Annotated in this window: 124 protein-coding genes and 1 other RNA gene (2 of these 125 cut by a window edge); 54 read left to right on the forward strand and 71 right to left on the reverse strand. The window is 42.4% G+C overall.

The window, feature by feature from the left end; translation table 11 throughout:
- From LKX84_RS01590 to LKX84_RS01605, 4 genes are all read right to left on the reverse strand, one after another.
- Positions 1-752, reverse strand: partial view of an ammonium transporter gene (locus LKX84_RS01590; RefSeq protein WP_228235350.1) — the 5' portion only. It extends 532 nt beyond the left edge of the window; 752 of the gene's 1284 nt are visible here — the first part of the coding sequence; its start codon is at positions 750-752; its stop codon lies beyond the left edge, outside the window.
- 34 nt (positions 753-786) lie between these two features.
- Positions 787-1125 (reverse strand): P-II family nitrogen regulator, encoded by a 339-nt coding sequence (locus LKX84_RS01595; protein WP_119640875.1) that lies wholly within the window; start codon positions 1123-1125, stop codon positions 787-789.
- A 269-nt stretch (positions 1126-1394) separates the two neighbouring features.
- A complete protein-coding gene (gene crcB / locus LKX84_RS01600; protein WP_228235352.1) occupies positions 1395-1769 on the reverse strand; it encodes a fluoride efflux transporter CrcB in 375 nt (124 codons plus the stop codon).
- A gap of 16 nt (positions 1770-1785) precedes the next feature.
- Entirely contained in the window at positions 1786-1965 is a 180-nt protein-coding gene (locus tag LKX84_RS01605) for a hypothetical protein (protein WP_228235354.1), read from the reverse strand.
- A gap of 342 nt (positions 1966-2307) precedes the next feature.
- Here LKX84_RS01605 and LKX84_RS01615 point away from each other — a divergent pair, with 342 nt between their 5' ends.
- The gene (locus tag LKX84_RS01615; protein ID WP_228235358.1) at positions 2308-2694 is read left to right on the forward strand and encodes a nucleoside triphosphate pyrophosphohydrolase family protein; all 387 of its coding nucleotides are present in this window, start codon (positions 2308-2310) and stop codon (positions 2692-2694) included.
- Positions 2695-2729: 35 nt separating this feature from the next.
- Here LKX84_RS01615 and LKX84_RS01620 read toward each other — a convergent pair whose 3' ends face one another.
- Positions 2730-3797, reverse strand: coding sequence for a branched-chain amino acid aminotransferase (locus LKX84_RS01620; protein WP_228235367.1), 1068 nt, complete (start codon positions 3795-3797; stop codon positions 2730-2732).
- A gap of 106 nt (positions 3798-3903) precedes the next feature.
- Between LKX84_RS01620 and LKX84_RS01625 the strand changes: the two genes are divergently transcribed.
- From LKX84_RS01625 to LKX84_RS01670, 10 genes are all read left to right on the forward strand, one after another.
- Positions 3904-4374, forward strand: a complete 471-nt coding sequence (locus LKX84_RS01625; protein ID WP_228235369.1) for a DUF4920 domain-containing protein — start codon at positions 3904-3906, stop codon at positions 4372-4374.
- A 3-nt stretch (positions 4375-4377) separates the two neighbouring features.
- Positions 4378-5040 carry a tRNA (5-methylaminomethyl-2-thiouridine)(34)-methyltransferase MnmD gene (gene mnmD, locus LKX84_RS01630; protein ID WP_228235371.1) on the forward strand — a complete coding sequence of 221 codons (663 nt, stop codon included), beginning with the start codon at positions 4378-4380 and terminating at the stop codon, positions 5038-5040.
- A 136-nt stretch (positions 5041-5176) separates the two neighbouring features.
- Positions 5177-6139 carry a TIGR01777 family oxidoreductase gene (locus LKX84_RS01635; RefSeq protein WP_228235373.1) on the forward strand — a complete coding sequence of 321 codons (963 nt, stop codon included), beginning with the start codon at positions 5177-5179 and terminating at the stop codon, positions 6137-6139.
- Positions 6140-6273: 134 nt separating this feature from the next.
- Complete coding sequence (locus LKX84_RS01640; RefSeq protein ID WP_228235375.1) at positions 6274-6849, forward strand: nucleotide exchange factor GrpE; 576 nt, start codon at positions 6274-6276, stop codon at positions 6847-6849.
- Positions 6850-6855: 6 nt separating this feature from the next.
- Complete coding sequence (gene dnaJ / locus LKX84_RS01645) at positions 6856-7971, forward strand: molecular chaperone DnaJ (protein ID WP_228235377.1); 1116 nt, start codon at positions 6856-6858, stop codon at positions 7969-7971.
- 182 nt (positions 7972-8153) lie between these two features.
- On the forward strand, positions 8154-9092 hold the full coding sequence (locus LKX84_RS01650) for an ABC transporter ATP-binding protein (protein ID WP_228235378.1): 939 nt from the start codon (positions 8154-8156) through the stop codon (positions 9090-9092).
- Positions 9082-10422: an ABC transporter permease gene (locus LKX84_RS01655; protein WP_228235379.1), complete on the forward strand. Its 1341-nt coding sequence runs from the start codon at positions 9082-9084 to the stop codon at positions 10420-10422. The genes LKX84_RS01650 and LKX84_RS01655 overlap by 11 nt, the downstream gene beginning before the upstream one ends.
- A gap of 6 nt (positions 10423-10428) precedes the next feature.
- Positions 10429-11316, forward strand: coding sequence for a mechanosensitive ion channel family protein (locus tag LKX84_RS01660; RefSeq protein ID WP_228235380.1), 888 nt, complete (start codon positions 10429-10431; stop codon positions 11314-11316).
- Between the two features lie 44 nt (positions 11317-11360).
- Entirely contained in the window at positions 11361-12218 is an 858-nt protein-coding gene (locus LKX84_RS01665) for a DUF6268 family outer membrane beta-barrel protein (protein WP_228235381.1), read from the forward strand.
- Positions 12219-12228: 10 nt separating this feature from the next.
- On the forward strand, positions 12229-13392 hold the full coding sequence (locus LKX84_RS01670; RefSeq protein WP_228235382.1) for a sigma-54-dependent transcriptional regulator: 1164 nt from the start codon (positions 12229-12231) through the stop codon (positions 13390-13392).
- Between the two features lie 4 nt (positions 13393-13396).
- Here the strand turns inward: LKX84_RS01670 and LKX84_RS01675 are convergent, their stop codons facing one another.
- Entirely contained in the window at positions 13397-14104 is a 708-nt protein-coding gene (locus tag LKX84_RS01675) for a hypothetical protein (protein WP_228235383.1), read from the reverse strand.
- 179 nt (positions 14105-14283) lie between these two features.
- On the opposite strand from LKX84_RS01675, the gene LKX84_RS01680 reads away from it, so the two are divergent.
- Both LKX84_RS01680 and LKX84_RS01685 read left to right on the forward strand, forming a co-directional pair.
- Positions 14284-15165 carry a PPK2 family polyphosphate kinase gene (locus LKX84_RS01680; protein ID WP_228235384.1) on the forward strand — a complete coding sequence of 294 codons (882 nt, stop codon included), beginning with the start codon at positions 14284-14286 and terminating at the stop codon, positions 15163-15165.
- Positions 15165-16547, forward strand: coding sequence for a M20/M25/M40 family metallo-hydrolase (locus LKX84_RS01685; RefSeq protein ID WP_228235385.1), 1383 nt, complete (start codon positions 15165-15167; stop codon positions 16545-16547). Before LKX84_RS01680 ends, LKX84_RS01685 begins: the two co-directional genes overlap by 1 nt.
- 21 nt (positions 16548-16568) lie before the next feature.
- Here the strand turns inward: LKX84_RS01685 and LKX84_RS01690 are convergent, their stop codons facing one another.
- The 8 genes from LKX84_RS01690 to LKX84_RS01725 form a co-directional block, all read right to left on the reverse strand.
- Positions 16569-17153, reverse strand: a complete 585-nt coding sequence (locus tag LKX84_RS01690) for a TMEM175 family protein (protein WP_228235386.1) — start codon at positions 17151-17153, stop codon at positions 16569-16571.
- 5 nt (positions 17154-17158) lie between these two features.
- Entirely contained in the window at positions 17159-17767 is a 609-nt protein-coding gene (locus tag LKX84_RS01695) for a PepSY domain-containing protein (RefSeq protein ID WP_228235387.1), read from the reverse strand.
- A gap of 119 nt (positions 17768-17886) precedes the next feature.
- Positions 17887-18174: a hypothetical protein gene (locus LKX84_RS01700; protein WP_228235388.1), complete on the reverse strand. Its 288-nt coding sequence runs from the start codon at positions 18172-18174 to the stop codon at positions 17887-17889.
- A 102-nt stretch (positions 18175-18276) separates the two neighbouring features.
- A complete protein-coding gene (locus LKX84_RS01705; RefSeq protein WP_228235389.1) occupies positions 18277-18705 on the reverse strand; it encodes a PH domain-containing protein in 429 nt (142 codons plus the stop codon).
- 3 nt (positions 18706-18708) lie between these two features.
- Entirely contained in the window at positions 18709-19068 is a 360-nt protein-coding gene (locus LKX84_RS01710; RefSeq protein WP_228235390.1) for a hypothetical protein, read from the reverse strand.
- 45 nt (positions 19069-19113) lie between these two features.
- A complete protein-coding gene (locus tag LKX84_RS01715) occupies positions 19114-19935 on the reverse strand; it encodes an alpha/beta hydrolase (RefSeq protein WP_228235391.1) in 822 nt (273 codons plus the stop codon).
- A 127-nt stretch (positions 19936-20062) separates the two neighbouring features.
- Positions 20063-20479, reverse strand: coding sequence for a DUF5946 family protein (locus tag LKX84_RS01720; RefSeq protein ID WP_228235392.1), 417 nt, complete (start codon positions 20477-20479; stop codon positions 20063-20065).
- A 36-nt stretch (positions 20480-20515) separates the two neighbouring features.
- Positions 20516-21073: a dihydrofolate reductase family protein gene (locus LKX84_RS01725; protein ID WP_228235393.1), complete on the reverse strand. Its 558-nt coding sequence runs from the start codon at positions 21071-21073 to the stop codon at positions 20516-20518.
- 272 nt (positions 21074-21345) lie between these two features.
- Between LKX84_RS01725 and LKX84_RS01730 the strand changes: the two genes are divergently transcribed.
- Positions 21346-22278, forward strand: coding sequence for a peptidylprolyl isomerase (locus LKX84_RS01730; RefSeq protein WP_228236070.1), 933 nt, complete (start codon positions 21346-21348; stop codon positions 22276-22278).
- 451 nt (positions 22279-22729) lie between these two features.
- Here LKX84_RS01730 and LKX84_RS01735 read toward each other — a convergent pair whose 3' ends face one another.
- On the reverse strand, positions 22730-22924 hold the full coding sequence (locus LKX84_RS01735) for a cold-shock protein (protein ID WP_228235394.1): 195 nt from the start codon (positions 22922-22924) through the stop codon (positions 22730-22732).
- Between the two features lie 83 nt (positions 22925-23007).
- Positions 23008-23646 carry a peroxiredoxin gene (locus tag LKX84_RS01740; RefSeq protein WP_228235395.1) on the reverse strand — a complete coding sequence of 213 codons (639 nt, stop codon included), beginning with the start codon at positions 23644-23646 and terminating at the stop codon, positions 23008-23010.
- A gap of 157 nt (positions 23647-23803) precedes the next feature.
- On the opposite strand from LKX84_RS01740, the gene LKX84_RS01745 reads away from it, so the two are divergent.
- Positions 23804-24346 carry a YfiT family bacillithiol transferase gene (locus LKX84_RS01745; RefSeq protein ID WP_228235396.1) on the forward strand — a complete coding sequence of 181 codons (543 nt, stop codon included), beginning with the start codon at positions 23804-23806 and terminating at the stop codon, positions 24344-24346.
- A gap of 1 nt (position 24347) precedes the next feature.
- On the opposite strand, the gene LKX84_RS01750 is transcribed toward LKX84_RS01745, so the two are convergent.
- The 4 genes from LKX84_RS01750 to LKX84_RS01765 form a co-directional block, all read right to left on the reverse strand.
- Positions 24348-24857: a GNAT family N-acetyltransferase gene (locus LKX84_RS01750; RefSeq protein WP_228235397.1), complete on the reverse strand. Its 510-nt coding sequence runs from the start codon at positions 24855-24857 to the stop codon at positions 24348-24350.
- A 34-nt stretch (positions 24858-24891) separates the two neighbouring features.
- The gene (locus LKX84_RS01755) at positions 24892-25452 is read right to left on the reverse strand and encodes a thioredoxin family protein (RefSeq protein WP_228235398.1); all 561 of its coding nucleotides are present in this window, start codon (positions 25450-25452) and stop codon (positions 24892-24894) included.
- 78 nt (positions 25453-25530) lie between these two features.
- The gene (locus LKX84_RS01760) at positions 25531-25914 is read right to left on the reverse strand and encodes a PUR family DNA/RNA-binding protein (protein WP_228235399.1); all 384 of its coding nucleotides are present in this window, start codon (positions 25912-25914) and stop codon (positions 25531-25533) included.
- A gap of 75 nt (positions 25915-25989) precedes the next feature.
- Positions 25990-27744 carry an ABC transporter ATP-binding protein gene (locus LKX84_RS01765; RefSeq protein WP_228235400.1) on the reverse strand — a complete coding sequence of 585 codons (1755 nt, stop codon included), beginning with the start codon at positions 27742-27744 and terminating at the stop codon, positions 25990-25992.
- Between the two features lie 179 nt (positions 27745-27923).
- Here LKX84_RS01765 and nusB point away from each other — a divergent pair, with 179 nt between their 5' ends.
- From nusB to LKX84_RS01785, 4 genes are all read left to right on the forward strand, one after another.
- On the forward strand, positions 27924-28871 hold the full coding sequence (nusB, locus tag LKX84_RS01770; protein WP_228235401.1) for a transcription antitermination factor NusB: 948 nt from the start codon (positions 27924-27926) through the stop codon (positions 28869-28871).
- A gap of 38 nt (positions 28872-28909) precedes the next feature.
- Positions 28910-29389, forward strand: a complete 480-nt coding sequence (locus LKX84_RS01775) for a DUF1573 domain-containing protein (RefSeq protein WP_228235402.1) — start codon at positions 28910-28912, stop codon at positions 29387-29389.
- Between the two features lie 13 nt (positions 29390-29402).
- Positions 29403-29693: a preprotein translocase subunit YajC gene (yajC, locus tag LKX84_RS01780; RefSeq protein ID WP_228235403.1), complete on the forward strand. Its 291-nt coding sequence runs from the start codon at positions 29403-29405 to the stop codon at positions 29691-29693.
- Positions 29694-29780: 87 nt separating this feature from the next.
- Positions 29781-31130, forward strand: coding sequence for a Gfo/Idh/MocA family protein (locus tag LKX84_RS01785; protein WP_228235404.1), 1350 nt, complete (start codon positions 29781-29783; stop codon positions 31128-31130).
- A gap of 155 nt (positions 31131-31285) precedes the next feature.
- On the opposite strand, the gene LKX84_RS01790 is transcribed toward LKX84_RS01785, so the two are convergent.
- The 3 genes from LKX84_RS01790 to pepT all read right to left on the reverse strand — a co-directional run bounded on the left by LKX84_RS01790 (position 31286) and on the right by pepT (position 34351).
- Positions 31286-32323, reverse strand: coding sequence for a serine hydrolase domain-containing protein (locus LKX84_RS01790; protein ID WP_228235405.1), 1038 nt, complete (start codon positions 32321-32323; stop codon positions 31286-31288).
- A gap of 206 nt (positions 32324-32529) precedes the next feature.
- Entirely contained in the window at positions 32530-33120 is a 591-nt protein-coding gene (locus tag LKX84_RS01795; protein WP_228235406.1) for a YdeI/OmpD-associated family protein, read from the reverse strand.
- 1 nt (position 33121) lies between these two features.
- A complete protein-coding gene (gene pepT, locus LKX84_RS01800; protein ID WP_228235407.1) occupies positions 33122-34351 on the reverse strand; it encodes a peptidase T in 1230 nt (409 codons plus the stop codon).
- Between the two features lie 97 nt (positions 34352-34448).
- On the opposite strand from pepT, the gene LKX84_RS01805 reads away from it, so the two are divergent.
- The 5 genes from LKX84_RS01805 to LKX84_RS01825 all read left to right on the forward strand — a co-directional run bounded on the left by LKX84_RS01805 (position 34449) and on the right by LKX84_RS01825 (position 38084).
- The gene (locus LKX84_RS01805; RefSeq protein WP_228235408.1) at positions 34449-34868 is read left to right on the forward strand and encodes a hypothetical protein; all 420 of its coding nucleotides are present in this window, start codon (positions 34449-34451) and stop codon (positions 34866-34868) included.
- Positions 34869-34922: 54 nt separating this feature from the next.
- Positions 34923-35963 carry a quinone-dependent dihydroorotate dehydrogenase gene (locus LKX84_RS01810; RefSeq protein WP_228235409.1) on the forward strand — a complete coding sequence of 347 codons (1041 nt, stop codon included), beginning with the start codon at positions 34923-34925 and terminating at the stop codon, positions 35961-35963.
- 3 nt (positions 35964-35966) lie between these two features.
- A complete protein-coding gene (locus LKX84_RS01815; protein ID WP_228235410.1) occupies positions 35967-36626 on the forward strand; it encodes a LysE family translocator in 660 nt (219 codons plus the stop codon).
- 20 nt (positions 36627-36646) lie between these two features.
- Positions 36647-37510, forward strand: a complete 864-nt coding sequence (locus tag LKX84_RS01820) for a hydroxymethylglutaryl-CoA lyase (RefSeq protein WP_228235411.1) — start codon at positions 36647-36649, stop codon at positions 37508-37510.
- Between the two features lie 73 nt (positions 37511-37583).
- A complete protein-coding gene (locus LKX84_RS01825; protein WP_228235412.1) occupies positions 37584-38084 on the forward strand; it encodes a hypothetical protein in 501 nt (166 codons plus the stop codon).
- A gap of 6 nt (positions 38085-38090) precedes the next feature.
- Here the strand turns inward: LKX84_RS01825 and LKX84_RS01830 are convergent, their stop codons facing one another.
- The gene (locus tag LKX84_RS01830; protein ID WP_228235413.1) at positions 38091-38441 is read right to left on the reverse strand and encodes a DUF6686 family protein; all 351 of its coding nucleotides are present in this window, start codon (positions 38439-38441) and stop codon (positions 38091-38093) included.
- 157 nt (positions 38442-38598) lie between these two features.
- On the opposite strand from LKX84_RS01830, the gene guaB reads away from it, so the two are divergent.
- Positions 38599-40071: an IMP dehydrogenase gene (gene guaB, locus LKX84_RS01835; RefSeq protein WP_228235414.1), complete on the forward strand. Its 1473-nt coding sequence runs from the start codon at positions 38599-38601 to the stop codon at positions 40069-40071.
- Between the two features lie 12 nt (positions 40072-40083).
- On the opposite strand, the gene LKX84_RS01840 is transcribed toward guaB, so the two are convergent.
- The 3 genes from LKX84_RS01840 to lysA form a co-directional block, all read right to left on the reverse strand.
- On the reverse strand, positions 40084-40599 hold the full coding sequence (locus LKX84_RS01840) for a thioredoxin family protein (protein ID WP_228235415.1): 516 nt from the start codon (positions 40597-40599) through the stop codon (positions 40084-40086).
- Positions 40600-40669: 70 nt separating this feature from the next.
- Positions 40670-41083: a DUF3995 domain-containing protein gene (locus LKX84_RS01845; protein ID WP_228235416.1), complete on the reverse strand. Its 414-nt coding sequence runs from the start codon at positions 41081-41083 to the stop codon at positions 40670-40672.
- A gap of 1 nt (position 41084) precedes the next feature.
- Positions 41085-42323 (reverse strand): diaminopimelate decarboxylase, encoded by a 1239-nt coding sequence (gene lysA / locus LKX84_RS01850; protein WP_228235417.1) that lies wholly within the window; start codon positions 42321-42323, stop codon positions 41085-41087.
- 170 nt (positions 42324-42493) lie between these two features.
- Here lysA and LKX84_RS01855 point away from each other — a divergent pair, with 170 nt between their 5' ends.
- The 5 genes from LKX84_RS01855 to LKX84_RS01875 all read left to right on the forward strand — a co-directional run bounded on the left by LKX84_RS01855 (position 42494) and on the right by LKX84_RS01875 (position 46189).
- Positions 42494-43132 carry an LON peptidase substrate-binding domain-containing protein gene (locus tag LKX84_RS01855; protein ID WP_228235418.1) on the forward strand — a complete coding sequence of 213 codons (639 nt, stop codon included), beginning with the start codon at positions 42494-42496 and terminating at the stop codon, positions 43130-43132.
- A 119-nt stretch (positions 43133-43251) separates the two neighbouring features.
- Positions 43252-44445 (forward strand): ADP-forming succinate--CoA ligase subunit beta, encoded by a 1194-nt coding sequence (gene sucC / locus LKX84_RS01860; protein WP_228235419.1) that lies wholly within the window; start codon positions 43252-43254, stop codon positions 44443-44445.
- A gap of 345 nt (positions 44446-44790) precedes the next feature.
- Positions 44791-45126: a hypothetical protein gene (locus LKX84_RS01865; RefSeq protein ID WP_228235420.1), complete on the forward strand. Its 336-nt coding sequence runs from the start codon at positions 44791-44793 to the stop codon at positions 45124-45126.
- Between the two features lie 117 nt (positions 45127-45243).
- Positions 45244-45645: a TerB family tellurite resistance protein gene (locus tag LKX84_RS01870; RefSeq protein WP_228235421.1), complete on the forward strand. Its 402-nt coding sequence runs from the start codon at positions 45244-45246 to the stop codon at positions 45643-45645.
- Positions 45646-45763: 118 nt separating this feature from the next.
- Positions 45764-46189, forward strand: coding sequence for an Hsp20/alpha crystallin family protein (locus LKX84_RS01875; protein ID WP_228235422.1), 426 nt, complete (start codon positions 45764-45766; stop codon positions 46187-46189).
- A gap of 98 nt (positions 46190-46287) precedes the next feature.
- Here the strand turns inward: LKX84_RS01875 and uvrB are convergent, their stop codons facing one another.
- The 4 genes from uvrB to LKX84_RS01895 are packed head-to-tail and all read right to left on the reverse strand — an operon-like array spanning position 46288 to position 51829.
- Entirely contained in the window at positions 46288-48276 is a 1989-nt protein-coding gene (gene uvrB, locus LKX84_RS01880; RefSeq protein WP_228235423.1) for an excinuclease ABC subunit UvrB, read from the reverse strand.
- Positions 48277-48325: 49 nt separating this feature from the next.
- Positions 48326-50059, reverse strand: a complete 1734-nt coding sequence (locus LKX84_RS01885) for a T9SS type B sorting domain-containing protein (protein ID WP_228235424.1) — start codon at positions 50057-50059, stop codon at positions 48326-48328.
- Positions 50060-50087: 28 nt separating this feature from the next.
- A complete protein-coding gene (locus tag LKX84_RS01890; RefSeq protein ID WP_228235425.1) occupies positions 50088-50921 on the reverse strand; it encodes an ABC transporter permease in 834 nt (277 codons plus the stop codon).
- An 11-nt stretch (positions 50922-50932) separates the two neighbouring features.
- Entirely contained in the window at positions 50933-51829 is an 897-nt protein-coding gene (locus tag LKX84_RS01895) for an ABC transporter ATP-binding protein (protein ID WP_228235426.1), read from the reverse strand.
- Between the two features lie 78 nt (positions 51830-51907).
- On the opposite strand from LKX84_RS01895, the gene LKX84_RS01900 reads away from it, so the two are divergent.
- Positions 51908-52984, forward strand: a complete 1077-nt coding sequence (locus LKX84_RS01900) for a hypothetical protein (RefSeq protein WP_228235427.1) — start codon at positions 51908-51910, stop codon at positions 52982-52984.
- Here LKX84_RS01900 and LKX84_RS01905 read toward each other — a convergent pair.
- From LKX84_RS01905 to LKX84_RS01930, 6 genes are all read right to left on the reverse strand, one after another.
- On the reverse strand, positions 52981-54039 hold the full coding sequence (locus LKX84_RS01905) for a nucleoid-associated protein (protein WP_228235428.1): 1059 nt from the start codon (positions 54037-54039) through the stop codon (positions 52981-52983). The genes LKX84_RS01900 and LKX84_RS01905 overlap by 4 nt on opposite strands.
- Before the next feature lie 62 nt (positions 54040-54101).
- Positions 54102-54614, reverse strand: coding sequence for a plasmid pRiA4b ORF-3 family protein (locus LKX84_RS01910; protein WP_228235429.1), 513 nt, complete (start codon positions 54612-54614; stop codon positions 54102-54104).
- 43 nt (positions 54615-54657) lie between these two features.
- Entirely contained in the window at positions 54658-55671 is a 1014-nt protein-coding gene (locus tag LKX84_RS01915; RefSeq protein WP_228235430.1) for a COX15/CtaA family protein, read from the reverse strand.
- Positions 55668-57098, reverse strand: a complete 1431-nt coding sequence (locus LKX84_RS01920) for a CCA tRNA nucleotidyltransferase (RefSeq protein WP_228235431.1) — start codon at positions 57096-57098, stop codon at positions 55668-55670. The genes LKX84_RS01915 and LKX84_RS01920 overlap by 4 nt, the downstream gene beginning before the upstream one ends.
- Entirely contained in the window at positions 57099-57659 is a 561-nt protein-coding gene (locus tag LKX84_RS01925) for an L-threonylcarbamoyladenylate synthase (RefSeq protein ID WP_228235432.1), read from the reverse strand.
- A gap of 9 nt (positions 57660-57668) precedes the next feature.
- Positions 57669-58742, reverse strand: coding sequence for a hypothetical protein (locus LKX84_RS01930; RefSeq protein WP_228235433.1), 1074 nt, complete (start codon positions 58740-58742; stop codon positions 57669-57671).
- A gap of 74 nt (positions 58743-58816) precedes the next feature.
- On the opposite strand from LKX84_RS01930, the gene LKX84_RS01935 reads away from it, so the two are divergent.
- Positions 58817-59650, forward strand: a complete 834-nt coding sequence (locus LKX84_RS01935) for a glycosyltransferase family 2 protein (RefSeq protein ID WP_410548861.1) — start codon at positions 58817-58819, stop codon at positions 59648-59650.
- Here LKX84_RS01935 and LKX84_RS01940 read toward each other — a convergent pair.
- On the reverse strand, positions 59632-60435 hold the full coding sequence (locus LKX84_RS01940; RefSeq protein WP_410548862.1) for a glycosyltransferase family 2 protein: 804 nt from the start codon (positions 60433-60435) through the stop codon (positions 59632-59634). The two genes, LKX84_RS01935 and LKX84_RS01940, sit on opposite strands and share 19 nt — an antisense overlap.
- Positions 60436-60680: 245 nt before the next feature.
- A complete protein-coding gene (locus tag LKX84_RS01945; RefSeq protein ID WP_228235436.1) occupies positions 60681-61496 on the reverse strand; it encodes a 2,3,4,5-tetrahydropyridine-2,6-dicarboxylate N-succinyltransferase in 816 nt (271 codons plus the stop codon).
- Between the two features lie 100 nt (positions 61497-61596).
- Here LKX84_RS01945 and ruvX point away from each other — a divergent pair, with 100 nt between their 5' ends.
- From ruvX to LKX84_RS01960, 3 genes are read left to right on the forward strand one after another with little or no spacing between them, the layout of a single operon-like run.
- Entirely contained in the window at positions 61597-62007 is a 411-nt protein-coding gene (gene ruvX, locus LKX84_RS01950) for a Holliday junction resolvase RuvX (protein ID WP_228235437.1), read from the forward strand.
- 3 nt (positions 62008-62010) lie between these two features.
- Positions 62011-62601, forward strand: coding sequence for a peptide deformylase (gene def, locus LKX84_RS01955; RefSeq protein ID WP_228235438.1), 591 nt, complete (start codon positions 62011-62013; stop codon positions 62599-62601).
- A 54-nt stretch (positions 62602-62655) separates the two neighbouring features.
- Entirely contained in the window at positions 62656-63099 is a 444-nt protein-coding gene (locus LKX84_RS01960; protein WP_228235439.1) for a DUF5606 domain-containing protein, read from the forward strand.
- Here the strand turns inward: LKX84_RS01960 and LKX84_RS01965 are convergent, their stop codons facing one another.
- Positions 63100-64674 carry a family 20 glycosylhydrolase gene (locus LKX84_RS01965; protein ID WP_228235440.1) on the reverse strand — a complete coding sequence of 525 codons (1575 nt, stop codon included), beginning with the start codon at positions 64672-64674 and terminating at the stop codon, positions 63100-63102. It abuts the gene before it with no gap.
- Positions 64675-64686: 12 nt separating this feature from the next.
- Positions 64687-65328, reverse strand: coding sequence for a GDSL-type esterase/lipase family protein (locus LKX84_RS01970; protein WP_228235441.1), 642 nt, complete (start codon positions 65326-65328; stop codon positions 64687-64689).
- Between the two features lie 164 nt (positions 65329-65492).
- Here LKX84_RS01970 and mazG point away from each other — a divergent pair, with 164 nt between their 5' ends.
- From mazG to LKX84_RS01995, 5 genes are all read left to right on the forward strand, one after another.
- A complete protein-coding gene (gene mazG / locus LKX84_RS01975) occupies positions 65493-66266 on the forward strand; it encodes a nucleoside triphosphate pyrophosphohydrolase (RefSeq protein WP_228235442.1) in 774 nt (257 codons plus the stop codon).
- Positions 66267-66355: 89 nt separating this feature from the next.
- Positions 66356-67723 carry an MATE family efflux transporter gene (locus LKX84_RS01980; RefSeq protein ID WP_228235443.1) on the forward strand — a complete coding sequence of 456 codons (1368 nt, stop codon included), beginning with the start codon at positions 66356-66358 and terminating at the stop codon, positions 67721-67723.
- A gap of 167 nt (positions 67724-67890) precedes the next feature.
- Entirely contained in the window at positions 67891-68118 is a 228-nt protein-coding gene (locus LKX84_RS01985) for a hypothetical protein (RefSeq protein ID WP_228235444.1), read from the forward strand.
- Entirely contained in the window at positions 68118-68687 is a 570-nt protein-coding gene (locus LKX84_RS01990) for a phosphatase PAP2 family protein (RefSeq protein WP_228235445.1), read from the forward strand. The genes LKX84_RS01985 and LKX84_RS01990 overlap by 1 nt, the downstream gene beginning before the upstream one ends.
- Positions 68684-70342: an ArnT family glycosyltransferase gene (locus tag LKX84_RS01995; RefSeq protein ID WP_228235446.1), complete on the forward strand. Its 1659-nt coding sequence runs from the start codon at positions 68684-68686 to the stop codon at positions 70340-70342. Before LKX84_RS01990 ends, LKX84_RS01995 begins: the two co-directional genes overlap by 4 nt.
- Here LKX84_RS01995 and LKX84_RS02000 read toward each other — a convergent pair.
- Genes LKX84_RS02000 through meaB form a run of 3 tightly spaced genes read right to left on the reverse strand, consistent with a single transcriptional unit; the run spans position 70339 to position 73233 of the window.
- A complete protein-coding gene (locus LKX84_RS02000) occupies positions 70339-71211 on the reverse strand; it encodes a lysylphosphatidylglycerol synthase transmembrane domain-containing protein (RefSeq protein ID WP_228235447.1) in 873 nt (290 codons plus the stop codon). The genes LKX84_RS01995 and LKX84_RS02000 overlap by 4 nt on opposite strands.
- Positions 71192-72154, reverse strand: a complete 963-nt coding sequence (locus LKX84_RS02005) for a glycosyltransferase family 2 protein (protein WP_228235448.1) — start codon at positions 72152-72154, stop codon at positions 71192-71194. Before LKX84_RS02005 ends, LKX84_RS02000 begins: the two co-directional genes overlap by 20 nt.
- A gap of 35 nt (positions 72155-72189) precedes the next feature.
- Complete coding sequence (gene meaB / locus LKX84_RS02010; RefSeq protein WP_228235449.1) at positions 72190-73233, reverse strand: methylmalonyl Co-A mutase-associated GTPase MeaB; 1044 nt, start codon at positions 73231-73233, stop codon at positions 72190-72192.
- Positions 73234-73439: 206 nt separating this feature from the next.
- Here meaB and LKX84_RS02015 point away from each other — a divergent pair, with 206 nt between their 5' ends.
- From LKX84_RS02015 to LKX84_RS02030, 4 genes are all read left to right on the forward strand, one after another.
- Positions 73440-73865 carry an organic hydroperoxide resistance protein gene (locus tag LKX84_RS02015; RefSeq protein WP_228235450.1) on the forward strand — a complete coding sequence of 142 codons (426 nt, stop codon included), beginning with the start codon at positions 73440-73442 and terminating at the stop codon, positions 73863-73865.
- A gap of 150 nt (positions 73866-74015) precedes the next feature.
- Complete coding sequence (locus LKX84_RS02020; protein ID WP_228235451.1) at positions 74016-74552, forward strand: RNA polymerase sigma factor; 537 nt, start codon at positions 74016-74018, stop codon at positions 74550-74552.
- Complete coding sequence (locus LKX84_RS02025) at positions 74542-75144, forward strand: hypothetical protein (protein WP_228235452.1); 603 nt, start codon at positions 74542-74544, stop codon at positions 75142-75144. Before LKX84_RS02020 ends, LKX84_RS02025 begins: the two co-directional genes overlap by 11 nt.
- On the forward strand, positions 75116-76549 hold the full coding sequence (locus LKX84_RS02030) for a hypothetical protein (RefSeq protein WP_228235453.1): 1434 nt from the start codon (positions 75116-75118) through the stop codon (positions 76547-76549). Before LKX84_RS02025 ends, LKX84_RS02030 begins: the two co-directional genes overlap by 29 nt.
- 99 nt (positions 76550-76648) lie before the next feature.
- Here LKX84_RS02030 and msrA read toward each other — a convergent pair whose 3' ends face one another.
- Complete coding sequence (gene msrA / locus LKX84_RS02035; RefSeq protein WP_228235454.1) at positions 76649-77341, reverse strand: peptide-methionine (S)-S-oxide reductase MsrA; 693 nt, start codon at positions 77339-77341, stop codon at positions 76649-76651.
- Between the two features lie 389 nt (positions 77342-77730).
- On the opposite strand from msrA, the gene LKX84_RS02040 reads away from it, so the two are divergent.
- Positions 77731-77967: a hypothetical protein gene (locus tag LKX84_RS02040; protein WP_228235455.1), complete on the forward strand. Its 237-nt coding sequence runs from the start codon at positions 77731-77733 to the stop codon at positions 77965-77967.
- A 184-nt stretch (positions 77968-78151) separates the two neighbouring features.
- On the opposite strand, the gene LKX84_RS02045 is transcribed toward LKX84_RS02040, so the two are convergent.
- The 8 genes from LKX84_RS02045 to LKX84_RS02080 form a co-directional block, all read right to left on the reverse strand.
- On the reverse strand, positions 78152-79369 hold the full coding sequence (locus LKX84_RS02045; RefSeq protein WP_228235456.1) for a sensor histidine kinase: 1218 nt from the start codon (positions 79367-79369) through the stop codon (positions 78152-78154).
- A 163-nt stretch (positions 79370-79532) separates the two neighbouring features.
- A complete protein-coding gene (gene secA, locus LKX84_RS02050; RefSeq protein WP_228235457.1) occupies positions 79533-82895 on the reverse strand; it encodes a preprotein translocase subunit SecA in 3363 nt (1120 codons plus the stop codon).
- 135 nt (positions 82896-83030) lie between these two features.
- Complete coding sequence (locus LKX84_RS02055) at positions 83031-83255, reverse strand: DUF2795 domain-containing protein (RefSeq protein WP_013551418.1); 225 nt, start codon at positions 83253-83255, stop codon at positions 83031-83033.
- Between the two features lie 125 nt (positions 83256-83380).
- A complete protein-coding gene (locus LKX84_RS02060) occupies positions 83381-83938 on the reverse strand; it encodes a cob(I)yrinic acid a,c-diamide adenosyltransferase (RefSeq protein ID WP_228235458.1) in 558 nt (185 codons plus the stop codon).
- A 90-nt stretch (positions 83939-84028) separates the two neighbouring features.
- Positions 84029-84184, reverse strand: a complete 156-nt coding sequence (locus LKX84_RS02065) for a hypothetical protein (protein ID WP_228235459.1) — start codon at positions 84182-84184, stop codon at positions 84029-84031.
- A 16-nt stretch (positions 84185-84200) separates the two neighbouring features.
- On the reverse strand, positions 84201-84698 hold the full coding sequence (locus LKX84_RS02070; protein ID WP_228235460.1) for a hypothetical protein: 498 nt from the start codon (positions 84696-84698) through the stop codon (positions 84201-84203).
- A 2-nt stretch (positions 84699-84700) separates the two neighbouring features.
- The gene (locus tag LKX84_RS02075) at positions 84701-86572 is read right to left on the reverse strand and encodes an ABC-F family ATP-binding cassette domain-containing protein (protein WP_228235461.1); all 1872 of its coding nucleotides are present in this window, start codon (positions 86570-86572) and stop codon (positions 84701-84703) included.
- A 23-nt stretch (positions 86573-86595) separates the two neighbouring features.
- Positions 86596-87777, reverse strand: coding sequence for a DUF4105 domain-containing protein (locus tag LKX84_RS02080; RefSeq protein WP_228235462.1), 1182 nt, complete (start codon positions 87775-87777; stop codon positions 86596-86598).
- Between the two features lie 89 nt (positions 87778-87866).
- On the opposite strand from LKX84_RS02080, the gene LKX84_RS02085 reads away from it, so the two are divergent.
- A complete protein-coding gene (locus tag LKX84_RS02085) occupies positions 87867-88589 on the forward strand; it encodes a CDP-alcohol phosphatidyltransferase family protein (protein ID WP_228235463.1) in 723 nt (240 codons plus the stop codon).
- Between the two features lie 2 nt (positions 88590-88591).
- Here the strand turns inward: LKX84_RS02085 and lptB are convergent, their stop codons facing one another.
- From lptB to LKX84_RS02105, 4 genes are read right to left on the reverse strand one after another with little or no spacing between them, the layout of a single operon-like run.
- Complete coding sequence (gene lptB / locus LKX84_RS02090; protein WP_228235464.1) at positions 88592-89332, reverse strand: LPS export ABC transporter ATP-binding protein; 741 nt, start codon at positions 89330-89332, stop codon at positions 88592-88594.
- Positions 89333-89389: 57 nt separating this feature from the next.
- Positions 89390-89740 carry a carboxymuconolactone decarboxylase family protein gene (locus LKX84_RS02095; protein WP_163635871.1) on the reverse strand — a complete coding sequence of 117 codons (351 nt, stop codon included), beginning with the start codon at positions 89738-89740 and terminating at the stop codon, positions 89390-89392.
- The gene (tatC, locus tag LKX84_RS02100) at positions 89730-90572 is read right to left on the reverse strand and encodes a twin-arginine translocase subunit TatC (protein ID WP_228235465.1); all 843 of its coding nucleotides are present in this window, start codon (positions 90570-90572) and stop codon (positions 89730-89732) included. Before tatC ends, LKX84_RS02095 begins: the two co-directional genes overlap by 11 nt.
- On the reverse strand, positions 90572-91537 hold the full coding sequence (locus LKX84_RS02105) for an SIS domain-containing protein (protein ID WP_228235466.1): 966 nt from the start codon (positions 91535-91537) through the stop codon (positions 90572-90574). Before LKX84_RS02105 ends, tatC begins: the two co-directional genes overlap by 1 nt.
- A gap of 185 nt (positions 91538-91722) precedes the next feature.
- Between LKX84_RS02105 and recQ the strand changes: the two genes are divergently transcribed.
- Positions 91723-93924 (forward strand): DNA helicase RecQ, encoded by a 2202-nt coding sequence (recQ, locus tag LKX84_RS02110; protein ID WP_228235467.1) that lies wholly within the window; start codon positions 91723-91725, stop codon positions 93922-93924.
- Here recQ and LKX84_RS02115 read toward each other — a convergent pair.
- The 3 genes from LKX84_RS02115 to LKX84_RS02125 are packed head-to-tail and all read right to left on the reverse strand — an operon-like array spanning position 93921 to position 94897.
- Positions 93921-94232: a CCC motif membrane protein gene (locus LKX84_RS02115; RefSeq protein WP_228235468.1), complete on the reverse strand. Its 312-nt coding sequence runs from the start codon at positions 94230-94232 to the stop codon at positions 93921-93923. The genes recQ and LKX84_RS02115 overlap by 4 nt on opposite strands.
- Positions 94233-94238: 6 nt before the next feature.
- On the reverse strand, positions 94239-94568 hold the full coding sequence (locus LKX84_RS02120) for a CCC motif membrane protein (RefSeq protein WP_228235469.1): 330 nt from the start codon (positions 94566-94568) through the stop codon (positions 94239-94241).
- 11 nt (positions 94569-94579) lie between these two features.
- Entirely contained in the window at positions 94580-94897 is a 318-nt protein-coding gene (locus LKX84_RS02125; protein WP_228235470.1) for a DUF2752 domain-containing protein, read from the reverse strand.
- 83 nt (positions 94898-94980) lie between these two features.
- Here LKX84_RS02125 and LKX84_RS02130 point away from each other — a divergent pair, with 83 nt between their 5' ends.
- On the forward strand, positions 94981-95526 hold the full coding sequence (locus LKX84_RS02130; RefSeq protein WP_228235471.1) for a Smr/MutS family protein: 546 nt from the start codon (positions 94981-94983) through the stop codon (positions 95524-95526).
- Here the strand turns inward: LKX84_RS02130 and LKX84_RS02135 are convergent.
- Positions 95523-96038, reverse strand: coding sequence for a hypothetical protein (locus LKX84_RS02135; RefSeq protein ID WP_228235472.1), 516 nt, complete (start codon positions 96036-96038; stop codon positions 95523-95525). The genes LKX84_RS02130 and LKX84_RS02135 overlap by 4 nt on opposite strands.
- A gap of 110 nt (positions 96039-96148) precedes the next feature.
- Here LKX84_RS02135 and LKX84_RS02140 point away from each other — a divergent pair, with 110 nt between their 5' ends.
- On the forward strand, positions 96149-97297 hold the full coding sequence (locus LKX84_RS02140) for a cysteine desulfurase family protein (protein ID WP_228235473.1): 1149 nt from the start codon (positions 96149-96151) through the stop codon (positions 97295-97297).
- On the opposite strand, the gene LKX84_RS02145 is transcribed toward LKX84_RS02140, so the two are convergent.
- Entirely contained in the window at positions 97298-97948 is a 651-nt protein-coding gene (locus tag LKX84_RS02145) for a hypothetical protein (protein ID WP_228235474.1), read from the reverse strand. It lies immediately after the preceding gene.
- Between the two features lie 93 nt (positions 97949-98041).
- Entirely contained in the window at positions 98042-99733 is a 1692-nt protein-coding gene (locus LKX84_RS02150; protein ID WP_228235475.1) for a M23 family metallopeptidase, read from the reverse strand.
- Positions 99734-99898: 165 nt separating this feature from the next.
- On the opposite strand from LKX84_RS02150, the gene LKX84_RS02155 reads away from it, so the two are divergent.
- The 4 genes from LKX84_RS02155 (at position 99899) to rny (ending at position 102286) form a co-directional block, all read left to right on the forward strand.
- Positions 99899-100189, forward strand: a complete 291-nt coding sequence (locus LKX84_RS02155) for a hypothetical protein (protein WP_228235476.1) — start codon at positions 99899-99901, stop codon at positions 100187-100189.
- Positions 100190-100203: 14 nt separating this feature from the next.
- Positions 100204-100497, forward strand: coding sequence for a cell division protein ZapA (locus tag LKX84_RS02160; protein WP_163635884.1), 294 nt, complete (start codon positions 100204-100206; stop codon positions 100495-100497).
- A 54-nt stretch (positions 100498-100551) separates the two neighbouring features.
- A non-coding RNA gene (gene ssrS / locus LKX84_RS02165) (6S RNA) lies at positions 100552-100661 on the forward strand.
- Positions 100662-100714: 53 nt separating this feature from the next.
- Complete coding sequence (gene rny / locus LKX84_RS02170) at positions 100715-102286, forward strand: ribonuclease Y (RefSeq protein WP_228235477.1); 1572 nt, start codon at positions 100715-100717, stop codon at positions 102284-102286.
- Positions 102287-102294: 8 nt separating this feature from the next.
- On the opposite strand, the gene LKX84_RS02175 is transcribed toward rny, so the two are convergent.
- The gene (locus tag LKX84_RS02175; RefSeq protein ID WP_228235478.1) at positions 102295-103548 is read right to left on the reverse strand and encodes a hypothetical protein; all 1254 of its coding nucleotides are present in this window, start codon (positions 103546-103548) and stop codon (positions 102295-102297) included.
- A gap of 243 nt (positions 103549-103791) precedes the next feature.
- On the opposite strand from LKX84_RS02175, the gene LKX84_RS02180 reads away from it, so the two are divergent.
- Positions 103792-104214, forward strand: a complete 423-nt coding sequence (locus LKX84_RS02180) for a CBS domain-containing protein (protein ID WP_228235479.1) — start codon at positions 103792-103794, stop codon at positions 104212-104214.
- An 86-nt stretch (positions 104215-104300) separates the two neighbouring features.
- Here the strand turns inward: LKX84_RS02180 and LKX84_RS02185 are convergent, their stop codons facing one another.
- The 7 genes from LKX84_RS02185 to LKX84_RS02215 form a co-directional block, all read right to left on the reverse strand.
- Positions 104301-106367, reverse strand: a complete 2067-nt coding sequence (locus tag LKX84_RS02185; protein WP_228236071.1) for a DUF349 domain-containing protein — start codon at positions 106365-106367, stop codon at positions 104301-104303.
- A gap of 144 nt (positions 106368-106511) precedes the next feature.
- Positions 106512-107264, reverse strand: a complete 753-nt coding sequence (locus LKX84_RS02190; protein WP_228235480.1) for a shikimate dehydrogenase family protein — start codon at positions 107262-107264, stop codon at positions 106512-106514.
- Positions 107218-108255 (reverse strand): DUF368 domain-containing protein, encoded by a 1038-nt coding sequence (locus LKX84_RS02195; protein ID WP_228235481.1) that lies wholly within the window; start codon positions 108253-108255, stop codon positions 107218-107220. Before LKX84_RS02195 ends, LKX84_RS02190 begins: the two co-directional genes overlap by 47 nt.
- A gap of 19 nt (positions 108256-108274) precedes the next feature.
- Complete coding sequence (locus tag LKX84_RS02200; RefSeq protein ID WP_228235482.1) at positions 108275-109192, reverse strand: DUF368 domain-containing protein; 918 nt, start codon at positions 109190-109192, stop codon at positions 108275-108277.
- 27 nt (positions 109193-109219) lie between these two features.
- Entirely contained in the window at positions 109220-110620 is a 1401-nt protein-coding gene (locus LKX84_RS02205; RefSeq protein WP_228235483.1) for a tetratricopeptide repeat protein, read from the reverse strand.
- An 86-nt stretch (positions 110621-110706) separates the two neighbouring features.
- Positions 110707-111903, reverse strand: a complete 1197-nt coding sequence (locus LKX84_RS02210; protein ID WP_228235484.1) for an aspartate aminotransferase family protein — start codon at positions 111901-111903, stop codon at positions 110707-110709.
- Positions 111904-113352, reverse strand: the 3' portion of a protein-coding gene (locus LKX84_RS02215) for an OstA-like protein (RefSeq protein ID WP_228235485.1). It continues 261 nt past the right edge of the window; only the last 1449 of its 1710 coding nucleotides appear in the window; its start codon lies off the right edge, out of view; it ends in the stop codon at positions 111904-111906.

A 113352-nucleotide genomic window follows, 5' to 3' on the forward strand; every position in this document is an offset into this window, starting at 1 on the left:
ATGATCACGCTGGTAGCAGCAATGGTATCGTCACCACCCCAGGCCAACTGGGAACCTCCGTTAAATCCGAACCATCCCAACCAAAGGATCAATACCCCTAGGGCACCGTACATCATGTTGTGACCTGGAATGGCCTGCGCTTTTCCATCTACGTATTTTCCGATACGTGGACCAACCATGATTGCGGCTACCAAAGCGGCACCACCACCCACGGCGTGTACAACGGATGAACCGGCAAAATCAATGAATCCAGCTGTGTTCAACCAAGCATCATCATCAAATGGCCAGTACCAGCTACCGGAAATAGGGTAGATCAATGTGGTCATCACAGCAGAGAAAATAAGGTAGGTGGAAAACTTGGTCCTTCCAGCTATGGCACCTGATACAATCGTGGCAGCGGTTGCACAGAATACGGTTTGGAAGAATAAGTTATACCAATCCGTGGCACTGAACATGAAATATCCTTGATCAGATGGACTGGTCCTAAAAAATCCTCCTGCCACAAGATCACTACCATACATAAAGGCATAACCTACGGCCCAGAACATGACCGAGCCAATGGCAAGGTCCATAAAGTTCTTCATTATAATGTTACCTGAGTTCTTGCTGCGGGTAAAGCCTACCTCTACTAAGGTAAAACCTGCCTGCATAAAAAACACTAAAACAGCTGCAATGGTGATCCATAGGGCGCCCATGTCGCCGGTGATGGCTTCTACAGCTTTATCTATCGCTTCTTGTTCTTGTAGAATCATAATCTAATTTTTTGAGTTGTTTTTGGTTATACTTTTAATTGATTCCGGCGCTACCGCTTTCTTTGGTTCGGATCCTGTAGGCCTCGATCATGTCGGAAACGAAGATTTTTCCATCTCCCACGTTGCCGGTGCTTGCAGTGTCCAATAAAACGTTAACGGTTCTTTCCAGAAAGTCATCGGATACCACGATAACCAAATACCTCCTCTGTATATCGCTGGTGCTGTAAGAAATGCCACGATACACATGTCCTTGTTTTTCATTGCCAACTCCCGTTACATCCCAGTAACTAAAGAAATTGACCTCGATCTGATGCAGTGCTTTTTTCACTTCATCAAACTTCGATTTTCTAATAATTGCCTCGACTTTTTTCATAATTAAGTAGTTAATTGATGTCTCAAATATATAGTAATTCACATAAGACTATTAAAAAAGGGAGGGTTATCCGTTGATTTTTATGGGTATAAAAAAAATACCCCTAATATTTTAGGGGTATCTAATTTTAAATAAACTTTTGTTATTTATTTGTTGATTTTTTTTTAACATTCGCCCTTTGGAAATTAATTTTTGTCATTAAACACCAATAATAGGGGTATTAATGTTCAAGTTTTAACAAAAATTAACTATAAAAATGTAATTTGTAACTAGCCTAGTTGTTTGGCCAACCAAAGGCCCAACACTACGGCAAGAACACCAAAACAGATACTGGCGACCATATAAATGCCCAGATTGAGTAGGTCGCCGTTCCGTAATAGGGAGTGTTTTTCGAATGCGAAGGCGGAGAAAGTGGTGAATCCGCCACAAAAACCTGTGGCGAAGAACAGAGTACTATTATAGGTAAGAATATTTCCCCTTGCGGACAGTCCTAAAACAAGTCCAATGAGCAAACAGCCTAAAATATTGACAAGAAAGGTGCCCAGGAAAAAATTTTGGAGTAAAGGATTTAGGGGTTTGGAAATCAGGTAGCGCAATACGCTGCCAAATCCCCCACCCAAAAAAACAAGAAAGGCCTGTTTCATGCCCTAAAGGTACAAACTATACCGCTTCCTTGTATTCGGTTTCGGATGCCTCTCGGGGGAAGAGTCTTGGTAATGAGGTCTCCGAAATTCTTTGAATCGGTTTTCTTAATCTTTCGCCTGCCCCGTTGACACTAAAGATCAACAGTATTGCATTAATAGCGAGCAAAATGAAAAGGATGCTAAGGAATAACGTCATTTTTTCTGCCAAATTAATGTTAAACAAAAGTACGTCTTTTCCTATAGTATACGAATCAAACCCATTTTAATGTTGTGTAAATGAGCATTTTTGTGGTAAACTCAATACAGGTGTTAATTTTTAAGAAAGTATTTGATAAGGAATAGGATTATTATAAAAGTTATAAAGGAAACAAGGATCCAGATAACGCCTTTGTAATTTTTTCGATGAAGCTTTTTGTCCTTTTTATAGGATAGGGTGACGATTACTACAAATGCCACAAAAAAAAGAATGGCGAAAATTAGCTGTCCCGTGCTGAACATATTTTTTACTTTTATGCAAATCTAAATCAAATCGAGAGCAATGGAAAGTAAAATAAAGGCAGTGGAACTTTTTCACAATTCCTTCGGACTTGGGGTGTTGCATGAGCCGGTGGCAAATCTAGGAAGAGAGAAAAATATGTTGAGGTTCAATTTGATGGACGAGGAGAACAAAGAGTACCTGGAAGCTGCCAATAATGGGGATATGGCAGAAGTGGCCGATGCCTTGGGCGATATGTTATACATTCTTTGTGGAACCATTCTGGAACATGGAATGCAGTATAAAATTGAAGAAGTCTTTGAGGAAATCCAAAGAAGCAATATGAGCAAACTGGGTGCCGATGGTAAACCTATCTATCGGGAAGACGGCAAGGTGTTGAAAGGTCCCAACTATTTTAAACCGGACATTCAAGCCATTATGGACAAATAAAAAAAAGCACCTTTTAAAGGTGCTTTTTTATTTTATTATTGAACGGGATATCGCCATCCGAATTTGTCTTCGGCCCGGTTGTATTGTATATCGGTTATCCGTTTTTTCAACATGGATGCATAGCTGTTGGTCAGTTCCGGAAGGGTGTAATCTTCACCGTGATACCCAAAACCAGAGATGGGTGATACCACTGCTGCGGTACCGGCTCCGAACATCTCCTTTAGAGAGCCATTTTTGGCAGCTTCCACCAATTCATGAACGGAAATCTTTCTCACTTCAGTTTTAATGCCTTCATCCTTGGCAATGTCCAAAATGCTTTTTCGGGTAATACCGTCCAGGATGCGATCATTGGTCGGGGCGGTCATCAAGGTATCGTTAATACGCACAAAAACATTCATGGCGCCAGCCTCTTCAATGTATTCGTGTGCATTGTCGTCTGTCCAGATCACTTGCTGGTATCCTTTGTCCGCAGCCAATTTAGTAGGGTAGAACTGACCGGCATAGTTTCCACCTGCTTTGGCATATCCTACACCGCCATTGGCAGCACGGGAATAGGTTTCTTCTATCAACACTTTCACTTTTCCTGAAAAATAGGAACCAGAGGGCGCACAGGCGATGATAAATTTATATTCGTTGGCCGGGGAGGCATGGAAACCGTTCCCTGACGCAAAAATAAACGGCCTAATATATAAGGAACTGCCTGCATTGGTTGGGATCCAATCACTTTCCAATTGGATCAGTGCATGTAGGCCATCCATAAAAAAGGATTCTGGCAATTGTGGAATGGCCAACCGTTCCGCTGACTTGTTCAGACGCTTGAAATTTTCCAAAGGACGGAACAAAAATACCTTGCCATCCTCATCCTTGTAGGCTTTCATGCCTTCAAAAATGGATTGTCCGTAATGAAAGATCTTGGCCGAAGGATCCAGGGTAATGGGCTGATAGGGAACAATCTTTGGAGCTTCCCATTCACCATTTTTATAATCGCAGACCAGCATGTGGTCGGTATAAACGCTTCCAAAGGACAAATTATCAAAATCCACCTCGTGGATTTTGGAGGTCTTAGCTTTCTCTATAGCTATGTTGTTAACCATTGTTTCCATATCACTTACATTTGCAATGTTAAAATTAGCTATTTATTGTTAGTTTTGAACAGTATACAAATCTAAATGTCATACTTGATCTACAAACTTTTAAAACTTGTCAAAAATGAAGGTTTTTAACACTATCTCTATTGTATTATTACTGATTTTGGGAGTTTCCTCATGCAAGCAGAAGACCATTAAAGGTGATTATTTCGGTCAGGAATTCGAAGTTTCGGGCAAAGCCGTCAAAACTTCCGCTCCTTATGAGGGTATCGAGGCAAAGGATTCCCTTCAGACCCAGATGATTGGGGAAATCACCGAAGTGTGTCAGGCCAAAGGTTGTTGGATGAAGGTAAAGTTGGATTCCGACAATGAGGTTTTTGTTCGTTTTAAAGACTATGGATTCTTTGTTCCCAAGGATGCTGCAGGCAAAACTGTAGTGATGAACGGTGCCGCTTTTTTTGAGGAAATGTCCGTGGATGATCAAAAACATTTTGCCGAGGACGAAGGTGCGTCAGAAGATGAGATTGCTTTGATCGCCGCTCCCAAAAAGACACTTCGGTTTGAAGCTGATGGCGTATTGATTGCCAAATAAATCTTGAAAAGAAAGATCATTGTTACCGGGGATGGATCCAAAACCATCCAAATTGAAGACTGGGACGAACAGTATCATTCCAAGCACGGTGCCATTCAAGAAGCGTATCATGTTTTTATTGAACACGGCCTGCGACTGTTCCAAAATGATGAGATTCATATTCTGGAAATCGGATTAGGAACAGGTCTCAATGCCCTCATCACGTTATTGGAAGCTCCAAAGCAACATCTTAAAATCCGTTATGTTGGGGTGGAAGCCTATCCCGTTACCATGGAAGAAGTGGAACATTTGGATTATTGTCATCAATTAAATGCAACAAGTTCGGAAAAACTGTTCCAGTTGATGCATCAATCCAATTGGGAAGAAGTTGTTCCCGTAACCGATTCTTTCCATCTGCTCAAACAAAAGAAAGATTTTAGGGAAATAAAGGAACAGAATCTGTTCAACTTGATTTATTTTGATGCTTTTGGTGCAAGGGTACAACCCGACCTGTGGACGGAGGATATCTTCCAGATCATGCATGATGCTATGGCAAAGAGAGGAATTTTGGTTACTTACGCAGCCAAGGGCAGTGTACGCAGGGCCATGCAGGCAGTTGGGTTTACTGTTGAACGGTTGCCTGGCCCTCCAGGCAAAAGGGAGATGCTACGAGCCACCAAAAACTAAGGCTTGCTAACATACTGTTAAAGCTTGAGTCCAATATTCTCTTAAAAAGTTTTAAAGTTTGAACAATAGTGTTAAACCTAAATTAACGTCTCATAAACAGCCATTTAAACCATTAAATTTATCTCAAAATGATAGTATGAGGGTGTTGATAACAGGGGCAACGGGTCTGGTGGGCCAAGTAATCACCAATGTCTTACATTCCAAAGGCATTCCCGTGAACTATTTAACAACAAGCAAAGATAAAATCACCAAATCGGAAGATTTTCAAGGTTTTTATTGGAATCCATCCAAAGGTGAAATAGATGTGGACTGTTTTGAAAATGTACAGGCCATCATTAACTTGGCAGGTACCACTATTGCCAAAAGATGGACTCCTATCCACAAGAAAAAGGTAATCTCCAGTAGGGTAAAAAGTTTAAAGACCCTAAAAAAAGGATTGCAACAAGCAGTCGATAATGATGTGGAATGTTTGGTTTCCGCATCGGCCATTGGTGTTTACCCAGATTCCCTTTCCCATTATTATGAAGAGGATGAGCAAAACTTGGATAACGGATTTTTGGGAAAAGTGGTCAAAAAATGGGAAGCCGAGGCTGATACGTTCAAAGAGCTTGACATCAATGTGGCCAAAGTCCGTATTGGGGTCGTTTTATCCACGGAAGGTGGTGCATTGCCCAAGCTGTCCATGCCCATCAAAAATTTTATAGGTGCACCGCTAGGTAGTGGTGACCAATGGCAATCTTGGATCCACATTGAAGATTTAGCGCAACTTTTCGTCTTTATTGTAGAAAATAACCTGAAAGGAGTTTACAATGGGGTAGCGCCCAACCCAGTGACCAATACCAAAATGACCAAGGAAGTGGCTCGAATTTTGGAACGTCCTTTGTGGATGCCTCATGTGCCCAAATTTGCATTGAGAGCAGTATTGGGCAAAATGTCGACCTTGGTGTTGGCCAGTCAAAGGGTAAGCAGCAAAAAGATTGAAAAGAAGGGATTTACCTTTCAGTATACCAATATTTGTACAGCTCTGACGGATTTGTTCTCTGGTGAAAGGAAGGAGGAGACCTCCCCATTGGAGGCCGCTAAAAATGAGCTCGTCTGATTTAAAAGGTTCAATACGATACGATTAACAATCCGCCTAGGCGGATTTTTTTGTGATTTGTGGTGACATTTTGACATTTTTGGACAATTGGCAGTACTTTTGCCATTTCAAATCGGAAACAAAACAATCATAAAATGAGCAATAACAGTAAGGTTGAGGAAATGGAAGACGAGCTAAACAATGGCCAAACGACCGATAGTACTGAGCTGAACGAAGAAAATAGGGGTATGGACCAAAATGATGGACAGGAAGAAACCGTTTCTGTAGAGGATCAATTGCGGAAAGATTTGGCCCAGGAAAAGGATAAATTCCTAAGACTTTTTGCCGAATTTGAGAATTTCAAGAAAAGAACCTCAAAGGAACGTATGGACCTGTTCAAAACGGCAGGACAAGAAGTCATGGTGGCCCTATTGCCGGTTATGGACGATTTTGACCGTGCCCTGAAAGAACTTGCCAAATCCGAGGATAAGGAAATGTTCACAGGGGTAGAGCTCATCAGCAATAAATTCAAGGAGACCCTAAAAAATAAAGGTCTGGAAGAAGTTGAGGCAAAACCAGGTGATGCCTTTGATGCCGATGTGCACGATGCCATCACCCAAATTCCGGCCCCCGATAAAAAGCTAAAAGGCAAGATCATCGATGTGGTGGAAAAGGGCTTCAAGCTTGGAGATAGAATCATTAGACACCCAAAAGTTGTGGTAGGTAACTAGTACTATATGAAGGAGGATTTTTACGAAATATTGGGAGTCTCCAAAGGAGCATCCGCAGCGGAGATAAAAAAAGCCTATCGAAAGAAGGCCATTGAGTACCATCCTGACAAAAATCCAGGAGATGCCAAAGCCGAGGACATGTTCAAAAAGGCTGCAGAAGCATACGAAGTACTTGGTGATCCGGACAAACGGGCCAAATATGACCAGTTTGGTCATGCCGCTTTCGATGGAAGTGGTGGCTTTGGCGGTGGAGGTATGAACATGGATGATATCTTCAGCCAGTTTGGGGATATTTTCGGTGGTGCCTTTGGCGGCGGATTTAGTGGATTCGGTGGCTTTGGAGGTGGACAACGCAGAGTGAAGGGGAGCAACCTTCGCATCCGTGTAAAACTGAATCTGGAGGAAGTGGCCCACGGGGTCGAAAAGAAAGTAAAGGTCCGTAGAAAGGTACAGGCAAATGGGGTCACCTATAAAACCTGCCCCACCTGTAACGGAACCGGACAGATTACCAAGATCACCAATACCATTTTAGGGCGAATGCAGACCGCTACCGCCTGCAGTACCTGTGGCGGTTCTGGGCAGACCATTGATAAAAGACCTGCTGGTGCCGATGCGCAAGGACTTATTATGGAAGAGGAGACGGTTTCCATCAAAATTCCGCCAGGGGTGGAGGATGGAATGCAACTAAAAGTGGCCGGAAAAGGAAATTCCGCTCCTGGAAATGGGGTTCCTGGAGATTTATTGGTGGCCATTGAGACCGTAGAGCACGAAACCTTGAAAAGGGAAGGGGACAACCTGCATTATGATCTTTACATTAGCTTTTCAGAGGCTGTGTTAGGCAGTTCCAAAGAAATTGATGCCATTGGAGGAAAAGTGCGCATTAAACTCGAGGCTGGAATCCAATCCGGTAAAATATTGAGATTGAGGGGTAAGGGTATAACGAGCTTGAACGGATACGGTAGCGGGGACCTTTTGGTTCATGTGAACGTATGGACACCAAAAGAAGTGAACAAAGAGCAGAAAGAGTTTTTTGAACGCATGCAAAATGATGAGAATTTTACACCAAAACCGGAAAAATCCGATAAATCTTTCTTTGAAAAAGTGAAAGATATGTTCTCTTAGGCATAAAAAAACGTTCTGTTTAAATAAAAAACGTATATTTGAAACTGATGTTGGGTGACCGATATCTAATTTTCTTTTTCATAGCAATTTTTTTCCCATCCTTGAATTTTTTAAGGGTGGGTTTTTGTTTTTAAGGGATATCAGGTATTGGGCAATTACATATCTTTGAAAAAATTGTTTGCATGGATCATATCCTTGTTGCCAAAAATGTTTCCAAAACCTATGGAAACTATACAGCGTTGAGCAACATATCTCTTGAGATTCCTAAAAATTGTATTTATGGACTTTTAGGCCCTAATGGGGCGGGGAAGACCTCTTTTATACGCATCATCAACCAGATCACACACCAAGATACTGGGGAGATTTTTTTCAATGGGGAACATTTGTCTCCAAAGCACATTGCCCTAATCGGTTATTTGCCCGAGGAAAGGGGATTGTACAAAAGTATGAAGGTAGGGGAACAAGCCCTTTATCTTGCCCAGCTTAAAGGATTGTCCAAACACGATGCCAAGGAACGACTTAAGTTTTGGTTTGAACGATTGAATATTGGCGATTGGTGGAACAAGAAGATACAAGAGCTTTCCAAAGGAATGGCGCAAAAGATTCAGTTCATTGTTACGGTACTCCATGAACCCAAACTGTTGATCTTTGATGAACCTTTCAGTGGTTTTGATCCCATCAATGCCAATATCATAAAAGATGAGATCCTTAAATTGAAGGAACAGGGAACTTCCATTATTTTTTCCACGCACCGCATGGAATCCGTGGAAGAATTGTGTGAATACATCGCCTTGATCCATAAATCAGAAAAGATTTTGGACGGGAAATTGGCGGATATTAAAAACGCCTACAAGAACAACATTTTTGATGTTGGCCTTCAAGTGGAAGCAAATGGCGAGGCCCTGATGCATTCCTTGGCAGAAAAATTCAATATCCTTTCATCCAACCTGCAAAAGCAAGAAGGTCATTTGGACTTTAAAGTTCAGTTGCCTTCATCCCATACGGGTGAAATTTTAAGGGAATTGTCCACGATTGGTAACCTCTACCGTTTTGATGAAACCATTCCTTCGGCCAACGACATTTTTATTCAAACTGTAAACAATAAGGAAAATGGCAAGTAAGCTCGGATTGATTATAAAACGGGAGTATTTGGCCAAGGTCAGGAACCGTTCTTTTATTGTAATGACCATATTGAGCCCGCTGTTGATCGTGGGTATGATCGTGTTGATCGCCTATTTGGCAAAGATCAATGACAACGAGACCCGGGTCATCTCTGTTTTGAACGAGAGTTCCTTTTTTCAAGAGGAATTTAAACCGACCAAGAGTTTGTCCTTTGTGCAATTGGACAACCTTACCCTTGAGCAGGCCAAGGATTCCACCAATGCATTGGAATATTATGGGTTGTTGCATATTCCTGAAGGCGATACTGTGGAAGAAGTGGCCCGCGCTACATATTTGTTCACCAAGGACAATCCTAATTCTGGGGTTACCCAAAAGTTGGAATCCATTTTCCAGAGACAATTGCGCCAAGACCGGCTAAAAAAACTTGGGGTGTCTTCCGATCAGTTTTCCAATGTGGAAGCCCCATTCGAAATCAATCTGGCCACTTTTGATGGAGAACGAAGTATCAAGGGAATCAATGAGATCAAGGCTTTTATTGGTGGTGGATTCGGATATGCCATTATGATGTTTATCATCATTTATGGTGGGTTTGTAATGCGTAGTGTTATAGAGGAAAAAACCAGCAGGATTATTGAAGTCATCATCTCCTCAGTAAAGCCCTTCCAGTTGATGTTGGGTAAGATTGTGGGTAATTCCCTTGCAGGGTTGACCCAATTCACCATTTGGATCATTTCCGCGTCGGTACTACTGTCACTGGTGGTGATGGTATTGGGGATTGATCTCAGTGCCTTGTCCGGAGATTCCAATATACCTGCCGGCCCAATGGGAGGCATGTCGCAATTAGCTCCAATGGATAGTGAAATGATGATGTACACCAAGGAGATTTTTGATATTCCATGGGGAATATTGATCATCTCGTTCTTTATCTATTTTGTATTGGGCTATCTGATTTACAGCTCCATTTATGCGGCCATAGGTGCGGCAGTGGACAATGAAACGGACACACAACAATTTATTTTCCCTATCATTTTGCCCTTGATGTTGGCCATTTATGTAGGATTCTTTTCTGTGTTCAGTAACCCGCATGGACCCATTGCCGTTGGTTTTTCACTTTTTCCACTTACATCGCCTATTGTTATGTTAATGCGATTACCGGGAGGAATAGGCGAAGGAGGAGTGCCTTTGTGGCAATTTTTGTTGTCCATTTTCCTTTTGATCATTACCTTTTTAGGGATTGTTTCGTTGGCTGCCAAAATCTATAGGGTCGGTATTTTAATGTATGGTAAAAAACCTACTTACAAGGAATTGGTGAAATGGTTGAGATATTAGCGCACTATGCAAGAAGGTAAGGAGGAAATAAAGGAAATTATAAAGGAAGATATCTGGGGGACCATTAAGGAGTTTCTGGATATGGGTATTCATCTTGGTCAAGGTGAAAAATCCATCAATTTGACCATTGGACTTCTTTTACTACTTACGCTTGCCTTGGTGGCCACCAAGTTTCTTTTAAAATGGCTTCGGTATCTCCTTACCCGAAAAATGGAAGTGGAGGACCAGCAAAAATTCACCAGTGTTTTTAAGTTCACCAACTATGTCATATATATCGTGGCCGTTCTGGTTACCCTCAGCGCCGCCGGGATCGATATTACCTTGGTGATCACCGCATCAGCGGCCTTGTTTGTTGGTTTGGGTCTGGCCCTTCAGGAATTGTTCAAGGATGTGTTGGGAGGAATTTTCATCATTATTGATAAATCCCTGCAAGTGGGTGATGTTGTGGAAGTGGATGGTAAGGTTGGAAAAGTTTTTGAAATAAAGCTACGCACCACACGTGCCATTACCCGGGATGATAAGGTGTTGATCTTGCCCAACCACAAGTTCATCAGTGATATTGTTTACAACTATACCCAAAACCATAAAACAACACGGGAAAAGGTCACTATTGGTGTAGCCTATGGAAGTGATGTGGTTTTAGTGACCCAATTATTGGAGCAAGTGGCCGCATCTCAAAAGCAAATATTGAAAAACCCGAAACCCTTTGTCCTTTTTGATGATTTTGGGGATTCGGCACTGATGTTCTCTATTAACTTTTTCACCAACGACAGTTTTAGGGATCCCAGGATAAAAAGCGAACTGCGGTACAAGATCAACGCCAAGTTCAAGGAGAACAACATAAGCATCCCTTTCCCACAACGCGATGTACATATTATTCAGCCAAAATCTTAAAAGATATAAAAACCTCATTTCACCATAGTGCTAATTGGGGGCTGTTGGCCTTCCTAGTACTGTTTTGCAGCAGTCTGGTTTTCTCCCAGAGCACCGATGTTCTTCGGGTAGAATACCTGAATATGCCCCCAAACGATACGGGTATAAAAACCCAGCGCTACAAGGCACTTTTCAATTTACCCATAAAAATCAATGCAAAAAATGATTATCTCATCACGGGATTGGAATACAATCGTTTTGATATGGGTTACACGGAAAACTACCCCTTTGATAAAAAAGAGTTGATCAGGTTCCATCTCATTGATATGAACTTTGGTTATATCACCAAATGGAACGAAAACTGGAACATTGTGGCCATTCTTACCCCTCGAATGGCATCCAATTTTATCAACGGAACCACCACCGATGACTTTTTTTTGAATGCCACGGCAACCTTCTGGAAGGAAAAACCAAATGCCGAAAAACCCTATCGCATCGTTTTAGGTCTAACCTATAACAGTACCACGGGTCTTCCGGTACCATTGCCCTTGATTAACTATTACAGGAGATTTCATCCCGATTGGGCCTTTACCCTTGGAATTCCGCGTTCCGATCTGAAATATTACGCATCCAAAAAACATGTTTTTGAAATGGCACTATTCTTGGATGGGTATTTTATAAATCTCCAGAACAACATTCTTTTGGAGGATGGCCAGTTGGCCTCAAAAATTTCGCTCACCTCGTTGCTGGGCACTGTGGGGTATCAATACAATGTTTCAAAACGCATGGCACTTTTTGCCATGGTAGGTAGATCATTGGTACAAGAAGGCAAATTGAGGAACGATGAGCAAGGGAATGTATTTTTGTTGAATGACGAGTCAAATCTTTATATTAGGACTGGCTTCAAGATTGGAATTTTTTAAAAGATAAGGTATGTCAAAGATATTGGTGATAGAGGACGAATCAGCGATCAGAAGGGTTTTGGTTAAAATATTGGCCGAAGAAAGTGATAGCTACCAAGTAATGGAAGCCGAGGATGGCCTTCAAGGAATCGAGACCATTAAAAAGGAAGACTTTGACTTAGTGCTTTGCGATATCAAAATGCCCAAAATGGATGGGGTGGAAGTGTTGGAAGCCGCTAAAAAAATCAAACCCGAAATCCCCTTTATTATGATTTCAGGCCATGGGGATTTGGATACCGCAGTGAACACCATGCGCTTAGGAGCCTTTGATTATATCTCCAAACCACCCGATTTGAACCGATTGTTGACTACGGTTAGAAATGCACTTGACAAAAAGGAGCTTGTCGCCGAAAACAAGATCTTAAAGAAAAAAGTCTCCAAGAATTATGAAATGATCGGGGACAGTGAAGAAATTGGGACCATAAAGGAAATGATCGAAAAGGTAGCCCCAACCGATGCTCGGGTATTGATCACAGGCTCGAACGGTACAGGGAAAGAGTTGGTGGCACACTGGCTGCACCAAAAAAGTCCACGCTCCGCCGCCCCTTTTATTGAAGTGAACTGTGCCGCAATTCCTTCAGAATTGATAGAAAGTGAATTGTTCGGACATGTGAAAGGAGCCTTTACCTCTGCTGTAAAGGATCGTGCAGGTAAATTTGAAGCTGCCAACCAAGGAACCATTTTCTTGGATGAGATTGGTGATATGAGTCTTTCCGCCCAAGCGAAAGTTTTGAGGGCCCTACAAGAGAACAAGATTTATCGTGTGGGTTCCGATAAAGACATTAAAGTTGACGTTCGTGTACTCGCAGCCACCAATAAAGACCTAAAAAAGGAAATAGAAGAAGGGAAGTTCAGGGAAGACCTTTACCATCGATTGGCGGTAATCTTGATAAAAGTACCCGCATTGAACGACCGAAGGGACGATATTCCGCTACTGATAGACCATTTTTCCCAAAAGATAGCTTCGGAGCAAGGATCTGCCCAAAAAGCATTTTCCAAAAAAGCCATTGATTTGCTTAAAGGGTACGATTGGACCGGAAACGTGCGGGAACTTCGCAACGTGGTGGAACGATTGATCATTCTGGGAGGCAAGGAAGTATCCGAAGAAGATGTAAAACTCTTCGCCAGCAAATAAATTCTTATTTACAATTCCCCAATTTTTCAAGGGCTTCACTGGATAGCGTCATCACCCTTTGATGATATTCTTTTTTGTGTGGGGATAACTTCGTATTTAAGAGGATCAATCGCGATTCTTCATAAATATTGGTGATAAAACGATGAGCGTCTTCACAATCCACATCGGTAACCACTTTTTCCAAAGAAGTTTCAAAACCTAGTAGACAGCTATGTACCTGCTCCTTCACCGAGCTATTTTGGGTCAAAAACAAAGCATTGTCATGATCTAAAACTTCCTTGGTGTTCATTACCAAGATATCATCGTTATAATTACTTGCGTTTTCCTGTTCAAACACTTTCAGGACCTTAATACCGATCATGGTATTTTCCAAAGCTTTGTGCAAGGCCAATTTGGAGGCCTTCAATGATTCGGTTTTGGTTGCAAATTTCAATTCCATCAAAGCACCCTCCAAACTTTCTATGGCGCCATCACAACCACAATCCAAAAAGTTGCTTCGGGTCTTTTCAATACCATTCAAAGCCTTGTAGGCGTGGTATTTGGCCATATCGATATTTTCGGCCAGGACAGCGTCCTCAATCTTATTTTTGATATAGATCAAATTGGAGTTGGCATACTCGCAGGCATTCCTGGTAGAAAAGGCGGTCATCAGCCAAAAGCCTAGTAGCCCAAGGGCAAAGGCAATAAGTAGGATTATTTTCCTTGCTTTCATAACGCTTCTTGATTTGGGACAATGCGTGTTTGATTATCACTAAGTTACGTGGGTAAATTCTGTCAAAGATTAAAAAATCGATAAAATGCCATCTATACCCACGAGTGGTAAATAAATCGATGAACAACACCTTTGTTGGGTAGTTGAGCGAATGCTGAAAAAGACTTATATTCATTCCTATGGAAAAAATAAACACACAAAGGTTTTTGGTGCAGGATGCAGTGAAACTGGCCAATGAACCCACCTTTGATGATCTTGGTGCCACCAAAAAGGAACTGAAGGAGGAATTAAAGGATATACGAAAGAAATTGGGTGAGTTTCAAGATACCCTATACGCCCATGGAAAATATGGTGTACTGGTCTGTTTGCAAGGGATGGACACTGCGGGAAAGGACAGCCTTGTTCGGGAAGTTTTCAAGGATTTCAATGTGCGAGGTGTTGTGGTGCACAGTTTCAAGGTGCCTACTTCCCTAGAAAGAAAGCACGATTACTTATGGCGACATTACATTGCCTTACCTGAACGTGGCAAATTCTCAGTGTTCAATCGTACCCATTATGAAAATGTGCTGGTGACCAAGGTGCACCCTGAATATATTTTGGGCGAGAGTTTGCCGGGGGTTGAATCTGTTGCGGATATAGATGCCGAATTTTGGGAGAAACGTTACCAGCAAATCAATGAATTTGAGCAACATGTAGCGGAGAACGGAACGATCATTTTCAAATTTTTCCTGAACCTATCCAAAGACCAACAACGCCATCGGCTATTAAGGCGGATTGAACTGAAACAAAAAAACTGGAAATTTTCACCGGGCGATCTTGCGGAACGAAAACTTTGGGAAAAGTATCAGGAATGTTATGAGGAAGCCATCAACAAAACATCTACCGAACATGCGCCTTGGTACGTGATCCCAGCCGACAGTAAGAAGGGGGCAAGGGTCATTGTGGCCGCCATTATGCTGGAAGCGTTAAAAAAATACAAAGATATAGAGGAACCCGAGTTGGATGATGAAATAAAAGCTAATTTAGAAATCTTTAAGCAAGAATTGGAAAAAGAATCCTAATGAGAAAAGTTCTCCTATTGGCCGTATTATTGGCCAGTACCCCCTTTTTTTCACAGACTGAAGACGAAAAACAGCTCAAGGCCATTTACGATATGGCGTTGACCAAAGGAAAGGCCTATGATTGGCTCAACTATTTGTCCAATCAAATTGGTGGCCGACTTTCAGGTTCCGTACAGGCCCAACACGCAGTGGACTATACCAAAACCCAATTGGATGCTCTTGGGTTGGATAAGGTATGGCTCCAGCCCGTAATGGTGCCCAAGTGGGTGAGGGGAATTCCTGAATTTGCTTATTTTGAAACTTCCCCTGGACTTACCACCAATGTGCCCATTTGCGCTTTGGGAGGTTCAGTGGCTACACCGGATGGTGGCCTAAAGGCCAATATTGTTGAGGTGAAGGGATTGGATGAACTGGAAAAGTTGGGTAGGGCCAAGATTGAAGGCAAGATCGTTTTTTACAACAGACCGATGGATCCCACTCTCATCAACACATTTGAAGCCTATTCCGGTTGTGTGGACCAACGGGCTTCGGGTGCGGTGGAAGCTGCCAAATTCGGGGCTTTGGGTGTCATTGTTCGTTCCATGAACCTCAGGTTGGACGATTATCCGCATACAGGATCCATGCGTTATGGGGATACTCCTGTAAATCAAAGGATACCTGCCGCTGCCATTAGTACCAATGCGGCGGAATTGTTGAGCGCTACCTTAAAATTGAATCCCAATACTAAGTTTTATTTCAAACAGAACTGCAAACAGTATGAAGATGTACAGTCTTACAATGTGATCGGGGAAATTACCGGAAGCACTTACCCTAAAGAAGTTATGGTGGTTGGTGGTCATCTGGATTCTTGGGATTTAGGTGATGGCTCCCATGACGATGGTGCAGGGTGCGTGCAAAGTATGGATGTTTTGCGCTTGTTGAAAGAAACCGGATACAAACCCAAGCGTACCCTACGTGTGGTTTTATTTATGAACGAGGAAAACGGCATGCGTGGTGGTAATAAATATGCCGAAGTGGCCCGTAACAACAATGAACAACATGTTTTTGCCTTGGAAAGTGATTCAGGTGGTTTTACCCCAAGGGGATTTTCCATAGATGCCTCCGATGAAAATATTGAACAGATACAAGGCTGGAGAGATTTGTTTGCGCCGTATTTGATCCATGTATTTCAAAAAGGAGGAAGCGGTGCGGATATTGGGCCTTTGAAGGATGATGGTATTGTACTGGCTGGATTGAGACCTGATACCCAGCGCTATTTTGATTATCACCATGCCGAAAACGACACTTTTGAACACGTGAACAAGCGCGAATTGGAACTGGGTGCAGCGACTATGGCCAGTCTGGTATATCTTATTGATAAATACGGTACTGTTCCCAACTAAAAAATAAAAGGGTAGTAGGGATTATTCCCCTTCACTTTTTAGGATTTTCTCGATTCGTTTATCGGGTACCAACCAAATGATGGCCACCAAAACGAACATGGCTCCAGAAATCCATTCGTTTACCCAGGCCATTGCAATTCCGATGATGTAGAGCACTGGGGAAAGTTTTCCTTTCAAATCGTTTCCTACGGCATGTTTAAGTAGGGAACCTTCACCTTGTGAATGGATAATGGAATTTTGAAGAAAAAAATAGGCAATGGCGGCCATCAACATGATGAAACCGTACAAGGCCATCGTTTCCGCTGCGAAATGGTTTTCACCCATCCAACCGGTAACAAAGGGTACCAAGGACAACCAAAATAAAAGATGCAGATTTGCCCACAGGATTTTACCACTCACCTTTTTTACGGTATGCAACATGTGATGATGGTTGTTCCAATAAATGCCCAAGTAAATAAAACTGAGTACATAACTTAAAAAAATGGGCAAAAGGGGCAGCAGGTCGTTAAAACTGTTTCCGTGGGGTACCTTGATTTCTAGGACCATAATGGTGATGATGATGGCCAGCACCCCATCACTAAAAGCTTCCATTCTTCCCTTGGTCATAATGTTCAGTTTAAAGGTTGATAATTGGGTTGTTTAGGTAAATTCTCTGGTTTGGTCTTACCAGCTTGTCGCATTCGTTTCGGGCCGTACCATAGCCAAAATCCGGTTATGGTAAAGAGTAACAGACTAATGCCCATCACCGTAGTATAGACTAGTTTGATATATCCATCCGTGCCCAGGTATCGGTCCAAAATGGAACCATCATGCACATTTTCCAAGAAATCCGATTTTCTTTGTGCTACGGAAAGTACTTTTCCTGTTGCGCCATCCAACTGTACTTCATAATAGGCATCCACAAATAAGAACTTTACGGAACCTTTTTGTTTTCGCATATCGATACGGTCCAACTCCAAAGAAAGGTCGGGCGAAACCAAATCATGCAAGGCGGCACAGGCTATGGTGTGGAGGCTGTCCACAGGAAGCCAATCTTTTAATTCTGCCGTGGTGCCTTTTTGGGTTTCGGGAAGTATGATACCATTGGAATTTTTTTTCCAACCCAAAATGAGCCCGGTTATTGAAATGAAAAAAAAGAAGATGAATAATAAAGCTCCGGTGGTTCTGTGTATTTTTCTAAAAATCCGAAGTATTTTGGCCTGTTGTGTCCGTTTGCCCATTCTTGTTTGGTTGAAGCCTAAAGATCATCAAAATATGTGAAAGGCTAAAGCAACGGACAAAGGATTAACACTTGGTCATCCGTACTATGGTTGACCTATTCCATTTGAAGAAAGGGTGTTTAACTTCCAGCTAAAGGAGAACCGAAAACCCCAACGGCCAATTCGGCCCAAATTAGTAGAAAGAGAACAATGATGGCCGAGATCCATAACAATTTCTTGTTCGGTGTTCTTCCTTTTCTAAGGATCAGGTCCACGGCAAACCCAACACCCACCAGAAGAATACCCGCCACAACAAAATCGTTCAACGACCAATTTACGTCACTCGTAAACTGCATGGCAACCAAGGGAATCAGTAAAAGCAGGGCAACAGTTCCCAATATGGTCAGTGGTCGTTTCGTTGAAAGCATGGCTAAATTATTTTAGGTACGGTAGACAAAAGGGTTTTAAAAGAATTTAGGGAAAGATTAACCTGAAATCCAAGGTAGAGCGAAGTTTTTCCAAAATCTCAATTATTCTGAAATTTTGATATCAGGGTTTTTTTCCAATATCTTTTCAATGAAACTTTCGTTGGTATCCGGGCTGATATAGATTTCATCAAACCTATCAAACTTTACGATGAGGCCCTTTCTGGCAGTGGCAGGTTTTAATCCAACCCACAAGGTTTTTCCTTTCTCAATTTCCCTGATACGGTCATAGCTGATTTTTCCTCTCATCGGTCCACATTGATACACCAGTCCATCGGGCGCAAGTTCGTATCGGGTGCCAAAATACATCCAGAGTAAAAAGAAGGTAACTCCTAAAACAATTGCAAGTGAAAAGTAGTTGATGGAATTCATTTTATTGGAAAAAATGTCGATTACCAATGGTGCCATTATCAACAAGATAACGACAGCAATAATGGAACTGAATAAAATATCCTTTCTACTGTTGAATTTCATCAATTATGCTCTTTTGGATTTCTTCATTAAAAACCACCCGCCCAAAATGGAAACCGGGGCAAAAATGAAAATGGCAATGATCTGTGTCCAATGGTTGCCCTCCGATTTAAATAGGGAAAAAGTTGCGAATCCGGCTATGATCCCGGCCAAAATATAATTGGTGCGTAAATTCTTCTTGTTGGCAATCCAACAGGCCAAAAGTCCGGATATGAACGAAGTTGCAGCGCCATACAATGCGGTCAATAAGGCAAATCCAATAGTAGGATATCCGTGCGGATTTTGTCCACTTAGGTTAAAGAATAGAAGTGAGGTGAACACAAAAAACGCGTATCCAACAAAAATGCCTAAGATTATCCTAATCATGTTTTCAATTTTAATGTGTTACAACTGATTGCTGGAGGGTTATTTTTAAGAACCGTTTTTTTCAAAATAGTTTTTAAAGAAAACGAGCTGGTACTCAATGGAATTTTTCCAATACGGCCAATTGTGTTCTCCTGGTCGTTCAATATAATCATGTGGAATTTTCATCTCCAACATCTTATTGTGCAAGGCCTTGTTCACTTCGTAAAAGAAATCGTCGGTGCCACAGTCAAAAATGATGGAAAGGCTATCGGTAGGATAAACATCGAGCATGTTGATGACCGTCATGTTCTTCCAATTGTCTTTGTAATTAATCGTGTCTCCGATCTGTTCCGAAATCTCCCAATTTTTCTTAAAAGGGGTGATATCTACCCCGCCACTTGTACTGCCCATAGTCCCAAAAACATCGGGGTGGCGTAATCCCAAGTAAAAACCGCCATGTCCTCCCATGCTCAAGCCGGTAATGGCACGATGGTTTCGGTCGGCAATAGTTCGGTAGTGATCATCAACATAGGCAACAACCTCCTTGCTCACATGGGTTTCATATTTGCGCTTTGGGTCGATGGGGCTATCATAATACCAACTGTTGTAACCACCATCAGGGCAGACCAAGATCATTTGGTGTTCATCTGCATAATCCTTCAGGTTTGGGGCAATTTCCAACCAAGAGGAATACGATCCACTATGCCCATGCAACAAATAGACCACCGGATATTTTTTATCCGAATCCGAATAATTGTCCGGTTTTATTACGACACATTTGATGTTTTTCTGCATGGATGGACTGTAAATGGCAACCGTGTCCACGGTAGAAGCAAAAAGGCTTGTGGTGGCCAATAAAAGAAAAATGGATAGTATCGTTTTTACCATTTGGTTAGGGTTTTGGTAGGTTTGATAGTTCATGTTGGTTTTAGATGTGAATCTGACTTTAGCCTTCTAATTTAATGGATAATCGGAAAAATTGGATAGCGAGTACCATAAAATCACGTCATCAAGCTTATGGACCGCCAGATATTAAATACGATTCCACTAATGCTATAATGACCGATTTGCTTTCTATGTAAGCATCCCAAACGGATAAGCACCAACTATGGATTATTTCGTCCCGTTTTGGTCCCGGAGGAACTGCCAAAACATTGGAAATTTGAATTGCACCTCTATTATCGGGAAGCGATATGTTGGGCCAATTTCTTTTGTTATCCGCCATTTTCATATGGAAAAGTTGCACTTCTTTTCCTGTAAAACCTTTTTCCAAATGCAGAAATAGACCAACTAGTGCAAATACAACAGTGATAGGTTTTGTATGAAGATCGGCGGTCTGAGCTGCATAGGCATCCACAATATGTTGATGGATAAATGCCTCGCTTTTGTGCGATAAGGTATAAAAAGCCAATTCGTGAAACTCTTTTTCCATTACCCTTCAGTTTGCCACTTTCATTCCGAAGATGAATTACTTTTTAATCTCGTAACAAAGTTCCACCATGCCATTTTTGTAGGCTGTGGTATCTTTTAGGTGCAAGGGAAGTTCCTGGCCAAGCTGGTCAAAAAAGGGCAATCCGTTCCCAAGAAGAATGGGCAGGATGCCCATACGAATTTCATCCACTAATTTCAGATTGATGAAGTCTTTGGCAAGTTGGGCACCACCCACAATCCAAACATTCTTGTACTTTGGTTTTAAATGTTCTTCAACCAATTTGATAAGATCACCCGAATAGAATTCAATATTGGGTCTTTCATCGGTCAGTTCCCTATTGGTAATCACAATGGTGGGTTTGTCCCCATAGACCCATCCATAATTTTTGGAAAGTTCAAGGGCTAGTTCATAGGTTTTGGAGCCCATCACATAACAATCAATGGTCTTCAGGAAAGCTTCCGGGTCTTGTCCGGACACACCTTTTTCATAACTGTCCGATGTATCGAACCAACCCATACTGTTGTCTTTTTTGGCAATGAAACCATCAAGACTAGCTACCATGTGAAGGGTCAAAGTAAAGGGTTTTGGTGACATGGAAATGAGTTAATTATTGGTTGAAGTGTTTTTGAAAATACTTGTTGTCCAACACATCAAGATTTAAATGTACCACTTTTTTAAAAAGGAAATGAGTCATATTTTCAATCTGGGTTTTGCAAACTCTGGCACTAAAACCGTTCTCAAAAATAAAGTTTTAGATGTACTTTAATCCAGCCCATTTCAAGGTATTGCACCATAAAACCCTTACCTTTGCAACCTTGGAAAAATCCAAGGTCGAGAAATCGAATAATCCTATTAAAAATAAAAAAATGCAAGACGGAATTTATGCTAAGTTCAATACCAAAAAAGGGGAAATATTGGTAAAACTTACCCATGATAAAACCCCAGGAACAGTTGGTAACTTTGTTGCACTGGCAGAAGGAAATATGGAGAATGAGGCAAAACCTCAAGGAAAACCTTATTACGATGGGTTGAAATTTCATAGGGTGATTGCCGACTTTATGATCCAAGGTGGATGTCCGCTCGGAACAGGTACAGGAGATCCAGGTTATAAGTTCGATGATGAGTTCCATCCCGATCTAATGCACGATACTCCAGGGGTTCTGTCCATGGCCAATGCCGGACCTGGTACCAACGGAAGCCAGTTTTTCATCACCCATGTGGCCACCCCATGGTTGGATAAAAAACATACCGTTTTTGGACATGTGGTGGAAGGCCAAGATGTAGTGGATGCTATTTCTCAGGGTGATACCATCGATAGTTTGGAAATTGTAAGGGTAGGGGACGAAGCCCAAAATTGGAACGCTATTGAGGCATTTAGGGTTTTTGAAGGAGCAAGAGCCAAACGTATTGCAGAGGCCAAGGCACAAGCAGAAGCCGAAATGGAAAAGTTGGCAGCTGGTTTTGATAAAACTGACAGTGGCCTTCGATATAAAATCATTCAAAAGGGGAACGGACCCAAAGCCGAAAGAGGCAAAACGGTTTCAGTACACTATGAAGGCGCATTACCGAACGGAAAGGTTTTCGATTCTTCCTTTAAAAGAAACCAACCCATAGATTTTACATTGGGAATCGGTCAAGTTATCCCAGGTTGGGACGAAGGTATCGGCTTATTGCAAGTGGGTGATAAGGCGAGGTTTGTGATTCCGTCACACTTGGCTTACGGTAGTGCAGGAGCAGGTGGTGTAATTCCCCCCAATGCAACCTTGATCTTTGATGTAGAATTGATGAAAGTGAAGTAGTTTACCTCACTTACAGAATAAGGAAAAGCTTCCAGAAATGGGAGCTTTTTTATTTGGATCGGTTCACACTCAAAAGGAGCAAACAAAGGTTTAAGGCCAATAGGCAAAGCAAAACGCTAAAAAAGGTATTCATGGTTGTGTGTGTTTTTTCGTATAACAATCCAACGAAAAAATACCCTACCTATTGCTCAAAATGTATAGATTGCTGTTTTTCGTTATTTTTTGGACCCATTCACGCTCAAAAAGAGCAAAAGAACGTTAATGAGCAAAAGAAACGAGAGTACTCCAAAAAAAGTGTTCATGCAGTTATAGGGTTAATGGTTTTGGGGGGAACAAAACTTGTTTGTATAAAGTAGATTGTGAATATGAAATAGGTTGCGTAAAAAATGCAATAAAAAATAAAGCCCGGACATTTGCCCAGGCTTTACATATAAAAAAGTGTGTTGATACCTTAATCTATTACTTGTACATTAACGGCGTTCATTCCTTTTTTACCTTGTTGTAGTTCGAATTCTACAACATCACCTTCTCTAATTTCGTCTACCAAACCTGAGACATGTACAAAGTGATCTTTTTTTGAACCATCTTCGGTGATAAAGCCGTAGCCCTTAGAATCGTTGAAGAATTTTACTGTTCCTTTAGCCATAATAAAAATTAAAAAAATTAAATGAGCCGCGAATGTACATTTAATTTATTGATAATTAGGTATTTTTATTGATTAAATAATTGTTATGCCGTTGGATCGGGTGTCAAACGCAGATACGGTTTGATTTCTTCCACTCCTTTTACGAACATTTCCTTGGCCGTTTCGGTAGGTATTGCGGGGCTTACCACTACTTTTTCACCGTGTTCCCAGTTGGCAGGAGTCGCTACTTTATGGTTGGCGGTCAATTGCAAAGAATCCACAACACGCAACAATTCATAAAAGTTACGACCTGTTGAAGCAGGATAGGTCAAGATCAATTTTACTTTTTTATCCGGGCCGATGATGAATACCGAGCGCACGGTAAAGGTGTCATTGGCATTCGGGTGGATCATGTCGTACAGGTCGGAAACCTTTCTATCCTCATCGGCAATGATCGGAAAGTTTACGGTGGTGTGTTGGGTCTCGTTGATATCCTTGATCCATTCTTTGTGCGATTCGGCACCGTCCACGCTCAAGGCCATCATTTTCACGTTTCTTTTGTCAAATTCCCCTTTAAACTTGGCCGCAGTACCCAATTCGGTGGTACAGACCGGTGTAAAATCGGCAGGGTGGGAGAACAGAATTCCCCAACCATCACCCAAATAATCATAAAAATTCAGGGTTCCTTCAGAGGTTACCGCTGTAAAATCGGGAGCGGTATCACCCAATCTAAGAGTTGCCATATATATTGTTTTTAGTGTTGAAAAATCATTATCCTACAAATTTAGTAGATAAATCGGGACCGTGGATTATTTTAGGTTAAAAGTGTATTAAAAATCTTTGCCCTGCATATGATGAATGGATAAGCTGTCTCGATTTAAACTTTGTTACTTTTGAATTATGGAAAACACAACTTTGGAACAACTCCGCTATCCCATCGGGAAATTTGAAAAACCCTCAATCATTACAGAAGACCTTTTACACGAATGGATTTCCGTTTTGGAACATTTGCCCCAGCGATTGGAAGACTTGGTAAAACCATTGAACGAATCACAATTAGAAACCCCATACCGGCCAGGCGGGTGGACAGTTAGGCAAGTGGTGCACCACATTTCCGATAGTCACCACAACAGTTATATCCGTTTTAAATGGGCGTTAACGGAGAATGACCCGGTTATCAAAGCTTATGATGAAAAAGCTTGGGCCGAACTTTTTGATACCCGAACAGCACCCATTCAAATGTCGCTAGATCATTTAAGGGCCGTACACGCCAAGTTGGTCTATCTGTTGAAGGGACTTTCCAAAGAAGATTTTAAGAAGCAATTTATCCATCCGGACGGCAATTTGCCTACTAGTTTGGATGAAAATGTTGGCAGATACGCTTGGCACAGCAACCATCACTATGCCCATATTGCCAATTTGATCCTGCGGGAAGGCTGGTAGTCTAAAGATTTTTGGTCAGGATCCACATCGGTTTTTCAGAAGTCTTGGCTCCAAGTAGGGTGACTTCGCTTTCCCTTTTGATCACATATCCATTTTTTTGATAGAAGAAGACGGGATTCCCTTTTTGCATGGTATCCAACCAAACTTTTTTCTTACCAATGGAACGGGCATAATCTTCAATAAATTGAAGCACCTTTTTGCCCAATCCTTTGCCGGAATATTCTTGGAGTAGGTAGATTTTTTCGGCTTTTAACGCGGTCTCTTTAGGAATTTCATCAATACCACAATCGGTTACCAATTTAAGGATGCCCACAGTTGCCCCATCATATTGGATCAAAAAATGTTGGTTGTTTTTGTCTTCCAGTTCACGCTGTACGGCCTCCTTGGTCAAACCATGGGTAATGTAAGGTGTGGGGTCTTCATTTTCCCATAAATGCAAATAATGTTCCCGATACGATCGGGTACCTACGGAGGTATAGATGTCCAAATTCGATGGGTCAACTGGAATCATCTGAAGGACCTGTGTTTGTGACGATGTTTGCATACTAGGCTTGCTTCCATTTAATGTTACAGCCTAAACTTGGTTTTTGATCTGGATCGATTTCCTTTCCGACCAAAAGTGCATCCATGGCATTTTTAAGGTCGGTTCCCGTTAGTGGAATGCCGTTGCCCGGCCTCGAATTGTCCAACTGACCGCGATAGATCAGTAATTCATTCTCATCAAATAGATAAAAATCAGGGGTGCAGGCAGCATCGTAAGCCTGGGCCACTTCTTGGGTTTCATCATATAAATAGGGAAAGCTGTAGTCTTCCTCCTTGGCCTTGATTTTCATCAGATCCGGCGCGTCTTGGGGATAATTGTCCACATCGTTACTGGAAATGGCTACAAAACCAATGCCCAACGGTTCATACACCTTGGCCAATTTGGAAATCATCGGGTTCACATGAATCACAAAAGGGCAATGATTGCAGATAAACATGATCACCGTGCCTTTTTTGCCCGTCACTTGTTCCAATGAAAGCAGGGTATTGGAAACGGTATCCAACAATTCAAAATGTGGAGCCTTTGTGCCTAGGGCGAGCATGTTGCTGGGTGTTCTTGCCATGGTAATGTTTTGTCAATTCAAAAATAAAAAACGGCCTGCAAAATAGCAGGCCGTTCAGTATGTTTTCGGAAAGAAATCCTAGATGTCGTCAAAGTCCACATCGGTAAAACTACCGGTTGCAGAACCATTTTCGCTAAAGCTGGTTTCTTCGTCTTCGTCCTCTTTTTTGAAATCTTTTTGGTGACGCTCAGAAATCACTTCCTGACCTCTTTCATCAATGATGTAGTCCATCATTTCCTCCATGATTTCCTTAAAAGCCGTGAAATCTTCCTTGTACAAATAGATTTTATGTTTTTTGTAGTGGAAAGAACCATCGTCATGGGTAAACTTTTTGCTTTCGGTAATGGTTAGGTAATAGTCCCCTGCTTTGGTGCTTCTAACGTCAAAAAAGTAAGTTCTTCTTCCTGCCCTTAGGACTTTCGAGTATATCTCCTCTTGATCCATTAATTCTTTCTCGCCCATATGGTATAGTGTATTTGGTACTATGTTGAATTATGTTACCAAAAATGTAAAAAAAATGCTAATTCAGCAACTTTTTTATGATTCTTTGCCAGAGAGTTGGTTGATGTAAAGCTCTTTGTAATAGCCATCCACGTTGTTCAACTCCTCATGGGTGCCTTCCTGTATGATCTTGCCGTTGTCCATCACAAGGATCTTGTCCGCATTTTTGGCAGAAGATACCCGGTGACTAACGATCAACGTGGTCTTGCTGGCCGAAACTTTTTTCAGGTTGTTCAGGATTTCTTCCTCCGTTTCGGTATCCACGGCGGATAAACAGTCATCAAACAGATAGATTTTAGGATCTTTCAACAAGGCCCTTGCAATGGATACCCGTTGTTTTTGTCCACCACTTAGGGTAATACCTCTTTCGCCCAGAATAGTGTCGTATTTTTTGGCAAATCCTTCAATGTTTTTGTGCACCACCGCCTGTTTGGCCACTTTCACAATTTCATCAAAAGAAGCGTTTTCATTCCCGAATCGGATGTTGTTCTGAATCGTGTCCGAAAAGAGGAAAGCATCCTGTGGTACCGCTCCAATGGCACCACGCAAGCTGTCCAAATTGAGTTTCTGGACCGAAACACCATCCACTAAAACCTCGCCAGAAGTAGGATCGTACAAACGTGCCACCAAATCGAGGATGGTGGATTTACCGGCCCCGGTTTTTCCCAATATGGCAATGGTTTCCCCTGCCTTTACGGTGAACGAAATATTGTTCAAGGCCGTGATATTGGTATCCTCATAGGTAAAGGTTACGTTCTTGAACTCGATATCTCCTTGGATAGGAGTCGGTTTAAGTACATTATTTTGAATCGCTGGTTCTTGCTTTAAAAATTCATTGATCCTTTTTTGGGATGCTTCGGCTCTTTGGATGATGGATGTTAACCAGCCTACGATGGCCACGGGCCAAGTGAGCATGTTCACATAGAGGATGAATTCCGCAATGATCCCAACGGATTCAATTTCACCGTTGATGTATTGGCTCCCCCCAATATAGATGACAAATATGTTACTGATACCGATCAACAAGATCATCAAAGGGAAAAACCATGCATTTACACGGGCCAGAGCCATACTCGTATCCTTTCCGTCATTCGCCAAATCGCGCAATTCCGCATTGATCCTAGGTTCAATACTATAGGCCTTGATCACCGAAATACCTGAAAATGATTCCTGGGTAAAGGTGGACAAATTGGAAAGGAACTCCTGCACCTTGGTACTTCTTTTGTGGATCACCTTGCTGATCTGATAGATCAATACCGATAGAATAGGCAAGGGCAGCAAAGTGTAGGCAGCCAATGTTGGCGCCTTGATGAACATAAGCGGAATCAAAAAGGCAAATAGCGTTAAGGTTTGGATGCCATACATAATGGCCGGACCGGCATACATACGAACTTCGTTCACGTCTTCACTAATCCGGTTCATCAAATCCCCGATCCTGTGTTTTTTGTAAAAATTAAGGCTCAACAATTGGTAATGGTCGAATACCTCATTCTTAAGGTCGTATTCAATATAACGCGATACGTTGATGATTGTCTGGCGCATCCAGTAGGTGAAAAGTCCGGATAAAATGGCAGTACCCACAATGATCAGGATGTATTGTAACAACAATTCCTTGGCATCCGTTAGGGTAATGGTCTCAGCCAAAAAGTCTTCCACGGCCTGAATGGACTTGTTTACATACGAAGGCAGTACCAATGAAAAGATACGTGCAATGATGGTGATCAAAATACCAATCAGCAGTTTTAACCAGTATTTTTTAAAGTATTTATTGAGGTGTTTTAATTCCTTCATAAAAGGGAAAGGCAGTTTTTTGAGTGTCTGTGTCTAAAGACAATCCAGCAAATATATGCCATTGGGCACAAACTAAATGTTATAAAACTGATAAGAAAACAACTTTGATAGGTAAGATTGAAATATAAGATTACTTTTGCGGGGTGAAAGCCAATCAACGACTTTAAAAGTTCTTACAAATGCTTACCCGCAGGCATATCAGAGTAAAAGTGATGCAGTGCATTTATGCATTGATCCAGTCCAAGGACGATTCCTTGGTGAAACAGGAAAAATTCCTAAGAGTGAGTATAGAAAACATGTATGTGCTCTATCTCCTAATGTTGAGCCTTTTGGCCGAACTCCATCGGATGGCCGAAATGCACGTCAACCACGCCAATAAAAAATACCTCGCCACAGAAGAGGACAATTTCCCCGACCGCGAAAAGTTTGTCAAGAACCGTTTGTTGCTTCAAATCGCCAACAACGAAGCCTTGCAGAATGAACTTTCCAAAAGGAAGTTGAACAATTGGTATCTGAATGAGGAGTACATCAAAATCCTATATAAGGAGGTTACCGGTAGTGACATCTACAAGGCATACATGACCAGTGGCAAGAGCAGTTATGAGGAAGACCGTGACGTGGTGTTGCAACTTTTCCGTGAGATCATTGCTCCAAATGATAAGGTCTACGATTATTTCGAGGATGAAAAATTGACCTGGGTAGACGATTTTCCGATCGTGAACACTTATATCATCAAAAGATTGAAAAAGGCCAATGAAACGTCTGCGGACCGATTCTTTCTTCCGGCCTTGCTGAAGGACCAACAGGATATGGATTATGCCAACGAACTGTTGACCAAGACTTTGTTGAACGACGCCAAGTGGGAAAAGGAAATTGAGGGCAAGACCCCCAACTGGGACAATGACCGTATCGCCGAGATTGATTCCATCATTTTGAAAATGGCCATTTGCGAGTTGCTCAACTTCCCCTCCATACCGGAAAAGGTGACCCTGAACGAGTATTTGGAGATAGCAAAGGAGTACTCCACACCCAAGAGCAGCATCTTTATCAATGGGGTTTTGGACAAGCTTGCGAAAGAGTATAAAACATCAGGAAGGTTGCAAAAAATAGGAAGAGGCCTCCAATAAACAATATTTGTTTAATTTTGGGAAAACAAATTTTAATCATGAAAAGAATCACAACAGTTTTTAGTTTGATTGCAGCGGTTGCTTTGATGAGCATTTCCTGCAAGGACAAAGCTTCTGAGAAAATAGTTGCCGACAATGTTGAAAGCGCTACCACCAGGGACGAAGCACAGAAGAAACTTCCAGTAATGACCTTTGAAACAGCAGAGCACGATTTCGGTACTATTCAAAGAGGTACCCCACAAGAAACCGTATTCAAGTTTACCAATACAGGTGATGCTCCTTTGATCATTACCGATGCAAAAAGCAGTTGTGGCTGTACTGTGCCAGAATATCCAAAGAACACTCCGATCGCTCCAGGAGAAACCGGTGAGCTTTTGGTAAAGTTCAACGGATCTGGACAAAACCAGGTGACCAAGACCATCACCGTAACGGCCAATACCGCCAAAGGTTCCGAAATCTTGAGGATCAAGGCTTTTGTTAATGCCCCTGAGGCCATGCCAGCTGGCCCTGTTAATTAAGGAGGAGATTTAAATGGAAAACCTCGGGAATTTTTTACCTCTGATCATGATTTTTGCCGTGGCGTATTTTTTTATGATACGTCCGCAGATGAAACGTCAGAAGGATGAGAAAAAATTTACTTCAGAATTGAAAAAAGGAGATCGCATCATCACTAAAAGTGGTCTTCACGGTAAGATAGTGGAATTGAACGACAAGGATTTTTCCTGTGTCATCGAAACCATGGCCGGCCGTTTAAAGTTCGATCGTTCTGCCATTTCCATGGAGATGAGCAAAAAATTGAACACTACTGAAGAAAGTAAATAGTGTACAAATAGTTTTATCTAAAACGTCCCTTGAAACGCAATGTTCCAAGGGACGTTTTTTTTGTATCTTATTCCAAATTTAAAACGCATGAACACACGTAGGCAATTTGTAAAAAGAAGCTCTTTGGGAATGGCTGGACTAGGCGCCAGTTTTATGTTCCCGACCGAAATGTTGGCCTCTATCCGCAGGACCATCAGTCCCAATGATAGGATCCAAGTGGGACTTATTGGTTGTAACGGGATGGGGTTTTCCGATTTGAGCTCCATGTTGCAGAACAGCGAAGTGGAAGTGGTGGCCCTTTGCGATGTGGATGAAAATGTACTACGTGAAAAAACAGCCGAACTGGAAAAGGGAGGTATCAAAAAGCCAAAATGGTACACCGATTACCGCAAAATGTTGGAAGATAAGGATATCGACATTGCCATCATTGGAACGCCGGACCATTGGCATTGCCTGCAACTTACGGATGCCGTAGATGCCGGAAAGGATGTGTACTGCGAAAAGCCGATAGCCAATTCTGTGGCCGAAAGCGAGGCCATGTTGGCCAAGGTGAACTCCAGTGACCGAATGGTGCAAATAGGACAGTGGCAACGCAGCGAGCCCCATTTTGTGGATGCCATCAGCTATGTGCATTCAGGGAAATTGGGACAAATACGTTTGGTAAAGGCGTGGGCCTATCAAGGGTGGATGCAATCCATTCCTGTGTTGCCCAACAGTCCTGTACCTTCCGGAGTAGATTATGCCATGTGGTTGGGCCCAGCAGAAAGCAGACCTTTCAATGCAAACCGGTTCCATTTTAACTTTAGATGGTATTGGGACTACGCAGGCGGTTTAATGACCGATTGGGGTGTGCATATGATCGATTATGCCCTTTTTGGTATGAAAGCTTCCGACCCCAAATCGGTGATGGCCATGGGTGGTAAATTTGCGTACCCTGATGATGCGGCCGAAACACCGGATACCTTGCAGACCGTTTATGATTTTGGTGATTTTTCCCTCCTTTGGGAACATGCTACGGGCATTGATGGCGGAAATTATGGCCGAAACCATGGTGTGGCATTTATCGGGAACAACGGTACCTTGGTGCTGGACCGTGGCGGTTGGGAAGTAATCCCCGAACATGACCGTCCGCATTGGAGCAAAGATTTGGGACCCAAAATAGAACCGGTTCCCCTACAAAAAGGAATTGGCCAAGGTTTGGGACTACATACCAAAAATTTCTTGGAGGCCGTTAAAACAAGAGATGCATCAATACTAAAAGCACCCATAAAAGTGGGGTATGATGCCGCAATGGTGAGCCACTTGGGCAATATTGCCTATAAAACAGGCGAACGCTTGTTCTGGGATGCGGAAAACAAAAAGTTCAATAATCCAAAAGCCGATGCCTTACTGATGAACGAATACCATAACGGCTGGAAGTTCCCGAAGATGGGGTAAGTTTCGACTTGTTATGTTTCAGGGTTATATTGCATTTATCGGTGAGTATTTGCAAATAGGCGATTGCAGGCTTCAAATCTATCAAACCGTCAAAATTTAAAGCTGGTCACAGCCCTTGATTTTACTAATGGCGCGCCAATTTTGTATATATATTGTTATGAGCTTTTTTTCTTTAATATTTTGACAATTCGGCCATAAATGATTTCCGCTAAATTCCAGTCATATCCATTAAAATTAGTTGTATTATTGAACTGGATAACAACCATGTCCATGTCTTTGTAGTATTTTGCAATGCTTTGATATCCGGGGATCAGCCCTGTATGTTCATAAACGTAAATTGAAGAATAAATTTCCCGTTCACCTTTATTAAACACCGAACCATCGTTTAACGCCCTCAAGAATATACCCACATCTTCTGCTGTAGCCAGCATTAAGCCTGTAACTTCATATTTGAAATCGGTTTCAAGGCCAACATAATAGCCGCTCATTACATCGTCGATGTTTACTTCACTAATAGAACCAAAAGTGTGTTTCAGCCCAAGTGGAGTTAATATTCTCTCCTTGATGTATTGCTGGTGAGGATAGCCCAACGTTTTGTCAATAAGGTCCTCAATCAGCATATAATTGGTGTTTGAATAACCATAATCTTCACCTGGTTCAAAGTCGGCTGGCAAATCAAGGGCGTACTCAAGTGTTTCTAGTCTGTTTTTTGGCGGATTTATCCAATAATCAGGATGGTCAACAAAATTGGGAATGCCACTTCGATGCTGTACCATCATTCTCAAGGTTATCTTGTCTGAATATTCAATTCTTTCCGCAAGTTCTGGAAAGTATTCAGCAAGTGTTTTATCCAATGACAAACTCCCTTCATTTACTAATTTTGTGGTAGCAACAGCGATATATAACTTTGTAATACTCGCAATTTTGAATAAGGCTTGCGGGTAGGCAGGTATTTTCTTTTTTCGGTCATGCAAGCCTGAGGCATAAAACTCTGGCGGCTTTCCCGCTTCGTCCACATAAACAATCATTCCATCAAATCCATAATTAATTCCTTCGTTGAGTTGTTCTTGAACCGTATCAGGCAGTGGCATTATCCATGCTCGTACCAAAATCCATGGCACGAAATATAAGGAGCTTATGCTAGCAATAATAAATGCGATTTTTAGTATTCGTTTTATCTGTTTTTTTTTCATAATGTCATTCTATTTCAGTGCGATGCTTTACTTTATCAAATTGTGCATAACGTTATTAGATATGAATCGTTTTTAATACTTCGTCTTCGCTCAGCACAAGTTAATTATATCGACCGATACTGAATCAAGTTCAGCACAGGTAAGTGAAGTTGGTTTTCTAGTTAAAATATATGGAGGAATTGCGTAACTGTTCATAATACATTGCCCTACCGATATCCATCATTCAAACCAACCCCTTTTTCTATCATAGGAAGGATTTTATCCAGCCTACGCAATTTGGTGGCTTCTTGTTTGGCTTCGGTAATATATTCACAGAACTCTTTCTGTTTGTAGGGGGCAAAGGCGTCAAAAGCACTTTTTAAACTTGCGTTTTCGGCTAATTTGGTTTGGAGAATTTCTGGGATTACGGCTTTTGTGGGTTTGGCAGGGGCTAGTTCAATTCCCTTTTTTTGGTTTTGGATGGCCTCTTGCATGTAAGCTGTTACACCTTTTTTATCCACCTCGTCCAACGAAAAGAATTTCCAGTGTCGCATGCCCTTCGTCTTGCCTTCTTGGGCATTTTCTAGCACTTTTTTCGGATCGCTCATTAGGGCTCCATTAAAAAACCAGACACCAAAATAGCCTTTGAATTTACTAATGCCAAAAACGTTTTTACCATTTACGGTGTACACCGGAAAACTCCATTTAAAATCCTCCTGGCAATCCGTTTGGAGGGCCAACTCGCGCAAGAGTGCAATTCCGTCCTTAAAGGGATGTTCTTTTTCATAAAAGGCTTCTAGTTTTTCCGATCTTTCCATCTTACTTGATTTGACTGGCGGTCAGTTCACAGATTTTCACAATGACCTCCACCGCTTTTTGCATGCTTTCCAAAGGAATATACTCATATTTTCCGTGGAAATTATGTCCGCCTGCAAAGATATTGGGGCAGGGCAGACCCATAAAACTCAATTGCGAGCCGTCGGTACCGCCCCGAATGGGTTTAATGATGGGTTCAATGCCCAATGACTTCATGGCTTCTTCGGCAATTTCCACAATATGGAAAACGGGTTCCACTTTTTCGCGCATGTTGCGGTACTGGTCCTCAATGACCAAACTGGCATAGTCCCCGTACTTTTGGTTGAGTTTGGCTACAATGTCTTGCAACAACTCTTTTCTGGCCTCAAAATGAACGGCATCATGGTCCCGGATGATGAGCTCGATCTCGGCTTTTTCAATTTCACCCTTGATCTTGTGCACATGGAAAAAGCCTTCCATGCCTGTGGTATGTTCAGGAACTTCCCTTGGTGGGAGCAGACTTAAAAATTCATTGGCAATGCCTATGGCGTTCACCATTTTGTTCTTGGCATAACCAGGGTGTACACTTTTCCCCGTAAAGGTGAGGTTGGCCTTGGCTGCATTGAAGTTTTCGTATTCCAGTTCCCCAATTTGGCTGCCATCCATGGTATAGGCCCAATCGGCCCCAAATTTTTTCACATCAAACTTATGGGCCCCTCGGCCAATTTCTTCATCAGGGGTAAAGGCAATACGGATCTTGCCGTGTTTGATCTCGGGATGTTGCACCAAATATTCCATGGCGGTAACAATTTCTGCTACCCCTGCCTTGTCATCGGCGCCCAAAAGGGTAGTTCCATCGGTGGTGATCAAGGTTTGGCCCTTGTATTGCAAAAGGTCTTCAAAGTAATTGGGAGACAACACAATGTTCTTTGACTTGTTCAACACAATGTCATTGCCGCCGTAGTTTTCAATGATCTGGGGCCTTACATTTTTCCCAGAAAAATCGGGTGACGTATCCATATGCGAAATGAAACCGATGGTGGGCACTTTTTTGTCCATGTTACTGGGCAAAGTGGCCATGATATAGGCATTTTCATCAATGGAAACCTCTTGTAAACCAATTTGATGTAACTCCATCACCAGCTTTTTGGCCAAGTTCCATTGCTTTTCGGTACTTGGGGTCGATTTGGAATAAGGGTCACTCTGGGTATCGGTCGTCACATAGTCCAGAAAACGGGGCAGTAGTTTTTCCATGTTGGGCGTTTCATCAAAAATAAGGCTTAATCGGGCACATTTTGAATTTCGAACGGATTAAAAAAGTATCTTTCCCTATCATTTAAATCAACTTACATTGAAGCCAATTTGTTTGATTTCTTTCCTATTGCTGTGTATTTCGGCCAATGCCCAAATGGAATGTATGTTGGGTGTGGGTGGAAAGGACAACGAGACCATTACGAAGGTTTTTGAACTCACCGAAGAACAACAGGAAAACCTGAAAAACTGGAGTGCAGAACTTAAGGTGAGAAATGACCTGTTAAGGGAAAAGGCACAATACCTAATGAAGAAGAACGAGGAGAGTTCCCCAGAAGTTTTGGTCACCGTTTCTGTGGAATATCAGGTGATTTTGGACAGTATGAAACAGAATATTCGGATGATGGACAAACGCCTTTTGGGTACCTTCTCCGAGACACAATATGAACGTTATTCCAAATTGTGCAACCAAATGACCATGCGTCCCATCTACGTAAATAAGTCTGTTGACGAAAATTGAACGAATTGCGATAATCTGTAGCAAGAGTTTTTATTTTTGCCCAAAATCTTTTTGATGTACAAAATCCTCATCCGCCCAATCCTTTTTTTGTTCGATCCAGAAACAGCACACCACTTTTCATTTTGGGCTATCAGGATTATGTCAAAATTGGGTCTGGGATTTGTTTTCCGAAAGACTTTTGTGGTGAATGATCCCAAGTTGCAAAAGGAACTTTTTGGATTGAAATTCAAGAATCCTGTAGGTCTTGCGGCCGGATTTGACAAGGATGCGAAATTGTATAATGAGTTCTCGGACTTTGGCTTCGGATTTGTGGAAATTGGGACGGTAACCCCAAAACCACAGCCGGGAAATCCCAAGAAAAGATTGTTCCGCTTAGTGCAGGACAAGGCCATCATCAACCGCATGGGCTTTAACAACAAAGGGGTTTTTGAAGCGGTGGAGCAATTGAAGAAAAAGCATAGGGTGTTGATCGGGGGAAACATCGGGAAGAATAAGGTTACGCCCAACGCAGATGCCATCAAGGATTATCTTATTTGCTTTGAAGCCTTGTTTGAACATGTGGATTATTTTGTGGTGAATGTGAGTTCGCCCAATACCCCTGGGCTGAGGGAACTTCAGGATAAGGAACCTTTGACCAATCTGTTGAAAAAACTGAAAAGTCAGAATACCAAGCTGTCCAAAAAACTCAAACTGAAGGAGAAACCTATCTTGTTAAAGATCGCTCCGGACTTAACGGACGATCAACTTATGGATATCATCGATATCGTTAAGGATACAATAATTGATGGGATCATTGCTACCAATACCACCATTGAACGCAAGGACTTAAAGACCCATTTGATCGTTACGGAGGAAAAGGGTGGTTTGAGTGGTAAACCCTTGACCAAAAGAAGCACGGAAGTCATTCGGTTTTTGTCCGAAAAGAGCAATAAAGCCTTCCCAATCATAGGTGTAGGCGGAATCCATTCGGCTGAGGATGCACTAGAAAAATTGGATGCCGGAGCGGATTTGGTCCAGCTCTACACTGGGTTTATCTACGAAGGCCCGGCACTTATCAAAAAAATCAATAAAGCCATTTTGGAACGGGCGCAATAGCATATGCACAGCTTGTTTTTGTACACTGAGGAAACCATACATTACCCTATTCTGATCGGGTTTGTGGTATCTTCTTTGGCGTTGGCCCTTTCCCCTGGACCAGACAACATTTTTGTGCTTACCCAAAGTATTTCCAATGGGGTAAAATCTGGATTGGCCACAGTTTATGGACTGGTTTCAGGTTGTTTGGTACACACCACGTTGTTGGCTTTTGGCGTTTCGGAGGTCATTAAACGGAGTGATACCTTATTCTTTGCCATCAAACTTTTTGGGGCTTTGTATCTGTTGTTCTTGGCCTATAAAGTATTTCGAAGTGATGATACCATCCTTTTGAACAAGGAAATGACCCCTTCAAAATCAGCCAAAAAATTGTTCATGACGGGTTTTACCATGAACGTGCTCAACCCGAAGGTCACCATCTTTTTCTTGGCCTTTTTTCCAGGATTTTTGTTCAGTGATACCTTAAATAATGTACTGCAATTTTATGTTTTGGGATTGCTGTTTATGCTTTGTGCCTTGATCGTATTCAGCCTTCTTGCCGTTTTGGCGGGAAGTATTTCCAAATATTTGACGACCCATAACAAGGCAGGTTTCTACTTGAAATGGGTGCAGATCGTAGTTTTTGTGGGCATCGCCATTTATCTGATCTTATCGGATAAATAGTGCTATTTTTACCTTTGCCTATGTCAAAGATCAAACTCATAGAATGTCCGCGGGACGCCATGCAGGGAATAAAGACCTTTATCCCCACTGAGGATAAAGTCCGCTATATCCAGGCCTTGTTGGGTTGTGGTTTTGATACGATTGACTTTGGTAGTTTTGTGTCGCCCAAGGCCATCCCTCAAATGCAGGATACCGCCGAAGTTTTGGCCCAATTAGACCTATCCCGAACCAAAAGCAAACTGTTGGCCATCGTAGCCAATATTCGAGGCGCGGAAGAAGCCTGTGAGCACAAGGCCATTGATTATTTGGGCTTCCCATTTTCCATTTCGGAGAACTTTCAGATGAGGAACACCCACAAGACCATTGCCCAATCTGTGGAAACCCTGAAAGGGATTTTGGATTTGGCACATGCCCATGATAAGAAAGTGGTCACATATATTTCAATGGGTTTTGGGAACCCGTATGGTGACCCTTGGAATGTGGAGATTGTGGGGGAGTGGACCGAAAAATTGGCCGAGATGGGCACCCATATCCTTTCGCTTTCTGATACCATTGGAACTTCTACTCCGGAAGTGATCGACTATCTTTTTTCCAATTTAATTCCCAAGTACCCTGAAATAGAGTTTGGAGCGCATTTGCACACTACGCCTACCAAATGGCATGAAAAAGTGGATGCTGCCTATAAGGCAGGTTGCCGACGGTTTGATGGTGCGGTGCAAGGTTTTGGCGGTTGTCCTATGGCCAAGGATGAACTCACGGGAAATATGCCCACCGAAAAAATGCTTTCGTATTTCACCTCCCAAAAAGCGGATACTGGTGTAAACTGGATGGTTTTTGAGGCTGCCTACAATAAAGCCACCGAATTGTTTTCCGTCTATCACTGATTTAGGAGATAACGATCCAATTTATTTATATTGATTCTAAATTAATATCTTTGGGACTTAAAAAGTTTCAAGGATGACGTACAACGGGCTATTGACCACTTTTCCCAAAGAGATCAGACTCTTTATTGCCACTTTTGTGGTAATTCTTTCCATCGGATATTTTACCGGGTTGCTATTCATACAACATACTGAAGCCACATCACCAAATGGTATTGAGGAAAATTACTTGGGTAATGAAGAAGATGAAGAGGCAAACGTAATGAAGTTCAAGAAAGGGGACAGGGAAATGCTCACCACAGTGCATACCCATATTTTGTCCATGTCGTTCATTTTCTTTTTGTTGGGTGGATTGGTGTGGATGACCCACGCTCCAAAAAAATGGAAACTCTTTTTGACGATTGAGCCCTTTATTTCTGTCATCCTCACCTTTGGTGGAATTTATTTGATGTGGTCAGGAATCGGTTGGTTCAAATATGTAGTAATCGTTTCAGGAATACTGATGACGGTTTGCTTTATGGGAGCCGCCAGTTTGGTCTTGTGGCAATGCGCCAGACCGAAAAAAGTGGGGAATTGATTTTTCTTAATTCTCAATGAATTGATAATCGATATCCTGAAAATTCAAATAGGCAATCCCTGACTCTTCAAAGGAAAGTAATCCCAATAATTCCTGAACTTCTTCCCGGTTGACCAAAATGATAAAGTGTTTTTTGCCGACAGAAATGGGGATTTTTCTGTGGTGTGCCCAATGTTTCAAGTGGTTTTCCCAATAATTAAGATCCAATTGCCCAATATATTCCTTCAAGGCATCCAGCTCCCACTCATACAATTCAAAGCAGAGGTTATTGAATAACAGTTGGAACAGTTTGGTGTGGTTGCAAAAGGTTAAAACTCCATTTTTGGATCGGTTGAGAATGTTCAAGGATTGACACATAATACGGTTTTGTGCCTTAAAGATAAAAATAAATTAGAATGATTCTAAATAAAGACTAAAAAATATGGAATCGCCCCATAGAAAATCTCTATTTGGATTGCAGGCTGATTTCAATAAAAATAGTGGTATATTTGCACGCAATTAATCCGTAATTGCAATGGAAGCCCACCTAAACAAAATTGTTGGCGAAGGACTTACTTATGATGACGTTCTTCTTGTGCCCGCATATTCCGAAATTCTTCCCAGAGAAGTTAACATACAATCGAAATTTACTAGAAACATCACTATAAACGTGCCCATTGTTTCCGCAGCGATGGATACTGTGACCGAATCCCGTATGGCCATTGCCATGGCCCAAGAAGGAGGTATCGGGGTGTTGCACAAGAATATGACCATTGAGCAACAGGCTCTAAAAGTCCGTAAGGTAAAACGTGCGGAAAGCGGTATGATCATGGATCCTGTTACCCTTCCTTTAGATTCCAAGGTAAGGGATGCCAAGGCCAGTATGAAGGAATTTAGCATTGGGGGAATCCCGATCGTGGATTGCAATAAAAAATTGGTCGGGATCGTGACCAACCGTGATCTTCGCTTTGAAAAAGACGATGATCGCCCGATCACCGAAGTAATGACCTCTGAAAATTTGGTGACAGTTGGCGAAGGAACTTCTTTGGAACAGGCCGAAGTCATTTTGCAAGAAAATAAGATTGAAAAACTTCCTGTGGTCAACGACAAGAATGAATTGATCGGGTTGATCACTTTCAGGGATATCACTAAACTTACCCAAAAACCTATAGCCAATAAGGACCAATATGGTAGGCTGCGTGTTGCTGCTGCCATAGGTGTAACTGCCGATGCTGTTAAAAGAGCGGGAGCTCTGGTTGAGGCGGGTGTGGATGCCATTATCATTGATACGGCCCACGGTCACACCAAAGGTGTAGTTGGTATTTTGAAAGAAGTAAAAAAAGCCTACCCTCAGTTGGAAGTAGTTGTAGGCAACATTGCCACTGCCGAAGCTGCCAAATATTTGGTAGAGGCTGGTGCTGATGCCGTTAAGGTCGGAATCGGTCCCGGTTCTATCTGTACCACACGTGTGGTGGCCGGTGTAGGTTTTCCGCAGTTTTCGGCTGTATTGGAAGTAGCCGCTGCCATTAAAGGTAGTGGTGTTCCTGTAATTGCTGATGGCGGGATTCGCTATACGGGCGATATTCCAAAAGCGATTGCAGCTGGTGCCGATACCGTAATGTTGGGATCACTATTGGCAGGAACGAAGGAATCCCCAGGGGAAACCATTATCTACGAAGGAAGGAAATTCAAATCCTACCGCGGGATGGGTTCCGTAGAGGCCATGAAAGAAGGAAGTAAGGATCGCTATTTCCAAGATGTGGAAGATGATATCAAGAAATTGGTTCCTGAAGGAATCGTGGGTCGAGTGCCATACAAAGGCGATCTATATGAAAGTATGCACCAATTTATCGGTGGACTTAGGGCTGGTATGGGTTATTGTGGAGCTAAGGATATAGCCACTTTAAAGGAAACCGGTCGATTTGTGAAAATCACTTCCAGTGGTATCCATGAAAGCCATCCACATAATGTGACCATTACCAAGGAAAGCCCGAATTATAGTAGGTAAAAAAAAGGAATATTATTTCCCAGCATAAGTCTGCCAGTCCTTGTCTTTGTAGATGTTTTCACCAAAGTACTTGGCAATCTGCATAAAAGGTTCCACTTTTTGGTACCCAGGCACAGGGGAAAGCATGTTCATTTCCTCATCTAAAAATACAACCGTTGGATAACTCAGCTGTCCTTGCAAAAGGGCAGCTGCCAATTCGTGGTAACCATTTCTTCCGGAAGGTACGAATTTAAAGGTCTTGCCTTTATATTCAATTGGAGCTTTGCCTTCTGCATCCAATTTCACCATGTAAAAGTTGGCCTGCATGTATTTGGATACTTCAGGGTTTTGGAACGTGTCCTTGTCCATTTTTTTGCACCATCCGCACCAGTCGGTATACACATCGACGAACATTTTCTTGGGTTTGGCATCGGTCTCGGAAAGCTTTACGGCTTTTTCCCAGCTTAACCATTTTATATCTTGGGCGTTGGCTTGAAGGCCTGCCAGCAAAAGAAAAAACAAACTGATTTGGGTAAATGTGCTGCGCATGATCTCTTAATTATGAACGAATTGTCGTTCTATCTGTACAAAGCTAACGAAAATTGTGCCAAAAAAGTATTCAGGGCCAGAGCTCCAAAACAAAAATTAAGAGGGTCACCAATAGGGCCAACGGGGCGTAATATCGACTGTCCATTTTAGCAAATTTGGTCGACCTGTTTTTTTTGAAGAAACCCAGATAGTTGAAATCGCCAATAGCCCTTAAAAGAAAGACGATTCCAATCGCTATGGAAACAAAACGGAACTCCATTTCGGTATTGAAGTTAAGGGCTTTGTTGAGATAGACCAACGCAAAAATGCTGAGAAGCAATCCCACGATCACCGTTCCGAATTTACCCGGACGAAACAGAAAATCGCCGTTTTCTTTGGTCGGCAACACCATTGATGGGTCTTTTATGCCGAAAAGTGCCCAATAAAAATGGAGTCCTGCCAGAAAAATGAAAATAATTGAAAGTAGTAAGGCAATGGTGCCCATACTAGTTTACCGCTTCTTTCTTGGGAGCTTCAAAAAGTGATTTAACATCCACTTGGTTCCTTAAAATGTCGTCAAAGGTTTCGCGCTCGCGAATCAAATGACCTTTGCCTTTGTACCACAAAACTTCAGCAGGGCGGTACCTGGAGTTGTAATTGCTGGCCATGGTAAAACAATAGGCTCCTGCATTGTTAAAGCAAAGAATATCACCTTCTGAGATTTCGTTGATACGTCTGTTGCTGCCAAAAGTGTCCGTTTCACAGATATAGCCTACAACGGAATAATAACGTTCCCTACCATTTGGGTTGGAAATATTGATGATCTCGTGACTGGAACCGTACAACATAGGGCGGATCAAGTGGTTGAAACCGGAATCCACACTGGCGAAAACTGTTGAAGTGGTCTGTTTTACCACATTTACCTTGGCCAAGAAAGAACCTGCTTCGCTCACCAAAAACTTACCGGGTTCAAAGGCCAATGTCAAATCCCTGCCGTAATTTTTGCAGAATTCATTGAACCTTGCCGATAATTTTTTGCCCAATTCCTCAATGTTTGTCTCAATATCTCCTTGCTTGTAGGGCACTTTAAATCCGCTTCCAAAATCGATGAATTCAAGATCCTTGAAGTTTTTAGCGGTTTCAAAAAGAATTTCGGAGGCATATAGAAATACATCGATGTCCAAAATGTCACTGCCGGTATGCATGTGGATACCGTTGATGTTCATCTTGGTCAGATCCACAATACGTAACAAATGCGGAATTTGGTGAATACTGATACCGAATTTGGAATCGATATGGCCCACGGAGATTTTGGAGTTGCCCCCTGCCATCACGTGTGGATTGATACGGATACAAACCGGAATATCAGGGTGTTTGCTACCGAACTGTTCCAAAATGGAAAGGTTATCAATATTTACTTGAACGCCCAAGGAGGCGGCAGCTTCAATTTCTTCCAAAGAAACGCCATTGGGAGTAAAGATGATGGACTCAGGCTTGAAACCGGCCAAAAGACCTAATTTCACCTCTTGGATGGAAACCGTGTCCAAACCACTGCCCAAACTGTTCATGAACCTTAGGATGCTGATGTTGGACAATGCCTTGGCCGCATAGTTCAGTCTTAGACTTGGTACTTCCTTAAAAGCATTGGTAAGCCTGTTGAACTGTGATGCAATTTTATCTGCATCGTAAACATAGAGTGGGGCACCGTATTGGTCAACTAATTTTAATAGATCCTTGGAATTCATGCTATAACCTTCTTTAGAAGGGCAAATCTACAGTAAGTCCGTGGGTTACACAAGACCTTTGAGCATATTTTATATATTTATAACAAAATGTTTGAATTTTAACATCAATCATTTTTAAGAACCGTTTGTGGCTTTCCTTATGACATTGTACTTTTAGGCAAACCACAACCATGAAACTACCTTTATTCCCGTTACAGTCCGTATTCTACCCTGGTGAAACTGTACCCCTTCATATTTTCGAGGAACGGTACAAGCAATTGATTCAAGATTGTAGAAAGGAGGCCCTTACCTTTGGTATTCCGGTTTTTATCAATAATTCCATTTCGTATGGTACAGAGGTGCAACTGGTTGAGGTGGTCACTACCTATAATTCGGGGGAAATGGATGTGGTCTGTGTGGCCAGGCAAGTCTTCAAGATTTTGAGTTTTGAAAAGCAATTGCATGGAAAACTATACGCCGGTGGGGATGTGGAGTTTCTCGAAATGGAGAACGACGCCAACGATGACCTTCGGAAAGAAGTGATCCAAAAGGTGGAAACCTTGTACGATCTAATGGATGTCCCCTTCACCCAAACATCGCCCAAACAGTTCAACAGCTATTCATTGGCACACAAAATGGGGCTTTCCTTTGAACAGGAATACGAACTCCTTTTGATGACCAAGGAAACGGACCGATTGCAGTTCATCAAAGCCCATTTGGAATCGACCACCAATATTCTCAGTGAGGTCAACCGCACCAAAACGGTCATCGAAATGAACGGACATTTCAAAAATTTCGACCCATTGGACTTTCAGGATTTTAAGCCTTAGGTCCAGAAATTGCAAAAGCACTTAATTATGGTGGAATAATTGGCAATAATTCCATATTGCCTTCAATTTCTCAGTAGTGTTTTCTATTTTTGTCGGCGAAACAAAAGTAAAATTCACAGATGAATCTTCACGAATATCAAGGAAAGGAGATTTTGGCCAGTTTTGGGGTCAGGATCCAGCGAGGTATAGTTGCCCGCAACGCCAAGGAAGCGGTAGAGGCCGCGAAACAACTTACACAAGAAACCGGTACAGGATGGCACGTGATCAAAGCTCAGGTGCATGCTGGTGGTCGTGGTAAGGGCGGCGGTGTAAAACTTGCCAAAAACTTGAAGGAAGTGGAAGAATTGGCAGGAAGCATCATCGGGATGAACCTGATCACCCCACAAACATCTGCTGAAGGTAAAAAGGTACACCAGGTTTTGATTGCAGAGGATGTGTATTATCCTGGCGATAGCCCAACAAGCGAATTCTACATGTCCGTGTTGTTGAACAGGGGAACCGGTAGAAACATGGTGATGTACTCTACTGAGGGAGGTATGGACATTGAGGAAGTGGCCGAAAAGACCCCACATTTGATTTTCACCGAAGAAATTGATCCAGGATTGGGATTGTTGCCTTTCCAAGCAAGAAGGATTGCCTTCAACCTAGGTTTGTCCGGAAACGCTTTCAAGGAAATGGTGAAATTTGTTTCTTCCTTGTACAAGGCATACGAGCAAAGTGATGCCAGTCTTTTTGAGATTAATCCTGTGCTAAAAACTTCGGATGACAAGATCATGGCGGTAGATGCCAAGGTAACCATCGACGATAATGCATTGTATAGAAGAAAGGCCTATGCCGAAATGCGCGACCTTAGAGAGGAAAACCCAATTGAGGTGGAAGCTAGGGAAGTAGGTCTGAACTATGTGGATTTGGATGGAAACGTAGGTTGTATGGTAAACGGTGCCGGTTTGGCCATGGCTACCATGGACTTGATCAAAATGGCAGGTGGTGAACCAGCCAACTTTTTGGATGTGGGCGGTACAGCCGATGCCAAAAGGGTAGAGGAGGCCTTCCGTATCATCTTGAAAGATCCCAATGTAAAGGCTATCTTGATCAATATCTTTGGTGGAATCGTTCGTTGTGACCGTGTTGCGCAAGGTGTTGTGGATGCCTATAAAAATATGGGTGATTCCATAAAAGTGCCGATCATTGTGCGTTTGCAAGGTACCAATGCCGAATTGGCCAAGGAAATCATCGACAACTCTGGATTGGCCGTACATTCTGCGGTACAGTTCCAAGAAGCTGCTGATAAAGTGAAGCAAGTTTTGGCGTAACAACCCAAAAATCGATATAGAAAAGGGCAACGTTAACAAAACGTTGCCCTTTTTTGTTTTTCAACTTTCCATAAGTCGCATATATCATTTTTGATTCGTTTTCAGAAAAGGTTTGCAAGGTTATTTGTCCTTTTGAAAATTGGTTGCAGACTTTTCAAGGTTGTTTGGTTTTTCTTCAAAATCCGGAATATTATTTCCGCGTTACACAAGTTAAACATAGGTTAAATCTAAAAATAGTGTAACATTTTACATTTTCCATCGTCTTATTTTTGTGATGTCATTAAAAAAGGGTGTCCTTTTTGACAAAACACAAATCATTCATCAACACATCAAAAAACAAAAATCATGAGAAAAATTAAAATTGCATCCGTAGCTTTTATGTTGTTCGCCACTTTGGGCGCATTCGCTAACAAAGGAAACAACGAGGTTCCAGAAAAGAGCTTGTCCACCCAAATTTATGAAATGTTGAAGCAGAACTCGTTCGAGCTTCAATATGATGAGATGACGGCCGACGTTCGTTTTACCTTCAATGAAAAAGGTGAAATGGTGGTACTTTCCGTAGCGACCAAAAATGAGGTTTTGGAAAAATTTGTAAAAAGCAGATTGAACTATCAAAAAGTAGAATCTGGAAATCCTGTAGAGGGCAAGATCTACACCGTATCAGTAAGAATTACCGCATAATTGACGGAGATTGTTTGAGTTAGTTGGAAAGCCTTGATCACATCAAGGCTTTTTTTATGTACTAAAATTACTCTTTTTGAGTTATGTATTTGGAAGAAAGCCCCAAAACCAAACCAAATGGGTACCTACGAAGAAAAACTGAGCATCCTTTCGGAGATGATTGCCTTTGCCAGGGTGGATCATTCCATGAAGCGTTCCGAATACGAGTTCTTGCTCAAGGTGGCTTCCAATTTGGGTGTGGACAAGGAAACCTTCGATGGGCTTTTAAAACATCGCTCCCCTAAAATAACCCTGAAGTCACAAGCGGAACGTATCGTTCAGTTCCACAGGTTGTTGCTTTTAATGAACGTTGATCGCGAACAACACAAAAGCGAGGTCAATACGCTATACAATATTGGACTTAAAATGGGACTGCCTCCCGTGGCCATCGGTCAGGTTTTGGAGGTCATGCATCGCTACCCTGACAATGTAGTTCCGCCAAATGTGCTAATCGATATCTTCAAGGCACACTACAATTAATGTCATTTTGACATTCTATTTCTGTTAAATAATGCCATAACGGCACATTTTGGGCATTGGTACACCATTTGCCCAGTACTAGGTGATTTAAATGTTTAACAATTAAAATTGAATCACCATGAGTATAGTAAAAAGAAACAACCTGTTTTTTCCATCCCTAATGAATGATTTTATGGGTCCTGATTGGTTTGGTGGAACAGAGAAGTGGAATGCTTCCGTTCCCGCTGTGAACATAAAGGAGAATACTGAAAGTTTTGAATTGGAATTGGCTGTTCCAGGTATGAAAAAGGACGATTTCACCGTAGAAATCGATAACGATGTGTTGACCATTGCCAGTGAAGTTCAAACTGAAAATGAGGAAAGCAAGGAAAATTACACCAGAAAAGAGTTTTCATTCTCCTCCTTTAGAAGGGCCTTTACTTTGCCAGAAACTGTTGATGGCTCTAAAATCGATGCCAAATACGAAGATGGAATATTGAAATTGACCTTGCCCAAAAAGCAAGAAGCATTACCAAAACCAAAACGATTGATTGAGATTGCTTAAGAAATTGAAGGCACCAACTAAAGGTGTTTCATGATGGTTGGATTAGTTGGTTAGTTTGTTGGCGCGCCCCTGCAGCAATGTTCGAGGCGCGCTTTCGTTTATTCTTTTTCCTGGAGCATTTTGATTTCATCACGCAACTTGGCCGCTTCCATAAAGTTCAGTTCCTTGGCCGCTTTTTCCATGGCCTTGCGTTTTTCCCGAATCAATTTTTCTTTTTGATCTCCGGTCAAATATTCCAGATCAGGTTCTGCTGCACGTAGTTCTTCCTTTTGAAAATGATAGGTGGAAACAGAATTCTTGGCCAAGGCGTTGTCCAGGTTTTTCTTCAAGGCTTTTGGGGTGATGTTATGCTCCCTGTTGTAGTTCATTTGTTTATCCCGACGGTAATTGGTCTCGTCAATAGTCATTTGCATGCTGTCCGTGATTTTATCCGCATACATGATGGCCTTGCCGTTCAGGTTTCGGGCTGCTCGACCAACGGTCTGGGTAAGGGAGCGGTTGCTTCGGAGGAAACCTTCTTTGTCTGCATCCAAAATTGCAACCAAGGAAACTTCAGGTAAATCCAAACCTTCCCGAAGCAGGTTTACACCGATGAGCACATCAAAAATTCCTTTCCGCAGATCTTGCATGATCTCTACACGTTCCAAGGTATCCACATCGCTATGGATATATCGGCAACGAATATCGATTCTGGTCAGGTATTTAGTCAATTCTTCGGCCATTCTCTTGGTCAAAGTGGTCACCAAGGTGCGTTCGTCCAATTCTACACGTTGCTGGATTTCTTCTATCAAATCATCAATTTGATTGGCGCTGGGTCGCACCTCTATTACCGGGTCCAATAATCCCGTTGGGCGTATCACCTGCTCCACATAAACTCCTTGGCTCAACTCCAATTCATAGTCTGCAGGAGTGGCACTTACATAGATCACTTGGTTTTGCAGGGTTTCGAACTCTTCGAACTTCAATGGACGGTTGTCCATAGCCGCGGGCAATCGGAATCCATATTCCACCAAGTTCTCCTTGCGGGAACGGTCGCCGCCGTACATGGCATGCACTTGTGGAATGGTTACGTGGCTTTCATCAATGACCATCAAATAATCATCAGGGAAATAATCCAGCAAGCAGAAAGGCCGTGTGCCGGGTTCCCTACCATCCAAGTAGCGGGAATAGTTCTCAATTCCGGAGCAATATCCCAATTCCCGGATCATTTCAAGATCAAAATTGGTGCGCTCGTCCAGTCGTTTGGCTTCCAAGGGTCTGCCTATTTCTTTGAAATAGTCCACCTGTTTCACCAAATCATCCTGAATTTGACGAATGGCATTTTGTAAGATGTCCGGTGAGGTCACGAACATGTTAGCAGGGTAAATATTGAGCGAATCGTAGATTTCGATGACGTTGTTATTGAAAGGGTCCAAAGCCTCGATTTCTTCAATCTCATCCCCAAAAAAATGGACGCGGAACGCGTGGTCCGCATAGCCGGGGAACACATCCACCACATCGCCCTTTACCCGGAAATTTCCGTTCCTGAAATCCGCAGTGGTCCTGGAATAAAGGCTTTGTACCAATTGCTTCAGGAATTTGGTACGGGAAATTACTTGGTCACGATGGATGGTGACCACATTTTTTTGGAACTCTATCGGGTTACCGATACCATATAAACAGGATACCGATGCCACCACGATCACATCCCTTCGTCCCGAAAGAAGGGAAGAAGTGGCACTCAAACGCAATTTCTCTATATCCTCGTTGATGGAAAGATCCTTTTCAATATAAAGTCCGCTGGTCGGAATATAGGCTTCAGGTTGGTAGTAATCGTAGTAGGATACAAAGTATTCCACGGCATTGTTCGGAAAAAATTGCTTGAACTCCGAATACAACTGTGCCGCCAAAGTCTTGTTGTGGGCCAATACCAAAGTAGGTTTTTGCACCGATTCCACCACATTGGCCACAGTGAAGGTTTTACCGGAACCCGTAACGCCAAGCAAGGTTTGATGGCGCACATTTCCTTCAATGCCCTCCACCAATTGTCGTATGGCTTCGGGTTGGTCCCCAGTGGGTTTAAAATCTGAGACTACCTGAAATTTCATGTGATAAAAATAATAAAGGATAATGCGATTCCGAAGCGATTCGGTGAGATTATCTTTTCAACGAAAAATGGCCCTTGATTTCCTTGTTTTCCTCATTTACGGCCACAAACCAATAGTCTCCTGAAGGTAAAGGTCTGCCAGCGATCATGCCGTCCCAACCTTGCGAATTTTGTGAAATCTGCTTTAAAAATTTCCCGTATCGGTCAAAAATCCGAATGCTCTTGAGCACAATGGTCGATGAATTCTGTGGTTGAATAAATTGCCAATAATCGTTGATCGTATCTCCATTTGGGGTAAAGAATTTTGGAAAACCTTCAACCGTAAGGTCCTGCGTAAACACCCTTTGGGCCACGCCACATCCATTTTTGTCCCGGACATAAAAGGTATGGTCCCCAGGTTCCACGTTGCTGAAAATGTTGTTATCGGAGTATGGTCCATTTTCATTATCGATGGCATATTCATAGGTGCCATTCCCGGTTGCGATGACCGTAACCTGAATTGTGGTGCCCGTATTTTGAACACGAAGGTCATCAATGGATGCCAATTCGGAAGAAAGCACCTCGAACATTTTAGTGGACGGGCATTCCAGGGTTATCCCAAATTGACTGACGGTATTATATGCCTCGTATCGGTACATCCCATTTTCGGTAATGGAAACTTCAGAAGTAGAGGATAACAGGGTCTCATCACCAAACTGATCTACTCTATACCATCGGTAGCCTTCGGCTATGTCAGTGGAAGAAATGACCAAAGGACCTTCATTTTCACAGGTCGAAAAGGAATCGGCTATATCAATTTCAGGATTTATGGTCACGTATTCCCCCGTATCAAAATCCAGATAAGGACCGCAACCGAGCAAAGTGGTAAAACTGGTTTGCGTACAACCTTCGGCTTGTCCGGCATCGTTAAACGGGACTATGGTGATAAAAAAGGTCTTGTTCGGTTCAAAATTGACAACTGGGGTTGAATTGTTGTAAAAAGTTGAACTGTTGAGAATATCCGAGCCATCCGGGGTTGTGCCGATGGTAACAATATAGCCAGTAGCATCTGGAACCGCAACCCATTCCAAAACTGGGGACAGCGGCACATTACTTTCCCCATCGGCCGGATATACGATAGAAGTACAATCCGGAATTTCCGATTCGGCCCGTGTAGTGAATTGCTGTGAGGTACATCCTACTGCAGTGCCCAACGCATTGTAGGGTACGATTGTGACGAAAATGGTAGTTTCGGTAGGCAAGTCGACAGGTGGATTAAAACTCAAAGTATTGCCGGCGTCATAATTGGAAAGAATATCCCCACCGCCAGCAGATGTTCCGATGCTTACCGTATACCCCGATGCCCCATATTGATAACCCCACGAAATGTTGGTACTAGGGTTTACATCTATCGCCATATCCAAAGGACTGGTCATCTGGGTGCAATTGGGCACACCTGACAATGACTCCGTGGTAAAGACAAAGCTCGGACAGGTGATATTGGGTGCGTTAAAAAAGAATAAAGTAATGGTTGCATAAATAGTCGTGTTCGGAGGCAAGCCTAATGGAGGTTTATAAGCACTACTAGGAGCATACGCAGGAGACATAATATCAATTCCGCCTGGTGTAGTTCCCAAAGCAATATTGTAACTAGGAACCCCGTCCACGGTATCCCAATCAATGGTGGCATCGAGGGGTATTCCCGTAGCCCCATTAGTGGGATATACAATGTTGGGACATTCTTGGGCATGCGCCCAATGCCCTAACAGGATAAGCATGCCTATGTAGAAAAGCTTGTTCAGCATTCACGAGATTTGTGCACCTCCCAAGATACTACAAATCGCGCTTTTTCAATAGAACATAGGACAAATAGATAAAAATAGAGGCCCAAACGATTGCAATCAGGAACTCATACCAATACGTATGGTAATCGAATTTCATGTCTTCCCCGATTTGTTGCCCAATATTTTGGACGGCTGAAAGACGGGTAAAGGGTTCCTTGATTAAATTGGACATGGATTGTAGTGGAAAAAAGTCCTTTACCAACCTTGCCGAATCCCAGCTCATTACTTTCCAACCCAAAAGTCCAAAGACCACCTGTTCCAAAATGCTCCACAGAATCAAAAAACCCAAGGCGAAGGCCGAACGTTTTACCAAAATGCCCAAAAACAGACAGAAGGAGAAAAAGGCAACCAGTTTTACAAAAAAGGCAAACAAGAATTCCAAATCTGAAAATATGATGGACATCTCATTGTAATCCGAATAAGCTAATCCCAAAATCATGGATACCACAAATACGAATACGGTGGAAATGAGGGCAAATGAAATGACGGTCAATAATTTGGAAAGGATGAATTCTTTCTTTGAAAGCCCGTCGATCAAGTTTTGTTTGATGGTCTTGTTGCTGTATTCGTTGGACATCATGGAAACAATTACGATGGCCAGGAACAACTTAAAAAGTGCCGTGACAAAGGTGTTAAAGTGCCAGATGTACGGGAAGTTGAAGATGCCTTGGTCGGCCAAGTGGAACTGTACAGGACCTATATCGAACTTTATGGCCGCAATCAGGGCGATGGAGGTCAAAAGCACAAAATAGGAGATGATTAAGACCTTGCTGGCCCTATTGTTCCACAATTTTATGAATTCTATTTGGAGTAGACGTAACATTCGTTTTTTGATTAGTTGTTTTTGGTCAAGGTTAAAAATTGTTCTTCAAGGCTTTCTTTTCGTTTTACCAAATGGGACAGGACGATACCTTTATCAAACAGCATTTTGTTCAGGGATTCGGCGTCCATTTCTTCCTTCAAATAAGCGGTAAGGGTACCATTGAAACTTTCAATTTTTCCAAAACTGGCATTTTTTTCGAGCAAATCCTGTAGTTTATCCATCTGCACACATCGAAGTTCAAAAAAGCCATGGCTGGCCAACATGCTGTCCACAGGACCTGAATATAGGTTTTCACCCCTTCTCAAAATGACCACATGTGAGCACACCTTTTCCACTTCGTCCAACAAATGCGAAGCCAGTAGAATAGTGGTTCCTTGACTGGCAATGGTTTTAATGATTTCCCTAATTTGATGGATTCCTTGCGGATCCAAGCCGTTGGTAGGTTCATCCAAGATCAATATCTCAGGATCGTTCAGTAGGGCAGAGGCAATGGCCAAACGTTGCTTCATCCCCAGAGAATACGTCTTGAATTTGCTGTCCTTTCTTTCCCAAAGCCCGACCAGTTCCAATTTTTCCTGGATCTTGGTTTCGGGTACTTCCTTGATTTTACAGACCAGTTGAAGGTTTTGGATGGCAGTCATATAAGGGTAAAAGTTGGGTCGCTCAATAATGGCCCCTACTTTTTTCAATGCTTCGTGGGTGGTGGTATTGCCATCAAACCAACTGAATTCGCCGGAAGTTCGGTTGACCACGTTCAAAATAATGCCTAAAGTTGTGGACTTACCACTTCCGTTGGGCCCCAAAATGCCATACACATTTCCCTTTTCAATAGTGAAGGAAAGGTCGTTCACGGCAGTCAGGTAACCGAATTTCTTGGTGAGATGGTTAACGGTCAGAATTGTTTCCAAAGGTTGCTAACGTTTTTTGAATGGTTTATACTAACTTGACGATGTTTATCGAAATTTGTTACAAAATAGCCCATTACAATGTCCGAAGAAAAATTGATGTCCAAGAAAAAACCAGCCTACCCGGTCCATAAAAAATTGGATTCATACCTGCATCGGTACAATAGGAAGATAGAGATTCCTATTTTCTATGATGACCTTCTCCGTTTTGCCGGTTCTGTTGTGGTTTATGATGCGGATGGTGAGGATACGCTTTGGATTCGGGTCTACTATTCGGATTTTGATCGAAAGGAAATCGATTTGAGTTTGAAGCAAGTATATTCCATTTTACACTCCGATGGTAGCGATCGTATTTTGGAATATTTGAATGTGGATGCAGTGGATTTCTGCACTTTTGGAAACTCCAAACCGTTTCGGATCAAGGTTAGGAACATCTTGAATGACAACTATACGTATTTCTATGTGAAAAAGACCGATGCTTCCCGCATCTATGGTTTGGAACTGGAGCATATGCTGTCACCGTACAACCTGAATTTTTTGGTCTACAAGGACACCCTTATAGAAGAGCATATTGCCGGCATCCCCGGAGATGTTTTTATACGGGATATACTCCCCAAGTGCTCCGAATCGGAAAAGGCACAACTGGCCAAGGAGTTCGTAAAATTCAATGAGCGTTGTATGATTCGTCTATTGGGAGACATGCGTTCCTATAATTATGTGATTGTCCCGGTTCACGATTTTGATCATGTGGTGTATAAGATCAGGGCCATCGACTTTGACCAGCAGTCGTTTGAAGGGAAATTGAAGGTGTACCGCCCCCAATTTTTCAAGGAAAACTATAAAATGGTCGAATTGGTTCGGGCCAAATTGCAAAAAGATTCAGTAGATCAATACAAAATAGAGGAACGCTCCATAGTGGCCAAACGTATTTTGAGCTCAGGAAACCGTATTCGACGATTGTTATCCGCTGTAAAACCGGACACCATTTCACTGCCCGAGAACATAGAAAAGTTGAAGCTTGAAATTTACGACCTTACCAAAGACATGGAATTTAAAAGAAGTTCCACTATGGGTGAGGTGTTGGCACTTGCGCTGGATTTTGTGAAACGAAACTACCAAGACGTGAGCATGAAACAGATCATAGAGAAGAAGTTCTAACTCTTCTGTTCTTTGTTGAAATACACCAGGTAATAGTACATTTGGCGTTCTTCGTCCCAACCTTTTTCCACAAATTTTTCCGCAGATTCCGGGTTGATGAAATCCAGTTTAATTTGGATATTGGTATCCAAATTGATGACATTCTTGATCTTTCTTCTGGCGTCGCTCACCGCTTTATTGGCAATATCGAAGTTGGAAACATCCTCAATGCTGTATTTCGGTCCTTTTTCCACTTTGTAATGTTTGAACTCGGGGATCAATTCCGGGTTTTCCATCACGTCGTTCAAAAAGGCAGTTTCCTCAAACGCGTCGTTTTTAGCAAAATGGTTCACCGCTCGGTTCATGAACAAAACTTCCTGTTGTTTGTCCTCGGCAGGTAAAACCACATCCTTGGCAAAGTTCTGGCAGAATTTCAGGTAGTTTTTGGTGTAGAAATTCTCATCGGTCAAGGGAATCAATCCCAAAAAGTTTTCCAACCAATATTTGGCGTCGTAGCGGTTACTGTCCACTGACAACACTTTGTAACCTTCCTCTTTTTCCACATTGAAGACAATACAGCCCTTATCAAGTTTGTTGACATTGATGCCTTGTTTGATCAATATTTCCAGATTTTGTTCCGTTTCCTTGAACTGAAGAAAATCGTGTTTCAACTCACTTTTAAAAATACCTACAGCATCTGTTTTCTTGTTGTCGATGACCACATCCGAAAAATGAACCACGTACACCTCTCCACTTTTGATATGCGGATGGTTGGATTGATCATAAAGGTATTGGGTAATCTTTTTGGAAAGTTCGTGTCCGTTGGCCGGGTTCTCGAATATGCCGGATACAGCGGTGAACACATCGTTGAACTCCACGTCCACATCATTGGCAAATCTGTAATAGTTCTCCTCTTTTTCCCTGAACGGCCTGAAAAAATATTCTTTGAGCAAGCCCGCCATTTCATCGTTCAAAGTGAAGGGTTCCGAGGATAAAAACGCAGCTTCGTTCTTGCTTTTGTTTCCTACTCGGTGGAGTGAAAGACTTTCGATTTGGGCAGTATATAGGTTTAGCATTTTTTGGGTAAAGAATTAAGGGTTTATGGTGAAAGGGTTTATGGTGAAAGGTTGCGATTGATTTAATTCCAATTTTCATCAAAATCCATATCATCGTAACTGTCGAGAAAGTCGTCATCTTCATCAAAGTTGTCTTCCAACTCGCCTTCCTCAGCCTCAAAATTTTTCTCAGGCGGCGAATCGGGCAATTCCCCAAAACTGAACAATAAACGTGGGTAAACAGCACCGTCTTCTTTTTCTACGATATCTGCCAACTCCACAAAAAAGGTCCACATGCTGAAAAAATCGTACACATAGATCAATTTTGGTGTCTGTTCGGTAAGCACGTCATCCAAACCGGTCTCGTTCATCAACCGCACTTCGGAACCACTGTCGCTCATGTCAAAAAGGGCTATTTCCTCATCTTGGTTCCATTCTTCGTCACAGGTGTAAAAAGAAGCCATTTCTCCACCTTCAAAACCAAAGGCCTGGGTTATGGCATTGTGTAATTCTTCTAAAGTATTGTTGTCCTCAATCTCGATATCCCTGAAGATATCTTCCTCAGCATCAAGTATTATCCTGATTTTATAAATCATCCAAAAATTTTTAAAGTGGGCACAAAGTTACAATAAATAGACCTTATTTGGTGAACCGGTGTAAGGTAAAAGTCATGGTGGCCAATAGAATAAATGCCCCGATCTGATGTGCAATTCCCAGCCACAGGGGAACGGCGTAGATCAAGGTGAGTACTCCCAATATAAATTGTACGAACACCATGGCCAAAAGTATTTTTAGTCCCTTTTCCTGCAAGAAGGTGCGCTCTATTTTGCGTGTCTTGAACCAAATTGCCAAAATGAATCCGACCACCACATAGGCCAGATACCGATGCACAAACTGTACACCGCTTTTGCCTTCAAAAAAGTTCTTGATTACGGGTTGTTGTTCAATATAGACGGTTTCATGAATCAGTTTTCCTTCGCTCATCAACGGCCAATGGTTGTGGATGAAACCTGCATCCAAACCGGCCACAAAAGCACCCCAAATAATTTGGGGGAGAAGCACGACCAAAGCGAAACGAATTAGGTTCCTGATCTTGGTATTGACTGCTTTTTTATCGGGATAGATCAAATCCAAAGCAACCCAAAGGCTGTAGGCAAAGGTGAGGAAGGCCGTGGTTAAATGCGCGGCCAACCTAAAGTGGGACACATCAGGACGATCCACCAATCCGCTTTTTACCATGTACCAACCCAAGAATCCTTGAAATCCGCCCATAATCAACAGGATAATCGCCTTTTTTGTTGTGGCTCTGTCCAATTTTTTGGTAACCAAAAAGAATAGGAATGGCAAAATGAAAACGATACCAATAAAGCGACCAATGAACCGATGCAGCCATTCCCAAAAATAGATGTCCTTAAAATCCTCCAGACTAAAATGACTGTTCAACTTTTGGTATTCTGGGTATTGTTGGTACAGTTCAAAAGCTTCCTTCCATTCCTGTTCGTTCATGGGAGGGAGGGTACCTTGAATCAATTTATAGTCTGAAATGGATAATCCGGAATGGGTAAGGCGGGTAATTCCCCCTACCAAAACCATGATAAAAATGAGTACACAACCCGTTAACAACCAATACACTACGTATTTGTTCTTTTTCATTTCGAGTGGACTTTTAGGTTCAATGATTTGCCTTTTTCCAACATAAATTGATAGGCGGCTTCGTATTCGTTCGGGATTTCACCTTCCAAAATGGCTTCTTTGATAGCATCTTTGATGATGCCTATCTCCTTGGAAGGTTTTAGGTTGAAGGTTTCCATGATCTCTTCCCCAGAGACCGGAGGTTGAAAGTTTCGGACGTGGTCCCGCTCTTCGACCTCCACTATTTTTTGACGAACAATCTGAAAATTGTTCTTGTATTTCTTCTGTTTCTTCGGATTTTTTGTGGTGATGTCGGCTTCGCACAACGTCATCAAGTCGTCCACAAAATCTCCGGCATCAAAGACCAATCGGCGTACTGCGGAATCCGTGACATGATCTTCGGACAGGATGATGGGCCTAGAGCTCATCAATACCATTTTTTGAACGAACTTCATTTTTTCGTTCAGCGGCATCCGAAGCCTTTTGAACAATTTGTACACCATTTTGGAACCCACAAATTCGTGACCGTGGAAAGTCCACCCGATTTTATTATGGAATTTTTTAGTGGGTGCCTTGCCAATATCATGCAGCAGAGCGGCCCAACGCAACCAAAGGTTGTCGGTAGTTTCCGAGATATTGTCCACCACTTCCAATGTGTGCCAAAAATTGTCCTTGTGTCGCTGTCCTTCCACTTCCTCAATGCCTTGCAAAGCTGTCAGTTCTGGGAGGATTAATGGAAGCAAACCCGTTTGGTGCATCAATTTAAAACCAATTGAGGGTTTGGGACTCATCAAGATTTTGTTCATCTCGTCCACAATACGTTCCTTGGAAACAATTTCTATCCGTTCCTTGTTTTCCGAGATGGCCTGAAGCGATTTCAGTTCAATGGTAAAATGCAGTTGTGTGGCAAATCGAATGGCACGCATCATGCGCAAGGGATCATCGGAATAGGTAATCCCCGGTTCAAGTGGCGTGCGTAATATTTTTTGGTCCAGATCGGACAATCCGTTGAAGGGGTCCAACAGAGTGCCGAAGTTGTCCTTGTTCAAGGCCAGTGCCAAGGCGTTGATAGTGAAATCGCGTCGATTTTGATCGTCTTGCAAAGAGCCATCTTCCACAACAGGTTTTCTGCTGTCATGATGGTAACTTTCTTTGCGTGCGCCTACAAACTCTAACTCTAAGTCGAGATGTTTGATCATGGCCGTGCCGAAATTCTTGAACACGGAAATTTCTGGTTTTCCTTTGAGTTTGGAAGCCACTTTTTTGGCCAGTTCAATACCGCTGCCAATGGCAACAATGTCGATGTCTTTTGGAGTGCCCCGTTTCAAAAGATAATCCCTCACAAATCCACCGATCACATAGGAATCAACGCCAAGTTCGTCCGAGGCTTCGCCGATCAGTTTAAAAATGGGATGTTTTAGGGCTTCTGTGTGCAACTCCTTCGTCATTTATTCGCGGATTACCTTTACCTGGCCATCATTACTCAATTTGATGATGGAAGAGGGAACGGCATTTTTATTTACGTCCGGCAAATTTACCACATAGTCCACTCCTTTTAAAATTTCAGGGGCGATATCCTTGAATTGTTTTGGGGTGGGTTCCCCGGAGATGTTGGCCGAGGTGGAAACAATGGGTTTTCCAAATTTGTTGATCAGGTATTGGCAGAATTTATCCGATGCCACTCTGATGCCTAAGGTATTGTCTTCAGCCACGAGGTTTTCTGCAACTCCCTTGGGTTCATCAAACACGATGGTGGTGGGTTTGGTGGAAAGGTCTATAATGTCGTAGGCCACGTCAGGTACTTGCTTTACATGGCGTTCCAACATGCCTTGGTTGCCCACCAAACAAATAAGTGCCTTACTGTCTTCCCGTTTTTTTAGGGCATACACTTTTTTAACGGCTTCAGGGTCGGTGGCGTCGCAACCAATTCCCCAGACCGTGTCGGTAGGATAGAGGATGAGTCCGCCCTCCTTCAATATTTTGATACAGTTGTTTATTTCTTCAGTCATGCTGTTGCGTTACTCTTTGTTTTCTAGGAAGTTGATATATCTGTTTTTTTGTTCCTTAAATGTCCATTTATCCGAAACGTAGTCTTTTTTGCCAATCTCCCCATTTGAAATTTTTGTAAAGATCTCTGATAATTCGTTGGCATTTTCATAAAATAGGGAATGTGAAGCCATGTCCTGAATATGTTCAAGGCCTTGGGGAGAAATGAGGTTTATCCCGTAACCGAAAGCTAGGTTGTAGGATCCCATGATTTTGAATTTTGCATAGTTGTCTCCAACTGAACGTAATGGAATCAATATATAATCGGAGTTTTTAAGATATCCATGAAAGGCATCGTTTTCCAAAAAATCCTCAAAAGTGATGAAACAGTTTAAAAGATTGCGTTCCTTCAGGTATTCTAAAAATTCATTGTTTTTTTGTTCTTTCAGATAGGTGCTGCCTAAAATAAGAATCTTCAAATTGTCCTTGATGGGCATGCTTTCAAGAGCTTCGGCCACCAAATAATAATCCCTCCTGCCAAAATCCAATTTTCCGGGGATGCTTATCCAAACTTCATCTTTGGGTTTTACGGGAAGTGGATTTTCATATTCTGGAAAAAAAATTGGGTAAAAACTTTTGATTTTGATTGAGTTGTCTTGCAGTGTAACGGAATCCATTAAAAAGTCATTCAACACAAAAAAATGCTTTATTGCCTTGTTGATCAACTTTTGGGAGAAACTGTTGTTGACCTTTTTTAAATTGTGCAAAATGCCGAAAAGTGCAACTTTCCTTTTTAACAAATGACTCAGAAGGATAACCTCCAACCTAGAACTGGCCGTGTTGAAAATGGCTGTCCGAATCCCTTTCTTTCTGAGCTTTCGATACAACCGTGCAAGGAAGACAATCCGGTTTAATAGGTTTTTTTGTGAAATTTTGGAATAGAAAATGGTGTGGTCTACCTCGGATAAATATTCAGTGGCTCTTTCGAAAATCTCTTGACTGACGACCAATGTGACTTCATATTCTGCATGTTTAAGAAACTTTATTTGAGAATATAGACATTCGTCGTGATAGGAGTTGAACTCAATTAGAGCGACTTTTTTCATTTATGATGGTTAAAAAGAAAAGTACTTTTTGCAAAGTTATTCTTTAAATTACAGACTTTGCTATTTTTGCTTGAATGAACCCGATGGAACAAGAAGCACCAAAAATTTCAGTGATCGTGAGTACCTACAATGCCGAGGAGTGGTTAAGGAAGGTGCTTTGGGGTTTCAATTGCCAAATTTTCAAGAATTTTGAAGTGGTGGTGGCCGATGACGGCTCCGGTCCCAAGACCAAAGCGTTGTTGGAGGAACTTTCCCAGCAGGTATTTTACCCGATCATCCATGTTTGGCAAGAGGATGATGGTTTTCAAAAATCAAGGATATTGAACAAAGCGGTAGAGGCCTGTAATGCCGATTATATTATCATGACCGACGGGGATTGCATACCTAGGGAAGATTTTGTGGAGGTGCACTATATCAATAAAGAACCGGGTTATTTCATCTCAGGTGGATACTATATGTTGCCGATGAACATTTCCAAATTGATTACTTTGGAAGACATTGAGAAACAGAATTGTTTCAACATTCATTGGTTAAAGGAAATGGGGATTCCACAGACCTTTAAAAACAACAAGCTTACGGCCAAAGGGTTTGTGTCCAAGTTTTTAAATACGTTCACCCCAACCAATGCCAGTTGGAACGGTCACAATTCATCAGGCTGGAAAAAGGATATCTGCAACGTGAACGGTTTTGACGAACGTATGCAATATGGCGGTCAGGATCGAGAATTGGGGGAGCGATTGTTCAACTTCGGCATCAAATCCAAACAATTGAGGTACAGTGCCGTTTGTGTTCATCTGGATCATAAGCGAGGGTACAAAACCCCGGAATCCATTGCTAAAAATCAATCGATAAGAAAAGAGACCAGGTCACAAAAGATGGTTTGGACCCACTACGGCATCACCAAGTAATAGGCTAGCTCGTTCTTTTTTTCCAATCTTTTGCGTTCCTTGAATCTTTCCAAAACCCCAAGGGCATTCAGATAGCAGATGGTCATACCTTTTTTTCCATCCAAAAAACCTAGGCGGATGATGTAGTGATTGAAAAACTTCCAAGCTGGTTTTACCACCATCATAAGATAATTGAAATGCTTTTCTTTATAAAAATCCTCTTTGGCCTTTAACTGACCATATTTGAGCATTTTACTTTTGTAATCCTCGTAATCCTTGTAGCAATAGTGGATCAGTTTTTCTTTTAGGATTCCTGATTTTCCATCGACTTCCAAGGTTTCATGTACAATTTTCTTGTCGGTAAAACAAGCCTTGCTTTTTCTGAAAAGTCTGTGGTTCTTATCGGTTTGCCAGCCACTAAAGTTGAGAGGCTGGTTTTGGAACATGAATTTTCTATAAAACCAATAGGCCTGATCGGCTTCGGGATTGTTAATGGTAGCAATGATTTCTTTTTGAAGGGCCTCGGTCACTACTTCATCGGCATCCAAAAACAAGACCCAATCGTTGGCAGCCTGTTTTAAGGTGAAGGTTTTTTGAGACGTGAAATTCTCGAAAGGATTTTGGATTATCCTCACTTTGGGATGGTTCTTTAAATATTCGTAGGTGCCATCGGTGCTGAAGGAATCTACTACAATAATTTCATCAGCAAAGGAAACGGAATCGATACATTTTTCAATGTAACCCATTTCATTGTAAGTGATGATCAACGCTGATAATTTTTGCTTTGAGGTGCTCAATCCAGCCATATTTATTGGTGTAGTGTTTAGGTATTTTACAAATCTATAACAAAAAAAAGGGTCAAAAATTGTTTATTGCTTTATTTTTCTTACAACAATCAGATCTTCATTTTCCCTACCGATTTTTTGTTAAAATCCAAATTTTGGGACGATCCTTTTCTAGTAGAGGCCAAAAAAGAAATAGGGTTGCTTTTCTTTTTAGAAAAAAACAACCCTACTATCTTCTGTTCCTTTTGGAGAAGCAATTAATATGTTTATACTGCTACATCATGCTCTCTTAAGGCATTGTTCAACGATGTTTTCTTATCTGTACTTTCTTTTCGTTTGCCTATGATCAAGGCACAAGGCACTTGAAATTCCCCAGCAGGGAATTTTTTGGTATAACTACCAGGGATGACAACCGAACGTGCGGGCACCCTTCCCTTTAGTTCAATAGGTTCATCACCCGTAACATCTATAATTTTGGTAGAAGCCGTCAACACTACATTGGCGCCCAAAACCGCTTCTTTTTCAACGCGAACACCTTCAACCACAATACAACGTGATCCAATGAAGGCATTATCTTCAATGATAACCGGAGCAGCTTGCAATGGTTCCAGAACACCTCCGATACCAACACCACCACTCAAGTGAACGTTCTTGCCAATTTGGGCGCAACTACCCACAGTGGCCCAAGTATCCACCATAGTTCCTTCATCTACATAAGCCCCAATGTTTACATAGCTGGGCATTAGAATGGTTCCTTTTGAAATGTAAGCACCGTGTCTAGCCACTGCGTGGGGAACTACTCGAACCCCTTTTTCCTGATAACCTCTTTTAAGCGGAATTTTATCGTGGTATTCAAAAATGCCCGCTTCCAGGACCTCCATTTTTTGGATTGGGAAGTATAGAACCACGGCCTTTTTTACCCATTCGTTGATCTGCCATCCATCCTTGGTAGGTTCCGCGCAGCGCAATTCCCCCATGTCGATGAGGTCGATCACTTCGCGTATGGCCACTTTGGTCCTTTCGTCTTCCAACAATGCTCTATTGTCCCATGCTTCTTCAATAAGCGTCCTTAAATTGGTCATTTTTCTTAAAATTTTCGCAAAGATACGGCCCTCCCCAGAATAATGACCGTCATTTTTAAGGGCATAACATTTTTAGGGTTATTTTTGCCAAAAAATTGACTTGGCAAGAATTTTGGCTTTGGATTATGGTAAGGTTAGAACAGGAATTGCGGTGACCGATGAGCTGCAATTGATCGCATCTGGACTTACCACAGTGGAGACCAAGGAGCTGATTCCCTTTTTGGAGAAGTATCTCAAGGAAGAGTCAGTAGAACGTTTTGTGATCGGGGAACCCAAACAAATGGACAATACCCCATCGGAGTCCGAAGCATTGATCCAAGATTTTTTGAAGAATTTGATAGCCAGGTTCCCAGCGATACCCGTGGAACGACAAGATGAGCGGTTTACCTCCAAATTGGCGTTCCAATCCATGTTGGATAGCGGGTTGAAAAAGAGCAAGCGAAGGGACAAGGCCTTGGTTGATGAAATAAGTGCCACGCTCATATTGCAGGCATACCTTAACAGATTTTAGTTTATGATTTTACCCATTGTGGCGTACGGCGACCCCGTGTTACGTAAAGTGGCAAAGGATATCACACAGGAATATCCAAAACTTGAAGAATTGATCACCAACATGTGGGATACCATGTACAATGCCCATGGTGTGGGATTGGCCGCACCCCAGATTGGTCTGCCCATCCGACTTTTTGTGGTTGATACTACCCCTTTTTCTGATGATGAAGACCTTACAAAAGAAGAGCAGGATGCATTGAACGGATTCAAAAAAGTGTTCATCAATGCCAAAATAGAGACCGAAACCGGCAAAGAATGGGATTTTAATGAAGGATGCCTAAGCATTCCCGATATCCGTGAAGAAGTGAAGCGTAAACCAGAGATCACCATTCAATACTTGGATGAAAATTTCAATCCACATTCCGAAACTTATGATGGACTTTTGGCAAGGGTGATCCAGCATGAGTATGATCATATCGAAGGAATCCTCTTTACGGACAAACTTTCATCCCTTAAAAAACGTTTGTTGAAAAATCGTCTGGATAAAATTTCCAAAGGAAAGATCGATGTGGAATACAAAATGAAGTTTCCCAATATCAAAAAAGGACGTTAAAAAAATCGCAGTTTGCGATAAAAACATATTTTTGCCCGCAATAAATTATACTACATGGCCCTAGACAAGATTTTATCTATAGGTGGAAAACCTGGACTTTACAAATTGCTTACCCAAACAAGAAGTGGTTTTGTTGGGGAATCCCTTTTGGATGGTAAACGCGTTACCGTTGGCATCCGCAGCAATGTAAGTGTACTTTCAGAAATTGCCATCTATACTTTGGAAGAAGAAGTTCCCCTAAGGGAAGTGTTCCAAAAGATAAAGGAAAAAGAAGGTGGCAAGAAAACATCTATCAGTCACAAGGCCGATAAAATCGAGTTGGAGGAATACTTCTTCGAAATCCTTCCCAACTATGATGAGGACAGAGTGTACGCTAGCGATATCAAGAAAATCGTGCAGTGGTACAACATCCTTCTAGACAACAACATTACTGACTTTGTTGAAGAGAAGGATGTCGAGGAACCGACTGCGGTTGATGCCTCTAGCGAAGAGGAATAATCATTCTTTTGCCCAATCCACCAATTTGGTTGGATAGTAATTAACGTCCATGGCCTTCAGGTAAGGAACCTGTTGCGCCAGGCGTACCTTGTAATCTTCCCAGCTTAAGTGCTCACTGGTTGACCAGCCCAATTCGGCTACCCCGATGATTCTTGGGAATGCCAAGTATTCCAATTCGGACCCATTTGTTATGGTCTCGGACCAAAGCGGGGCTTCAATACCCAATATACTTTCTTTTGGGAGTCCTCCCACATAGGTTTCGGGATTCCAATTGTAACTTTCATCCACAGGAATATATGCCGCCCAGTGCAAACCTAATTTGGTCAGGGTGTCATATTGCATATCCAAATAGACCTTAACTGCAGGGGATAGAATAATTTTGGATCCATTTTCAGCGGCTCTGATGGCATTGTGAGGTTCGTTCCAAAGTTGTGCAATGGAGGATGGATCCATTTTGGCCTGAGCGATCTCATTCCAACCAATCATGGTCTTGCCATGTTTTTGTACAATTTTTTCCACCTTTTCCACAAAGTGGATGTAATCACTTTTTTTGGTGGCATGGCTTTCGTCCCCTCCAATATGGAAGTACGGCCCAGGAGTAATCTCCGAAATTTCACGGATCACATCATCCAAAAAGGCATATACCGTATCCTTTTGAGCATCAAACGTACTGAAACCAACATGGGTGCCGGTGTAGGCCTCCAATTTTTTGCCGTTCCCGTTCAAGAAAGGATAACTGAACGAGGCCGCATTGGTATGGCCTGGCATATCAATTTCGGGAATGATGGTGATGTGTCTGTCGGCGGCATATTGCACCAGTTCCTTGTATTCTTCTTGGGTGTAAAAACCACCTTCACCACCACCTACTTCGGTAGCACCACCGACTTCCGTGAGTTTGGGCCAAGATTTGATTTCGATTCGCCATCCTTGGTCATCCGAAAGGTGTAAGTGCAAGGTATTGAACTTGTAGTACGCTAGGATGTCCGTATATTTTTTTACTTCATCCAAGGTAAAGAAATGTCTGGCAACATCCAACATGGCACCACGGTGTGCAAATTTAGGGGCATCGATTATTTTGCCGGAAGGAATTACCCATAAAGGATGATCGGTCAAAGTGTCGTTACTTTTTTCTGGAATCAATTGACGTAAGGTTTGAATCCCTCTAAAAGCTCCGGCGGCAGTTTTGGCATTCAGTAAAATGGAATCTTTTTTAATGTAAAGTTGGTAGGATTCAGGCGTTTCCAGATCCGTGCTATCGGATTGGTTGATGTAGATCATCCGCCCAGTGGTTCCATCAAGGGAGGAATTTACCGCTAGGTCCAACCCTGTTTTTCCCTTTATTTTTTCAGAGAGAAATTTTCCCACTTTTTCAAACTGAGGGTCAATTGTACTGGTATAAATGACCGTGGCACTATCCAACCCAAAGGCCGAATTGGTGGCGATGGTTTTGATAGGTTTTGGAATTAGAGGGGCACTGGCCAGATCGGTAGTCGGGAAGATGATTTCCTTTTTTTCAGTTTGGCAAGCTGCCAGGCAAATTACTGCTGCGAACAGCAAAATGGTTTTTTTAATCACGTTTGTTCAGTTTTAGTCTACGTAGTCTTTCAGGGTCTCGTACCAGATGTCGTATCCCTTTTTGTTCATATGCAATCCATCTTCCACAAAGATGTCCTGTTTCACTTTTCTTTTGTCCAACATGGGATACCAAACATCCACAAAATCTACTCCCTGCATTTCATCGGCCAATTTGCTCAACTTTCGGTTCAACCTTCGGTATTTTGCGCGATAGTGCCATCGCGAAATACTGGGTTTTGCTGAAATAAGGACAATTTCCAATCCAGGATTGCTTTGCTGAAGTTTCATCAAGATGCCTTCGGCAGTTTTTAAAATGTCCTTTGTTTTTTTCTTGGCGGAAATATCGTTGTCTCCTTCATAAATGAACACCTTTACTGGATTGTAATCCAAGATCAACTCATTCAGATACAGTTCCAAATCTGAAAATTGAGATCCCCCGAAACCTGTATTCAACACTTGTTTCTGTGGAAAACGCTCTTGTACATCCTTCCAAAACCGAATGCTGGAGCTTCCTGTGAAAACAATGGTCGACTTGGCAGCATCCCAAATACTATCGTTCTTGATTTCAATGGTTTTCACCTCATTTTCAAAGGGTTTGGTCTGGGAAAATCCCAATGTGGAAACCAACAAAAATGCAAAAAGAAGTTTTTTCATGAATGAAATGTTTTCCCAAAAATACAATTTAAGTGATGGGACATTGACTATTCTTTGATTTCAATCGCCTCCTTTTTGAAAAGTATTGAAAAATCATTTAAATATGCCTAAAATCCAGCATGTCCTAAAATATGGGATTTGTACTTTTGACTAAAATTTTATAGATGAACGCAAGATCAGAGCAGCTAAAGGCATTGGAACGACTGTTGAACATCATGGACGAGTTGCGTGAGCAGTGTCCATGGGACAGAAAACAGACCATGCAAACGCTTCGGCATTTGACCATAGAAGAAACCTACGAACTTGGGGATGCCATATTGGACAATGACCTTGAAGAAGTGAAAAAGGAGTTGGGAGATTTGTTGCTCCACATCATCTTTTATGCTAAGATCGGTTCGGAGACGAATGATTTTGATATTGCCGATGTGGCCAACGGCATCTGTGAAAAGTTGATCAACCGTCACCCTCACATTTATGGTGATGTAAAGGTGGAGAACGAAGAGGAGGTGAAACAGAATTGGGAGAACATCAAACTAAAAGAAGGAAAAAAGAGTGTGCTGGAAGGTGTGCCCAATAGTTTGCCAGCCTTGGTGAAGGCCAACAGGATTCAGGAAAAGGTGGCCGGTGTTGGTTTTGATTGGGAACATCCTGAACAGGTTTTTGAAAAATTGAAGGAAGAATTAGGGGAGCTTCAGGAGGAAATAAAGGCCAATGATGCCGATAAAATGGAGTCCGAGTTTGGCGATGTGTTGTTTTCCATGGTCAATTATGCCCGGTTTTTAAAGATCAACCCTGAAAACGCTCTGGAACGGACCAATAAAAAATTCATCAAGCGTTTTCAATATTTGGAAGAAAAGGCCAAAGCTACTGGCAAAAGTTTAAAGGACATGACCCTGGCTGAAATGGATGTGTATTGGGAGCAGGCCAAAGGGCTGTGATGTCCTAAATTTATCCTTTAGCTCATGTTGGTTTGACCCCATTGTTGTGTCAAACTAGCTATATTTGCCAACTTTTCAATACTTCCGTTTTGTTTAAGCAGTATACCAAAGAATTTTCCTATAACCTAAAGTTGTCCTTCCCTGTTATTTTGGGAATGTTGGGGCATACTTTCGTGGCCTTTGCTGATAATATTATGGTGGGCCAATTGGGACCTACGGAGTTGGCGGCGGTTTCTTTAGGCAACAGTTTTGTGTTCATTGCCATGTCTTTGGGAATCGGTTTTTCCACGGCTATAACACCTTTGGTGGCCGAAGCCGACGGGGCAGGGGAACAAGATTCGGGCAAGAATGCCCTAAAACATGGATTGGTACTCTGTACCTTTTTGGGACTTTCCCTATTTGGTGTCATTTTGCTTTGCAAACCCTTGTTGCACCATATGGAACAACCACCTGAGGTTGTGGAACTGGCCGTTCCTTATTTGGAGTTGGTGGCCTTTTCATTGGTGCCTTTGATCATTTTTCAGGCGTTCAAACAGTTTTCCGAAGGACTTTCGCAGACCAAATATCCCATGTATGCCACCATTTTGGCAAATGTGGTGAATATCACCTTAAACTATCTCTTCATTTTCGGTACTTTCGGTTTTCCCAAACTGGGTGTTGTAGGTGCGGCTATTGGTACACTGGCTTCACGGGTGATGATGGTGCTGTTCATTTGGTATGTATTGAACCGTAAGGATAAATTCAAACCCTACGTAACGCATTTCAATTTCAAGAATATCGAAAAGAAAATGATCAACAAAATCATCAGTCTTGGTTTTCCCTCCTCTATGCAGATGTTTTTCGAGGTGGCCATATTTACGGCTGCCATTTGGTTGAGTGGGGTGTTGGGGAAAAATGCACAAGCAGCAAACCAGATTGCCCTTAACCTGAGCAGTATGACCTTTATGGTGGGTATGGGGCTCAGTGTGGCGGCCATGATCCGTGTGGGCAACCAAAAAGGCCTCCAAAATTTCAGGGAATTGAAACGCATCGCCGAATCCATATTTTTCTTGACACTTATCTTGGAAATTGTTTTCGCCACGCTCTTTTTAGTGGGTAGACATTGGTTCCCCACCATTTATTTGGATGTGGATGATTTGGTAAACCAGGCGGACAACACCGAAGTGATCATTATTGCAGCCAAATTATTGTTGGTAGCGGCATTCTTTCAAATTTCGGACGGACTGCAAGTAGCGGTTTTGGGTGCCCTTCGTGGACTTCAGGACGTAAAGGTTCCCATGTTCATCACATTTGTAGCCTATTGGCTCATTGGGTTTCCGGTTTCATTTTATTTAGGATTGTATACGGATTTGACCAGTACCGGGATTTGGATCGGATTGCTTTTGGGACTTACGGCATCGGCCGTAATGTTGTATCTTCGGTTTAAGTATTTGACCCAAAAATTAATAGAAATCTAAAAATAAATTGGTCAAATCTTCAATTTAGCCGTTACCCTGAGCGTGTCTCAGGGTCTCATTACAAAATGTTGATTTGAATGTGATGTTGAAACAAGTTCAACATGACGCATCAATAACTAATTATTTGATTAACAATATTTCAGAATTTGGAATTATATTTTTGATACATGGAACTACCTAAATTTTTATTGGCCGACAACACAGATTTTCCAGAGGCCATTTTCATCGTCCATACCGAATACCCTCGTTTTATCATCAATTTGGAAAATGATGAAGTGGAATGGCTCGAAGAATTTTCGGAAGAAGATGAAGCGGATCTGATGGAAGAAGCAGAAAGTCTGATCGAGGCGGCTACTGCTTTTTATGATCGTGAAGTGGCAAGATACGACGCATAATGCTCGAACAAATCCTACAGTACGATAAAGACCTCTTCCTATTCCTCAATGGTTTGGGAACGGAAACTTGGGATGGTTTCTGGATGTTTATGACCACCACCCGAAATTCCGCACCCCTTTATCTGCTGTTGCTTTATCTTACGTACAAACATTTCGGTTGGAAGAATACCATTGTTGTCTTAATATCCATAGCCTTGTTGATTACTTGCACCGATCAGCTTTCCAATTTTTTCAAGTATGGTGTGGGTCGCTTACGCCCCTGCCATAATCCTGAAGTGAGCAGCGTCATGCGCTTGGTAAAAAGTTATTGTGGTGGACAGTACGGGTATTTTTCGGCCCACGCGGCCAATTCCTTCGGACCAGCCGTTTTTTTTATTGTGATGTTCCATCAAAAGGTGAAATACATCAGTTGGGTTTTGTTGTTTTGGGCCTGTATCGTGGCGTATAGTAGGATCTATATCGGGGTGCATTATCCCTTGGATGTGATCACGGGCGCTTTCATTGGGTCGCTCTTCGGATGGTTGTTTGCCAAGTTGGCTATATTTGCATTCCAAAAAATAGGGACATGATTTCTACCGCCCGGTATTGGTTTTTTATCGCCTTGATAGTACTGGTGTACCTCATCGGGATGTTCGTGACCTTATTCGAAAATGATTCCGCCCAATTTGCGGTAATGGCCATGCGAATGGTCCAAGAAAATGATTTTCTCAGTCTTTTTAAGGGCCCTGAAGAATATCTGGATAAACCCCACATGCACTATTGGTTGGCGGCCCTTTCCTATAAGATTTTTGGCATTCACGATTGGGCATACCGAATTCCAGGTATTTTGTCCACCTTTTTGGGTGCCTATAGCTGTTGCGGTCTTGGAAAATTGCTGTATAACAAAGATGTAGGTCGATATGCCTCCTTGATCTTCATGACGGCCCAGACCATGGTTTTGGCCAATATCGATGTCAGAACCGATGCTGTCCTTACCGGTTTTGCCATCTTTTCCATTTGGCAGTTGGTGGCCTATATTGAAAAGAATTCACTAAAAAATATTGTCTTGGGTGCGTTTGGGGCCGGTATGGCCTTTTCCACCAAAGGGCAGATTGCGCTTGTCGTTATTGGCATTTCGGTATTGTGCCATTTGGCCTATACTCGTAAATGGTTCCGATTGCTCAATTGGAAATTGCTGGTGGCCGTTTTGGTATTCGGGTTGACCATTGCCCCGATGCTGTATGCGTATTACCATCAGTTTGATCTCCATCCCGAAAAAGTGATTCGTGGAAAAGACCATCGCAGTGGCATCTTCTTTATTTTTTGGGAACAGAGTTTTGAACGCATGAGTGGTGAAGGGGTAGGGAAGAACAGTAGTGATTTCTTCTTTTTCTTCCATACTTTTTTGTGGGTGTTCCTGCCATGGACGGTTTTGGCCTTGATTGGCTACTGGAACCAATTGAAAACATTTTGGCAGGTGAAATTCGCTTACCGGCCCAATCTAGAGTTTTTGACCTTGGGCGGCATTTCGATTTTGTTTTTTGTCATCAGTTTTGCGCAGTTCAAGCTACCTCACTACATGAACATTTTAATGCCGTTATACGCAATTCTATCGGCAGCATTTCTCTTTACTTTATTTCAACAGGAAAAAGCTAAAATAGCCAAAGTGATCTTAGGCTTTCAATATTTTATATTGGGATTGGTTGTGGTGTTTGTCTTGCTGGTTAGTTTACACGTGTTCCCATTGAAACACTGGTATAGAAATGTCTTTTTAATTGCTGCTCTAGCACTGACAGGATATTTTATATGGAAGAAGGAAAATGTAGCTTCTAAAATTTTGACTGTAGCACTTTTCAGTTCGGTATTGTTGAACGGTTTGATGAATGCCCAGTTCTATCCAAGATTATTGGAATACCAAGGCGGGTCCGCCATGGCTGAAAAGGTAAAAGAGCAGCATATTCCGGTGGACAAAATCTACAAGGTTTCCGAACAACATACTTGGGCTTTGGATTTCTATGATCAAGATCCTGTCAACATAATTTCTGTACCGGAACTAAAATCAAAAAAGGATGTTTGGGTGTATGCCACCGATGGGGAATTGGCCCAACTTACCAATGAAGGAATTCAATGGGATGATCAGATTACGGTAGATCAGTTTCGGATTACCCGTTTACAGTTTAAGTTCCTGAATCCGAATACCCGTAAAGAAAAGCTCAACAAAATGCATTTGGTGCATTTAAATTAGGCTGCCGATTCCAATTCCGGTTTTTTGAAATGGTATACAATCCCAACCAGGGAAGTGAGTGCCGTAATCAGAAAGAAAGTGAAGCTGATGCCGATGGAGGTGCTGGCATCTAAACCCAGCCATTCGGCTCCATACAAAAAAGTGACCTCCCTGCTTCCAATGCCTCCAATGGTCAATGGAATAACCGACACGATGGACGATACCAAAAACACAAAAAGATATTCGATGGATTCTGTGGAAATGGACAGTGCCTTCAAAATGAAAATTACACAGACCAATTGCGCCAATTGCACAAGTGCGGAATACCCGAAAGATTTCCAAAAAACGGGTAGGGTTGTGGTGAAGAACAGCTTGTTCATGAACCAAAATACCACCAAGCTCAATGGTATCAGCAAAATCAACAACCAGTCAAAGCCATTAAAAAATGGATTTTTGGATAGTGTTCCCAAAAAGCAAGCATATATAAAAAGCAGTAACATCCCGCTCAATCGGTCCAACAACAAACTGGAAACCACTTTTTTGGTCCCAGGTTGAAATGCTTTTTGCACCACATATCCCTTGTATGCATCACCGCCAATTCCTCCGGGTAAAAAAAGATTGTAGAACATGCCCAACAAATAGAGCTTTAAATTACTGCGATGCGAGACTTTGGCCCCAATTTGATGGAAGTATTCGTTCAACCGAAATGCAGCAATAGCCTTAGAAAGCACAAAAAACACCAAGGCCAAGAAAAGGAACAGGGGGTTGCTTTTCTTCAGGGTTTCCAAAACGTCCTTCAGATCTATTTTCGTGAAGATAAAGTAGATCAGGGCTGCACTTACAACTAGTTTTAAGGCAGTGATGAGCTTTTTACGCAGCTTTTCCGTCACCTATCGTGATTTTTTTAATGCGATATGGGCGTTTTTGTTGGGACTCGTAGTAGGTGCGGATCAAGAGTTCCATCACAATACCGATGGTAAACAACTGTATACCTCCCAAAATGAACATCATCCCGAAAATGAGCAAAGGCCTGCTTCCGATATCTTCCCCAAGGCCCAGTTTTACGATCAACAAGTAAATATTGATGAAAACACCCAATATGACTAACAATACGCCCAAAATTCCAAAAAGGTGAATGGGGCGTTGGAAATACTTTCGGATAAAGAGGAGCAACATCATATCAGCTACGACCTTGAAAACCCGCTCCAAACCATATTTGGAAACCCCGGCATGCCGTGCATGATGTTTTACAGGAACCTGTTTGATCTGGGCACCTTCCAAAAAGGCCAACAACGTAATGAAACGGTGCATTTCACCATACAGGTTCAAGCCTTTGGCTATGTCTTTGGTGAAAACCTTTAAGGCACAACCGTTATCCTTAATATCCAGTTTGGTCACCCTTCTCACCATAAAATTGGCAATCTTGGATGGTATTTTTTTGACCAGGGAATCCTTCCTTTTTTGACGGATACCCGTGACCACATCATATTCGCCACTTACGGCATATTCCAACATGTGCGGAATGTCCGATGGGTCGTTCTGAAGGTCGCCATCCATGGTGATGATGTATTCGCCTTCGGCATAATCTAGACCAGCGGCCAAAGCAAGACTCTGTCCATAATTCTTCTTCAACTCTATCAAATGGACCTTATCATCATCCATTTCCTTTACCTTCTGGCGGGTTCTGTCCGTAGAAAAATCATCGATATAGACAATCTGGTAATTGTAGCCCGGAAGACTTTCATGGATTTTCTGGGTCAACAGGACAACGTTGTCCTCCTCGTTGTACAAAGGAACCACTATGGATAAAAGGGAATCGGTAACGGTGCTCATTCAGTATAAAATCTGTGCAAATTTATCGCTTTTATTTAAAGTTCCTTGGTTATCTGATCCAATAGGAGCTTGGCCGCATAAAACGGGGAAATTTTGTTGTCGTCAATATCTTTCAATAAGGTCATTTGTGCATTTTTGAAGGATTCCTTTTGATGAAAAAACTGTTTAATATATTCATCCACAGTTTGAAGGAACCAATTCTTGTTTTGGACCTTCCTATTTTTCTCAAAAAAACCGTTCTCCCGATTGCTCAGTACAAAATCTTCCACCACGTCCCATATTTCCTTGATGCCTGTATTTTCCGTGGCAGAACATTTCAAAACCTTTGGAACCCATCCATTTGCCTTTGGAGCATAAAGATGCAAGGCCCTGGAAAATTCGGTGGCGGCCAATTCGGCCTTTTCCAAATTGCTGCCATCCGCTTTATTGATGGCGATGGCATCGGCCATTTCCATAATTCCCCTTTTGATGCCCTGTAGCTCATCCCCGGCACCTGATAACTTCAGCAAAAGAAAAAAGTCTACCATACTGTGCACGGCAATCTCACTTTGGCCCACCCCAACGGTTTCCACCAAGATTATATCGTATCCCGCAGCTTCACATAAAATGATACTTTCCCTTGTTTTTTGTGCCACTCCACCCAAAGAACTGCCGGAAGGAGAGGGACGGATAAACGCGTTTGGATCTTTTGAAAGTTCCTGCATACGGGTCTTGTCACCCAAAATACTACCCTTGCTCAATGAACTTGTTGGGTCCACGGCTAAAACCGCTACTTTTTTACCGTTAGCAGTTAAGTAGCTTCCCAAAGTTTCGATAAAAGAACTTTTTCCCACCCCAGGGACACCTGTTATCCCCAATCGAATACTATTATTGGGTTTGGCCAAGCATTTTTCAATTACGGCATTTGCCTTCTCATAATGGAGTGGTTGGGTACTTTCCAAAAGAGTTATTGCCTTGGCCAAAAGAGTTTGGCTACCATCAAAGATGCCCTGCGTCAAGGTGTCCACGGAAATTTCCTGTTTGCGGAGCGCCTTGATTTTGGTAATGGTATTGATTGGTGTGTTCTTTTTGTTCGCCAAGGGAATTGATCAGGTATTTCACCACTAAAATAGCAAGATTTTGTGGGATGGTATCCATTTCAAATTGCATGTAGTTCTATTGACGTCCATTTAGCATAAATTTAATAACGGGGATAGCGGAGTTCCTTCCACAAATTGCTAACTTTTCCAATTATAGACCGGAGACAATGGTCTTCCGGTGAATATGAACCCAAAAAACTTTGACAATGAAGACAATTTTTGAAGCAAAGGCAACCAATACAGGAGGCAGGGCCGGACATGTAGAGAGTGAGGATGGCGTTTTGGATTTTGATATTTCCATGCCAAATTCCAAAGGAAAACCCGATCCAAAGTCCACCAATCCCGAAGAATTGTTCGCGGCAGCTTATTCCACCTGCTTTGCAGGGGCTTTGCAAGCCGTTGCAAAGGAACAAGGCATTGAAGATTTGGGCGATTTTAGTGTGACCGCCACCATAGAATTCAATAAAGAAGATGAAGGTTTTTACCTTGAGGCCACTTTAGATGCCTATTTGCCTACCGTAGATCAGGAAACAGGGGAAGATTTGATCAATGCTGCACATGAAATCTGTCCATATAGCAAAGCTACACGTGACAATATCACGGTTCACTTAAATTTATTGTTGGACGAATAATTGGGTTAACCCATTGATTAAGAATCCCGTTGAGATACCTCTTCGGGATTTTTTTGTTAAAAATCATTCAAAATCGTACTAATTTGCAACGAGGCCATTTTTGTCTCGTCCTTAAGATGAACAACTAAAAAACCAAACATAGAACCGAGCGTGTTCCATATTGAATTAGTGGAGCGGTGCAAAGCGAACGATCGCCAGGCACAGCTTAAACTGTACCATCAGTACTGTGATGGTATGTTCGGTGTGGCCATGCGGTTCCTTAAAAATACGGATGATGCGGAGGATGTGCTACAGGAATCGTTCATCAAGGCCTTCCAGCGTATCCATCAATTTAAGGGAGAGGTAACTTTTGGGGCTTGGTTGAAAAGAATAGTGGTGAACGGTAGTATCGATTTTTTGAAATCGAAACACCAACAAACGGTGGAACTCAGTGAAAACCATTTGCATGTTACGGATGATGATGTTTGGACCGTAGAGGAAGGGATTTCCTTGGAACAGGTAAAATCTGCCATTGAGGAACTTCCGGAAAAATATAGATATGTGGTACAGCTGTTTTTGGTTGAAGGGTATGACCACAGCGAGATTTCAGAAATCCTGAACATCTCGGAAACGGCCTCACGCACAAGATTGTTGAGGGGCAAGGCACAATTGCAGGAAAAATTAAAGGATTTGGTTTATGGCACATGATCTAAGGGATTTGTTCGAGAAGGAAAGGGAGCAAAAGCACTACAACTTAAAAAAAGGGCATGAGGCGCGGTTCTTGGCCAAGTTGGATGAGCAGTTGCCCTCATCCCCTCCCAAAAAGAAGGTGTTTACTTGGTGGTTACAGGTTGCTGCTTCGGTAGTGGTGGTTTTGGGATTGTCCGTGTATTTTTTTACTAGTTCCGACAATAAAATCGAACCAGATGAAAAGATAACCGTGGTAGATCGGGAAAACCCAACCGGGGAGACCCAAAGCATTTCCCTAGGTGATCTTTCCCCGGATCTGAAGAAAATAGAGACCTATTATACGACCAATATCAACCTCCAGCTTTCCGACCTTGAAATGGATCCGGACAACAAGGAGCTCATGGACAGTTATATGGACCGCTTGGCGGAACTTAATGACGAGTATCACAAGTTGAACGCCGAACTGAATGAATTTGGTCCGAACGACCAGACCATAGAGGCCTTGATCAAGAATCTACAGCTTAGGCTACAGTTATTGCAAAAATTAAAAACCAAGTTGAATCAATTAAAATCATCAAAAAATGAACAGGAATCGTCAAATATTGTTTAGTGGATTACTCGCTGTGCTGGCAGGGTTTACCTGCCATGCACAGGAGAAATCGAAGACCTACAAGGAAACCTATAATGTGGACAAGGAAACCGAACTCAACATCAATACCAGTTATGCGGATATTGAGTTTGTGACCTGGGACAAGGACCAAGTGGAAATTACTGCAACCATTGAATTGGACGGGGTACCCGAAGAGGATGCCAAATCGTTCCTGAACAAAGATTTGGTCAAGATTATGGGCAACAGCAAGGAAATTGAAGTGAGTACCGAAGGGACTGGACCCTATGCTTATGATTTCAGAAGTATTGACGTCAACATTCCAGAAATCCCTTCCGTGGCCCATATCCTAGAAAGCATGGAGATTCCCGAAATGCCTGAGATAGCTGTATTGCCGGAACTAGCCATCATGCCTCCTATGCCTCCGATACCTAACATTGAGTTCGATTATGATGCCTATAAAAAGGATAGGGATAAATATATGAAAGAGTGGAAGGATAAGTTCGACAAAAACTTTGACAAGGATTATAAAAAGCACTTTGAGGAGTGGAGCAAGCAGATGGAGGAAATGTCCAAGGTGCGTGAAGAGCAAATGGAAGAGATGAAAAAGCAGCGTGAAGAAATGAGGGCCGATCGTGAAAGAATGCGCCAAGAAATGCGCGAAGAATTACAGGCACAGCACGAGGAACTCCGAAACCAAAGGGAAGAGGTGAGAAGGCAACAATTGGAAGAGACCAGGGCTATGCGTGTTTCGCCCAATGTGTTCTACTTTTCATCAGATGGGAAGAACAAGGAATACAAGGTGAAGAAGCATATCATCATTAAAATGCCAAAATACCTTAAACTAAACTTGAACGTGAGGCACGGCGAGGTAAAACTCGCCGCCAATACCAGGAACATCAATGCAAGCTTGTCCTATGCAAGCTTGCTTGCCTCTACCATTGATGGGGACAAGACCGAGATCAGGGCTTCCTACACTCCAGTTGTGGTGCAACGTTGGAACTATGGTACCTTAAGAACCAATTATTCCGATGATGTAAGCCTGAAAGAAGTAAAGGAGTTGAAATTGAATTCCGTATCATCCAATGTAGTGATTGGTAAATTAACCAGCAGGGCATTGGTTACCAATAACTTTGGCAATTTGAGCATCAATTCGGTTTCGGATGGATTTAATACCTTGGATATTTCAGTGGAGAATGGGGAGCTGGATTGTAAACTTCCTGCCGCTCCGTTTGCCATTTCTGTTAATGAGACCACTTCCGGTTTTACATATCCGCAAGCGTTGAAACTGGAATCTACCAAAAGCAAAGGTGCCAATGTATATAAAGGGTACCACATCAACAATACCGATGGTAAATCCATCAAAATCAGTTCCAAGTACAGCGAGGTGGTTCTAAAGAATAAATAAGACCTCCATTCCCCAAGAGCCACCTACTTTCGGCCTACCTCTCTACTAGGCCAATTCTACTTCAAGCGATATCCGCTTCTTCTTTCAAAAAACTTCGACTTAATGCACATCTTCCTTTAGGAAGGATTTGAAATTCTTTTTAAAACGATTCAACCTAGGAATGGACACATTTTGGATGTAGCTATTGTTCGGGTGCAGCTTTTCATAGTCTTGATGGTAGTCCTCTGCCACATAAAATTTGTCGAATTTCTTCACCTCGGTCACAATTGGACTTCCATACACATGATCCGCTTCCAATTTGGCAATATAATCGGTAATGATTTTCTTTTGCTCTTCGTTCTTATAAAAGGCAATGGAACGGTATTGGGCGCCTCTGTCCGGCCCTTGACGGTTTAAAGTAGTGGGATCGTGCGAACCAAAGAATACCTTAACCAATTGGGAGAAGGAAACCACCTTTGGGTCATAATACACTTCCACGGATTCTGCATGGTGGGTTTTTCCATAGGAGACTTGTTCATAGGTAGGATTTATTTCGGTGCCGCCTGAATACCCGGAAACCACTTCCTTAACGCCTTTTACACTTTCAAAGATCGCTTCCACGCACCAAAAACATCCGCTGGCAAAATAGGCCGTTTCATATTGCTGCAATTCCGAAGGGGTCAATTTGGGAGATTCCAAGTTTTCCATGGACTCTTTTTGGGCCATTTCGGGTTGGGAGGATTTCTCCTTGGGTCGACAACTGGTCGAAACCAAAATCAGAAGGGTAAAAAGTGTAATTCTCACGATGTTCATGTTCTTTTTTGCTTAGTTGCTTTAAGATACCAAGAATTACATGAAAGGGTGTTAAAATTTGTGAATTGACTTCGTTTCCCTCTTAGACTAAAATTTGCCCTACAACTTGAAATCTTACATTTTCCTACATGAAACAATGAAAATATAATCTTTTTCCTACAAATATATTATTCATTATCAGCAACTTACAAAGCACCCTACATTTTCATGATCGATGAAATGCACATGCCGTCGGTATGGTGTTTTTGACCCCAAAAACGTTCGTCGTCGATAAAATGCACTTTAACCATGAAAAGTTTTTATACCGAAAATTTTGGTCCGTTAAGCGACACAAATCTGATCTAGGGTGGGTGCGGGGGTAATTTTACTTCGTAATAAAAACCCAAATCATGAAAACAATTTTAACCTTCATCGCAGTAGTTTTTTTCGGAACAGTAGCCATGGCTAACCAAGGTTCCAAAGAAGTTAAGGTAAACACCATTACTGTGGGAGTTGAATTGAACATCGACCTTCATACTTCTGTTAAGAAAAACAGGGAAGTTGCCAGGTTGTACAAATTCAAAAACTCTAGGGTTAAAAAGGAGCTTTCTTTTACCACTAAAAAGAACACCGCTAAATTGGCTTAATCATGATCTTAGGTTTGTTGATTCCTTTTGCCTTGTTTTTAAGCTTGGCTTTCGTAATCGCTTCTATAGCTTTTTCGCTTAGGGAAAGAAAATTTCAAAGAATTTAAATATAGGGTGCAGTAGTATATTTCATAACTGAAGAAGGCCGGTTTTAAACCGGCCTTCTTTATTTTTTGTGGTTAGATCAATCCACGGAATTGAATTCTTCCACGATCTCTTCAAACTCTATTCGGTAATAGGTTCCTTTTTTGTCGTAGTCCCTGCTGATGGTACCCCTTAGCTGTCTTGCCAGGTTGTAGATCAATTTTAGCCCCAAGGAATTGGAAGTTTTAGGGTTGATATCTTCTGGGTATCCGATTCCGTTATCGCCTAGATACATTTCAAAACGATTGTCACCGATTTTATGTACCGCAACATGAACTTCCCCTTCGTGACCTTCGGTAATACCATATTTAAGGGCATTGGTAATCGTTTCATTGATGATCAGTCCCAAAGGGATAACCGTATCAATACTTAGCTTGTGGTCGTCGATGTCCAAATCTACCTTAACGCTATTACTGGTGCCCTTCACGGAACGTACCAGATAGTCGCACAGTTCCTTTACGTAAGGTTTAAGTTCTATTTTAGAAAGATAGTCGTCCCTTTTGTAGAGCATTTCGTGCACCATAGCCATGGAAACTACCCGGTTTTGACTGCTTTTGATGATGTTGCTGATCTTTTCATCGGCAATGGCCCTCGATTGCAGGCTCAAAAGACTGGATACGGTCTGAAGGTTGTTCTTTACCCGGTGATGCACTTCTTTGAGAAGCGTTTCTTTTTCCTCGATACGATCTTGGATCTCGTTCCTGGATTTGTACAGTTTATGATGGGCCCTGAGCAGGTTTTTGCCAAAAACACCACCCAAAAGGTACACGGCGAACACGGCACTCAAAAATGCGAACCAGTTCCTGGATTCCTGTGGAATTGTATTTTCTGATATCTTAAAGTCACCGGTATCGTAAAGGAACAATATGGTAAGCACCGCCAAATTGATGATCAAATACAACTGTCCAAAAACCTTGGTGGTTACATAACCTGCAAACACCACAATGGCAAGCACAAATATAAACGGGCTCTGTATGCCTCCGCTATAAATGGTAATAACGATGGCCCCAACCATGGAAAGGATAGAGGTAAGGTTGTAGGTAAGTACCAGATTGTTATGTTGTTGGTACAATAAGGTGTTGATCAGGTTGATAAAGGCATAGGACAGAAAAACATATGGAATAACCCCTCTTATGTCCAAAAGAAAAAAGCAGATCAACCCAAAAACGGCGGCAAATATGGAAGAACTATAGTTAACCTTTAGTATCAAATCAATCTTATCTTGTAATCGATATTTATCCTCACCAGGAACTTTCATATGCTGCACGAGATTGTACCCTCTACTGCCAAAAGGTTGATAATTGGGGCAGTAAAGAAACTTAATGGGGTGTTTCAGGGTGTAAATCTAACTATGTTTTTGATATAAAAAAAGTGGCAGCTATAAATAACTGCCACTCTTGTTTTATTTGGATGACGGAGATTTACTCTTCCACCAATACCCACTCTCCTTTGTCAAGTAAGGGCTCTGCCTGCTTAAACTTCATGGACTTGCTCTCTCCCGACATTACATTTTTTATGGTGACCTTGTCATTACGACCAATTTTCGGTTTTTCCCTTACAATGGTTTCGGTAATATGGGGTCTTTGCCCTTGTGTTTGGCCAGCTGCCCTATTTTGGGCCGCAAGTTCATCACTATTCGGGATTTCTTCCTTGGAAGTCTGAAGGTTTTCCTTGGGTTTTCGAACTGTTCTGGCTTCTTGGATCTGGTTGGTATTCTCAGAAGGCAATTCCCCTTTGAAAAGGAAGGAAATCACTTCTTTGTTTACCTTATCGATCATGCTTTTGAAAAGTTCAAACGCTTCGAACTTATAGATCAACAAAGGGTCTTTTTGCTCGTGCACCGCCAATTGAACGGACTGTTTCAATTCGTCCATTTTGCGCAAATGGGTTTTCCACGAATCATCGATAATGGCCAGGGTGATGTTCTTTTCAAAATCGGTGATCAATTGTTTCCCGTCCGTTTTATAGGCCTTTTCCAAATTGGTGACCACGTTAAGGGTTTTGATGCCGTCGGTGAACGGAACCACGATGCGCTCAAACTTGTTGGAGTCGTCCTCGTATACCTTTTTGATTACTTGGAAAGCCACGGTGGCACTGCGTTCCATCTTTTGCTGATAGTGGCCATAGGTAGCCTTGTACACTGTGCTGGCAATTTCTTGGAAGCCCATTTTTTTGAATTCTTCCTCAGAAATAGGGGATGTGATCGAAAAATATTTGATCAGTTCAAATTCGAAATTTTTGAAGTCATCCGCCATTTTGTTGGTCTCTGCCACCACTTCGCAGGTGTCATAGATCATGTTGGCAATATCCACTTTCAAACGTTCCCCTTGAAGGGCGTGTCTCCTTCTTTTGTAGACCACCTCCCTTTGGGCATTCATGACATCATCATATTCCAACAAACGTTTACGGATACCGAAGTTGTTCTCTTCAACTTTTTTCTGGGCACGTTCAATGGATTTGGTCATCATGGAGTGTTGGATCACTTCTCCTTCTTCCAATCCCATGCGGTCCATCATCTTGGCCACACGGTCCGATCCGAACAAACGCATCAGGTTATCTTCCAACGAAACGTAAAATTGTGAACTACCTGGATCTCCCTGTCTACCGGAACGACCTCTCAACTGCCTGTCCACACGTCTGGAATCGTGACGTTCCGTACCGATAATGGCCAAACCACCCGCTTTTTTCACGTCGGGGGTCAATTTGATGTCGGTACCCCTACCTGCCATGTTGGTGGCAATGGTCACCACGCCAGAATTACCTGCTTCGGCAACGATATCTGCTTCTTTTTTGTGCAGTTTGGCGTTCAAAACGTTATGTTGGATTTTACGAACGCTCAACAATTTGGACAGCAATTCCGAAATCTCAACGGAAGTGGTACCGATCAACACAGGTCGGCCTGCAGTGGCCAGTTGGGTCACTTCTTCAATTATGGCATTGTATTTTTCGCGCTTGGTCTTGTAGATCAAGTCATGTCTGTCATTTCTTGCGATGGGTCTGTTGGTCGGGATTTCCATCACATCCAACTTATAGATTTCCCAGAACTCCCCGGCTTCGGTAACGGCAGTACCCGTCATACCCGATAGCTTGTTGTACATTCTAAAATAGTTCTGAAGGGTGATGGTGGCAAAGGTTTGGGTCATGGCCTCGATCTTCACGCTTTCCTTCGCTTCAATGGCTTGGTGAAGACCGTCTGAATACCGTCTACCGTCCATGATACGGCCGGTTTGCTCATCCACGATCAGCACTTTGTTATCGATTACCACATACTCTACGTCTTTTTCAAAGAGGGTATAGGCTTTCAACAACTGGGTTAGGGTGTGAATCCTCTCACTTTTGATGGCAAAATCCTTGAAAAGGTCTTCCTTGAGTTCGGCTTCTTGCTCAATTTCCAAATCTTGGTTCTCGATTTTGGCAATCTCGCTACCGATATCTGGAAGTACAAAAAAGTCCTTATCCTGATCACCGGAGATGTATTCAACCCCTTTGTCGGTCAGTTCTATCTGGTTGTTTTTTTCATCGATTACGAACAACAGTTCCTCATCCACTTTGGGCATTTCCCTGTTGTTGTCCTGCATGTAGTAGTTCTCGGTCTTTTGTAGCAACTGCTTCACACCTTCCTCACTCAAGAATTTGATGAGTGCCTTGTTCTTCGGAAGACCACGGTGTACGCGTAGCAATTGGAAACCACCTTCTTTGGTGTCCCCTTCCTTGATCAAACGTTTGGCCTCTGCCAAAACTCCGGTCAAGTATTGTCTTTGTTTTTGAACGATATCGGAAACCTTAGGTTTCAATTCGTTGAACTCGTGTCGATCACCTTCGGGCACTGGCCCGGAAATGATCAATGGAGTTCGGGCATCATCGATCAAAACGGAATCCACCTCATCCACAATGGCGTAGTGGTGCGGGCGTTGTACCAGATCATCTGGCGTATGCGCCATGTTGTCACGCAGGTAGTCAAAACCGAACTCGTTGTTGGTTCCGTAGGTGATATCGGCATTATAGGCGGCCCTTCTTCCATCGGAATTGGGTCTGTGCTTATCTATACAATCCACGGAAAGGCCATGGAACTCAAACAAGGGGGCCATCCAGGCACTATCCCTTTTGGCGAGGTAGTCGTTAACGGTTACCAAGTGCGCTCCCTTACCTGCCAATGCGTTCAAATAGAGTGGTAGGGTGGCCACAAGGGTTTTACCTTCACCTGTTTGCATTTCTGCAATTTTACCTTGATGCAGTGCAATACCACCGATCAACTGCACATCGTAGTGGACCATGTCCCAAGTCACCTCTTTTCCGGCAGCGTCCCATGAGTTTTGCCAAACGGCCTTGTCACCTTCTAGGCTTACGTAGTCCCTGTCCCCGGAAAGTTTTCTGTCGAATTCAGTTGCGGTGACCGATAAGGTTTCGTTTGCGGCGAAACGTTTTGCAGTTTCTTTCACCACTGCAAAAGCTTCGGGCAAAATGGTGTTCAGGGTGTTTTCTGAAATTTTATAGGCCTCCTCGTTCAATTTATCTATTTCGGAATAGATCTCTTCGTTTCGGTCGATATCCGTAGAGGCTTCGACTTCAGCTTCGAGGGCGGCTATTTTATCGTGGATTTCCTTGCAGTCTTCGGCAATCTTGGCCTTGAAAGCAACGGTTTTTTGTCTCAGTTCATCGTGTGACAATCCTTCCAACTGCTGCTCGAAGGATTTTATTTCTTTTACCAAAGGTTGGAGCGCTTTTACATCTTTCTCCGATTTGTCTCCTACGAAAACCTTCAGTACGGAATTAATTAAACTCATGGAATAATTTTTCGTTTGAATGGCAAAAGCTGTTCCAAGGATGGGATTGCGATGGAAATCTTTTGCTGGGCTGTCAAAATTACATAAAAAAAAGCCTCAGATGAGACTTTTTAACGTGCTTTGTGCTTTATGAATTTAATATTCATCCTCATTCCAGAGGTAATCTTCCTCGGTGGGATAATCAGGCCAGATCTCTTCGATGGATTCGTATATCTCGCCGCCCTCTTCTTCCATGGATTGCAAATTTTCAACTACTTCCAACGGTGCTCCCGTACGAATCGCATAATCTATCAGTTCGTCTTTGGTGGCTGGCCAAGGTGCATCACTTAAATATGAGGCTAGTTCTAACGTCCAGTACATAGTAACGGTTTGATTTTAAATTTTTTGCAAAAATAATTTTTAAACCCAATTTGTCAAGTAAAAACTGGATTATTTAAAAATTATTTTATTGTTGATAAAACTAAAGGGTTAAAAAAGCGATTTTATCAGTCCATTTTCTCTGGAACCCACTTAATTTCAGTGGCTTTCAGGTCATACGATAATTTCCTGGCCAAAACAAAAAGATAATCAGAAAGTCGGTTGATGTAGGAAAGTACTGTTTCTGGAACAGGTTCATTTTCATGTAAATAGGTAATCATGCGTTCTGCCCTGCGACAAACCGTTCTGGCAACATGACAGTATGACACGGTGGTGTGCCCTCCAGGGAGGATAAAATGTGTCATTTCAGGAAGATTTTCATTCATTTGGTCCATTTCCTTCTCCAAAAGCAATATATCATCCTCATTGATTCTTGGAATTTTGAGGCGTTGGTCCTTATCAGGTTCCGTGGCCAAAATAGATCCTACCGTAAAAAGCTTTTCTTGAATCAGCACCAACATGCTTTTGGAGTGAGTATCCATTTCCTGATCCCGAAGCAGCCCTAAGTGTGAATTGAGTTCATCGATAGTGCCATAACTCTCAATCCGAATATGGTGTTTGGGAACCCTTTTGCCCGTAAAAAGTGCCGTGGTGCCTTTATCGCCTGTCTTGGTGTATATCTTCATGGTTTCAATTGTCAATGTTCAATAAACAATAATCAATTAATAGTTGTTGAATGATCGGTTTATGCATTGTTAATTGTTCATTGTAAATTGTTAATTGTCCCGTTCGTGTTGTCGTTTGCCATCCATGAACCGGCGTGATTTCCTGCGTTTGGTGGATCGTTTGTTTCGGGATAAAATGATCAGATAGAGTAGGCCCAATATCCCAAGTACGTACCAAATGGTGTTATCTGTTGCAACATTTTCCATACCTAAAAATACTTCATTAAATCCGAATGGTGAAATGTTCCTTCACCTGCTCCCTTCGGATAAAGAGGATGCCACAATGGTACAGGTCCATGCTGACGGTGATCTCTGGAAGTGTAGCGAGGCGTTTCCATTCCGTAAGTTTCTTTTTGTCCGTATAAATGCCATTGATGAAAAGCATACTGTTGTTATGAAGTCTTTCATCATCTAACAATAAATTGAATTCCGATATGCCGAGGTTTTCCACAAAAAGCAAATCCAACATTTGTTGTCCGAATTGAACTTCTGGAAATTTTTCGTTTACCAGTTTTTTAATTTGCGGGTTTTGAATAGCAGTATGCTGAACATTAAAATATTCAATGCTCTTGAGCAGCACGTTCCAACTTTTGTCTGAGTGATACTTCTTCTTGTTGTAAAGGCATTTGGTTACAAAGTTGAAGACGAAGGGCGAATGCACCCCGTGTTCGTTGGTGGACTTCAAAAGAAATACAAGAAAGGAGGTGATTTTAAACCACATGATTACCCTTCAAGAATTGAGGAAAGCTCAAACCAGCGTTCCGTTTTGGTCTCGATGGCATCCGAAACCTCCTTAAGTTGCACCGACAATTGATTGATTTGATCGCCTGTTAAGTCAGGGTCGGTAAAGCGGTGCTGCAGCGTCTCTTTTTGTTCTTCAAGTTTTTGGATGTCCTTTTCCAATTGCTTGTACTCTTTTTGCTCGTTGTACGAAAGTTTGCCGCCACTGGTATCCCGCCAGTTTTTTTCCTGTTTCTCTACAACGGTGGACTTGTTTTCCCTTTCTTCCTCAACCTTGCTACTGTCGTAAACGCGGTAATCGGTATAGTTGCCCGGAAAATCCTCAATAATCCCATTTCCCCTGAAAACAAATAGGTGATCCACAATCTTGTCCATAAAATAGCGGTCGTGCGAAACCACGATCAAGCAACCCGGAAAGTCCAACAGAAAGTTTTCCAGCACATTGAGGGTCACGATATCCAGATCGTTGGTGGGCTCATCCAGGATTAAAAAATTGGGGTTTTGAATGAGTACCGTACACAGATAAAGGCGTTTGCGCTCACCGCCACTCAATTTTTCAACAAAGTCGTATTGCTTTTTTCTGTCGAAGAGAAAACGCTCCAAAAGTTGCTGTGCGGAGATCTGTCTTCCTTTTTGCAAGGGAATGTAATCCCCAAATTCTCGGATCACATCGATCACTTTTTGGCCTTCCTTATCCGGAATCCCTTTTTGGGTGTAGTAACCAAATTTAAGCGTATCACCAACCACCACTTTTCCACCATCCACTTTTTCCTGTTGGGTGATGATGTTCAAAAAGGTAGATTTGCCGGTACCGTTTTGCCCGATAATCCCAATGCGTTCCCCTTTGGTGAAATTATAATCGAACTTGTTCAGGATCACTTTGTCCCCATACGATTTGGAGATGTTATGGAGTTCCAAAATTTTGCTGCCCAAGCGTTCCATGTTGAGCTCCAGTTGTACCTCATGCTCCTTTCTGCGTTGATGGGCCCTTTGCTTGATCTCGTTAAAATCGTCGATCCGAGATTTGGATTTTGTCGTCCTGGCCTTAGGTTGCCTTCTGATCCATTCCAACTCCTTTTTGTAGAGCATTTTGGACTTTTGCTGTTCCACGGCTTCCCGTTCCATACGACCCTCTTTTTCATTCAGGTAGTAGGAGTAATTGCCCTTGTAGGTATAGAGTTGGTTGTTGTCCAATTCAATGATTTCGTTACAGACCCGGTCCAGGAAATATCGGTCGTGGGTAACCATGAAAAGTGTAATATTTTCCTTGGCAAAATAGGCTTCCAGCCACTCGATCATTTCAAGGTCCAAGTGGTTGGTGGGCTCGTCCAAAATAAGAAGGTCGGGCTTGTTGAGAAGAGCATTTGCCAGGGCCAACCGTTTTTTCTGACCACCTGACAATGACGATACCTTGGCATCGAGTTTTGTCAATTGCAGTTTGAAGAGGATTTGCTTGTACTGCGTTTCAAAATCCCAAGCTTGATGACGTTCCATGGCCTCAAACGCTTTTTGATAGCGCTCTGCATCATCAGGATTTTCAACGGCCTTTTCGTAGGCTGCAATGATTTTTAAAATCTCGTTGTCGGTAGCGAAAATGGTTTCTTCAACGGTGAGATTAGGGTCCAAATTGGGTTCTTGTTCCAAATAGGAAATCTTGATTCCTTTTCTAACATTCACTTGGCCCGTTTCCGAGGTGTCCTTACCGGACATAATGTTCAATATCGATGTCTTACCACTACCATTTTTGGCAATGAGCGCTATTTTTTGGTCTTTGTTGATGCCAAAAGAAATATCGGAGAACAAAACCAGTTCCCCATAGGATTTCGATATGTTTTCTACCGTCAATAAATTCATGGGATGCTATAAAATCTTCAAGCTTACAACTTGGAATACCTGATGAGGTACACGTATCGGATTGCCAGGGTCAAAAGTAAGGGAATAAGCACGGGTGAAAAAATCTGCAACTTGAATATCCATAGAAGTAACATCAACCCGATCAAACCTAAAGCGGTCCAAAAAAATTTGGATGACCATTCGGGCAATTTTTCCTGAAAGGCAAATACAAAGGCTACCACCATATTCAACGGGAAGGCCCAAAGTACGTTATAATTTCTTGGTGTTGAGGTATGGTCAGTGGCCACCCAAAGGAGAAACAGAACGGTGCCTATAAGCCCGGTGATCAATAGTAAAGAAAAGTCCAGCCAACGACTTCTGGTTTGGTGGCGATAATCAAAATAGGTAATTACCCCGGTAAAAGCCAACAAAAGCATGAACCAAAACAAGGGTGTCAACGGAAAGAACGATTGGCGCATGTGTTCATCATAATCCAGTACGGTGCGTTCCCGTTTCATGATGGGTTTGCCATCCAAGGTGGTGCGCTTGATCTGTTCCATAGCGTAGTACGGCATGAACATATGTTCCTGAACGGTTGCCTTGCGATCCACTGGAGACCCAAATGCCAGGTCAATACCGAACATGGACCAAGTATTAACACTTAGGTATTGGCGTACCAACTGCCTGAAGGTATATTGTTTATCCAGATAAGAGCCATCAAATACAACTTTGTCCCCAAACTGGTCCTTTAAAATGGTACCTGTAATGCTGGAACAATTGTTCAGCAATGGATCGTACAGGTAATCCCGGTTTTGTGGGAGATAGTTGTTCTCTAAAAATTGCAGCATTTGATTGCGCTGTTCCAAAGTCAGGTCCAAAATCTGTTCCTTGATCCATCTTTTTTCCAGTTCATAGGAGTACAAAAAATTGTCAAAAGTGCTTCGGGAAAGGGAATAGATCAAGCGCCCTTTAGCAAAATTGAGATAGAAATTGGGCTTGTTGAAGTCAAAAGTTCCATAATTATAGACCACATCAATCCCCAAAACAGAATCCTGCACCCGAAATGCGCTGTGGCCAAAAGCGGTATAGACTTCATCACCGGCGGCACAGGTCAATAAACTGATCTGGGATTTTTCGGAAAGTTCTGGAACTTGGGAAAACAAGGTCTTCCCTACCAAAAGGAACAAGATCAGCAATAGGGATTTTGGTTTCATTCCGAATTTCATCAGCGCAAATATCAGAATAATTACGGCTCCAAGAAATAGGATTCCGTAACAGTTTGATTTTTCCCTTATTTTTACGGAAATCAATACATATGAAGTCCTATATTCCCAACTTTTTAACGCTTTTGAATGTTTTTAGTGGTTGCATTGCTACGGTTTTTGCGGTATTGAACCATTTGGAGTGGGCAGCGTTGTTTGTTTTTATAGGGATATTCTTTGACTTTTTTGATGGTTTAGCGGCACGAGCCCTAAATGTGCAAAGCGAAATTGGGGTGCAACTGGATTCCCTTGCTGATGTGATCACCAGTGGTTTGGTACCCGGAATTTTCATGTATCAATTGCTGAATATGGCCGAAAGAGGAGGGTGGAACCTCGGCTTCGGTCACGATATGGAACTCTCCGTAATGCCATTTTTGGGATTTGTGATCACCTTGGCGTCTGCCTATCGTTTGGCCAAATTCAATGTGGATGAAAATCAGGTTTCGTCATTTGTGGGCTTGCCCACACCGGCCAACACACTTTTGATCATTTCGTTGCCCTTGATCTTATTGTACCACAACAATGAAGTGCTCAACGGAATCATCCTCAATCCCTGGTTTTTGATTGGGTTAACGATTTTTAGTGCCTATTTGTTGAATTCACCAATTGAACTTTTTGCCTTAAAATTCAAAAATTGGAGTTTTAAGGATAATGGAATACGCTATTTGTTCTTGATAGGGAGCTTGGTGATGTTGTTGACCCTGAGGTTTTTGGCCATCCCCTTGATCATTGTGTTCTATATTCTGGCCTCGTTGTTGACGCCTTCCGGAAAGTAAATCTAGAAATCGAGTTTCTTTTTTCTAAGCTCGAAGTTCTGACCCAAATATACCTTTCGGACCATTTCGTCCACTGCCAATTCCTCTGGAACACCTGCTTTTAGAATGCCACCTTCAAACATGAGGTAAGAACGTTCCGTAATGGCCAAGGTTTCCTGAACATTGTGGTCGGTGATCAAAATACCGATGTTCTTGTTCTTCAATTGGGCTACGATACGCTGGATATCCTCTACAGCAACGGGATCCACCCCGGCAAAGGGTTCATCTAACAAAATGAATTTTGGGTCAGTAGCCAAGGCCCTGGCGATTTCAGTACGTCGGCGTTCCCCTCCTGAAAGCAAGTCGCCACGGTTTTTACGGATATGTCCCAAACCAAATTCATCAATGAGCGACTCCATTTTCATGTGTTGCTCCTTTTTGCTCAAATTGGTGAGTTGTAGTACGCTCAGGATATTTTTCTCAATGCTCAGTTTTCGAAATACGGAAGCTTCTTGCGCCAAATAGCCGATTCCGTGCTGCGCCCTCTTGTACATGGGAAAAGCGGTGATGTCAGTACTATCCAGGTAAATGTTGCCGCCATTCGGCTTTATTAAGCCTACAATCATATAGAACGAAGTGGTCTTACCGGCACCGTTAGGACCCAAAAGCCCTACGATTTCACCTTGATTCACTTCAAGGGAAATACCCCTAACAACTTTTCGGCCACGGTAGGCCTTCATGATATTTTCTGCGCGTAGCTTCATAGGAACGTGCCAAAACTAAACATATTCTTCTTCTGGGATGGTGTCTTTTGGTTTTTTTTAAGCATCGGTTGCTTCTAGATCTTCCCAAAATTCATAGGCCCTGCGCAAGTGTGGGACAACAATGGTACCACCCACCAAAGTGGCAATACCAAGAGTTTCCATTACTTCTTCCTTGTTGGCGCCAGCTTTTTTGGAGCTTTCCAAATGGTATTTTACACAATCGTCGCAACGCAGAACCGCAGAGGCGACCAATCCCAAAAGTTCCTTTGTCTTAACATCCAGGGCGCCGGCCATATAAGCGTTGGTGTCCAGATTAAAGATGCGTTTGATCAACTTGTTGTTGTCGGCCAACAACTTTTCGTTCATTTTGGAACGATAGGCATTGAACTCTTCTACTTTATTTGGCATTTTTCTGTGCTTTTTCTTTTTTCTTCTCTCTTCTCACTACCCAGGCAGAAATGTAGATACTGATCTGGTACAAAATAAGTACTGGAATGGCCACAACGATTTGACTGGTAATATCTGGAGGGGTGATGATGGCAGATAGGATCAAAACGATCACCAATGCAATCTTTCTGTACTTCTTCAAGAATTCTGGGGTTACCAAACCAACCTTGGTCAAGAAATAGATGACTATCGGGAGCTCGAACATGATCCCACAAGCAATGACCGAGGCCCTAACGGTTGATACATAAGAGGCTAGGTCGATCTCGTTCAAAACTTCTTTACTGACCTGATAAGATCCCAAAAAGTTGATGGACAATGGGGCCACTACATAATATCCGAAGAGCACACCCAAAAAGAACAAGGCGGAAGCCGTAAGGATAAATCCTCTGGAGTGCTTGCGCTCTTTTTCATAAAGTCCAGGACTGATAAATCTCCACAACTCATATAGAATATAGGGGAAGCCAATGATCACACCCGCCCAAATGGATGTCCAGATGTGGGCAGAAAATTGCCCGGCCATCAATCTACTCTGAATGGTGAAGGGCAAGGATTCACTACAAAATTCCGATGTTACCCCAAAAAAGGTGGCGATGTTACAAAAGAACTTGTAGGTTGGGAAATCCATATTCTTGGGACCAAATAGGATGGTGTCAAAAATGAACCCCTTAAAAATAAATGCGAAGCAGGCAATGATGACCACCGCCAGGGTGGAGCGTATCAAATGCCAGCGTAATTCTTCCAAATGGTCCAAAAAGGACATCTCATCCGGATTTTTTTTCTGTGTTTTTGCCATTATAGGATTCCCTCGTTTATAAGGTTATGGATATGGACCACGCCCGCGTAGGTGTCGCCATCAAAAGCCAATAGCTGTGAAATGCTCTTTTCTTGGAGCAGTTTCAAGGCATTGATGGCCAAAGTCTCCACATCCACTGATTTTGGGTTGGAAGTCATGATGTCCTTGGCGGTTAGTCCACTGATATTGTCATATTTGCTGAGCATTCGCCGAATGTCACCATCCGTTACAATGCCCACTACCTCGTTATTTTCCATCACGGCGGTGACCCCCAACATTTTGGAAGATATTTCAACGATCACTTCCTTTACACTGGTGTTGATGTCCACTTGTGGTTTTTCGTTGTTCACCACAATATCGGCCACCCGTAAATACAGCTTTTTGCCCAAGGCTCCCCCAGGATGATACTTTGCAAAATCGGCACTGCTGAATCCTTTGAGTTCCAAAAGGCAAATGGCGAGGGCATCTCCCATGGCCATTTGGGCCGAAGTACTCGTTGTTGGGGCAAGATTGTTCGGGCAGGCTTCTTTTTCCACAAAGGTGTTCAGGACAAAATCGGCTTGTTTCGCCAAAACGGAATCCATGTTACCAGTAATGCCGATAAGTTTGTTCTTCCCTATTTTGATGAGGGGAAGCAAAGCTTTGATCTCGGGCGTATTCCCACTTTTGGAAAGGCATATGACCACATCATTCTCCTGAATGGTGCCCAAGTCGCCGTGAATGGCATCCGCAGCATGCATAAAAATGGCGGGAGTGCCAGTAGAATTGAGGGTGGCCACAATTTTGGAAGCCACAATGGCACTCTTTCCTACCCCGGAAACCACCACTCTTCCCTGCGATTCTAAAATGAATTGTACGGCATGGGCGAACTGGTCATCAAGCAGTTCGATCAAATTGGAGATTGCCTTGCTTTCAATTTCAAGTGTCCGCTTTGCGATGGATAAAATTGACTGAATGTCGCTCAAAGTAAATAACGGATTATCTAATTGTATTCCTAAAAGAATATCTTATCTTTAAGATTACAAAACTAATCAAACTATCTTTTACAGACCATTATGGGAGATAGAATACTTCCTACTTTTGAAGATTGATTAAAATGATTGTTTCAATGGCCTTTCAGGTTGCTTGTTATTAATTGAAAAATGCGGAAATGAGCCTAACCAATACCGATTTGCATTCCTCACTCAAAAAATATTTTGGTTTCTCAAAATTTAAGGGGCTCCAAGAAGATGTGATCCAGAACGTACTGGACGACAAAGATACTTTTGTAATCATGCCCACTGGGGGTGGAAAATCCCTGTGCTACCAGTTGCCTGCCATTATGAAGGAAGGTACTGCCATTGTGGTTTCCCCTTTGATTGCCCTGATGAAAAACCAAGTTGATGCCATAAGAGGCATTTCCGAACAGAATGGCATAGCGCACGTGCTGAATTCCTCGCTCACCAAGACCGAGGTGAAACAGGTGATGGAGGATATATCCAGCGGGATTACCAAATTGTTGTACGTAGCACCGGAATCCCTGACCAAGGAAGAGTATGTGGATTTTTTGAGAAGCGTGAAACTTTCCTTTGTTGCGGTGGACGAAGCGCATTGCATCTCGGAATGGGGACATGACTTTAGACCGGAATACCGAAACCTCAAGGGTATCATCAACCGATTGGGAGAAGGAATTCCTATCATTGGTCTAACCGCAACGGCCACGCCAAAAGTACAGGAAGATATCATTAAAAATTTAGGGATGAGCGATGCCTTGGTGTACAAGGCTTCGTTTAACAGGCCCAACCTCTATTATGAAGTACGGCCCAAGACCCAGAATGTAGATGCCGATATCATCCGATTTGTAAAACAGAACCAAGGCAAATCGGGTATCATATATTGTTTGAGCAGAAAACGGGTAGAGGAACTTGCACAGGTTTTACAGGTGAATGGCGTGAGTGCCGTTCCGTACCATGCCGGATTTGATGCCAAGACTAGGGCCAAATATCAGGACATGTTCCTGATGGAAGAGGTGGATGTGGTGATTGCTACCATTGCTTTTGGTATGGGAATCGATAAACCGGATGTCCGCTTTGTCATCCATCACGATATTCCAAAAAGTATAGAAAGCTATTATCAGGAAACCGGTCGTGCCGGCCGTGATGGCGGTGAAGGACATTGTTTGGCCTTCTATTCCTATAAAGATGTTGAAAAGCTGGAAAAGTTCATGTCCGGTAAACCCGTGGCAGAACAAGAAATAGGTAATGCCCTTTTGCAGGAAATTGTGGCCTATGCCGAAACATCCATGTCACGAAGAAAATTCATCCTCCATTATTTTGGGGAAGAATTTGATGAGGTAAATGGCGAAGGAGCCGATATGGACGACAATTCCAGAAACCCGAAACCGAAGGAAGAGGCCAAGAACGAAGTGGTAAAACTGCTCAGCGTAGTTCGGGATACCAAGGAAAAATTCAAGACCAAGGAAATCGTCAGGATTTTGGTGGGTAAGACCAATGCGATGATATCCTCTCATAAGACCGATGAAAAGGAGTTTTTTGGAATCGGGGCCGAAAAGGACAAATTGTACTGGATGGCCTTGGTGCGACAAGTGCTTGTTGCGGGGTTGCTCAAAAAGGAAATAGAACGCTACGGCATTTTGCATTTGACCGATGCGGGGGATCAGTACCTAGAAAATCCGGAGTCGTTCATGATGACCAAGGATCATATTTATACCGAGGAAACCACCGATGCCGCCAACCAGATGGGTAAGGCTGTTGGAATGTCAGCGGACGACAACTTGTTGAAATTGTTGAAAGACCTCCGTAAAAATGAGGCCAGAAAAAGGGAAGTGCCACCTTTTGTGGTTTTCCAAGATCCTTCGTTGGAAGATATGTCCCTGAAATATCCGATCACCATGGATGAGCTTTTGAACATTCAAGGAGTAGGTGAGGGTAAGGCCAAGAAATACGGAAAGCCATTCATTGATCTCATTGCCAAATATGTAGAGGAGAACGATATCATCAGACCGGATGATCTTGTGGTAAAAAGTACAGGCGCCAATTCGGCCCTGAAATTATACGTCATCCAAAGTATTGACAGAAAATTGGCGTTGGATGATATTGCCTCTGCCAAGGGATTGGAGCTTTCTGAACTCATCAAGGAAATGGAACAGATCGTTTTCAGTGGAACCAAATTGAACATTGGTTACTGGATCGATGAAATTTTGGATGAGGACCAGCAAGAAGAAATCCACGACTACTTTTTGGAAGCCGATTCGGATTCCATATCAAAGGCCATTGAGGAATTTGATGGCAGCTATGACGATGAGGAACTCCGATTGTACCGACTCAAATTTATAAGTGAAGTGGCAAACTAATAGTTGCCACTCCACTCACCTGCCGTAATCATGGCAATGATAAATCCAAAATAAAGGATAAACAGCACTAAGTAGACCAAGGCCAAGGCCAAACCGATATAGGCTAGAATCTTCCCTGTTTTTACGTTGCTGTAATCCGTATAACTTTCCGGACTTTGTAAGTATAATTGATTGGCGGTCTTCGCTTTCACTAAGGCGATGATGCTAAAAATAACACCGAAGGGACCGCAACATACCAAGGTGCCGACTATGGAAATGATTCCCATGGTCAGCACGGTACTTGCCCCGGGTAAGGGTTGTTGGCTCATATATTTCTATTGTTGATATTGTTCAAGAATTTCTTGCATTCTTTGTGGATCTTGTAAGGTTTCCCATCCAAAGAAGGAAACGGCCCAAATCATGTATGCAATGGTTAAAATGTTCAAAACAATACCAATGATGGCCAAGATCCTGCCAGTTTTTACGGTTGATAAGCCTTCATACATATCAGGGTTTTCGGCGTGGAGTTTCATAGCCTTGTTGGCCAAGACCAATGCAATCACACCGAAGATTAAACCAAGTACCCCATAACAACAGCAGGTTACGATCGAGATAATGCCGAAGACCATTATCAGGGTAGCATTTGGAAGTTTTTGTTGTTCCATAATTTAAAGTTTTAATTAAAAAGGTTATTCATTTTTAGGATATAGCTGACAATGATGGTCCCTGCTACAAGTAGCATCAGAACCATTTTTATTTGTTGCGCATATTTGAGTTTCACGAAAAAGGTGGTGCTCAAAAAAAAGAGCAACATGATGATGGGATAAATGGCAGGATACATTTGGAAAGCGGCCAAAAATTCCCCGTGAAACAAAAGATCTACCGAGCGCTGCATACCACAACCTGGACAGTCCAACCCGAACAATTGTTTGTTAAGGCAGGGCAACATATAATCCTTCAAACTGAGGGCGAATATGGTTGGTTGTAATGGCATCTTAGTCAGTAATAGGCGAAAAATACTATTATTTTTGTTTACTGGTTTAACTTTGTGGTCATTTTTTTGACCAATTAAGGGATATGGGCAAATTTTCAATAGGAGATAGAGTAGAGGTGCTGGATGAGGCCATAAAAGGCGTCGTGCAAGACGTTGATGGCGATATGGTGACGTTGATCACAAAAGACGGTTTCCCAATGAAATACCATGTCAAGGACTTGGTGAAGGTTCACGGTAAAATTTCGGTCTCCAATTTTGAAGTTTCCCAAATCAAGGAAGAAAAGGAGATTCCGAAAAGAAGAAAGACGTCCAACATCAAACCCAAGGAGCGTAACCTACCCAAAATGGAAGTAGACCTGCACATTCATCATTTGGTGAAATCCACCAGGGGACTAACCAATTTTGATATGCTCAACATACAAATGGAAACCGCCAAGCGACAATTGGACTTTGCCATCCAAAAGCGTATCCAAAAAGTGGTCTTTATCCATGGAGTGGGCGAAGGTGTCCTAAAGGACGAGTTGCAGTATCTTTTCAATAAGTACGATAACCTAAAATACTACGATGCCGACTACCAAAAATATGGTCTGGGAGCCACGGAAGTCTATATTTTCCAGAATAATCCCTAAGGAATAGCGGTGGTTACTTCCCCAAATTCGCTAATGGTCAAATTGGTGATTCTTTCGCCATTACCGGTCACAAAGGAGATGCCGCTCAAACTGATGTTGTGCACAAAGTTGGTCCCATCCGTATCTGCATATGTTTCAATAATGACCAATCCGTCTTCAGCCTCAACTTCTTCTAGGACCACAGGGTCAGCGGTTGGAATATCATCACAGAAATAATCATTGTCCACATCGTCATTGAAAATCCGATAGGTCACCTGGGATTGGCTGGAAACCGTACTTTGCGTAACAATCGTGTCGCCTACCACCCCTTTGTTCAAAACGCCACTTTGTAATTCCAGGATAAGGGCTTCGGTACCATTGATCTTGAACAAAACGTTCTTGGTGGTCGCAACAGGGGCGGAACAATACTGGAGTGAAACACTATCGAAATCGATGGTCTCTATCTGAAGGTCACCATCACTGCAAGAAAAAAGGGCCAAAGCGCACAAGGCCAAAAAGAAATATTTTCCCATGCTCCAAATTTAAAGCAATTCCATTTGATTGGCCCAATCGTAAGGTTGACTTTAAAGGAAATTAACTTTATTTCCCGTATTTTTGCACCGTTAAATTTGACGACTTGACCATGCAAAAAGTATACCTGGACAATGCGGCGACTACGCAGGTAAGGGATGAGGTGATTTCAAGGATGCAAGAGGCCCTGGCTGTACATTATGGCAACCCATCTTCTACACATAGTTTTGGGCGGACTGCAAAAACCGCGGTGGAACAAGCTAGGAAAACCATTGCCAAAACCTTGAATGCCCAACCTTCGGAGATCATTTTTACTTCTGGTGGAACGGAAGCCGACAACATGATTCTGCGTTGTGCAGTGAGGGATTTGGGGGTGCAGACCATTATCACTTCCAAAATTGAGCACCATGCCGTGTTGCATACGGTGGAAGAATTGGAAAAGGAATACGGAATTGCGGTTTGGTATGTTGATCTTGATGCCGATGGTAACCCGGATATGGGTCATTTGGAAACCCTTTTACAAAAAGACGGTTCCAAGAAGTTGGTCAGTTTAATGCATGTGAACAATGAGATCGGGAACATTACAGATATTGCCGCTGTCGGGAAACTTTGCCAGCAATATGGAGCATTGTTCCATTCCGATACAGTGCAATCCATTGGGCACTATCCTTGGGATGTGCAATCGGTGCATATCGATTTTATGACGGCTGCCGCCCACAAGTTCCACGGCCCAAAGGGTATCGGTTTTGCCTTTATCAAGAAAAATTCAGGTTTGAAACCCTTGATCGTTGGTGGTGCCCAAGAAAGGGGATTTAGGGCCGGAACGGAGCCTTTCCACAACATTGTTGGTTTGGAAGAATCTTTTGTGAAGGCCTATGAGCATTTGGAAGAAGAGACCAATACCGTTAAGGAGCTGAAACGCTATTTTGTTGAAAAGGTACAACAGGAAATTCCCGGAGCCATTTTTAACGGTTTGTCTGGCGACCTGGATAAAAGTACCTATACTTTGGCCAATGTCAGATTGCCTTTTGACAAACAAAAAGGTTTGATGCTGCTTTTTCATTTGGATATGAAAGGAATTGCCTGTTCCAAAGGAAGTGCTTGCCAATCAGGAAGTGATCAGGGATCCCATGTACTGGCTGAGATTTTATCACCGGAAGAAATGGATAAACCTTCTTTGCGGTTCTCGTTTTCCATGTACAATACCAAGGAAGAATTGGATTATACGGTACAAGTGTTAAAGGAATACGCCAATTCCTGATCAGTCCTTGTTCTTCTTTTTCTTTTCCTTGTCGTAAGGGAATTTACGTGAAGCCGTCCTCATCATTCTATCAATGAGTTCGTTGGTGTTCTTGCCTGTCTTTTTGGTGATGCCGTTTTCGTATTTCCAAAGAAGCTTACCGGTATTGCCATCACTGATCTTGAGTCCGATTCTACCGTAATTGGCATCTCCACTGAAATAATCCATAAAACTGAAGTCGGTAGGAACTCCTTCGGAAAGCAAAATGTTCAGGTTCAAGTTGCCACTGATGATACCATCCACTTCCAATAGCTTACAAAGTTCTTGGGTAGTATACGTGTCAATGTTGTTGTAGTCTATTCCGTTTTGGGCCAAGATGGCATTGGTGTTGTGGATGTTCTGAAAGTCCACATTGAATTTTTTCCTCTTTTTGCGACGGGCAAAATAGGTTTCCAATGCATTTTGAACGGCATACCCTTCTTTTTTGGCCAAGACTTTCAATTCGTCATGGTCAACCGTTTGTTTTAGTTCAAGGTGTGCAATAAATGGAATGATGGCCAATATTTCATGGTCCTCGGTAAGCTCGTCAAACTTGGTGTTCTCATAAATGTTCTTTTGTGCCGAAACCATCACGCTGGCCAATAGAACAAAGACGAAGACAATTTTTTTCATCTAAAATGTATTAAACTAATCATGACCAAATAGTTGGTCCAATTGGTTTTTAATAACTGTTTGGTTGATTGATAAGCGATGGCAAAAGTACGGTTATTTCCTGAAAAAAGTGCTGGTAAAGGTGGTGGAGTTCCCCACGTTGTCCGTAACGGTTACTTTTAGTTCACATTCGTTGGTGTTCAATATCTTATCGTCAAAATTATAGGTGATCGTGTTGGTCTTCGGTTCGTATTCCATCAAGATCCACTCGCCGTTCAAAGTGGCACTGTAGGTATCTACGCCGCTTAGGTCGTCGTTGATGATCAAACTCAAATAGCTGTAATTGCTCAACCATTGCTTTTCCTTGAAATTTTTTGGGCGTATGGTAGGCGCAACACTGTCCTTCACTAGGGTATAGGTGCCCAAACTTCGGGTACGGGTGGTAAATGATCCATCCCTTTTATAGGTTTTGGAATAAGAGGGGCGATTCTTGTCGTCCAAACGTGCAATGAACAATTGCTTTCTGTCTTCCAACGGATATTTGGAGGGATCAAAGCTGATGGTGAAATTTCGATGCGCCGACACGCTGTTATCGTGAATGGTAATGGTATCGTTCCCTTTTTTCAGGTCGATGTAAAAATCCTCGTAAAAGGTATTGGCCGGAAAATAGACTTTAGCTGCCCCTAAATCAAAATTGTTGGGCTTGTCGGCCAAAATGAAATCTTCAGTACGATCATCCTCTTTGGCCACTTTTTCCATTTCTTGCTTGCCTTCCACGGGGATGACCAACTTGGTCAAATTACCTTCAATGTCAGAAATGAGCAGTTCCACTTGATAGGACATGCCTTCTTCAACATCGATCTTACCATTGTTATAGAGCGATTTGTAAATGTCAAGATGGTTGTAAGGTTCCTTGAAGCATTTTTGGATGCGTTGCCTGTTTTTGTAGAAATACGGATAATCGATCAAGGTGTTGATATATCTCGTTTCAGCAAATGAAAAGGTTTCAAAATCAAATTCGGAATAGACCCGGCCATTGACCGTCTGTTTAACCGAATACACTCCGTTTTGGTTGGCGGCCAAATCCTGACGGTCAAAACTGTTGATGCCAAAACCTATGGTTCCCAGAGCGGAAACTTTGTCGGCTAGTAAAGATCCATCGGGTTGTTTGGTGAAATTGATCTGCACTGTTTTGGCACTTTGATTGATCAATGCACCTTCGGACAAGGGATATCCAAAGAGTCCCAATACGGTGGGATTTGTAGCGTCACGCACTTCATATCCATAGAGCAACGGATTGGTGGGTCTTTCGGTCACACTACTGCGGATTTCGAAGTGTAGGTGAGGTCCGGCTGAACCACCAGTATTCCCTGAATAGGCAATTACACTGCCTTTGGTCACCTTCAATTCGCCATAATCGGGGAACATCTCCACCTCGTACGATTGTTTGCTGTATTGTACTTTTTTTACATACTCTTCCAGCTCAGGGCCGAATTTTTTAAGGTGACCGTACACCGAAGTATATCCATTGGGATGCGCCACATAGATGACCTTGCCATAACCCCAATGGGAAACCTGAATCCGAACCACGGTGCCATCGGCCACGGCTAAAACCGGTAGGCCTTCCCTTTGTTGGGTCTTGATATCGATCCCCGAATGAAAATGATCCGAACGCAATTCACCAAAAGTTCCAGCTAAGATCAAAGGAATTTCCAAAGGTGACTGAAAGGCATCCTGAGGGTAATTATCTTGGGCAGCAATAATATTAAAAGATAGTAACAGAACGGTTAATATGTGGAAGCGCATAGTGTCTTTTCTAATTACATACGAAAATAACCAATGTTTTGTTTTAAGAAAAAGGATTTGCCTTGGTTTGGACTTAAAGCATTGCTTTAAGAATTAATCTAAAAAGTATTGCGAGGTTATCCTAGGATCGTTAACTTTGTGTAATACGTATTGTTGTTTGCATCTATGAGCGAACTTGTTGAGATTGTGGATTCTTTGGAGAACAAGGTGAGCAAATTGCTGCACAAAATGGAGCTATTGCACAAGTCAAACACCAAGTTGAAAGAAGAATTGGACCTGGTTAGGGAAGAAAGCAAGCTCAAGGAAGAAGCTCTTGCAGAATGGGAAGAAAAGTATAATTCCCTGAAGATGGCGAACACAATGCTGGGTAGTAATGCTAGTAAAACTGAGGCTAAGCTCAAAATAAATACACTGATCCGCGAACTGGATGTTTGCATTGCCAAATTAGCGGATTAACTTGTGCCAGAATTATGGACGAGAAGCTCAAAATAAAGCTTTCCATTGCAGATAGGGTATATCCGTTAACGATAGACCCCAGGCAGGAAGAAGGTTTGCGTAAGGCCGCCAAAAACATTGAAAACCTGGTGAAAAAGTTCGAACAGAACTATGCCGTCAGGGACAAACAAGATGTTTTGGCCATGTGTGCCTTGCAATTTGCTTCTAAAATTGAGCAAGGTGGAATAGAAAGTTCTGAAAATAACGAGGCCGCCCTACAGCGACTCAAAGCATTGGACGAACTGGTATATTCAAAATTGGGGGAATAAGTTCTTTTAAATAAAATATTGTTACTGCCCACATTGGTAAATATTTTTTGACAAACTCAACGCTATTATAATTCAAGAGGGTGAGTTTGGGTTGTAAAAGCAGGCCCTACTTGCATAGGGATCCTTGATCAGCCTGGTAGCCCTAAACCTGTAATATGGAGTTTGTACAAAACTTCGGTCAATGTGGGCTTTTTTTTTTAACTAAACACTATCAAACATGGATACTATCATATTTATAATCGTAGCAGCTGTTGTAGGGCTGGCGATAGGATTCGCAATTGCCAAGATGATGGAGAAGGGCAAAGCATCCAAAACCATAGCCAACGCCAAAAAAGAGGCGGCGGATATCATCAAAGAAGCCAATAAAGAAGGGGAGACCATTAAAAAGGATAAGATTTTTCAGGCTAAGGAAAAGTTTTTGGAACTGAAGGCAGAGCATGAAAAGGTCATCATCCACAAGGATAAAAAAATAGCGGAGGCCGAAAAGCGTACCCGTGACAAAGAATCGCAAGTAAGCAGCGAATTGGCCAAGAACAAAAAGCTGAGCGATCAACTTCAAGAACAGATCAAGGAAGTGGATTATAAAAGCGAGATCCTTGACAAGAAACAATCCGAACTCGAAAAACTGCACAAAAGCCAGGTGCAACAGTTAGAGGTAATTTCCGGACTTTCCGCCGAAGAGGCCAAAAGCCAGTTGTTGGAATCCCTGAAAGAAACTGCAAAGTCGGATGCCATGACCTACTTGCAGAACACTTTGGAAGAAGCAAAGCTTACCGCACAACAGGAGGCCAGAAAAATTGTAATCAATACCATCCAACGTATCGGTACCGAAGAGGCAGTGGAGAACTGCGTGTCAGTTTTCAACTTGGAATCGGATGACGTGAAAGGACGCATCATCGGTCGAGAAGGTAGGAACATCCGTGCCCTGGAAGCGGCAACCGGTGTGGAAATCATTGTGGATGATACCCCTGAGGCTATTATCCTTTCTTGTTTTGATTCGGTTAGAAGAGAAGTAGCCCGTCTTTCATTGCACAGATTGGTGACCGACGGTCGTATTCACCCTGCCCGAATTGAAGAAGTGGTGAAAAAGACCGAAAAGCAGATCAACGAGGAGATTGCGGAAATTGGTAAACGTACCGTAATTGATTTGGGGATTCATGGACTGCACCCAGAATTGATCAAAGCCGTAGGCCGAATGAAGTATCGTTCCTCATACGGACAAAACTTGTTGCAGCACTCTAGGGAGGTTGCAAAGCTTTGCGGCGTAATGGCTGCCGAATTGGGACTTAATCCTAAACTGGCCAAACGTGCTGGACTGTTGCATGATATTGGTAAAGTACCTATGGCCGAAGTGGAAGTGGAAACCCCGCACGCCATCTTGGGTATGCAATGGGCTGAAAAATTCGGTGAGAAGAAAGAAGTTTGCAACGCCATTGGTGCCCACCACGATGAAATTGAAATGTCTACCCTGCTTGCCCCGATCGTTCAAGTATGTGATGCCATTAGTGGTGCGCGTCCAGGAGCAAGAAGACAGGTTTTGGATTCCTATATCCAACGTTTGAAAGATTTGGAAGATATTGCCTTCGGGTTCCACGGTGTACAAAAAGCATACGCTATCCAAGCGGGTAGGGAACTTCGTGTGATAGTGGAAAGCGAAAAGGTAAGCGACGACAAAGCAGCTGAACTATCCTTTGAAATTTCCCAAAAAATTCAAACGGATATGACTTATCCTGGACAGGTCAAGGTAACCGTTATTCGTGAGACCAGGGCCGTAAACGTAGCCAAATAAGGGATTTCTTAATTGGCATTGTCAATGATCCAATCCAGGGGAATATCAGTATAGTTGCTTTTTGATCGGTTTGATTCATGGCTTGATCCATCTGACATGACCACGAACCACATATCGTTACCATAAGCTACTGTAGTGATTTTATAACCTTTGTCGGATTGTTCCCTGATCCAATCAATTGGGTACTCGTACTGGGTCTTCCAGGTTTGTAATCCTAAGTTGGAACCAGCGCTCATGCTCAAGGCCCACAACCCATTGCCATAGGCCACAGAGGTGATGGAGTAGCCTTCGTTCCAGTTTTCGGTAATCCAATCCTTGGGAATGTCATAGCTGGTTTTCCACCTTTGGGCCGTGTATCCAATATTTTTATCCATGACCACATACCAATTGCCGCCACCGCAGGCAATTTCGGTAATGTAGTAATAATCGTTCCATTTGGTGGTGACCCAATCCTTGGGGAAAACATCGGACTTTTGCCAAGATTGCGGCCCCATTCCATAGGCCTTGCTCATGACCACTATAAAGGTGCTTTTGTAGGTGTTGTACTCCACGGCAGTAATAAAATAACCCAAATCCCATTGTGCCTTGATCCAATCATTAGGGTAGATGGTAGATTCCTTTATTTTTTGTTCCGAATAGGCCTTGGTTCCCAAGTAACTCATTGCAACCGACCAAAGTGGGGTGTCGTACTCTTGGTCCATGCCCATGGCTATGGAGGTAACAGCTGTATTGCTGGTGGTATATTCCACTTCACCCTTGTTAATGTATGTCAACAGTTTGAACAAAAGTTCATCTTCATTATAGTAATCGTCCAGGTATCCTTTGGTAAGCGCATCAGGATTCAACTTGACCCAATACAACATGGGTTTCATGTATAGGGTAATGTCATTCCCTCCTAAGCCATTGTCATCCACAGTATAAGCTTCAAAGTTGTTATTGCCCAAAATCTTTACGTAGAAATTGTCAGCGGAATAGCTGGAACCCTCTGGGCCCCTTACAATGAATGCCTCACTGCCGTTCAAGTATTCGTCCTGAGTGCCATCGGCCTTGGTGAAGTTTTCATACTTACATAAAAAACCGGCCAATTTATCCGCTCCATTGGCATAATATTTCACTCGTACAATGGCCTGGTCTTCTTCATAAAAGATAACGAGTGCCGTATATTTCACTTCCCCACTGATCCAACTGGTTTCATAGTATTCTTGGGCTCTCACGAGCAAGGAGCTACTTAGGAATACGAAAAGTAAAATGATGTTTTTCATAATCGGGGGTACTTGGTTGGTTATTTGGTATTCAAAATTGATTTTTTTAACAGAGTTAGACAAAAAAATGGGGTGTATTGTTAAAAATAGTGCGTGTATATGCTTTTTTTATACATGGCTGTTGAGAAAAGGGAAATCTCAAGTTTCATTTTGACATGTTTGCCGTGCTTGCAGATGACAATTATCATACTTTACCTAAGGTAATCAAGGTAACTTCATAGATGGATTTTAAATGCAGCGAAGATGAAAAATGATGTTCCTGTTTCCGAAATTATGACCAAAAAATTGGTCACTTTAAAGACCACCGATGACTTGGTCACGGCAGAGCGGTTGTTCAAAAAGCATCACATCAGGCATATCCCTGTGGTGAAAGGAGATTCCATCAAAGGGATGTTGAGCTATACCGATCTTTTGCGGATCAGTTTCGCGGATGCCATTGATGAGCATGAAGAATATGTGGATACCATTGTGTACAACATGTTCTCCATTCCTCAAGTTATGGCCAATGATGTGGTAAGTGTATCTTCGGATACTAGCATTAAAGATGTGGCCAAACTATTGGCCACAAAGGAATTTCATGCTTTGCCCATTGTGGATGATGGAAAACTTGTGGGTATTGTGACCACAACGGATCTGATCAAGTATCTTTTAAAATTGTACAAATAGGATAACCGGTCTCAAATTGGGTTCGAGAGACCTATCCTGTTTCAAGATTAAAAAAGGTCAAAGTTTGAACGGAAAAAGTTGGATTGTTATTCCTCTTCGCTGCTATCTTCCTCTTCTTCGGCTTCCTTGTTCAATTTATGCTCAAGGATGTTGAGTTTTTTCAGCTTTTCTTTCCAGGTCTGCAAAGCTTCTTTTTGCCTATCGATGTTTTTGATCACTTCTTTTACCAAAGGATTGTCCTCTGAATCCCCTGAGAAAAATTGTAGGTTGTTCTCCAACTGACGGATTTCGGATTTGCTCTCATCAATTTTACGCTTGATGAAGACCCTTTCGTTGCCTATGGCATAGTTGTCTTCGGTTTTGGCCAGCTCCTGTACCTTGTTGCCATATTTAAGCAGTTCGGACTCATGTCTGCCTACTCCAAGTTTTTTAAGGAGGGCATCCACAATTTTATTAAACTTTCCGTTGATGTGCTTTTTGTTGTAGGGAATCCTGCCGTATTGTTTCCACTCGGACAAAAATTCTTTGATGGCCTCTAGGTCTTTCTTCTTGTCCCCACTTAGCTGAAATTCTTTCAAGCGCTCCAAACAAGCATTTTTCTTATCGAAGTTCTCGTATTCCTCCTTTTGGGCGTCGTTCTTGTCGGAATGCAAACGATCAAAATAATGGTTGCACGCTTCCTTGAACTCGTTCCAGATCTTGTCTGAATATTTTCGGGGCACATGGCCAATTTTTTTCCATTCGTTTTGGATGCGTTTCATTTCGGGAGTGGCCATTGCATAGTCGTCACTGTCCTTTAGGGCAAGGGCGCGGTCCAACAATTCCTTTTTCTTTTCAAGATTGGTTTGTTGATCTTTTTTCTGTCCTTTGTAGAAGGAGTTCTTGCTTCTGTTGAATTTGCGAACGGCTTCTTTAAAGTGGCTCCAGGTTTCCTCGTTCACTTTTTGCGGAACTTTTCCAGCTTTGAAAAAAGCATCCCTCAATTCCTCAACGTCTTTGATCTGTTTTTGGATACCTCGGTGGTTTTCAGCTACATGCTCGGCAATGTTGGCAATCTTGGCAATGATTTCCAGTTTTTTCTCCAGGTTCTTTTCAAAATCCTTTTCCAGCTCCATAAAATGCTCCTGCCTGCGCTGGTGCATGGCCTTGGTGGCATTGCTGAATCGTTCCCAGATTTCTTCCCTATGCTCTTTGTCCACAGGCCCAATGTCCTCTTTCCAGATTTTGTGCAAGGTCTGAAGTTCGCGGAACGCTTTGCTCAAATCCGGCTCATTGGCCAAAGCCTCTGCACGGTCCACCAACTTTTGTTTTTCTTCCAGATTGTGTTTGAAATCGAGGTCGCGGAGTTCCCGGTTCAAATGGAGAAAATCATAGAAGATTTCCATGTGATGGTGGTAGGTGCGCCAAACATCGTTATAGTTGGTACGGGGAATGGGCCCTGCATTTTTCCAACGTTCCTGAAGATCCTTAAAATTGTTGTAGGTGGTGTTGATATCCTCTTCAACATCGATCAGTCCCTTCAATTCCTCAATGATCTGCAACCTGTTGTGCAGATTGTTCTTGAGGTTTTGTTCCAATTGCTTGTAGTAGTGGTCACGTTTTTCGCGGTATTCTGAATACACCTCGTTAAACTGTCGTTTGGCGACCGAGTTGTATCTGAAATCGATTTCGTTACCACCGTTAGCAACAAATTCTTCTTTTTTGTGTTCGATAAACTCTTGAAACTTTTGATCGAACTCATATTTTATGCCACTAACGTGTCTGCCAATGGCCTGTACTTTTTCGTTTTTGACCAATCGCTGAAGTTCCCCAACCAAGTTTTCAAGAGGCATGGAGTGGTAGTCCAGCATGGGGATGTAATGTCGTTTTTCATTTTCGGCATCCTCCGCATCCTCTGCATTGGACTCGTCTATTTCATCAATGGCATCGTCTGATTCCTTGTTCGGTTCAGGTGGATTACTGGAGGTTGCTTCGGATTTTGTCTCCTTGCTTTCTGCCGTTTCAGATGTTGTATTTTCATTTTGTTCAGGCAAGGCATCTTCGGACACAATTGGTTCGGAATTGGGGCTTTCCTCCAAATGTGTGTTTAAATTGTCCGATGTCTGCTCCTTCCCACCTTCAGCTTGCTGAAGTTTGCGTTCATTTTCCTGCATTAGTAGTCTCTTTTCCTGTTGATTGATGGTATTCTTTAGCCAATTTAACAAAATTAAACCGTCTAATTGCAAAAGTATCGATTCTTCTTTTGCAGCGTAATTGGGATGTACGGATTGGGCCAATCCCTTTATCAATCGTGCTTTTCAGGGGGTATTCCAGATTTCCCAAGCCTTTTCTGCTTGCAACTTTAACATTTGAAGTCCATTGCAAATATGGGCACCTTGTGCTTCGCCCAAGGCCAAAAAGGTAGTTTTGTCTGGGTTGTAGATCAAGTCGTACAACAAGTGATTCTCATTCAGGAATGAATAGGGGATATCAGGTTTATTGGAAATGTTAGGGTGCGTGCCCAAAGGCGTGCAATTGATGATCACAGTGTGTTCTTCCACTATGGATTGACTGAGATCCTCATAAGTAAGTTGACCCTGTTTTTTCTGTCTGGAAACATAGATGTTGGTTATTCCCAATTCATCCAAAACAAATCGAACGGCCTTGGAAGCACCACCAGTGCCTAAAATCAAGGCTTTGGTATGATGGGGTTTTAGGAAAGGTTCCAATGATTTCTGAAAACCAAAAGCATCTGTGTTGAAGCCCTTCAAACTGTTTTCGGCTATCTTGATGGTATTCACGGCCCCTATTTTTTCTGCTTTGGCGTCCAATTCACCCAAATAGGGGATTATTTCTTCTTTGTAGGGAATGGTTACGTTGAATCCCCTTAAATGTTCTTGTGAAAGAATGTCTACTATTTCCTCAATCTTCTGAATGTCAAAGTTTTCATAGGAATAGTTTGATAATCCCAAATCCTTGAATTTTTGGGTGAAATAACCCTGGGAGAAGGAATAAGAGATATTCCTACCGAGTAGCCCGAACCTGTTTGTTTGCTTTTCTGTTCTTTCCATACCAATCCAACACCAATAATACCAAAATCCCGAGGATAATAAAAAGGATGGCCCACCAAGTTTCGGGATTGCCCATATTTGGGAGGTACCTTTGATAGTTGAGGATGATTTTATCCCCGTTGGAATCCATTATGGGAATTCCAGCCCCGTCCAATTTGAAGATGGTTCGTTTCCAAGGCCAGATTACACCAAGCGACCCTGTAATAAAACCAAGGATCACCGCTGTGGTAGTGGCCTTATAATGTTTGAGTACATAACTGAGCAAATGGGAAAAGGTGACCAAACCCGTAGCAGAGCCCAAAGTGAAAATGGCTAAAATCTTCAAGGTCTGCATGCGTTCCGCATTCTTGTAAAACCCAAAGTTGCCTGAAAAAATATCGGAAAAGGTGTCGTACAAGGCGTTTACGGAATCCACCAAAAGCAATACATAATTGCCCAATAGAATCAAAATGAACGATCCTGAAAGGCCTGGCAGTGTCATTCCGGAAACACTGATGATACCGCAGAAAAAAATGAAGATCAAATTGTCATTTTCCTTGGCAGGACTTAAAAAACTGATGGAAATACCAATCACCAATCCTAAAACTCCAGCAGGAATGGTGTTTTTGTTCCAAGAATCAAAATCTTTTCCAATGTGGTAAATGGAACCGACCACCATGCCAAAAAAGGAGGCCCAAACCAAGGTTTCATTATGATCCAAGAAATAATCCAATATGCGGGATACACTAAAATAACTGACCAGCATACCAAAAATCAATAGCACCAAGAATTGGGCGTTGGTATATTGGTAAAAACTTTTGAATCGGCCGTTGAAAAGTAATTTTAGGGCCTTGGAATTGAGTTTTTGGAGGGAATAGATGAATTCCTCATAAAAGCCACCTACAAATGCCACGATGCCTCCCGAAACCCCTGGAACTTTATTGGCTGCGCCCATGCAGAGCCCTTTGATGACCAAAAAGAAATTGTCCAGAAATGATCTTGGCTGATGCATAGGCCAGGTGATGTTTATCCTATTTTTTGGAAGCTGCCTTCTCCAGGATAAAAATAAGGGAAAAACCGATGATGGCTAGGATAATGGCCAGCATTAATTTACTGTCGCCTTCAAAGGCACTTGGCCAAACGTTCATATCATCCACAACAATTACCTTGTCCCCAAACACTTTGGTCTCCAACACTTTTTTCCAAGGCCATATTTTGTTGAGCGAGCCCAAGATAAAACCAGTAAGCAGGGCCAAAGTAATGTTCTTGTAATGGTTGAACATCCATTTGAGCAATCGGGAAAAGCTCAGCAACCCAAAAATGGCACCTAAGGCAACAGTGGCCACAATCTTGATATCCCTTTCGTGAACAGCATCCAGAATGGTTTTGTAGGAACCTAAAAGTACCAAAATAAAGGCGCCTGAAATCCCGGGAAGGATCATGGCGCAAATGGCCAAAGCTCCTGACATGAATAGGTAAGGGAGGCTGTCGCTGTTATCGCCAACAGGCAGTTCTGTTATAAAGTAGGCCAAAAGTGCCCCGATAATAAACACGCTGACCGTACCTAAGTTCCATTTGGTGATTTCCTTTCCAACAAAAATGATACTTGCCAGCACCAAGCCAAAGAAAAAGGACCAAAGGAGTACAGGTTCGTTCTCTAACAACCAGCTTAAAAATTTCGCCAAGGATAGCACACTGATAAAAATACCAAGGAACAGGGAAATCAAAAAGTTGCCATTGATTTTGTTCCAAGCGGCTTTAATGCCTTCCTTTCGCAAAACGGTAATCAAAGAAAAATCGATGCTATTGATGGAGGTGATCAATTCCTCATAAATTCCGGAGATAAAGGCAATGGTGCCTCCCGAAACTCCTGGGACCACATCAGCGGCGCCCATGGCCATACCCTTAAGGGTAACAAAAATATAATCCAGTAATCGGCGTGACTTCATGCGGCAAATATAAGCAAATGGGTTGCCCTATTTTGCAGTTTTCTTGATTTTGGAAACCAAGGCCTTTACCCATTTTACTTCGCTGAATTCTGGAAATTCCTCATCGAACAACTGAAGTTTGGTCAAATCCAGTTCCATGGCCTCCACCAAGATTTTTTTGGCTTCTGTGACGTCATTGTTCTTAAGGTACATCCCTGCCAATTTATAGGAAAGCACGGCACTGTCCGGGTAAAACTCCAATCCTTGTACCAATACTTGGATAGAAGAATCAAAATCACCGATCTGTTTCAGTACTTCTGACCAGTTTTTCCAGGTTTCCAATTCATAATTCCCTAAATCCACCGCTTGTTTGTACCCAAAATCGGCCTCATCCAAGTTGTTCATGGCAAAATAGATTTTGGCTGCCTTTTTCCAGTAGGAGGCGTTTTCTCCGTCAATATTAATGGCCTTGTTGATGTAGTACAATGCCTTCTCGTAATTTTTCTGTTTATAGTGAAAATCGGTAATGGCCAGCCATCCCTTGTCCAACAATGGGTCTTCATGAACAGTCTGGTAGAAATAATATTTGGCCAGATCATAGTTCCCCAATTTTTCGTGACATTTTCCAAGTCTAAGGAAAGCATGGGAGGTAGGGTCTTCTATGGATATTGTTGATTCGTAATTTTCGATGGCCTCGTTATATCTGCCCAATTTCTCCAATACTTTGCCCTTCTCAAAATAGGCCCCAATAAAGGTGTCGTCAGAAATCACGGCAAAATCAAAAGCGGTCAGCGCTTCTTGGAACATGTCCATGGCATAATACATTTTGCCCAACTGATGCCAGGCCACCTCGGAATAGGGGTTACGTTCCAAATATTCGTTCAAGTAATGAATGGCACCATCAAACTCTTCCAAGAACTCAAAGCAATAAATCACATTGTACAGGGAGGAATAATCACTGTCATCAAACTCCACACATTTCATAAAACTGGTCTTGGCCCTTTCGTAATCGTCCATGAACAGATACTCCATGCCCAATAGGGAGTGGATGTCAAAAGTATCGTCCGTTAATTGCAAGGCTTCCAACAACAGGTTTACGGCCTCTTGGTGGTTGTCTTGTTTGGAATGGATATTGGCCCGTTGAATGTAGATTTCTTCATTATGGGCATCAATGTTCTGGATTTCGTCCAAAAGCTTTTCGGCAGCCTCGAATTTGTCCTCAAAGGCCAAAACCTCTACCTGTAATAATTTTAGTTCAAGGGAATTGGGGTGTTGTTCCAAACCAATCTGAATGGCCTTTTTTCCCAAGGAGATTTTACCGTTGTTCAGGTAGTGGTGAATGATCTCTTCAAAGTCCTCCGCGTCAAAGAAATAGACGTCATCCGTCTTCAGCATGGACTCGAATTTGCTAATGGATTTGTCAGGATATTCGTTAGAATCTAACGCCATAGGAACGTTTTTGGTTTAACTATGGACTTAAAATTAACCCTTTGCCTACCTTATTAAGTCCGAGATTTGGGTATGTTATCAACAAATTAGTTAACAGCGCCGGGTTTATAGCTGTTTAAAATGGCTAGTATTTTGTCGCAACCTTCCTCAATTTCTTTCATGGAAATGGTCAATGGAGGTGAAATTCGCACCGCTTTCGACTCAAACAACAACCAAAATAAGATTAATCCTTTTTTGGCTGCCTCAAGTACCAAATAGTCGGTTACTTCCTTGCTTTCCATAATCGGGGCAAGCATTAATCCTTTGCCTCGAATCTCCTTAATCAAAGGATGTACCAAAAGTTTTCGAAAGTGTTTTTCCTTCTCCAGTGTCTGTGGAATGAGCTCCGTTTCCGTTAATTCACGTAAAGTTGCCAAACTGGCAGCCGCTATGACAGGATTGCCGCCAAAAGTAGTAATATGCCCAAACTTGGGATGGTCCTGTAGGTCCGCCATCATTTCCTTACTGGCCACAAAGGCGCCAACGGGCAATCCGGAGGCCATTCCCTTGCCGATTACCAATATGTCGGGTACGCAATTAAAGTGTTGAAAAGCAAAAAGTTTGCCCGTTCTACCAAAGCCGGGTTGGATCTCATCCAAAATAAGCATGGCCCCAACCTCGTCGCAACGTTTTCTTACCTTTTCCAGATAGCCATTTTGGGGAAGGATGAATCCTGCACCCCCTTGGATGGTCTCCAAAACAACGCCAGCAGTCTTTTCGGTAATCTTTTGCAGATCTTCCTCCGAGTTGAAATCGATAAACCGAATATCTGGCATCAACGGCCTGAAGGCACTTTTTCGTTCTTCAAACCCCATTAAACTTAAACTTCCTGTGGTGTTCCCGTGATACGCTCGGTTTGCGGCAATGATCTGAGATCGTCCCGTATGCCTTCTGGCCAATTTTAAGGCCCCTTCCATGGCTTCCGTACCCGAATTGACCAAATAGGTGGTCTCCAGCTTTTTGGGAAGGTGGGAGGCCAATAATTTGGCAAACTCCACTGCAGGTTGTTGCACATACTCCCCATAGACCATTACATGCATATATTGGTCTACTTGGGTTTTTATGGCTTCTACCACCCGAGGGTGGCAATGACCCAATCCACAAGCGGATACCCCGGCCACAAAATCCAAATGAGGATTGCCGTCTTGGTCATAGATATAACTTCCCTTGGCTCGGGAAACCTCTAATCCCAAGGGGTGTGGTGAAGTCTGTGCCTGGTATGTGAAAAAATCTTCTTTTTGCATTTATGGGGTCTGAGCCTTCTTTTTGACCAATTGCGGCTTGGGTCTTGTTGCTTGAGTGTTCGCCTTGGTGTTGACGGGATCGTTCTCGTTGCTCTGTCGTTCTTCTTCCTCCGCATCAATATCGATGGGGTTGTCTATGCCTCGAATCTTCACCAATTGGATGTTGTTATCATCCTCGTCAAATATTTCCTCCTTGGACATGATTCGTTCATCGCCGCGCCAGACAAAACCTTTCAGTTTTCTACTTTCCACTGGTAAATCGGTTTCCGGGAAAATATCCCCATCCGGATTAACGAAAAAGGTAATATCCTCAATATCGTTGTCTGCCATTAATAACCGGATTTTACTGCAAATGGTCTTATCGATCCCGATTAATTCCTGGTCATCGTTGTACACGTAATAGATCACTTCGGTATTCCGGACCAAATCAATGATCTTCAATTCATTTTCAATGAACTTGCCGAATAGGTCCTTTCCTTTTGCTTGATTATACCCAGTGCCACTAATGGTGTCGAGGGAAATGATAAAGGCGTTCTCGATGACTTTTAAGGAGTCCAGTTTTTCCGTCTCCATATCCGAGATCAAATGGATACTATCTCCAGTAATCTGGTTGTCCACGTTCCAAAGAATTGGGTTTTTGATCAATTGGGTAACTCCTGTGGATTCATCAAAATGGATGGAATCACATTTACCGCTCAAATCGGTCTTGTAGAATTTTGCATTCCTAAAGGCCCTCAAGATCCTTTGTTTTTCTTTTCCTGTGACCATTAAGGTATCGCCATGCATATACAGGGAATCTTTTTGAACCAGACTGATGGAAACTGCCCTTTTGGTGGCAAAAACGGAATCCTTGGCCTTATGTACCTCCGCATAATGGGCTTTGATCACCCCATCGTTGATGGTGTCCGTAATCTTGATGTTGTTGGTGGCCGAAGCAAACTCCGTGATTTTATCAAAATAGAGACTATCGCCCTGAATGATTTTGTTGTCGTAATCGATGCGGGTATTTTTTATGCCATATCCCTGCTCGATCTTGGTGTCGTAAAAGCCCCGTTCGCAATAAATCTTGTAGTCTTTGCCAACTATGGTGGATGGACCGTACATGTAGGCATTTTTGGAAGTGGTATAATAATCCAGTTGCTCCGAATCAATAGTGTAATCAGGATTGTCTATGTGCACGTTCCTTTGGAACTGGTATTTTTTAGGGGTCATAAAATAGGTCCCCACCTTACTGGTCAGGACGTTGGCGGAATCCACCACTTTTCCTCCTGAATTGTAATAGGCTTTTTGGTTTTCACGGTCAAAATAAAGGGTGTCCGTGGTCAAGGTCATCTGGCCGTTGGTCAGATCTACTTTTTCCCAAGCCTTTGCCAATTTAGAATTCCCGTCATAATCCATCTTGCCACTGTTCATTTCTATGGAATCACCCTGTTGCATACGGATGTTCCC

The sequence above is a fragment of the Allomuricauda sp. M10 genome, from assembly GCF_020782875.1.
Lineage (GTDB): Bacteria > Bacteroidota > Bacteroidia > Flavobacteriales > Flavobacteriaceae > Flagellimonas.

Bases quoted from the DNA above. Each gene is read 5' to 3' on its own strand.
- LKX84_RS01595 (WP_119640875.1), bottom strand. From the start codon at position 1,125: ATGAAAAAAGTCGAGGCAATTATTAGAAAATCGAAGTTTGATGAAGTG.
- crcB (WP_228235352.1), bottom strand. From the start codon at position 1,769: ATGAAACAGGCCTTTCTTGTTTTTTTGGGTGGGGGATTTGGCAGCGTA.
- LKX84_RS01605 (WP_228235354.1), bottom strand. From the start codon at position 1,965: ATGACGTTATTCCTTAGCATCCTTTTCATTTTGCTCGCTATTAATGCA.
- LKX84_RS01615 (WP_228235358.1), top strand. From the start codon at position 2,308: ATGGAAAGTAAAATAAAGGCAGTGGAACTTTTTCACAATTCCTTCGGA.
- LKX84_RS01620 (WP_228235367.1), bottom strand. From the start codon at position 3,797: ATGGAAACAATGGTTAACAACATAGCTATAGAGAAAGCTAAGACCTCC.
- LKX84_RS01625 (WP_228235369.1), top strand. From the start codon at position 3,904: ATGAAGGTTTTTAACACTATCTCTATTGTATTATTACTGATTTTGGGA.
- LKX84_RS01635 (WP_228235373.1), top strand. From the start codon at position 5,177: ATGAGGGTGTTGATAACAGGGGCAACGGGTCTGGTGGGCCAAGTAATC.
- LKX84_RS01640 (WP_228235375.1), top strand. From the start codon at position 6,274: ATGAGCAATAACAGTAAGGTTGAGGAAATGGAAGACGAGCTAAACAAT.
- dnaJ (WP_228235377.1), top strand. From the start codon at position 6,856: ATGAAGGAGGATTTTTACGAAATATTGGGAGTCTCCAAAGGAGCATCC.
- LKX84_RS01650 (WP_228235378.1), top strand. From the start codon at position 8,154: ATGGATCATATCCTTGTTGCCAAAAATGTTTCCAAAACCTATGGAAAC.
- LKX84_RS01655 (WP_228235379.1), top strand. From the start codon at position 9,082: ATGGCAAGTAAGCTCGGATTGATTATAAAACGGGAGTATTTGGCCAAG.
- LKX84_RS01660 (WP_228235380.1), top strand. From the start codon at position 10,429: ATGCAAGAAGGTAAGGAGGAAATAAAGGAAATTATAAAGGAAGATATC.
- LKX84_RS01670 (WP_228235382.1), top strand. From the start codon at position 12,229: ATGTCAAAGATATTGGTGATAGAGGACGAATCAGCGATCAGAAGGGTT.
- LKX84_RS01675 (WP_228235383.1), bottom strand. From the start codon at position 14,104: ATGAAAGCAAGGAAAATAATCCTACTTATTGCCTTTGCCCTTGGGCTA.
- LKX84_RS01680 (WP_228235384.1), top strand. From the start codon at position 14,284: ATGGAAAAAATAAACACACAAAGGTTTTTGGTGCAGGATGCAGTGAAA.
- LKX84_RS01685 (WP_228235385.1), top strand. From the start codon at position 15,165: ATGAGAAAAGTTCTCCTATTGGCCGTATTATTGGCCAGTACCCCCTTT.
- LKX84_RS01690 (WP_228235386.1), bottom strand. From the start codon at position 17,153: ATGACCAAGGGAAGAATGGAAGCTTTTAGTGATGGGGTGCTGGCCATC.
- LKX84_RS01695 (WP_228235387.1), bottom strand. From the start codon at position 17,767: ATGGGCAAACGGACACAACAGGCCAAAATACTTCGGATTTTTAGAAAA.
- LKX84_RS01700 (WP_228235388.1), bottom strand. From the start codon at position 18,174: ATGCTTTCAACGAAACGACCACTGACCATATTGGGAACTGTTGCCCTG.
- LKX84_RS01705 (WP_228235389.1), bottom strand. From the start codon at position 18,705: ATGAAATTCAACAGTAGAAAGGATATTTTATTCAGTTCCATTATTGCT.
- LKX84_RS01710 (WP_228235390.1), bottom strand. From the start codon at position 19,068: ATGATTAGGATAATCTTAGGCATTTTTGTTGGATACGCGTTTTTTGTG.
- LKX84_RS01715 (WP_228235391.1), bottom strand. From the start codon at position 19,935: ATGGTAAAAACGATACTATCCATTTTTCTTTTATTGGCCACCACAAGC.
- LKX84_RS01720 (WP_228235392.1), bottom strand. From the start codon at position 20,479: ATGGAAAAAGAGTTTCACGAATTGGCTTTTTATACCTTATCGCACAAA.
- LKX84_RS01725 (WP_228235393.1), bottom strand. From the start codon at position 21,073: ATGTCACCAAAACCCTTTACTTTGACCCTTCACATGGTAGCTAGTCTT.
- LKX84_RS01730 (WP_228236070.1), top strand. From the start codon at position 21,346: ATGCAAGACGGAATTTATGCTAAGTTCAATACCAAAAAAGGGGAAATA.
- LKX84_RS01735 (WP_228235394.1), bottom strand. From the start codon at position 22,924: ATGGCTAAAGGAACAGTAAAATTCTTCAACGATTCTAAGGGCTACGGC.
- LKX84_RS01740 (WP_228235395.1), bottom strand. From the start codon at position 23,646: ATGGCAACTCTTAGATTGGGTGATACCGCTCCCGATTTTACAGCGGTA.
- LKX84_RS01745 (WP_228235396.1), top strand. From the start codon at position 23,804: ATGGAAAACACAACTTTGGAACAACTCCGCTATCCCATCGGGAAATTT.
- LKX84_RS01750 (WP_228235397.1), bottom strand. From the start codon at position 24,857: ATGATTCCAGTTGACCCATCGAATTTGGACATCTATACCTCCGTAGGT.
- LKX84_RS01755 (WP_228235398.1), bottom strand. From the start codon at position 25,452: ATGGCAAGAACACCCAGCAACATGCTCGCCCTAGGCACAAAGGCTCCA.
- LKX84_RS01760 (WP_228235399.1), bottom strand. From the start codon at position 25,914: ATGGGCGAGAAAGAATTAATGGATCAAGAGGAGATATACTCGAAAGTC.
- LKX84_RS01765 (WP_228235400.1), bottom strand. From the start codon at position 27,744: ATGAAGGAATTAAAACACCTCAATAAATACTTTAAAAAATACTGGTTA.
- nusB (WP_228235401.1), top strand. From the start codon at position 27,924: ATGCTTACCCGCAGGCATATCAGAGTAAAAGTGATGCAGTGCATTTAT.
- LKX84_RS01775 (WP_228235402.1), top strand. From the start codon at position 28,910: ATGAAAAGAATCACAACAGTTTTTAGTTTGATTGCAGCGGTTGCTTTG.
- yajC (WP_228235403.1), top strand. From the start codon at position 29,403: ATGGAAAACCTCGGGAATTTTTTACCTCTGATCATGATTTTTGCCGTG.
- LKX84_RS01785 (WP_228235404.1), top strand. From the start codon at position 29,781: ATGAACACACGTAGGCAATTTGTAAAAAGAAGCTCTTTGGGAATGGCT.
- LKX84_RS01790 (WP_228235405.1), bottom strand. From the start codon at position 32,323: ATGAAAAAAAAACAGATAAAACGAATACTAAAAATCGCATTTATTATT.
- LKX84_RS01795 (WP_228235406.1), bottom strand. From the start codon at position 33,120: ATGGAAAGATCGGAAAAACTAGAAGCCTTTTATGAAAAAGAACATCCC.
- pepT (WP_228235407.1), bottom strand. From the start codon at position 34,351: ATGGAAAAACTACTGCCCCGTTTTCTGGACTATGTGACGACCGATACC.
- LKX84_RS01810 (WP_228235409.1), top strand. From the start codon at position 34,923: ATGTACAAAATCCTCATCCGCCCAATCCTTTTTTTGTTCGATCCAGAA.
- LKX84_RS01815 (WP_228235410.1), top strand. From the start codon at position 35,967: ATGCACAGCTTGTTTTTGTACACTGAGGAAACCATACATTACCCTATT.
- LKX84_RS01820 (WP_228235411.1), top strand. From the start codon at position 36,647: ATGTCAAAGATCAAACTCATAGAATGTCCGCGGGACGCCATGCAGGGA.
- LKX84_RS01825 (WP_228235412.1), top strand. From the start codon at position 37,584: ATGACGTACAACGGGCTATTGACCACTTTTCCCAAAGAGATCAGACTC.
- LKX84_RS01830 (WP_228235413.1), bottom strand. From the start codon at position 38,441: ATGTGTCAATCCTTGAACATTCTCAACCGATCCAAAAATGGAGTTTTA.
- guaB (WP_228235414.1), top strand. From the start codon at position 38,599: ATGGAAGCCCACCTAAACAAAATTGTTGGCGAAGGACTTACTTATGAT.
- LKX84_RS01840 (WP_228235415.1), bottom strand. From the start codon at position 40,599: ATGCGCAGCACATTTACCCAAATCAGTTTGTTTTTTCTTTTGCTGGCA.
- LKX84_RS01845 (WP_228235416.1), bottom strand. From the start codon at position 41,083: ATGGGCACCATTGCCTTACTACTTTCAATTATTTTCATTTTTCTGGCA.
- lysA (WP_228235417.1), bottom strand. From the start codon at position 42,323: ATGAATTCCAAGGATCTATTAAAATTAGTTGACCAATACGGTGCCCCA.
- LKX84_RS01855 (WP_228235418.1), top strand. From the start codon at position 42,494: ATGAAACTACCTTTATTCCCGTTACAGTCCGTATTCTACCCTGGTGAA.
- sucC (WP_228235419.1), top strand. From the start codon at position 43,252: ATGAATCTTCACGAATATCAAGGAAAGGAGATTTTGGCCAGTTTTGGG.
- LKX84_RS01865 (WP_228235420.1), top strand. From the start codon at position 44,791: ATGAGAAAAATTAAAATTGCATCCGTAGCTTTTATGTTGTTCGCCACT.
- LKX84_RS01870 (WP_228235421.1), top strand. From the start codon at position 45,244: ATGGGTACCTACGAAGAAAAACTGAGCATCCTTTCGGAGATGATTGCC.
- LKX84_RS01875 (WP_228235422.1), top strand. From the start codon at position 45,764: ATGAGTATAGTAAAAAGAAACAACCTGTTTTTTCCATCCCTAATGAAT.
- uvrB (WP_228235423.1), bottom strand. From the start codon at position 48,276: ATGAAATTTCAGGTAGTCTCAGATTTTAAACCCACTGGGGACCAACCC.
- LKX84_RS01885 (WP_228235424.1), bottom strand. From the start codon at position 50,059: ATGCTGAACAAGCTTTTCTACATAGGCATGCTTATCCTGTTAGGGCAT.
- LKX84_RS01890 (WP_228235425.1), bottom strand. From the start codon at position 50,921: ATGTTACGTCTACTCCAAATAGAATTCATAAAATTGTGGAACAATAGG.
- LKX84_RS01900 (WP_228235427.1), top strand. From the start codon at position 51,908: ATGTCCGAAGAAAAATTGATGTCCAAGAAAAAACCAGCCTACCCGGTC.
- LKX84_RS01905 (WP_228235428.1), bottom strand. From the start codon at position 54,039: ATGCTAAACCTATATACTGCCCAAATCGAAAGTCTTTCACTCCACCGA.
- LKX84_RS01910 (WP_228235429.1), bottom strand. From the start codon at position 54,614: ATGATTTATAAAATCAGGATAATACTTGATGCTGAGGAAGATATCTTC.
- LKX84_RS01915 (WP_228235430.1), bottom strand. From the start codon at position 55,671: ATGAAAAAGAACAAATACGTAGTGTATTGGTTGTTAACGGGTTGTGTA.
- LKX84_RS01920 (WP_228235431.1), bottom strand. From the start codon at position 57,098: ATGACGAAGGAGTTGCACACAGAAGCCCTAAAACATCCCATTTTTAAA.
- LKX84_RS01925 (WP_228235432.1), bottom strand. From the start codon at position 57,659: ATGACTGAAGAAATAAACAACTGTATCAAAATATTGAAGGAGGGCGGA.
- LKX84_RS01930 (WP_228235433.1), bottom strand. From the start codon at position 58,742: ATGAAAAAAGTCGCTCTAATTGAGTTCAACTCCTATCACGACGAATGT.
- LKX84_RS01935 (WP_410548861.1), top strand. From the start codon at position 58,817: ATGAACCCGATGGAACAAGAAGCACCAAAAATTTCAGTGATCGTGAGT.
- LKX84_RS01940 (WP_410548862.1), bottom strand. From the start codon at position 60,435: ATGGCTGGATTGAGCACCTCAAAGCAAAAATTATCAGCGTTGATCATC.
- LKX84_RS01945 (WP_228235436.1), bottom strand. From the start codon at position 61,496: ATGACCAATTTAAGGACGCTTATTGAAGAAGCATGGGACAATAGAGCA.
- def (WP_228235438.1), top strand. From the start codon at position 62,011: ATGATTTTACCCATTGTGGCGTACGGCGACCCCGTGTTACGTAAAGTG.
- LKX84_RS01960 (WP_228235439.1), top strand. From the start codon at position 62,656: ATGGCCCTAGACAAGATTTTATCTATAGGTGGAAAACCTGGACTTTAC.
- LKX84_RS01970 (WP_228235441.1), bottom strand. From the start codon at position 65,328: ATGAAAAAACTTCTTTTTGCATTTTTGTTGGTTTCCACATTGGGATTT.
- mazG (WP_228235442.1), top strand. From the start codon at position 65,493: ATGAACGCAAGATCAGAGCAGCTAAAGGCATTGGAACGACTGTTGAAC.
- LKX84_RS01985 (WP_228235444.1), top strand. From the start codon at position 67,891: ATGGAACTACCTAAATTTTTATTGGCCGACAACACAGATTTTCCAGAG.
- LKX84_RS01990 (WP_228235445.1), top strand. From the start codon at position 68,118: ATGCTCGAACAAATCCTACAGTACGATAAAGACCTCTTCCTATTCCTC.
- LKX84_RS01995 (WP_228235446.1), top strand. From the start codon at position 68,684: ATGATTTCTACCGCCCGGTATTGGTTTTTTATCGCCTTGATAGTACTG.
- LKX84_RS02005 (WP_228235448.1), bottom strand. From the start codon at position 72,154: ATGAGCACCGTTACCGATTCCCTTTTATCCATAGTGGTTCCTTTGTAC.
- LKX84_RS02015 (WP_228235450.1), top strand. From the start codon at position 73,440: ATGAAGACAATTTTTGAAGCAAAGGCAACCAATACAGGAGGCAGGGCC.
- LKX84_RS02025 (WP_228235452.1), top strand. From the start codon at position 74,542: ATGGCACATGATCTAAGGGATTTGTTCGAGAAGGAAAGGGAGCAAAAG.
- LKX84_RS02030 (WP_228235453.1), top strand. From the start codon at position 75,116: ATGAACAGGAATCGTCAAATATTGTTTAGTGGATTACTCGCTGTGCTG.
- msrA (WP_228235454.1), bottom strand. From the start codon at position 77,341: ATGAACATCGTGAGAATTACACTTTTTACCCTTCTGATTTTGGTTTCG.
- LKX84_RS02040 (WP_228235455.1), top strand. From the start codon at position 77,731: ATGAAAACAATTTTAACCTTCATCGCAGTAGTTTTTTTCGGAACAGTA.
- LKX84_RS02045 (WP_228235456.1), bottom strand. From the start codon at position 79,369: ATGAAAGTTCCTGGTGAGGATAAATATCGATTACAAGATAAGATTGAT.
- secA (WP_228235457.1), bottom strand. From the start codon at position 82,895: ATGAGTTTAATTAATTCCGTACTGAAGGTTTTCGTAGGAGACAAATCG.
- LKX84_RS02055 (WP_013551418.1), bottom strand. From the start codon at position 83,255: ATGTACTGGACGTTAGAACTAGCCTCATATTTAAGTGATGCACCTTGG.
- LKX84_RS02060 (WP_228235458.1), bottom strand. From the start codon at position 83,938: ATGAAGATATACACCAAGACAGGCGATAAAGGCACCACGGCACTTTTT.
- LKX84_RS02065 (WP_228235459.1), bottom strand. From the start codon at position 84,184: ATGGAAAATGTTGCAACAGATAACACCATTTGGTACGTACTTGGGATA.
- LKX84_RS02070 (WP_228235460.1), bottom strand. From the start codon at position 84,698: ATGTGGTTTAAAATCACCTCCTTTCTTGTATTTCTTTTGAAGTCCACC.
- LKX84_RS02075 (WP_228235461.1), bottom strand. From the start codon at position 86,572: ATGAATTTATTGACGGTAGAAAACATATCGAAATCCTATGGGGAACTG.
- LKX84_RS02080 (WP_228235462.1), bottom strand. From the start codon at position 87,777: ATGAAATTCGGAATGAAACCAAAATCCCTATTGCTGATCTTGTTCCTT.
- LKX84_RS02085 (WP_228235463.1), top strand. From the start codon at position 87,867: ATGAAGTCCTATATTCCCAACTTTTTAACGCTTTTGAATGTTTTTAGT.
- lptB (WP_228235464.1), bottom strand. From the start codon at position 89,332: ATGAAGCTACGCGCAGAAAATATCATGAAGGCCTACCGTGGCCGAAAA.
- LKX84_RS02095 (WP_163635871.1), bottom strand. From the start codon at position 89,740: ATGCCAAATAAAGTAGAAGAGTTCAATGCCTATCGTTCCAAAATGAAC.
- tatC (WP_228235465.1), bottom strand. From the start codon at position 90,572: ATGGCAAAAACACAGAAAAAAAATCCGGATGAGATGTCCTTTTTGGAC.
- recQ (WP_228235467.1), top strand. From the start codon at position 91,723: ATGAGCCTAACCAATACCGATTTGCATTCCTCACTCAAAAAATATTTT.
- LKX84_RS02115 (WP_228235468.1), bottom strand. From the start codon at position 94,232: ATGAGCCAACAACCCTTACCCGGGGCAAGTACCGTGCTGACCATGGGA.
- LKX84_RS02120 (WP_228235469.1), bottom strand. From the start codon at position 94,568: ATGGAACAACAAAAACTTCCAAATGCTACCCTGATAATGGTCTTCGGC.
- LKX84_RS02125 (WP_228235470.1), bottom strand. From the start codon at position 94,897: ATGCCATTACAACCAACCATATTCGCCCTCAGTTTGAAGGATTATATG.
- LKX84_RS02130 (WP_228235471.1), top strand. From the start codon at position 94,981: ATGGGCAAATTTTCAATAGGAGATAGAGTAGAGGTGCTGGATGAGGCC.
- LKX84_RS02135 (WP_228235472.1), bottom strand. From the start codon at position 96,038: ATGGGAAAATATTTCTTTTTGGCCTTGTGCGCTTTGGCCCTTTTTTCT.
- LKX84_RS02140 (WP_228235473.1), top strand. From the start codon at position 96,149: ATGCAAAAAGTATACCTGGACAATGCGGCGACTACGCAGGTAAGGGAT.
- LKX84_RS02145 (WP_228235474.1), bottom strand. From the start codon at position 97,948: ATGAAAAAAATTGTCTTCGTCTTTGTTCTATTGGCCAGCGTGATGGTT.
- LKX84_RS02150 (WP_228235475.1), bottom strand. From the start codon at position 99,733: ATGCGCTTCCACATATTAACCGTTCTGTTACTATCTTTTAATATTATT.
- LKX84_RS02155 (WP_228235476.1), top strand. From the start codon at position 99,899: ATGAGCGAACTTGTTGAGATTGTGGATTCTTTGGAGAACAAGGTGAGC.
- LKX84_RS02160 (WP_163635884.1), top strand. From the start codon at position 100,204: ATGGACGAGAAGCTCAAAATAAAGCTTTCCATTGCAGATAGGGTATAT.
- rny (WP_228235477.1), top strand. From the start codon at position 100,715: ATGGATACTATCATATTTATAATCGTAGCAGCTGTTGTAGGGCTGGCG.
- LKX84_RS02175 (WP_228235478.1), bottom strand. From the start codon at position 103,548: ATGAAAAACATCATTTTACTTTTCGTATTCCTAAGTAGCTCCTTGCTC.
- LKX84_RS02180 (WP_228235479.1), top strand. From the start codon at position 103,792: ATGAAAAATGATGTTCCTGTTTCCGAAATTATGACCAAAAAATTGGTC.
- LKX84_RS02185 (WP_228236071.1), bottom strand. From the start codon at position 106,367: ATGCAGGAAAATGAACGCAAACTTCAGCAAGCTGAAGGTGGGAAGGAG.
- LKX84_RS02190 (WP_228235480.1), bottom strand. From the start codon at position 107,264: ATGGAAAGAACAGAAAAGCAAACAAACAGGTTCGGGCTACTCGGTAGG.
- LKX84_RS02195 (WP_228235481.1), bottom strand. From the start codon at position 108,255: ATGCATCAGCCAAGATCATTTCTGGACAATTTCTTTTTGGTCATCAAA.
- LKX84_RS02200 (WP_228235482.1), bottom strand. From the start codon at position 109,192: ATGAAGTCACGCCGATTACTGGATTATATTTTTGTTACCCTTAAGGGT.
- LKX84_RS02205 (WP_228235483.1), bottom strand. From the start codon at position 110,620: ATGGCGTTAGATTCTAACGAATATCCTGACAAATCCATTAGCAAATTC.
- LKX84_RS02210 (WP_228235484.1), bottom strand. From the start codon at position 111,903: ATGCAAAAAGAAGATTTTTTCACATACCAGGCACAGACTTCACCACAC.